89 protein-coding genes and 1 riboswitch (2 of these 90 running past the window's edge) are annotated in these 115,343 nt (G+C 64.0%); of the genes, 33 read left to right on the top strand and 56 right to left on the bottom strand.

The features are described 5' to 3' along the window. Positions 1-768 carry the 5' portion of an NAD(P)H-hydrate dehydratase gene (locus E8F06_RS20390; protein ID WP_280370452.1) on the bottom strand. 732 nt of this gene lie to the left of the window's left edge, so 768 of the gene's 1,500 nt are visible here — the first part of the coding sequence; its start codon is at positions 766-768; its stop codon lies beyond the left edge, outside the window. Between the two features lie 68 nt (positions 769-836). Between E8F06_RS20390 and queG the strand changes: the two genes are divergently transcribed. Further along, on the top strand, positions 837-1,907 hold the full coding sequence (queG, locus tag E8F06_RS20385; protein WP_280370451.1) for a tRNA epoxyqueuosine(34) reductase QueG: 1,071 nt from the start codon (positions 837-839) through the stop codon (positions 1,905-1,907). A gap of 1 nt (position 1,908) precedes the next feature. On the opposite strand, the gene orn is transcribed toward queG, so the two are convergent. Next, positions 1,909-2,451 (bottom strand): oligoribonuclease, encoded by a 543-nt coding sequence (gene orn, locus E8F06_RS20380; protein ID WP_280370450.1) that lies wholly within the window; start codon positions 2,449-2,451, stop codon positions 1,909-1,911. A 95-nt stretch (positions 2,452-2,546) separates the two neighbouring features. Between orn and rsgA the strand changes: the two genes are divergently transcribed. Next, positions 2,547-3,578 carry a small ribosomal subunit biogenesis GTPase RsgA gene (gene rsgA / locus E8F06_RS20375; protein WP_280370449.1) on the top strand — a complete coding sequence of 344 codons (1,032 nt, stop codon included), beginning with the start codon at positions 2,547-2,549 and terminating at the stop codon, positions 3,576-3,578. 57 nt (positions 3,579-3,635) lie between these two features. Here the strand turns inward: rsgA and motB are convergent, their stop codons facing one another. Together motB and motA are read right to left on the bottom strand one after the other, a co-directional pair. Next, complete coding sequence (gene motB / locus E8F06_RS20370) at positions 3,636-4,688, bottom strand: flagellar motor protein MotB (protein ID WP_280370448.1); 1,053 nt, start codon at positions 4,686-4,688, stop codon at positions 3,636-3,638. A 10-nt stretch (positions 4,689-4,698) separates the two neighbouring features. Next, entirely contained in the window at positions 4,699-5,550 is an 852-nt protein-coding gene (gene motA, locus E8F06_RS20365) for a flagellar motor stator protein MotA (RefSeq protein ID WP_190831435.1), read from the bottom strand. 117 nt (positions 5,551-5,667) lie between these two features. Between motA and E8F06_RS20360 the strand changes: the two genes are divergently transcribed. The 5 genes from E8F06_RS20360 to E8F06_RS20340 all read left to right on the top strand — a co-directional run bounded on the left by E8F06_RS20360 (position 5,668) and on the right by E8F06_RS20340 (position 13,082). Then, positions 5,668-7,191 carry an HDOD domain-containing protein gene (locus E8F06_RS20360; protein WP_280370447.1) on the top strand — a complete coding sequence of 508 codons (1,524 nt, stop codon included), beginning with the start codon at positions 5,668-5,670 and terminating at the stop codon, positions 7,189-7,191. A gap of 45 nt (positions 7,192-7,236) precedes the next feature. Next, complete coding sequence (gene rhdA / locus E8F06_RS20355; protein WP_280370446.1) at positions 7,237-8,052, top strand: thiosulfate sulfurtransferase; 816 nt, start codon at positions 7,237-7,239, stop codon at positions 8,050-8,052. Between the two features lie 21 nt (positions 8,053-8,073). Continuing rightward, complete coding sequence (asd, locus tag E8F06_RS20350) at positions 8,074-8,937, top strand: archaetidylserine decarboxylase (RefSeq protein WP_280370444.1); 864 nt, start codon at positions 8,074-8,076, stop codon at positions 8,935-8,937. Positions 8,938-9,125: 188 nt separating this feature from the next. Beyond that, complete coding sequence (locus E8F06_RS20345; RefSeq protein WP_280370443.1) at positions 9,126-10,952, top strand: molecular chaperone; 1,827 nt, start codon at positions 9,126-9,128, stop codon at positions 10,950-10,952. Between the two features lie 60 nt (positions 10,953-11,012). Continuing rightward, the gene (locus E8F06_RS20340) at positions 11,013-13,082 is read left to right on the top strand and encodes an EAL domain-containing protein (protein ID WP_280370441.1); all 2,070 of its coding nucleotides are present in this window, start codon (positions 11,013-11,015) and stop codon (positions 13,080-13,082) included. Positions 13,083-13,155: 73 nt separating this feature from the next. Here E8F06_RS20340 and serB read toward each other — a convergent pair whose 3' ends face one another. Then, positions 13,156-14,370: a phosphoserine phosphatase SerB gene (gene serB / locus E8F06_RS20335; protein WP_280370439.1), complete on the bottom strand. Its 1,215-nt coding sequence runs from the start codon at positions 14,368-14,370 to the stop codon at positions 13,156-13,158. A gap of 136 nt (positions 14,371-14,506) precedes the next feature. On the opposite strand from serB, the gene E8F06_RS20330 reads away from it, so the two are divergent. Further along, positions 14,507-16,042: an AhpA/YtjB family protein gene (locus tag E8F06_RS20330; RefSeq protein WP_280370437.1), complete on the top strand. Its 1,536-nt coding sequence runs from the start codon at positions 14,507-14,509 to the stop codon at positions 16,040-16,042. A 244-nt stretch (positions 16,043-16,286) separates the two neighbouring features. Here E8F06_RS20330 and E8F06_RS20325 read toward each other — a convergent pair whose 3' ends face one another. The 9 genes from E8F06_RS20325 to E8F06_RS20285 all read right to left on the bottom strand — a co-directional run bounded on the left by E8F06_RS20325 (position 16,287) and on the right by E8F06_RS20285 (position 25,503). After that, entirely contained in the window at positions 16,287-17,000 is a 714-nt protein-coding gene (locus E8F06_RS20325) for an ABC-type transport auxiliary lipoprotein family protein (protein ID WP_190831906.1), read from the bottom strand. A 140-nt stretch (positions 17,001-17,140) separates the two neighbouring features. Next, the gene (gene parC, locus E8F06_RS20320) at positions 17,141-19,399 is read right to left on the bottom strand and encodes a DNA topoisomerase IV subunit A (protein ID WP_280370435.1); all 2,259 of its coding nucleotides are present in this window, start codon (positions 19,397-19,399) and stop codon (positions 17,141-17,143) included. A 7-nt stretch (positions 19,400-19,406) separates the two neighbouring features. After that, on the bottom strand, positions 19,407-19,931 hold the full coding sequence (locus tag E8F06_RS20315; protein WP_280370434.1) for a TIGR02281 family clan AA aspartic protease: 525 nt from the start codon (positions 19,929-19,931) through the stop codon (positions 19,407-19,409). Continuing rightward, positions 19,928-20,881 (bottom strand): esterase-like activity of phytase family protein, encoded by a 954-nt coding sequence (locus E8F06_RS20310; RefSeq protein WP_280370644.1) that lies wholly within the window; start codon positions 20,879-20,881, stop codon positions 19,928-19,930. Before E8F06_RS20310 ends, E8F06_RS20315 begins: the two co-directional genes overlap by 4 nt. Before the next feature lie 26 nt (positions 20,882-20,907). Continuing rightward, on the bottom strand, positions 20,908-22,797 hold the full coding sequence (gene parE / locus E8F06_RS20305) for a DNA topoisomerase IV subunit B (RefSeq protein ID WP_280370431.1): 1,890 nt from the start codon (positions 22,795-22,797) through the stop codon (positions 20,908-20,910). 14 nt (positions 22,798-22,811) lie between these two features. Further along, positions 22,812-23,429, bottom strand: a complete 618-nt coding sequence (locus E8F06_RS20300; RefSeq protein ID WP_280370429.1) for a YqiA/YcfP family alpha/beta fold hydrolase — start codon at positions 23,427-23,429, stop codon at positions 22,812-22,814. 58 nt (positions 23,430-23,487) lie between these two features. Continuing rightward, positions 23,488-24,303 carry a 3',5'-cyclic-AMP phosphodiesterase gene (cpdA, locus tag E8F06_RS20295; protein ID WP_280370427.1) on the bottom strand — a complete coding sequence of 272 codons (816 nt, stop codon included), beginning with the start codon at positions 24,301-24,303 and terminating at the stop codon, positions 23,488-23,490. Between the two features lie 136 nt (positions 24,304-24,439). After that, positions 24,440-24,895, bottom strand: coding sequence for a DUF1249 domain-containing protein (locus E8F06_RS20290; RefSeq protein WP_044870743.1), 456 nt, complete (start codon positions 24,893-24,895; stop codon positions 24,440-24,442). Beyond that, positions 24,886-25,503, bottom strand: coding sequence for an NUDIX domain-containing protein (locus tag E8F06_RS20285; protein ID WP_190831412.1), 618 nt, complete (start codon positions 25,501-25,503; stop codon positions 24,886-24,888). The genes E8F06_RS20290 and E8F06_RS20285 overlap by 10 nt, the downstream gene beginning before the upstream one ends. 197 nt (positions 25,504-25,700) lie before the next feature. Here E8F06_RS20285 and E8F06_RS20280 point away from each other — a divergent pair, with 197 nt between their 5' ends. Beyond that, positions 25,701-26,441 (top strand): DUF3298 and DUF4163 domain-containing protein, encoded by a 741-nt coding sequence (locus E8F06_RS20280; RefSeq protein WP_280370424.1) that lies wholly within the window; start codon positions 25,701-25,703, stop codon positions 26,439-26,441. Here the strand turns inward: E8F06_RS20280 and cytX are convergent. Further along, a complete protein-coding gene (cytX, locus tag E8F06_RS20275) occupies positions 26,398-27,699 on the bottom strand; it encodes a putative hydroxymethylpyrimidine transporter CytX (RefSeq protein ID WP_280370422.1) in 1,302 nt (433 codons plus the stop codon). The genes E8F06_RS20280 and cytX overlap by 44 nt on opposite strands. 124 nt (positions 27,700-27,823) lie before the next feature. Then, positions 27,824-29,707, bottom strand: a complete 1,884-nt coding sequence (gene thiC / locus E8F06_RS20270) for a phosphomethylpyrimidine synthase ThiC (RefSeq protein ID WP_280370421.1) — start codon at positions 29,705-29,707, stop codon at positions 27,824-27,826. Positions 29,708-29,795: 88 nt separating this feature from the next. Next, positions 29,796-29,902, bottom strand: a riboswitch (TPP riboswitch). A 218-nt stretch (positions 29,903-30,120) separates the two neighbouring features. On the opposite strand from thiC, the gene E8F06_RS20265 reads away from it, so the two are divergent. Further along, positions 30,121-31,569: a TolC family outer membrane protein gene (locus E8F06_RS20265; RefSeq protein WP_280370419.1), complete on the top strand. Its 1,449-nt coding sequence runs from the start codon at positions 30,121-30,123 to the stop codon at positions 31,567-31,569. 163 nt (positions 31,570-31,732) lie between these two features. Here the strand turns inward: E8F06_RS20265 and E8F06_RS20260 are convergent, their stop codons facing one another. Further along, positions 31,733-32,752 carry an ABC transporter substrate-binding protein gene (locus tag E8F06_RS20260; RefSeq protein ID WP_280370642.1) on the bottom strand — a complete coding sequence of 340 codons (1,020 nt, stop codon included), beginning with the start codon at positions 32,750-32,752 and terminating at the stop codon, positions 31,733-31,735. Positions 32,753-32,988: 236 nt separating this feature from the next. Here E8F06_RS20260 and E8F06_RS20255 point away from each other — a divergent pair, with 236 nt between their 5' ends. Continuing rightward, the gene (locus tag E8F06_RS20255; RefSeq protein ID WP_280370417.1) at positions 32,989-34,944 is read left to right on the top strand and encodes an FAD-dependent oxidoreductase; all 1,956 of its coding nucleotides are present in this window, start codon (positions 32,989-32,991) and stop codon (positions 34,942-34,944) included. 29 nt (positions 34,945-34,973) lie between these two features. Further along, positions 34,974-35,594, top strand: coding sequence for a cupin domain-containing protein (locus E8F06_RS20250; protein ID WP_190831407.1), 621 nt, complete (start codon positions 34,974-34,976; stop codon positions 35,592-35,594). A gap of 139 nt (positions 35,595-35,733) precedes the next feature. On the opposite strand, the gene waaA is transcribed toward E8F06_RS20250, so the two are convergent. Further along, positions 35,734-37,002, bottom strand: a complete 1,269-nt coding sequence (gene waaA, locus E8F06_RS20245) for a lipid IV(A) 3-deoxy-D-manno-octulosonic acid transferase (RefSeq protein ID WP_280370415.1) — start codon at positions 37,000-37,002, stop codon at positions 35,734-35,736. A 36-nt stretch (positions 37,003-37,038) separates the two neighbouring features. Further along, positions 37,039-37,923 carry a LysR family transcriptional regulator gene (locus E8F06_RS20240; protein ID WP_280370413.1) on the bottom strand — a complete coding sequence of 295 codons (885 nt, stop codon included), beginning with the start codon at positions 37,921-37,923 and terminating at the stop codon, positions 37,039-37,041. A gap of 92 nt (positions 37,924-38,015) precedes the next feature. Here E8F06_RS20240 and E8F06_RS20235 point away from each other — a divergent pair, with 92 nt between their 5' ends. The 4 genes from E8F06_RS20235 to E8F06_RS20220 all read left to right on the top strand — a co-directional run bounded on the left by E8F06_RS20235 (position 38,016) and on the right by E8F06_RS20220 (position 41,357). Next, positions 38,016-38,348, top strand: coding sequence for an SMR family transporter (locus E8F06_RS20235; protein ID WP_179062461.1), 333 nt, complete (start codon positions 38,016-38,018; stop codon positions 38,346-38,348). A 94-nt stretch (positions 38,349-38,442) separates the two neighbouring features. Next, on the top strand, positions 38,443-39,618 hold the full coding sequence (locus E8F06_RS20230; protein ID WP_280370410.1) for an FAD-dependent oxidoreductase: 1,176 nt from the start codon (positions 38,443-38,445) through the stop codon (positions 39,616-39,618). Beyond that, positions 39,615-40,427 carry an aldo/keto reductase gene (locus tag E8F06_RS20225; protein ID WP_280370408.1) on the top strand — a complete coding sequence of 271 codons (813 nt, stop codon included), beginning with the start codon at positions 39,615-39,617 and terminating at the stop codon, positions 40,425-40,427. The genes E8F06_RS20230 and E8F06_RS20225 overlap by 4 nt, the downstream gene beginning before the upstream one ends. Before the next feature lie 24 nt (positions 40,428-40,451). Beyond that, complete coding sequence (locus E8F06_RS20220) at positions 40,452-41,357, top strand: metal ABC transporter ATPase (protein WP_280370406.1); 906 nt, start codon at positions 40,452-40,454, stop codon at positions 41,355-41,357. A 55-nt stretch (positions 41,358-41,412) separates the two neighbouring features. On the opposite strand, the gene E8F06_RS20215 is transcribed toward E8F06_RS20220, so the two are convergent. The 4 genes from E8F06_RS20215 to msbA form a co-directional block, all read right to left on the bottom strand. Continuing rightward, the gene (locus E8F06_RS20215; protein WP_280370404.1) at positions 41,413-42,618 is read right to left on the bottom strand and encodes an acyl-CoA dehydrogenase family protein; all 1,206 of its coding nucleotides are present in this window, start codon (positions 42,616-42,618) and stop codon (positions 41,413-41,415) included. A 10-nt stretch (positions 42,619-42,628) separates the two neighbouring features. Next, positions 42,629-43,909, bottom strand: coding sequence for an acyl-CoA dehydrogenase family protein (locus E8F06_RS20210; RefSeq protein ID WP_280370402.1), 1,281 nt, complete (start codon positions 43,907-43,909; stop codon positions 42,629-42,631). A 102-nt stretch (positions 43,910-44,011) separates the two neighbouring features. Further along, positions 44,012-45,433 (bottom strand): bifunctional D-glycero-beta-D-manno-heptose-7-phosphate kinase/D-glycero-beta-D-manno-heptose 1-phosphate adenylyltransferase HldE, encoded by a 1,422-nt coding sequence (gene hldE, locus E8F06_RS20205; RefSeq protein ID WP_280370400.1) that lies wholly within the window; start codon positions 45,431-45,433, stop codon positions 44,012-44,014. Between the two features lie 157 nt (positions 45,434-45,590). Further along, on the bottom strand, positions 45,591-47,387 hold the full coding sequence (gene msbA / locus E8F06_RS20200) for a lipid A export permease/ATP-binding protein MsbA (RefSeq protein WP_280370399.1): 1,797 nt from the start codon (positions 47,385-47,387) through the stop codon (positions 45,591-45,593). Between the two features lie 32 nt (positions 47,388-47,419). Here msbA and E8F06_RS20195 point away from each other — a divergent pair, with 32 nt between their 5' ends. Further along, complete coding sequence (locus E8F06_RS20195) at positions 47,420-48,037, top strand: lipopolysaccharide kinase InaA family protein (RefSeq protein WP_280370397.1); 618 nt, start codon at positions 47,420-47,422, stop codon at positions 48,035-48,037. Positions 48,038-48,100: 63 nt separating this feature from the next. Here the strand turns inward: E8F06_RS20195 and E8F06_RS20190 are convergent, their stop codons facing one another. The 15 genes from E8F06_RS20190 to glnE form a co-directional block, all read right to left on the bottom strand. Beyond that, positions 48,101-49,288 (bottom strand): O-antigen ligase family protein, encoded by a 1,188-nt coding sequence (locus tag E8F06_RS20190; protein WP_280370394.1) that lies wholly within the window; start codon positions 49,286-49,288, stop codon positions 48,101-48,103. Positions 49,289-49,302: 14 nt separating this feature from the next. Further along, positions 49,303-50,331 carry a glycosyltransferase family 2 protein gene (locus E8F06_RS20185; protein ID WP_280370393.1) on the bottom strand — a complete coding sequence of 343 codons (1,029 nt, stop codon included), beginning with the start codon at positions 50,329-50,331 and terminating at the stop codon, positions 49,303-49,305. Further along, a complete protein-coding gene (locus E8F06_RS20180) occupies positions 50,318-51,196 on the bottom strand; it encodes a glycosyltransferase (RefSeq protein ID WP_280370391.1) in 879 nt (292 codons plus the stop codon). The genes E8F06_RS20185 and E8F06_RS20180 overlap by 14 nt, the downstream gene beginning before the upstream one ends. An 8-nt stretch (positions 51,197-51,204) precedes the next feature. Next, positions 51,205-52,179 (bottom strand): glycosyltransferase, encoded by a 975-nt coding sequence (locus E8F06_RS20175; RefSeq protein WP_280370389.1) that lies wholly within the window; start codon positions 52,177-52,179, stop codon positions 51,205-51,207. Beyond that, positions 52,167-53,081 (bottom strand): glycosyltransferase family 2 protein, encoded by a 915-nt coding sequence (locus E8F06_RS20170; RefSeq protein ID WP_280370387.1) that lies wholly within the window; start codon positions 53,079-53,081, stop codon positions 52,167-52,169. Before E8F06_RS20170 ends, E8F06_RS20175 begins: the two co-directional genes overlap by 13 nt. Further along, a complete protein-coding gene (locus E8F06_RS20165) occupies positions 53,068-54,822 on the bottom strand; it encodes a carbamoyltransferase (RefSeq protein WP_280370385.1) in 1,755 nt (584 codons plus the stop codon). Before E8F06_RS20165 ends, E8F06_RS20170 begins: the two co-directional genes overlap by 14 nt. Positions 54,823-54,826: 4 nt before the next feature. Continuing rightward, positions 54,827-56,284, bottom strand: coding sequence for a lipopolysaccharide kinase InaA family protein (locus tag E8F06_RS20160; protein WP_280370383.1), 1,458 nt, complete (start codon positions 56,282-56,284; stop codon positions 54,827-54,829). Next, positions 56,284-57,036 carry a lipopolysaccharide kinase InaA family protein gene (locus tag E8F06_RS20155; RefSeq protein ID WP_280370381.1) on the bottom strand — a complete coding sequence of 251 codons (753 nt, stop codon included), beginning with the start codon at positions 57,034-57,036 and terminating at the stop codon, positions 56,284-56,286. The genes E8F06_RS20160 and E8F06_RS20155 overlap by 1 nt, the downstream gene beginning before the upstream one ends. Continuing rightward, positions 57,033-57,770, bottom strand: coding sequence for a lipopolysaccharide kinase InaA family protein (locus E8F06_RS20150; protein ID WP_280370379.1), 738 nt, complete (start codon positions 57,768-57,770; stop codon positions 57,033-57,035). Before E8F06_RS20150 ends, E8F06_RS20155 begins: the two co-directional genes overlap by 4 nt. Further along, on the bottom strand, positions 57,767-58,582 hold the full coding sequence (gene rfaP, locus E8F06_RS20145) for a lipopolysaccharide core heptose(I) kinase RfaP (RefSeq protein ID WP_280370376.1): 816 nt from the start codon (positions 58,580-58,582) through the stop codon (positions 57,767-57,769). Before rfaP ends, E8F06_RS20150 begins: the two co-directional genes overlap by 4 nt. Then, a complete protein-coding gene (locus tag E8F06_RS20140; RefSeq protein WP_280370374.1) occupies positions 58,579-59,700 on the bottom strand; it encodes a glycosyltransferase family 4 protein in 1,122 nt (373 codons plus the stop codon). The genes rfaP and E8F06_RS20140 overlap by 4 nt, the downstream gene beginning before the upstream one ends. Beyond that, on the bottom strand, positions 59,700-60,761 hold the full coding sequence (gene waaC, locus E8F06_RS20135) for a lipopolysaccharide heptosyltransferase I (RefSeq protein WP_190831371.1): 1,062 nt from the start codon (positions 60,759-60,761) through the stop codon (positions 59,700-59,702). The genes E8F06_RS20140 and waaC overlap by 1 nt, the downstream gene beginning before the upstream one ends. Beyond that, positions 60,762-61,805, bottom strand: coding sequence for a lipopolysaccharide heptosyltransferase II (waaF, locus tag E8F06_RS20130; RefSeq protein ID WP_280370371.1), 1,044 nt, complete (start codon positions 61,803-61,805; stop codon positions 60,762-60,764). It abuts the gene before it with no gap. 94 nt (positions 61,806-61,899) lie between these two features. Further along, complete coding sequence (locus tag E8F06_RS20125; protein ID WP_151137720.1) at positions 61,900-62,823, bottom strand: branched-chain amino acid transaminase; 924 nt, start codon at positions 62,821-62,823, stop codon at positions 61,900-61,902. Positions 62,824-62,865: 42 nt separating this feature from the next. Next, positions 62,866-65,799, bottom strand: coding sequence for a bifunctional [glutamate--ammonia ligase]-adenylyl-L-tyrosine phosphorylase/[glutamate--ammonia-ligase] adenylyltransferase (gene glnE, locus E8F06_RS20120; protein ID WP_280370370.1), 2,934 nt, complete (start codon positions 65,797-65,799; stop codon positions 62,866-62,868). A gap of 280 nt (positions 65,800-66,079) precedes the next feature. On the opposite strand from glnE, the gene aceE reads away from it, so the two are divergent. From aceE to E8F06_RS20095, 5 genes are all read left to right on the top strand, one after another. Then, entirely contained in the window at positions 66,080-68,725 is a 2,646-nt protein-coding gene (aceE, locus tag E8F06_RS20115; protein WP_280370368.1) for a pyruvate dehydrogenase (acetyl-transferring), homodimeric type, read from the top strand. An 11-nt stretch (positions 68,726-68,736) separates the two neighbouring features. After that, positions 68,737-70,722 carry a dihydrolipoyllysine-residue acetyltransferase gene (gene aceF, locus E8F06_RS20110; protein WP_280370366.1) on the top strand — a complete coding sequence of 662 codons (1,986 nt, stop codon included), beginning with the start codon at positions 68,737-68,739 and terminating at the stop codon, positions 70,720-70,722. Between the two features lie 259 nt (positions 70,723-70,981). Beyond that, positions 70,982-73,678, top strand: a complete 2,697-nt coding sequence (locus E8F06_RS20105; RefSeq protein WP_280370364.1) for an EAL domain-containing protein — start codon at positions 70,982-70,984, stop codon at positions 73,676-73,678. A gap of 70 nt (positions 73,679-73,748) precedes the next feature. Continuing rightward, positions 73,749-74,396, top strand: coding sequence for a peptide-methionine (S)-S-oxide reductase MsrA (gene msrA, locus E8F06_RS20100; protein ID WP_280370362.1), 648 nt, complete (start codon positions 73,749-73,751; stop codon positions 74,394-74,396). 67 nt (positions 74,397-74,463) lie between these two features. After that, positions 74,464-75,711 carry an HD-GYP domain-containing protein gene (locus E8F06_RS20095; RefSeq protein ID WP_280370360.1) on the top strand — a complete coding sequence of 416 codons (1,248 nt, stop codon included), beginning with the start codon at positions 74,464-74,466 and terminating at the stop codon, positions 75,709-75,711. Between the two features lie 22 nt (positions 75,712-75,733). Here E8F06_RS20095 and rlmJ read toward each other — a convergent pair whose 3' ends face one another. Then, complete coding sequence (gene rlmJ, locus E8F06_RS20090; protein WP_280370358.1) at positions 75,734-76,573, bottom strand: 23S rRNA (adenine(2030)-N(6))-methyltransferase RlmJ; 840 nt, start codon at positions 76,571-76,573, stop codon at positions 75,734-75,736. Positions 76,574-76,709: 136 nt separating this feature from the next. On the opposite strand from rlmJ, the gene E8F06_RS20085 reads away from it, so the two are divergent. The 4 genes from E8F06_RS20085 (at position 76,710) to selO (ending at position 85,543) form a co-directional block, all read left to right on the top strand. Then, complete coding sequence (locus E8F06_RS20085) at positions 76,710-78,512, top strand: acyl-CoA dehydrogenase (protein WP_280370356.1); 1,803 nt, start codon at positions 76,710-76,712, stop codon at positions 78,510-78,512. A 270-nt stretch (positions 78,513-78,782) separates the two neighbouring features. Then, positions 78,783-80,525, top strand: coding sequence for a potassium/proton antiporter (locus E8F06_RS20080; RefSeq protein ID WP_190829689.1), 1,743 nt, complete (start codon positions 78,783-78,785; stop codon positions 80,523-80,525). Positions 80,526-80,690: 165 nt separating this feature from the next. Next, entirely contained in the window at positions 80,691-84,029 is a 3,339-nt protein-coding gene (gene mscK / locus E8F06_RS20075; RefSeq protein WP_280370354.1) for a mechanosensitive channel MscK, read from the top strand. Positions 84,030-84,082: 53 nt separating this feature from the next. Continuing rightward, positions 84,083-85,543, top strand: a complete 1,461-nt coding sequence (gene selO, locus E8F06_RS20070; RefSeq protein WP_280370352.1) for a protein adenylyltransferase SelO — start codon at positions 84,083-84,085, stop codon at positions 85,541-85,543. A 77-nt stretch (positions 85,544-85,620) separates the two neighbouring features. Here selO and E8F06_RS20065 read toward each other — a convergent pair whose 3' ends face one another. After that, the gene (locus E8F06_RS20065; RefSeq protein WP_280370351.1) at positions 85,621-86,316 is read right to left on the bottom strand and encodes an aspartate/glutamate racemase family protein; all 696 of its coding nucleotides are present in this window, start codon (positions 86,314-86,316) and stop codon (positions 85,621-85,623) included. Positions 86,317-86,566: 250 nt separating this feature from the next. On the opposite strand from E8F06_RS20065, the gene E8F06_RS20060 reads away from it, so the two are divergent. The 5 genes from E8F06_RS20060 to E8F06_RS20040 all read left to right on the top strand — a co-directional run bounded on the left by E8F06_RS20060 (position 86,567) and on the right by E8F06_RS20040 (position 90,886). Next, positions 86,567-87,541: a sulfite exporter TauE/SafE family protein gene (locus E8F06_RS20060; RefSeq protein WP_280370349.1), complete on the top strand. Its 975-nt coding sequence runs from the start codon at positions 86,567-86,569 to the stop codon at positions 87,539-87,541. A 132-nt stretch (positions 87,542-87,673) separates the two neighbouring features. Beyond that, positions 87,674-88,951, top strand: coding sequence for a bifunctional O-acetylhomoserine aminocarboxypropyltransferase/cysteine synthase (locus tag E8F06_RS20055; RefSeq protein ID WP_280370347.1), 1,278 nt, complete (start codon positions 87,674-87,676; stop codon positions 88,949-88,951). Positions 88,952-89,017: 66 nt separating this feature from the next. Then, a complete protein-coding gene (trxC, locus tag E8F06_RS20050) occupies positions 89,018-89,452 on the top strand; it encodes a thioredoxin TrxC (RefSeq protein ID WP_280370346.1) in 435 nt (144 codons plus the stop codon). 89 nt (positions 89,453-89,541) lie between these two features. Then, positions 89,542-89,985, top strand: coding sequence for a YiiD C-terminal domain-containing protein (locus tag E8F06_RS20045; protein ID WP_280370343.1), 444 nt, complete (start codon positions 89,542-89,544; stop codon positions 89,983-89,985). Positions 89,986-90,058: 73 nt separating this feature from the next. Then, entirely contained in the window at positions 90,059-90,886 is an 828-nt protein-coding gene (locus tag E8F06_RS20040) for a universal stress protein (RefSeq protein WP_280370341.1), read from the top strand. Positions 90,887-90,940: 54 nt separating this feature from the next. On the opposite strand, the gene E8F06_RS20035 is transcribed toward E8F06_RS20040, so the two are convergent. From E8F06_RS20035 to E8F06_RS19980, 12 genes are all read right to left on the bottom strand, one after another. Then, a complete protein-coding gene (locus tag E8F06_RS20035) occupies positions 90,941-91,705 on the bottom strand; it encodes a ParA family protein (RefSeq protein WP_280370339.1) in 765 nt (254 codons plus the stop codon). 142 nt (positions 91,706-91,847) lie between these two features. Continuing rightward, entirely contained in the window at positions 91,848-92,915 is a 1,068-nt protein-coding gene (hemE, locus tag E8F06_RS20030; RefSeq protein WP_190829669.1) for a uroporphyrinogen decarboxylase, read from the bottom strand. 121 nt (positions 92,916-93,036) lie between these two features. Beyond that, the gene (locus E8F06_RS20025) at positions 93,037-94,455 is read right to left on the bottom strand and encodes an FAD-dependent oxidoreductase (protein ID WP_280370337.1); all 1,419 of its coding nucleotides are present in this window, start codon (positions 94,453-94,455) and stop codon (positions 93,037-93,039) included. 36 nt (positions 94,456-94,491) lie between these two features. Further along, positions 94,492-98,937, bottom strand: a complete 4,446-nt coding sequence (gltB, locus tag E8F06_RS20020; protein ID WP_280370334.1) for a glutamate synthase large subunit — start codon at positions 98,935-98,937, stop codon at positions 94,492-94,494. A gap of 253 nt (positions 98,938-99,190) precedes the next feature. After that, positions 99,191-100,870, bottom strand: coding sequence for an AAA family ATPase (locus E8F06_RS20015; RefSeq protein ID WP_280370332.1), 1,680 nt, complete (start codon positions 100,868-100,870; stop codon positions 99,191-99,193). Positions 100,871-100,879: 9 nt separating this feature from the next. After that, a complete protein-coding gene (gene aroB, locus E8F06_RS20010; RefSeq protein ID WP_151137777.1) occupies positions 100,880-101,983 on the bottom strand; it encodes a 3-dehydroquinate synthase in 1,104 nt (367 codons plus the stop codon). A 51-nt stretch (positions 101,984-102,034) separates the two neighbouring features. After that, entirely contained in the window at positions 102,035-102,553 is a 519-nt protein-coding gene (gene aroK / locus E8F06_RS20005) for a shikimate kinase AroK (protein WP_151137780.1), read from the bottom strand. Positions 102,554-102,558: 5 nt separating this feature from the next. Next, the gene (pilQ, locus tag E8F06_RS20000) at positions 102,559-104,667 is read right to left on the bottom strand and encodes a type IV pilus secretin PilQ (RefSeq protein WP_280370330.1); all 2,109 of its coding nucleotides are present in this window, start codon (positions 104,665-104,667) and stop codon (positions 102,559-102,561) included. 57 nt (positions 104,668-104,724) lie between these two features. Beyond that, positions 104,725-105,258: a type 4a pilus biogenesis lipoprotein PilP gene (gene pilP / locus E8F06_RS19995; RefSeq protein ID WP_077524751.1), complete on the bottom strand. Its 534-nt coding sequence runs from the start codon at positions 105,256-105,258 to the stop codon at positions 104,725-104,727. Then, complete coding sequence (gene pilO, locus E8F06_RS19990; RefSeq protein ID WP_280370328.1) at positions 105,255-105,878, bottom strand: type 4a pilus biogenesis protein PilO; 624 nt, start codon at positions 105,876-105,878, stop codon at positions 105,255-105,257. Before pilO ends, pilP begins: the two co-directional genes overlap by 4 nt. After that, positions 105,875-106,474: a PilN domain-containing protein gene (locus E8F06_RS19985; protein WP_280370326.1), complete on the bottom strand. Its 600-nt coding sequence runs from the start codon at positions 106,472-106,474 to the stop codon at positions 105,875-105,877. The genes pilO and E8F06_RS19985 overlap by 4 nt, the downstream gene beginning before the upstream one ends. Then, positions 106,474-107,538: a pilus assembly protein PilM gene (locus E8F06_RS19980; RefSeq protein ID WP_190829652.1), complete on the bottom strand. Its 1,065-nt coding sequence runs from the start codon at positions 107,536-107,538 to the stop codon at positions 106,474-106,476. The genes E8F06_RS19985 and E8F06_RS19980 overlap by 1 nt, the downstream gene beginning before the upstream one ends. 184 nt (positions 107,539-107,722) lie before the next feature. On the opposite strand from E8F06_RS19980, the gene E8F06_RS19975 reads away from it, so the two are divergent. After that, the gene (locus E8F06_RS19975) at positions 107,723-110,158 is read left to right on the top strand and encodes a penicillin-binding protein 1A (protein WP_280370323.1); all 2,436 of its coding nucleotides are present in this window, start codon (positions 107,723-107,725) and stop codon (positions 110,156-110,158) included. A 61-nt stretch (positions 110,159-110,219) separates the two neighbouring features. On the opposite strand, the gene E8F06_RS19970 is transcribed toward E8F06_RS19975, so the two are convergent. The 4 genes from E8F06_RS19970 to rpmE all read right to left on the bottom strand — a co-directional run bounded on the left by E8F06_RS19970 (position 110,220) and on the right by rpmE (position 114,079). Then, positions 110,220-111,488, bottom strand: coding sequence for a malic enzyme-like NAD(P)-binding protein (locus E8F06_RS19970; RefSeq protein WP_280370321.1), 1,269 nt, complete (start codon positions 111,486-111,488; stop codon positions 110,220-110,222). A 100-nt stretch (positions 111,489-111,588) separates the two neighbouring features. Continuing rightward, positions 111,589-113,043, bottom strand: coding sequence for a M48 family metalloprotease (locus E8F06_RS19965; RefSeq protein ID WP_280370320.1), 1,455 nt, complete (start codon positions 113,041-113,043; stop codon positions 111,589-111,591). Beyond that, positions 113,040-113,840, bottom strand: coding sequence for a thermonuclease family protein (locus tag E8F06_RS19960; protein WP_280370318.1), 801 nt, complete (start codon positions 113,838-113,840; stop codon positions 113,040-113,042). The genes E8F06_RS19965 and E8F06_RS19960 overlap by 4 nt, the downstream gene beginning before the upstream one ends. 26 nt (positions 113,841-113,866) lie before the next feature. After that, positions 113,867-114,079 (bottom strand): 50S ribosomal protein L31, encoded by a 213-nt coding sequence (gene rpmE / locus E8F06_RS19955; protein ID WP_003453200.1) that lies wholly within the window; start codon positions 114,077-114,079, stop codon positions 113,867-113,869. A gap of 130 nt (positions 114,080-114,209) precedes the next feature. Between rpmE and E8F06_RS19950 the strand changes: the two genes are divergently transcribed. Further along, positions 114,210-115,343 carry the 5' portion of a primosomal protein N' gene (locus tag E8F06_RS19950; protein ID WP_280370316.1) on the top strand. The gene runs 1,125 nt beyond the window's last position, so only the first 1,134 of its 2,259 coding nucleotides appear in the window; its start codon is at positions 114,210-114,212; its stop codon lies beyond the right edge, outside the window.

Genomic DNA, 115,343 nt, shown 5'->3' with positions numbered 1-115,343 from the left:
GTCGCCGCCGACCACCAGCAGGTGGCCGAACTGCCCCTTGTGCGCGGTGCGCGGACGCGGCGCCAGGCGCCTCAGGCTGCCGGCCGCCATACGTTCGGCGATACGGGCCGTCACCGCGACCAGGGCAGGATCGGCCTGCAGATCGTCGAAAACCAGCTCGCCCACCTGGTTCGGAGCATCGGCGGTAAACAAACCCAGCTTGAGTCCGATGAAGGTCACCGTCAGGTCCGCACGCACCGCCACGCCAAGCACGCGGCCGGTGTCGGCGCAGACGCCGGATGGGATGTCCACGGCCAGTACCGGCAGGCCACTGGCGTTGAGCAGGCGGATGGCCTGGGCGTAGGGTTCACGCACATCGCCAGACAGCCCGGTGCCCAGCAGGGCATCCACCACCACGCCCTCAAGGACGGCGCATTCGCTCCAGGGCTGAATGGTGACGCCTACGGCGGCGGCCTCATCCCGCGCCAGCGCCGCGTCGCCGGTCAGCGCATCGGCAGCGCCCACGGCCAGTACCTTCACGTGCCAACCAGCACGCTGGGCCAGGGCCGCAACCAGGTAGCCATCGCCGGCATTGTTACCCCGCCCGGCCAGCACGCTGAGGCTGCCGGCTTCCGGCCAACGCCGACGCAGGGCGCGCCAGGTCGCGTGGGCGGCACGCTGCATCAACTCGAAGCCGGGCGTGCCGGCGGCGATGAGGCGCGCATCGAGGTCCCGCACCTGGGCGGCAGAATGGAGCGAAATGGGCAGGTCGTCGCGGTAAGAAAGCATGGGATTCGGTTGCAGCAGCGAGGTCTGGCAGAATTATATCCACCTCGACACCGGTTGCTCGCACCAGCATGACCCTTTCCACGCAAGATCTCGCCACGCTCGCCCAATCCATCAAGGAGTGGGGCCGCGAACTAGGCTTCCAGCAGGTGGGCATCACCGGCGTGGAGCTCGGCGAGCATGAAGGCCACCTGCAACGCTGGCTGGAGGCCGGCTACCAGGGCGAGATGGACTACATGGCCGCCCACGGCAGCAAGCGTTCTCACCCAGACGAACTGGTACCCGGCACGCTGCGGGTGATCTCCCTGCGCATGGACTACCTGCCCGGCGACACGCGAATGGCCAAGGTGCTGGGGCAACCGGAGAAGGCCTATGTCTCGCGCTACGCCCTGGGCCGCGACTACCACAAGCTGATCCGCAAACGCCTGCAGCACTTGGCCGAGCGCATCGAGAAGGCCATAGGTCCGTTCAGCTACCGCGCCTTTGTCGACAGCGCGCCGGTACTGGAGAAGGCCATCGCCGAGCAGGCGGGCCTCGGCTGGATCGGCAAGAACACCCTGGTACTCAACCGCAAGGCCGGCAGCTACTTCTTCCTCGGCGAACTGTTTGTCGACGCCCCGCTGCCGGTGGACGATCCCCATGGCAGTGAGCACTGCGGCCGCTGCTCGGCCTGCCTGGACATCTGCCCGACTGCGGCTTTCGTCGGTCCCTACCAACTGGACGCGCGGCGCTGCATTTCCTACCTGACCATCGAGTACAAGGGCAGCATTCCCGAAGACCTGCGTCCGCTGATCGGCAATCGCGTGTTCGGCTGCGATGACTGTCAGATGGTCTGCCCCTGGAACCGCTTCGCCCGCCCTTCCGGCGAAGGCGACTTCCAACCGCGCCATGGCCTGGACAATGCAGAACTGGCGGAACTGTTCCGCTGGAGCGAGGAAGAGTTCCTCAGCCGCACCGAAGGCTCACCCCTGCGCCGCGCAGGTTATGAGCGCTGGTTGCGCAACCTGGCAGTGGGACTTGGCAATGCGCCTTCGAGCATTCCGGTGCTGGAGGCCCTGCGGCTGCGCCGCGAACATCCGTCGGCGCTGGTGCGCGAGCATGTGGAGTGGGCGCTCGCCCGCCATGGGGCAAGCGCGGCCTGAATCAGATCTTGAAGAAGTGTTCCCGGTAATGCTGTAGCTCCGCGATCGAGTCACGGATGTCATCCAGCGCCAGGTGGCTGCTGCTCTTCTTCACCCCGTCACGCACTTTCGGCGCCCAGCGTGCAGCCAGCTCCTTCACGGTGGACACATCGAGGTTGCGGTAGTGGAAATAAGCTTCCAGCTGCGGCATGTGGCGGTAGAGGAAGCGGCGGTCCTGGCAGATGCTGTTGCCGCAGATCGGCGATTTGCCCTTGGGCACCCACTGATCGAGGAAGGCCAGGGTCTGAGCCTCGGCTTCCGCCATGCTGATCTGGCTTTCGCGCACTCGCTGGGTGAGGCCGCTCTGGCCATGCTGGCGCGTGTTCCACTCATCCATGCCGGCGAGAATCTCGTCGCTCTGGTGGATCGCGATGGTCGGTCCCTCGGCCAGCACGTTCAGATCGCTGTCGGTCACGATGGTGGCCATCTCGATGATCACGTCCGTGTCCGGGTTCAGGCCGGTCATTTCCAGATCGATCCAGATCAGGTTCAGGGCATTCTGCATATTCGGTCTCCAGGGCGAAGCGCGCATTCTAGCTTAGAGCCTGCTGCTGCGGGCTGCGTGCTAAACTCGCGCGGTTTTTTTCAAGCGGAACCACCATGGCCAAACGCCAACTTACCCGCCGGCAGAGCTGGCGCATCGAGAAGATTCAGGAGGAGCGCGCCGCCCGCGCAGCCAAGCGGGAGTCGCGCGCACTCGAAGAACTCGAGGGAGGCGACCTCGGCCCCGAGCAAACGGGCCTGGTGATCGCCCACTTCGGCGTCCAGGTGGAAGTTGAAGCCCTGGAAGGTGAACAGTCCGGCGAAATCGTGCGTTGCCACCTGCGTGCCAACCTACCGCCGCTGGTCACCGGCGACCGCGTGGTCTGGCGCCATGGCAACCAGGGCAGCGGCGTGATCGTCGCCCAGTTGCCCCGCAGCTCCGAGCTGTGCCGGCCGGACATGCGAGGCGTGCTCAAGCCGGTGGCGGCCAACGTCGACCAGATCGTCATCGTCTTCGCCCCGCTCCCGCATCCGCACGCCAACCTGATCGACCGTTACCTGATTGCGGCCGAGCACGCTGGCATTCACCCACTACTGCTGCTGAACAAGGCCGATCTGGTGGATGACGAAAACGCCGCCATGCTCGACGACCTGCTCGGCGTGTATCGCCAACTGGGCTACCCGCTGCTGGAAGTATCGGCGCGCGAAGGCGGCGGCATGGAAGACCTGATGGCCCGGCTCGACGGCCACATCAGCGTGTTCGTCGGCCAGTCCGGCGTGGGCAAGTCGTCGCTGGTCAACAGCCTCTTGCCGGGCGTGGACACTCGCGTAGGCGCGCTGTCCGAACTCACCGGCAAGGGCACCCACACCACCACGACGGCGCGCCTGTTCCACTTCCCGGGCGGTGGCGAGCTGATCGACTCCCCCGGTATCCGCGAGTTCGGTCTGGGGCATGTCAGCCGCGGCGATGTAGAGGCCGGCTTCGTCGAGTTCAACGAGCTGCTCGGAACCTGCCGCTTCCGCGACTGCAAGCACGACCGCGAACCGGGCTGCGCCCTGCTCAAGGCGTTGGAAGATGGCCGCGTGCATCCGCAACGGATGGCGAGCTACCGGCACATCCTCGCCAGCCTGCCCCAAGACGAGTACTGAGGCTCGGCGGAAACGAAAAAGGCCACGCAATGCGTGGCCTTTTCATTAGTGCGGCAATCACTGCCCCTTGGGCTGGTCCATCTTCAGCACGCCGTCTTCGAAGATGTTCAGCTTCTCCCGCAGCTCACGCGGCTGCACGGGCGCGGCCGGATCGCCCGCCGGGATAGCCGGAGCCGACGGCGCGGCATCACTGGCGGGAGGCGGGGGCTGCTGCCCTTCCTCAGGCTTGGCACCGTCGCCCTGCTCACCCTCGATGGCACGCTGGGCCTTCTTGGTAAGGACGATGATGTCGATACGGCGATTGACCGGGTTGAACGGGTCCTTGCGGTCGAACAACGCCGACGAGGCATAACCCACCACCCGCGCCACCTGGTCTTCCGGGTAACCGCCAGCGATCAGGGTGCGACGCGCAGCGTTGGCACGACCGGCGGACAACTCCCAATTGCCGAAATCGCCAGCGCCGGCATAAGGCTTGGCATCGGTGTGGCCGCTGATGCTGATCTTGTTCGGCACAGCCTTGATGGTCTCGGCGAGGATCAACAGGATGTCTTCGAAGTACGGCTGCAGGCGTGCGCTGCCGAGGTCGAACATGGGCCGGTTGGCGGCATCCATGATCTGGATGCGCAGGCCGTCCTGGGTGATTTCAAAGAGAATCTGATCCTTGAACTTGCGCAGCTCAGGGTTCTCTTCGACCTTGTTCTGCAACTCCTGCAGCAACAGCTCCAGGCGCTCGCGCTCGATCTGGTCGGCCAGGGTTTCCACCTGGCTGGCGTCCACCTGGGTCTTGTCCGTGGAGTCGGCCGCCGATTCCTGGGAATCGGGGGCATCCTTCAGCTCGGGATTCAAGGTGCGGTCAGGCGCGGGCGTGGGCGTGCCGCCCAGGTCGATGACATACGGGCTGGCGCTTTCGGTGAAGCCGATGGGGTCCTTGAAGTAGCCGGAGATGGCTTTCTTCTGCTCCGGGGTGGCCGAGGACATCAGCCAGAGCACCAGGAAGAACGCCATCATCGCGGTGGCGAAGTCGGCGAAGGCGATCTTCCACGCGCCGCCGTGGTGACCGGCGGCGTAGCGTTTGACGCGCTTGACGATGATCGGCTGGTTGTTCTCCATGACTCAGCCTTCAACTGCCGCGTACGGCCTGCTCCAGCTCGCTGAAGCTCGGGCGGTGGGCCGGGAACAGCGTCTTGCGACCGAATTCCACCGCCAGCGACGGCGGCATGCCGGACGCCGAGGCCACCAGGCAGGCCTTGATCGCCTCGAATACGTTCAGTTCTTCACGGGCGTCGTGTTCCAGGGACACCGCCAGCGGACCGAAAAAGCCGTAAGCCGCGAGAATACCGAGGAAAGTACCCACCAGCGCCGCACCCACGTGTTGGCCAAGGGCGGCCTGCTCGGCTTCGCCCAGCATCGCCATGGTGACCACGATGCCAAGTACCGCCGCGACGATACCGAAGCCCGGCAGGCCGTCGGCGATACGGTTGACCGCGTGTGCCGGGTGCTCCAGCTCTTCCTTCAGGCTGGCCAGTTCCATGTCGAACAGGCCCTCGAGCTCGTGGGGCGCCATGTTGCCGGAGGACATGATGCGCAGGTAATCGCAGATGTAGGCGGTCATCCGTTCATCCTTGAGGATGCCCGGGTACTTGCTGAAGATGGGGCTGGCGGGGGCGTCCTCGATGTCGGCCTCGATGGCCATCATCCCTTCGCGGCGGCTCTTGTTGAGGATTTCGTAGAGCAGGCGCAGCACTTCAAGATAGAAGCCGTGGGTGAAGCGGGTGCCGAACATCTTCAGCGACTTCTTGAACACGATCATCGTCGTGCTGCCGGGGTTGGCCTGGAGGAAGGCACCCAGCGCCGCGCCGCCGATGATCATCACCTCGAAGGGCTGGATCAGCGCGGCAAGCTTGCCGTGAGACAGGATGTATCCACCGAGCACGCTGGCGAATACGACGATGATGCCGATGATTTTTGCCATAGGAAGGAAGCTTGAAGAGTCAGTAGAAAGGGTTATGAAAAGAGCCCCTTCTAATTATCGGAAGATATGCGCCAGACTATAGCCTGTTCAGGCGAAAAGCCAGATTGGCGGCCCCCTATGTCAACCGCAAAGCCCGTGCCACGCAGTCTCGACAGCTGGATCAAGCACCTCGACGGGGTGCGCCTGCCCGTCCCCGCCGCCGCCCATGAAAAAGTCCGCCGCGCATTGGGTGATAGCCGCCGCTCCCTGCGCGATATCGCCGACCTGACCCAGGACAGCCCCGCCCTCGCCCTGAGCCTGCTGCGCGAGGCCAATGCCGCCGGCAACATGCTGAGCAGCCCGGCGGAAAGCCTGGAAGTCGCCCTCAGCCGCCTGGGCCTGAAGCGCGCGGAAGTCCTGCTCAATCGCCTGCCCGCCGTCCCCGAGGACGACATCCCGCAGTCGCTGCGTCAGCTGCAGCTGATCAGCCAGCACGCAGCGCAGCAGGCCAACGGTCTGTTCGCCGCCCGGCTGGCCCGCCTCTGGCAGGAAATCCACTGGTGCAGCCTGCTGTTCCTCTCCCCCCTCTGGCCGCTGCTGGCCAGCCACCCGGAGCTGTTCGATACCTGGGAGAAGCGCGTATTGGGCGAGGGCGAACCGGCTGCCAAGGTCGAACGCGAACTGCTCGGCGTCCCGTTGTTGCGCCTCTGCCAGACCCTCGCCGAGCACTGGAAGCTGCCCGACTGGATCATCCAGGGCTATCGCCTGCTGAGCGATGACCGCCGCATGCTGGTCAAGGCCGTGCACATTGCCCGCGACAATGGACATCCGCTGCAACAGACGCAGCAACTGGACGCCGACCCCATCTTGAGTCGCTGGCTGACCCAGCCCGGCAACACCGTCCTGCTGGCGAACGGCCTGGCAGTTTCCGCCCATGTCGGTTGGGGAGATGGACACAGCCTGCGCTGGCAGCGCCTCACCGGACTGTTCATGAAGGTGCCGCTGGACGAACTGCAGCAGCAGGTTCACCAGCACGCCGCACACAGCGGACGCCTGCACGCCCGCGGCGACCTCTGGCACCCCGCCGAAGCACTGCTCTGGCCGTGGAACCAGCACCGCCTGCGCCGCGAACCGGTTGCAGCACCGCCCCCTACCGCCGACGCCCTGGAAGACTGGCGTCGCCACTGCGGCGAGCTGCTCCGCGAGCCCAGCCCCTTCGCCAACGTGGTGCAGCTTTCCGCCTGCGCCCGCGACGCCCTGGAAAGCGGCGGCATGCGCCGGGTCCTGGTGCTGCTGGCCGACCGCACCCACAGCCGCCTGCTCGCCCAGCAGCAGGTGGGCCTACCCAAGGACGCCAACGGCCTGCAGCTGGACCCGAACCAGAGCCAGGTGCTGCGGCGCCTACTCAGCCAGCCGGTCCAGCTACGCCTGGGGCCGGACAACATGGCGCAGTTCTCCGCCCTGCTGCCCGGCCAGTTGAAGAGCCTGTTCCCGGGGCACCACCTTCTGCTGCGCTCGATTGCCGTGAACGGTCGGGTGGCCATGCTGGTGGTGGCCGACCAGGACGGCGCGCCCTTCGCCGAAATCAGCCTGCGCGCCTTCGCCAAGACGGCCCAATGCATCGAGCGTGCGCTCGCCAGCTTCGCCAGACGCGGCCGTTAGGCTTTCCTATACAATCTGCCACTTTGCCCATTACTGGAGGCTTCCATGTCTGCCTTCTCCAACCTGCCGCTGGTGATCGAACCGGCCGAGCTGGCGCCCCTGCTTGGTGCCGACGAGCTGATTCTGGTCGACCTCACCAGCGCCGCCCGTTACGCGGCCGGCCACGTGCCGGGCGCCCGCTTCGTCGATCCTAAGCGCACCCAGCTCGGCCAGCCGCCGGCACCGGGCCTGCTGCCCGCCAAGGCCGACCTCGAAGCACTGTTCGGTGAACTGGGCCATCGCGCCGATGCCACCTACGTGGTGTACGACGACGAAGGCGGTGGCTGGGCCGGCCGCTTCATCTGGCTGCTGGATGTGATCGGCCATCAGCGTTACCACTATCTGGACGGTGGTCTGCACGCCTGGCTGGCTGAAGGCCGGGAAACCAGCGACGCCGTACCGGCAGCGGTCGGCGGCCCGATCCCCCTGACCCTCCACGACGAGCCTACCGCCACTCGCGAGTACATCCAGAGCCGCCTCGGCGCCGCCGACCTGGCCATCTGGGACGCCCGCGGCCCCGGCGAGTACAACGGCACCAAGGTCCTGGCTGCCAAAGGCGGGCACATCCCCGGCGCGGTCAACTTCGAGTGGACCGCCGGCATGGACCCGGCCCGCGCCCTGCGCATCCGCACCGATATGGCCGAGATCCTGCAGTCCCTGGGCATCACCCCGGACAAGGAAATCGTCACCCACTGCCAGACCCACCACCGCTCGGGCTTCACCTATCTGGTGGCCAAGGCCCTGGGCTACCCGCGCGTCAAAGGCTATGCCGGCTCCTGGTCCGAATGGGGCAACCACCCGGACACCCCGGTCGAGAGCTGAAGCGCCCATCAAGGAAATCCAATGAAAGAACGCCTCTTCATCATCAGCCAGTACCTGCTGCCGCATCACCTGCTGTCGCGCCTGGCTGGCTGCATCGCCGAATGCCGCGTGCACTGGCTCAAGAACGCCTTCACCACCTGGTTCGCCAAGCGCTACCAGGTGAACATGAGTGAAGCGCTGGTCGAGGATGTCACCGCCTACGAGCACTTCAACGCCTTCTTCACCCGCGCCCTCAAACCCGGCGCGCGTCAGCTGGACGAAACACCCGGCGCCATCCTCTGCCCGGCCGACGGTGCCATCAGCCAGATCGGCCCGATCGAGCACGGCCGCTGCTTCCAGGCCAAGGGCCACAGCTTCAGCGTGCTGGAACTGCTGGGCGGTGACGCCGAGCGCGCCGCGCCCTTCATGGGCGGCGAGTTCGCCACCGTGTATCTGTCGCCGAAGGACTACCACCGTGTGCATGCGCCCCTGGGCGGCACTCTGCGGGAGATGGTCTATGTGCCGGGCCGACTGTTTTCGGTGAACCAGAGCACCGCCGAGAACGTGCCGGAGCTGTTCGCCCGCAACGAGCGCGTGGTGTGCATCTTCGACACCGAGCGCGGCCCGATGGCCGTAGTGCTGGTAGGGGCGATGATCGTCGCGTCCATCGAAACCACCTGGGCGGGCCTGGTTACGCCGCCCAAGCGCGAACTGAAGACCTTCAGCTACGACGAAGCGGCACGTGCGCCGATTACGCTGGAAAAGGGCGACGAACTCGGCCGCTTCAAGCTGGGTTCCACCGCCATCGTGCTGTTCGGTCCGGACCAGGTACGCTGGGCCGAAAGCGCGTGGCCCGGCAGCCAGGTGCGGATGGGTCAGCTGCTGGCCATGCCGAAGGACGCCTGACCGGATGCCATCCCGGCCGAACCCCAGCGTTCGGCCAGGACTGGATCAGGAAGTTGACACGCCCTGGCGGCAATCTGCCAACGCCTCTACAGCCCAGCCATGGATAGGCTGCCACTGTTCAAGGATGCTGATAGAGTGCTGAAATTCAATCCATTACCTCACGCGAGATGTCGGAGAACTCGACCCGGATGGAGCACCAGAGCCCTCACCTGCTGTTGCGCGTACCCGCCCCTAGCAAACAGAGCCTGTCCTTCTGCGATGCCACCCCACGTGAGCTGAAACGCTGGATCGCCCATCTGCCCAAGGCCAACCTTGGGGAAACCGCCCGTCAGCTCTATCAGGCCCTGGTGGAACTCAACCAGTTGGTCACTCCGACTGACAACCGTCTGCAACTCCTGGAGCTGATTCGTCCGGAAGTGCATTTCGTCTGCCAGCACCTGGAAAGGCACTTCCTCAATCAATCCATCGTCCTGGACGAGCGCCCACGCAAGGTCGCCAATCTCTGCCAGGCCCTGCAGAACCACCTGGCCATCGGCTACAAGCTGATCATCGTTCAGGAATCGTCGCGCCCCAGCCGTGATCGCGACCGCGCCCAGCTCCTCGCCCTTGCCCTGCAACGGGCGACGCACAGCCTGAACGGCCCCTTGATCCGCTCCAGCCAACTCTATTGCCCGGTCCCCGAAGGTCTCTGGCTGGAACTGCACCAGCTCTACCAACTAGCCGAAAGCCGCCAGCTCCACCGCGTTGTCGTGCGTGATCCGCTGGCCCGCCATACGCAAGGGCTGAGCACCGAGCAGAGTTACCTGGCCGCACTGCTGCTGGGCTGCGCCCGCTGCAACCAGATGCGTCAGATCGGCATTGCCCGCCTGGCTGAAGTCCTCGCACCCTGGAGCGCCCTGGTGCGACTTCAGTCCGCCGAGCTGCCGTCCAGCCTCTTCGCGGTGGCGCCGCAGCTGGACGGCCCCCCCCGTTACAAGTCGCTGTTCCAGGAAGTGGAGCCGCGCACCCTGCTGGGCCTCGACCCGCTGCCGCTGGTGGATGCCATCAAGGAATACCTGCTGCTGCCGGTCGAGCAGCGTAGCCAGTCGCGCCTGCAGGTGCCGGAGGGCATGACCCTCGATCTGCTGCAGCACGTGAGTTCGGCCTGGGGCGACATTTCCGAGCGCACCTTCCAGCGCAATCCCGGCCAGGGCAGCCTGACCCTGTGCATCGGCATGAGCGCCCTGCACTTCTTCCTCGCAGGCAGCCGTCCCTTCAGCGATGTGCTCAAGCTCCCGCAGGATACCGGTCAAGCGGTATTCGACACCTTCGGCAAGCCAACAGCGAAGGATGTCTGGGCCAACGCCTTCGACGCCCAGCCGACTCAGGGCTGGCAGCGCGGCATACCGCTGGAGGAGATCGAGTACAGCCGGCCGGTTTCCGCAAACAGCGCGCCGCCGCCCCAGGTCAGCACAGGCCCGGAAAGCTATCCGACCTTCAACGTCGCTGTGGTCAACCACAGCCCCGGGGGCTATTGCCTGAGCTGGCCCAAGGAAGTCCCCAGCCAACTGCAGGCCGGCGAGCTGCTCGGCGTACAAGACGCACCCGGCCAGGGCTGGAGCATCGCCGTGGTGCGCTGGATCCGCCAGGTGCGTGGCGGTGGCACCCAGATGGGCATAGAACTCGTGGCCCCCCAGGCGCAATCCTGCGGTGTACTGCTGATGCGCAAGGGTGAGCAGAACAGCCATTACCTGCGCGCCCTGCTACTGCCGGCAATTGGCGCGATCTCCCGCCCGGCCACCCTGATCACCCCGCGCCTGCCCTTCCAGGAAGGCAACAAGGTGCAGATCAATCTTCACGGCGACGAGCATCGTGCCGTGCTCACCCGGCGACTCACCAATACTGGCAGCTTCAATCAATTCGAATACCGGGTGTACGAGCAGCCGACACCGCCACGAGGGAAACCGGTCACAGGTCCGGGAAGCCAGCCACAAGGCGGCGAGGAAGACTTTGACTCACTCTGGAAGTCGCTGTAGATTCCCGACGAATCCACCATTCGTCGCCTATTCGCGCTCGTTCGGCGCTAAGCACAGGCCATGGCCATCGAAAAGAAAACGATCCGTCTGCTGATCCTGGAAGACTCGCAGAACGAAGCCGAGCGACTGGTCAGCCTTTTCCGGAATTCCGGTCGCGCGACTCGCGTCCACCGCATCCTTTCCGTCGACGACCTCAATGAGGCCCTGCAGCAGAGCTGGGACCTCCTGATCGCGTCCCCAAGCAGCGAACATCTCAGTCCCGGCGAAGCCCTCAACAGCATCCGCCGTCAGTCCAAGGACATTCCGTTCATCCAGCTGGTGCAGGACAACGACTCCGACCTCATCACCGAAGCCCTGGCACTCGGCGCCCAGGACGCCCTGCCCCAAGGCGAGGACGAGCGCCTGGTGCTGGTGGCCAACCGCGAACTGGCCAACCTCGAACAACGCCGCGCCCGCCGCGCCGCCGAGGTCAGCCTGCGGGAAGCGGAAAAACGCTGTCAGTTGTTGCTGGACAGCTCCGTGGACGCCATCGCCTACGTCCACGACGGCATGCACATCTATGCCAATCGCGCCTACGTGGAGATGTTCGGCTACGACGATGGCGACGAACTCGAAGGCATGCCGATGATCGACCTGATCGCCGGCACCGACCAGGCCGGCTTCAAGGACTTCCTGAAGAATTACCGCGATGGCGAAGGCGCTGGCGAGCTCACCTGCAGCGGCTGCAAGGTCGACGGCCAGAGCTTCCAGGCGCGGATGAACTTTTCCCCCGCGTCCTATGACGGCGAGCCCTGCATCCAGGTGGTGATCCGCGCCGAAACCGGTAGCGCCGAACTGGAAGAGAAGCTGCGCGAAATCAGTAGCCAGGATCTGGTCACCGGCCTGTTCAATCGCTCCCACTTCAACGAAATGCTCGACGTTTCCGCCGAGCGCGCCGTCAAGGCCGGCCAGCCGTCGAGCCTCGCGTACGTTCGCGTCGCACGCTATTCCAGCCTGCTGGCCGAAGTCGGCATCGCCGGCGTCGACCTGCTGCTCACGGACCTCGCCAACCTCCTGCGCGCCCACTTCGCCGGCGACGCCCAGCTTGCCCGCTATGGCGACGACGTGTTTGGTGTCCTGCAGCAGGGCGTCACGCCTGAGCAGGCGACAGAAAGCCTGCAAAGCCTGCTGAAGAAGATCGATATCCATCTCTTCGACGTCAGCAGCCGAACTGTGCAGGTCAGCCTGTGCGTCGGCGTCGCCGGGCTCAGCGAAACCACGCCCAAAGCCCAGGATGTGGTGGATCGCGCCCATCGCTGCTCCGACGAACTGGGCGATCTGAACGGCCTCAAGCTGTACGACCCGGCCGAAGAACTGGCCGCTGCGGCCAACCGTGGCAACCTGGTGGCCATGGTTCAGCAGGCGCTGGAGAACAACAGCTTCCGCCTGCTGTTCCAGCCGATCATCAGCCTGCGTGGCGACAACTTCGAGCATTACGAAGTGCTGCTGCGCCTGCTCAATTCGCAGGGCGAGGAAGTACCACCCGTCGATTTCCTCGATGCCGCCAAGGACGCTGGCCTGGCCGAGAAGATCGACCGCTGGGTGATCCTCAACTCCATCAAGTTGTTGGCCGAGCATCGCACCAAGGGTCACAACACCCGACTCTTCGTCCACCTCTCTGGCGCCAGCCTGCAAGACCAGACCCTGCTGCCGTGGCTGAGCGTTGCCCTGAAGGCCGCGCGACTGCCCTCCGATGCGCTGATCTTCCAGTTCAGCGAGCCGGACGCCATCGCCTACCTGAAACAGGCCAAGGCGCTGACCCAGGGTCTCGCCGAGCTGCATTGCCAGGTAGCGCTGAGCCAGTTCGGCTGCGCACTCAACCCGTTCAACACGCTCAAGCATCTCGCCATCGATTTCGTGAAGGTGGACGGCTCCTTTACCCAGGACCTGGGCCGCGCGGAGAACCAGGAGGTTCTCAAGACCCTGCTGGCAAGCCTGCATGCCCAGGCCAAGCTGACCATCGTACCCTTCGTCGAAACCGCCAGCGTGCTGGCGACCCTCTGGCAGGCCGGCGTCAACTACATCCAGGGTTACTACCTGCAAGGCCCCAGCCAGGCGATGGACTACGACTTCTCCTCTGGCGACGAGTAAGGGCGAGCCCGGTCTCGAACGCCATCCACGAAAAAGCCGCCCGAAGGCGGCTTTTTCATTTCCGGTCAGTCACTCAATCCCTGCCGTCGCGATCGCGGAAGCCGAGCAGGTAGAGAATGCCGTCCAGGCCCAGGGTGGAAATGGCCTGTTTGGCGGACTGTTTGACCAGCGGCTTGGCGCGGAAGGCAACGCCCAGGCCGGCCAGGCCCAGCATCGGCAGGTCGTTGGCGCCATCGCCGACGGCGATGGTCTGCTCCAGGCGCAGCCCTTCCTTCTGCGCCAGTTCGCTCAGCAGGTCCGCCTTGCGCTGCGCATCGACGATGGGCTCGATGGCCACGCCGGTCAGCTTGCCGTCGACGATCTGCAGCTCGTTGGCGAACACGTAGTCGATGCCCAGCTTGGCCTGCAGTTGTTTGGCGAAGTAGCTGAAGCCACCAGAAAGAATGGCGGTCTTGTAGCCCAGGCGCTTGAGCTCGGCGAACAGGGTTTCTGCCCCTTCAGTGAGTCGCAGGGAGGCGCCGATCTCTTCCAGGACGTCCTCGGACAAGCCCTTGAGCAGGCCCAGGCGCTCCTTGAAGCTGGCACGGAAATCCAGTTCGCCACGCATGGCGCGCTCGGTGATCTCGGCGACCTTGTCGCCCACACCCGCAGCCTTGGCCAGTTCGTCGATCACTTCGGCTTCGATCAGGGTCGAATCCATGTCGAACACCGCCAGTCGGCGATTACGGCGGAACAGCGAGTCGCGCTGGAATGCGATGTCGACGTTCAGTTCCTGGGCCACGCTGAGGAACTCAGCACGCAGGGCCACCGGGTCGGCCGGCTCGCCACGTACGGAAAACTCGATGCAGCCCTTGCCCTGGTCGGCTGGCATATCCAGCGGCATGCGACCCGACAGACGGTCAATATGGTCGATATTGAGGCCGTACTTGGCGGTGATGGAACTGACCCGCTGCAGTTGCTCGGCGGTGACCTTGCGGGTCAGCAGGGTGACGATGTAGCGGCTCTTGCCCTGACCGTCGACCCACTGCTGGTAATCTGCCTCGGGTACCGGAGTGAAGCGCACCTGCTGATCCAGCTTGTAAGCCGTGAACAGCACGTCCTTGAGCACCGCCGAGCCTTCGGCGTTATCCGGGATTTCCACCAGGATGCCGAACGACAGGGTGTCGTGGATCACCGCCTGGCCGATATCCAGGATGTTCACGCCACCCTGGGCCAGGGCACCGGTAATGGCCGCGGTCAGGCCGGGGCGGTCCTCGCCAGTGATGTTGATCAGGACAATCTCGCGCAAGTCGCACCTCACTCAGCGCATGAAAAGGCGCACATTCTACCCACTTTCGCGGCGCCCGCAGCATGCTCGGCGCTTTGCCCTGCAAGGGGCGCTCGCTATACTGCGCCACAATTTCGTCCGAGAAGAGCCGCGCTCTGTGAACCGGCCCACGCCTGTCAAACCCGACAATTTCTTCCTGCTGATCTTCCATGCCCTGCGCCAGCGGCGCGTGCCGATCGCCTTGCGCATCGCCAGCCACAGCTTGCTGTTGGTGGCTCTGGCGCTGGTGATCTACGCCTGGGTCATGGGCATGCAGTTCAAGCAGGCCATGCAGCAGCAGGCCGACGCCCTGGGCCAGAGCCTGACCGCGCAGACCGCTGCGTCAGCCACGGAGTTGCTGGTGTCCAACGACATCCTCAGCCTCAACGTGCTGCTCAACAACCTGGTGAAGAACCCGCTGGTGGCCCACGCGGCCATCTACAGCGTGGACAACCGCATCCTTGCCGAGGCCGGTTCGCGGCCCAAGCAGGGGCTGCTGGGCGAGGCCGAAGGCCTGTATTCGACGCCTATCACCTTCCAGGAAGTGATCGCCGGCCATCTGCGCCTGAGCCTGGACATGGAGCAATTCCAACAGCCCATGACCATCAGCCTGCAAAGCATGGGCCTGCTCAGCCTGATCCTGCTAGCGCTGACCCTGTCCCTGAGCCTGCGCCTCGGCCGACACATCTCCACGCCCCTGCTGCAACTGCGTGTCTGGCTGCGCGACCCGGACGACCCCGCGCCCGGCGCCGGCCGCCAGGACGAAATCGGCGACCTGGCCCGTCAGCTCCAGGCGCGCCTGGTACCGGAGAAACCGGAACCCGAGCCTGAGTTCGATCCCATCCCGGAAGAAGACTACGCCGAGGCCGACGAGGACTATCTCGAGGACGAGCAGGACGAGCAGGACGATCCGGATCATTTCGAGGTCCGCGACCTGCGTGACAACAGCTTCGACGGCGAGGAAGAGACGCCGAGCACGCTGTTCACGCCGGATGACGAAGATCCCTTCTCCGAACTGCGCGAGGAAATGGCCGAAGACGAGCCGGCCCCTGCTCCAGCCCCCGTTGCTCAGGAGGAACCGCAAAACAGCGCGGTACTGGCCATCCAGCTGGGCGCCCAGGACCAACTGCGCCGACTGCCGCGTGCACGCCTGATGGACCTGCTGCAGCGCTACCGAGACTGCCTCGATCAGGCCGCCCGTCTCTACCACGGCCAACTGCTGACCCTGAACGACGGCAGCAGCCTGATGCTCTTCCACAGCAAAGACAGCGACGAGGACTACCTGACCCACGCGATCTGCTGCGGCGAACTGATGCGCGCCCTGGGGCACGCCCTGCAGATCGAGGTCGCCGACAGCGGCATCACCCTGCAGCTGCAGCTCGGCCTGACCCACGGCGAAGACCTCTCCGGCCTCAGCCAGGGCGACCTGCTGCTCAACGACAGCACCCAGAGCGCCCTCGCCCTGAGCCAGCACAGTCGCAACCTGCTGCTGGTGGAACGCGCCATTGCCGAGGACGACCTGGTTCGCCAGCGTGCGCGTATCCGCGCCATCACCAGCCCGGAAGGCGCCTGCTGCGTTGAACGCCTGCTGGAGCCCTATCCTTCGCTGCTGGAACGCCAGCTGTCGCGGATGCATGAAGCTCGCGCGCACTGAATGCACAAATGACGAAAAAGCCCGCAGATGCGGGCTTTTCTTTGCCTGCGACGCTCTCAGTGGACAATTGGGTACAGCCTGGAGCGTAGGGTGCGCTGTGCGCACCGAGGCTTCGATTCCCCGTCAAATTGCGCCGGTGCGGACGGCGCACCCCGCCGGATTGGCTTCACCCTCGGGACGAAGAACTCCCGACGAACACGCATGAAAAAGCCCGCATCAAGCGGGCTTTTTCACAATCCAGCAATCAGAAGCGGAAGACTTCCACGTCGGTCCGAACTGGCGCCGCCATGGGGATCTTCGGCGGCTGCGGCTCCTTGGCCTTGGCCGGCTGATTGGCAGCTGACGGCTTGCGCGGCGCCTCGACTGCAACCGGCTGGCCTTCCAGGGGCTTCACGGCAGCGGCCAGTTGCTCGGCCAGTTGCTGCAGCAGCTTGCTCTGGGCCCGCACCTGGTCGGCGGCGGTTCCGGCATGGGGCTCCTCAAGGCGCACCAGGCGGCTGTCACGCAGCTGACCGGCACGATCCAACAGGCGCCATTGCGCCTCCAGCACGGCCGGGCGCTGGGGGCCGGAGTCGAGGCGGCTGATGGTCAGCAGCACCTGTACTTCCGGAGTGAAACCGGGGTTGCCCGGGGCCAGCACCAGGCGCTGGCTGTCCAGGCGCCAGGACAGCTGACGCAGGAGAACCTGGTCGATATCCGCAGCCAGGCTGCCAGCCCAGCGACCGTCCGGGGCAGCGGTCAGGCTGCCGTCGGCCTGGCGTTGCAGGAGGGTTTCACGCTGGAGGTAGTCGGCCACGGTCACCGGGCCGAGCAGTACTTGCATCCCAGCCTTCTTTGACGGCACCTCCGGGGTGCCTGCATCCAGCTGAAACATGGGAATCGGTGGGCTATGTACACAACCGGCCAGGCCCAGGAGGCTCGCCAGCATCAAAGCCAGGGGAAAACGCACGCTCATCAATCTCACCCACGGCCGCCTTGTGGGCAGCCTGCAGTCGAATTCATTCGTCCTTGCCATCATCAGGGAACGGCAAGGGGACATATCATCCGTCAATGTGACGCAGGACTCCATAGCCCCACGTCAATTCGCCGTCGCCACCGTCAGGCGAGCGGTTCCACCTGCAGCGCGTCAACCCGCTGGAAGCCGCGTGGCAGCTTGTTCCCACGGCGTCCGCGCTCGCCCTTGTAGTGCTCCAGATCATCCGCCTTGAGCGACAGGGTGCGCTTGCCAGCCTGGAGGACGAGGGTTGCACCGGCCGGTAGCACCGCCAGATCGGTGAGGTACTCCTCGCGGCTTGCAACGCGATCGCCAGGGATACCGATGATCTTGTTGCCCTTGCCCTTGGCCAGTTGCGGCAGGTCGGCGACCTTGAACAGCAGCAAGCGGCCCTCGGTGGTCACCGCTGCCAACCAGTCTTCTTCGACGCTCTGCACCAGACGTGGCGGCACTACCTTGGCGCCGGACGGCAGGCTGAGCAGCGTCTTGCCGGCCTTGTTCTTGGCCTGCAGGTCGGCGCCCTTGACCACGAAACCGTAGCCGGCGTCCGAGGCGATGACATAGGTGGCGTCATCCTCGGGCAGCAGCACGCAGTCGAAGTTGGCCCCCGGTGGCGGCGTCAGCCGGCCGGTGAGCGGCTCGCCCTGGCCACGGGCCGAGGGCAACGAGTGGGCCGCCAGCGAGTAGCTGCGGCCGGTGGAATCGATGAACACCGCGTACTGATTCGAACGGCCCGGTGCCGCCGCCTTGAAGCCGTCGCCGGCCTTGTAGGACAGGCCGGTTGCGTCGATATCGTGGCCCTTGGCGCAACGCACCCAGCCCTTCTCGGACAGCACTACGGTCACCGGCTCGGTGGGCATCAGCTCGGTTTCCGACAGCGCGCGAGCCTCGGCGCGGGCGACGATGGGGGAACGGCGGTTGTCGCCGTAGGTTTCGGCGTCCTTGATCAGCTCCTCACGCACCAGCTTCTTCAGCTTGGTGTCGCTGCCCAACAGGGCCTGCAGTTTCTTCTGCTCTTTCAGCAGTTCCTCCTGCTCGCCACGGATCTTCATCTCTTCCAGGCGTGCCAGTTGGCGCAGACGGGTGTCGAGGATGTAGTCGGCCTGGATCTCGGTGAGATCGAAGCGTTCCATCAGCACCTGCTTGGGCTGGTCCTCGGTCCGGATGATGTGGATCACCTCATCCAGATTGAGGAAGGCGATCAGCAAACCGTCCAACAGGTGCAGGCGCTTTTCCACCTTGTCCAGGCGGAACTGCAGACGACGGCGCACGGTGCCGATGCGATAGGTCAGCCACTCGCTGAGGAGGGTACGCAGGTCCTTGACCTGGGGCTTGCCGTCCAGACCGATGACGTTGGTGTTGACCCGGTAGCTGGACTCCAGGTCCGTGGTGGCGAACAGGTGCTGCATCAGTTCGTCGGCATCCACGCGGTTGGAGCGCGGAATGATGACGATGCGAGTGGGGTTCTCGTGGTCCGACTCATCGCGCAGGTCCGCCACCATCGGCAGTTTCTTGGCCTGCATCTGGCCGGCGATCTGCTCGAGCACCTTGGAGCCCGAGACCTGGTGCGGCAGCGCGGTGACGACGATATCGCCGTCTTCCACGCGGTACACGGCACGCATGCGCACCGAGCCACGACCGGATTCGTAAATCTTCAGCAGTTCGGCACGGGGAGTGATCACCTCGGCCTCGGTGGGGAAATCCGGGCCGAGAATGTGTTCGCAGAGTTGCTCCACGGTGGCGCTCGGCTCGTCCAACAGACGCACGCAAGCGGCGGCGACCTCACGCAAGTTGTGCGGCGGAACGTCGGTGGCCATGCCCACGGCGATGCCGGTGGTGCCGTTGAGCAACAGGTTCGGCAGGCGCGCCGGCAGGGTTGCCGGCTCATTCAGGGTGCCGTCGAAGTTCGGTACCCAATCCACGGTACCCTGGCCCAGTTCGGACAGCAGGACTTCCGAATAGCGCGACAGGCGCGCCTCGGTGTAACGCATGGCGGCGAATGACTTGGGATCGTCCGGCGCACCCCAGTTTCCCTGGCCGTCCACCAGCGTGTAGCGGTAGCTGAAGGGCTGGGCCATCAGCACCATCGCTTCATAGCAGGCGGAGTCGCCATGGGGGTGGAACTTGCCGAGCACGTCACCGACGGTACGCGCCGACTTCTTGTGTTTGGAGTCGGCGTCCAGGCCCAGTTCGCTCATCGCGTAGATGATGCGGCGCTGTACGGGCTTCAGACCGTCGCCGATATGCGGCAGGGCGCGGTCCATGATCACGTACATGGAATAGTTGAGGTAGGCCTGTTCGGTGAAGTCGGCCAGGGAGCGGCGCTCAACGCCTTCCAGGCTCAGATCGAGGGATTCGCTCATGCGTGCCTCACGGAGAAGTGACTTGGCGCAGCACCAGGGTGCCGTCGCGCTGGGTGAATTCGAGTTGTTTCAGGGCGCTCATGCCGAGCAGCACCTCTTCGCCGTCCATGCCCGGCACGATGATCGCTGGCACCTGGGTCAGGCGTATGTCACCCAGGCGCAGGTCCTGCAGCTGGGTGCGGTGGCCGGTGACGCGGCCGTTGGCGGTACTCAGGGTGACCGCGGCGCCGGGCGCCAGGCCAAGGTGCTCGGCGACCCGTGCCGGCACCGCCACCTGGGTGGCGCCAGTGTCGAGCAGGAAGGTCACGGCCTGGCCGTCGATGCGGCCATCCAGCAGGTAATGCCCCTGGCGGCTACTGGCCAGGCGCACCTCGACGTAGCCGTCGCCGTGCACCGACTCGGGCGCGCGATTGGGGTTGTGCTGGCGGTTTTCCCAGACGCCGAAGTAACGCGTGGCCAGGATCAGGCCGATGCCCCATGCGAGCACCAGCATGACCCTTCCCGCGCGCTTGCCCGGCGTCTGTGTGGTCATTTCGCGCTCCAGCCGCCTTTCGGCGCAGTGAAGCGCCAGACGATGGGCCGCCGCTCGCCATCAGCGCGAGCCTTGCCGCCGTTGTCGAGACCTACCCAGGCCCCGTCAACATCTATCCACAAGGCCTCGGCCACGCCGAAAGGCACGCCATAGCGACGGGTATCGGCCAGGGCTTCCTCGGCGAAGGACCAGCAGCGCTCCACTTCGCCACTGCTCGGCTTGCGCCGGCAGATCTGGTGCGCCAGGCGCTCCAGGGTGAAGAGTTTTTCCTCGAAGTAGGCGAGGTCGGAGAAGTCGCGCGGCATCTGCTGCTCGCTGCCAATGGGGGCTGGCGGCGGCTCGGTGCCGGCTTCACTGAAGATCACGCAGCCGCCGGTGCAGCGCCAGGTGGATTGCTGCTTGTGCACCACCATCAGGCCACGGCGCTCACGCTCGGCGGCGAGCCACAGGCGTTCACCCTTGGGGTCGACGGCGACGCCCTCGAGCAGGGCGTTGAAGTGCAACAGCATGCCGCTGGCGCGAGCCTGGCGGATCAGGTTGTCCGGCAGCAGCAGCCAGTTCGGATCGCCAGCCACCGGCAGCTGTAGCACTGCCGCATTGGCCTCGCTGACCAGATAGCGGTTGCCGGCTGCATCGCAGCTGATGCCTTCAAAATCGAGCTCATTTCCCCGCAGCATGCTGATGGCCCAGGAGCGCGCACGGACGCCCCAGGGCAGGCTGCTCGGCGGTGGCGGCGGTGCATGAAACACCTCCGCCTGAGCCTGGAGCACACCGCCAATGGGCTTGAGCCGGTACAGCTGGTTATCCACACGGTCGGACACCGCTAGCAGGTCTTCCCCGCAGCGGGCCAGCCCGGAGAGGTTGCCCTGAGGCATACCGTCCACCGGGTACTCGGAGGCCAGGCGCAATTGCTCGGCGTCGTCGGCGGCCCAGAGTGGTGTGGAAAACAGCAGGGCAAGGAGAATCAGGGCTCCCCTCACACCATGACCTCGGCCAGGTTGCCCTTGGACTCCAGCCAGGACTTGCGGTCGCCAGCGCGTTTCTTCGCCAGCAGCATGTCCATGATTTCCACCGTGCCCTCGGTGTCTTCCAGTGTCAGCTGGACCAGGCGGCGGGTGTTCGGATCCATGGTGGTTTCGCGCAGCTGTGGCGGGTTCATCTCGCCCAGGCCCTTGAATCGGGTGACCTGGGGTTTGCCACGCTTCTTCTCGGCCACCAGGCGGTCGAGGATGCCGTCGCGCTCGGCTTCGTCCAGGGCGTAGAAAATTTCCTTGCCCAGGTCGATGCGGTACAGCGGAGGCATGGCGACGTAAACGTGCCCGGCTTCCACCAGGGAGCGGAAGTGGCGAACGAACAGCGCGCACAGCAGGGTAGCGATGTGCAGGCCGTCGGAGTCGGCGTCGGCAAGGATGCAGATCTTGCCGTAGCGCAGCTGGGAGATGTCCGCGGCGCCCGGGTCAACGCCGATGGCGACGGCGATGTCATGCACTTCCTGGCTGGCCAGCACTTCGCCGCCGTCCACTTCCCAGGTATTCAGGATCTTGCCGCGCAACGGCATGATCGCCTGGAACTCCTTGTCCCGCGCCTGCTTGGCAGAACCGCCGGCGGAATCACCTTCCACCAGGAACAGTTCCGAGCGCATCGGGTCCTGTCCCGCGCAATCGGCCAGTTTGCCGGGCAGCGCCGGGCCCTGGGTAATGCGTTTGCGTTCGACCTTCTTGCTGGCTTTCAGACGACGACCGGCGTTGCTGATGGCCAGTTCGGCCAACTGCATGCCCAGATCCGGGTGAGCGTTGAGCCACAGGCTGAAGGCGTCCTTGACCACGCCGGAAACGAAGGCCGCCGCCTCGCGGGAGGACAGGCGCTCCTTGGTCTGACCGGAGAACTGCGGTTCCTGCAGCTTCATCGAAAGGACGAAGGCGATGCGCTCCCAGACGTCTTCCGGTGCCAGCTTGACGCCGCGCGGCAGCAGATTGCGGAACTCGCAGAACTCGCGCATGGCATCCAGCAGGCCCTGGCGCAGGCCGTTCACATGGGTGCCGCCCTGGGCAGTCGGGATCAGGTTGACATAGCTTTCCTGGACGCTGTCGCCACCCTCGGGCAGCCAGAGCAGCGCCCAGTCCACTGCTTCCTTGTTGCCGGCGAGGCTGCCGCAGAACGGCTCGCTCGGCAGACGCTCGAACTCGCTGACGGCGTCCACCAGGTAGGAGCGCAGACCGTCCTCGAAGTGCCACTCGACACGCTCGCCGCTGGCCTTGTCCTCGAAGGTGACGGATAGCCCCGGGCAGAGCACGGCCTTGGCCTTGAGCACGTGCTTGAGGCGGCTGACGGAGAACTTGTGGGAGTCGAAATACTTGGCGTCCGGCCAGAAATGCACACTGGTGCCGGTGTTTCGCTTGCCGACGCTGCCGATGACTTCCAGCTCGCTGGCCTTGAAGCCGTCGGCGAAGGTCATCATGTATTCGCTGCCCTCGCGCTTGACCCGCACTTCGACGCGGGTGGACAGGGCGTTCACCACCGAGATACCCACGCCGTGGAGGCCGCCGGAGAACTGGTAGTTCTTGTTGGAGAACTTGCCGCCGGCATGCAGCTTGGTGAGGATCAGCTCGACGCCGGGCACCCCTTCCTCGGGGTGGATATCCACCGGCATGCCACGGCCATCGTCGATGACCTGCAGCGAGTTGTCCTCATGGAGGATCACCTGGACGCTGCGGGCGTGGCCGGCCAGGGCCTCGTCCACGCTGTTGTCGATGACTTCCTGGGCCAGGTGGTTGGGTCGGGAGGTGTCGGTGTACATGCCCGGGCGCTTGCGCACCGGGTCGAGGCCGGAGAGGACTTCGATGGCATCCGCGTTGTAAGTAGCCATGGATTCCCTTTCAGTCAGAGGTCGGAAAAGTCGATGTCACGCCACAGCTGCGCGGGAAAGCCGGCAAAGGCCAGCAAGGCGGGCAGATGGGCGGGGAAGTTCTGGAAACCGTGGTCGCCGCCGGCCTCGATGCGCAAAGCACAAGCGCGGTAGTAGCGCTCCGCCTGGCGGTAGTCGAGGGTTTCGTCGGCCGTCTGCAACCAAACCTGGTAGCGGGCCGGGTCCTGTGGTGGTGGCACTTCCAGTTCGGCCAGCGCCGCCACATGCTCCGCCGTCAGCTCCCAGATTTCGTCGCTGTAGTAGTTCTTCTGTGGGCCGAGCCGGCCATCGAACAACCGGTGCGGGGCTACCGCAGGGTTGATCAGCACGGCCGAAAGACCGTGGCGCTCGGCCAGGTGGGTCGCATAGTAGCCGCCCAGGGAGCTGCCGACCAGCACCGGGCGCCGCAGCTCGGCAATGGCGTCCTCGAGCTGGCCGATGGCCAGGCGTGGATGATGGTGCAGGGCGGGAACCCGCAGGCGATCGGCCAGCCCCAGACGCTGCATGAGCGCGTCGAGCTGGCGCGCCTTGTGTGAAGACGGCGAGCTGTTGAAACCGTGGATATAAAGAAGGCTGGGTTGCGAGCTGGACACGCGGCTTCCTGGCAGGTCGAGGGAAAGTTGTACTTCTTGCCGTGCCGCGGCGCGAAGGTCAATAACCCTTGACGCTGTAATCCACTTCGAAAGTGATTCCAGTTACCCGCGAAACCCCAGTTTCAATGGCGCCATCGCGCCCCAGGCGCAACCAGCGATAACCCGGTGCTTCGTTGCCCACGCAGAAGTCCTCGCTGCCAGGCGCGAACTGCACGCAGGTGGACGGCGATGCCAGCAGGCGCACGCCGTTGCGAAGCTGATCGAACTCCTGGTGGACGTGGCCCCAGAGCAGCGCTCGCACCTGTGGATAACGGTCCAGCACGGCGAACAGGCTTTCGGAGTTGCGTACGCCGATCGGGTCCATCCAGGCACAGCCGATGGAAACGGGATGGTGGTGGAAGCTGACCAGCACGTGGCGCTCGCCGGCGCCTTCGAGGGCTTGCTCCAGCAGGGCAAGTTGTTCCACAGGGAAATGGCCGGGAACAGCACCGGCGATGGTGGAATCCAGCAGCACCACCCGCCAATGGGGGAAATCGACGATTGGTTCCAGAGCCGAAGTGCCGGCGCAGACATCGCGCATCACCGGGACTTCGTCGTGGTTGCCGGGGAACCAGCGGGCAGGCGCGGGGATGTTCGCCACCAGCTCGCGGAAAGTTTCGTAGGACTCGACCGAACCGTCCTGGGAAAGGTCGCCGGTGGCCAGCACCAGATCGATACCCGATTGCTCCTCCAACACCTGGTCGATCACCCGGCGCAGGCTGTCGCGGGTTTCCATGCCCAACAGCTTGCCGTCCGCTTCGGCGAACAGATGGCTGTCGGATAGCTGCACCAGCAGCACCGACTCGTCAGCAGCGGGGAGGACTGGATTGGGCAAGGCCTTCTCCTTGGGCAAGGTGTTCCGATTATGGTTGCTGCGCGCGCAATGGGTAAACCCGCGAAGCGGGAATGGTTCACAGTTAAGGGTTGCGGATCGCGCCGCGCCGACCAGCCGCAGTTCGTTACGAACGCAACTAGAGGACGACCGGCTCCAGCTCGTGACCACAGGCCAGGCAGTGGCTCAGCCACTCGCCGAGGAAGAGATTGAGCTGGCTCTTCTCGTCGGGCTGGTGCATGTCGGCATTCGGATAGGAATACACACTGCGGAAGCGCCGTGCGTTCTCGGCACCGACCACTTCGGCCATGCGCGCGTCATGGTAGACGCGCACTTCCAGCTGCGGCGACGGCAGCCAGGGCAGGCTGTGCTCCTGGCGCACCTGCAGGGTGGTGGTATAGGGGCAGGCTTCGACCACTTCCAGGGCCAGCACACCGAGCAGGCGCTCGCCCTGGCTCAGCGCGACACGCCGGGAACCACGCACCTCGCGCATCTGCGGGAGCAGACGCATCAGGCGCGCGTAGTTCGCCTCGCAGGCTGCTTGCAGCCCGATGAGGTCCACCCGGTAGCGATCGCGCAACAGATTCACGTCCACAACCCCCTGACTTCGGTACGGTTCAGCGCCAGCCACTGCAGGGCCAGCATGGTCGCGGCATTGTCCAGCCGCCCTTCACGCATGAGGGCCAGGGCGTCTTCCAGCGGCAACACATGCACGCGGATGTCTTCGCCCTCCTCCGCCAGCCCGTGTACGCCACCCGCACCGCTGCTGTCGCAACGCCCGAGGTACAGATGCACACGCTCGTTGGAGCCCCCTGGTGAAGGATAGTAGGTGGTGATCGGCCAGAGCGAAGTCAATTGCAGATCGGCCTCTTCGACGGCTTCCCGACGGGCGACCTCTTCCGGCTCCTCGTCCTTGTCGATCAGCCCGGCCACCAGCTCCAGCAGCCACGGGCTCTCGCTCTTGCCATAGGCGCCCACGCGGAATTGCTCGATCAGTACCACCACATCCCTCTGCGGATCATAGGGAAGTACGCAGACAGCATCATGACGAACGAAGAGTTCCCGATGGATGACCGGCCCCATGTCGCCGGAGAACAGTCGATGGCGCAGGCTCAGACGGTCCAGGCGATAGAAACCCTGGAAACAGGTTTCTCGCTCGACGATTTCGACGGCGTCCGGGCCCGGCTTGAAGGTTTCGGTCATGGGAAGGTCTCACTGCTGCGGAAGGCTTCGATCCGCGCATCCTACCCCTTGGTTGCACAGGGCGCAGCCTCTTTGCAGATGGGCCGCGGACTGGGAAGATGCGCGGCGAAAGGCTGCCCGTGGAGCGCGAACTCATGGCCTCTGCGGCAGTCGAAGCCTGCACTTTTTTCCGGAATCCGCCCCCGAAGATGAAGCCGATGCCCCTCGCCAGACTCCTTGCCGCCGCCTGCTTCGGCACCCTGCTCAGCGCCTGCCAGATGCTGCCCGGCGGCAGCGGCAAGCTGGAGCCGCAGCGCCATGCCTGGGAACACCTGAAACCCGGTTGCCAGGGCGAGACCTGCCCGCTGGTGAACATCGACACCATCAGCTTCGCCGACGAACCGCAGCTCAACGAGCTGATCAACGAGCGCCTGCTACGCATGACCCAGGACGCCCCCGGCTCGCCGCTGCCGGCATCGCTCGAGTCCTACGAGAAGGATTTCCTCGCCAGCGCCGAACCGGGTTGGAGCAGCTACCTGCAGGCCAAGGTGCTGGAGCAGCACGACAACCTGGTGCTGGTGGAGCTGTCCAGCTACCTCTTCACCGGCGGCGCCCACGGCATGCCGGGACGCGGCTTCATCAACTACGACCGCAAGCTGGAGAAGCCCCTGAGCCTTGGCGACATGCTGCTTCCCGGCCAGGAAGAGGCTTTCTGGAAAGTCGCCGAGCAGGCCCACCTTCGCTGGCTGGCGACCAACAAGCTCGACCAGGACCCCGATTTCATCAAGACCTGGCCGTTCGAGCGCACCGCCAACGTGGGCCTGGGCTACGGCGCCATGCTGCTGAAGTACGACGTGTACAGCATCGCGCCCTACTCCAGCGGGCATCCGGAAATCCGCATCCCCTACCCGCAACTCAACGGAATACTGAAGCCCCAGTATTTCCCCGGACGCGGCTGAAGCGTCCCAGCAGGAGCTGCAATACGCCGGCCGCCAGCAGTGCCGGCAGGGTCGCCCCCAGCTCCGGCCAGTGATTGGCCAGCAGGTGGTAGATCGCCACGCCACAGCCCCAGGCCAGCAGCGTGTCCCAGCGCAACGCCACGCGCGGCGCGAGTTCAGCGCGACGGCGACGCAGGATGAAGTGATCCACCAGCACCACGCCGAACAGCGGCGCGAAGACCGAGCCGATCAGCAGCAGGAAGTTCTGGTACTCGGCCAGCGGCGCGAAGCAGGCGATCAGGGTGCAGAGTGCGCCGATGGCCAGCGCCAGATGCTCTACCTTCAGCGGCAGCAGGATGCCGCTGGACACCGCCGCCGAATGGATATCGGCGAAGGCCTTTTCCGACTCGTCCAGCAGGATCAGCAGCAGCGGGATACCCATGCCGGCACCGGCCAGGGCCAACAGCAAGGCATTGGCGTCGCTGCCCTCGGCAAAAGCCAGGGTGTAGGCCACGCCAAGGCCCATCAGCCACAGGCAGCCGATGAAGAAGCCCAGTGCGGAACCGATGAACACACCGCCGCCACGACGGCCGAAGCGCGAGTAGTCGGCGATCAGCGGCAGCCAGGACAGCGGCATGGCGATGGCGATGTCGAAACCCAGGGCGAAGGACATGGAACCATCACCGGCACGCGCCATCAGCGCAGAGAAATCGGCGCGATTCAGCAGGTCCCAGGTCAGCCAGACGCAGGCACCCAGCAACAGCCAGATCCCCCAGCGACGCAGGATCCGCCGCACGAAGGCGAGCGGACCGGCCACTGCCAGCAGGGTGGCCAGGGCGCCGAACACCAGGGTCCAGAGCACCGGCGAGGCCAACAGGCTGCCTTCACCCAGGCCTCGGGCGACCAGCAGGCTGGCGGCATCGCGCATCACGATGATTTCGAAGGCGCCCCAACCCACCAGTTGCAGCAGGTTGAGGAACGCCGGCACGGTCGCACCGGCCGAACCGAGGCTCAGCTTGAGCGAGGCCATAGCGGCGAGACCGGTGTCGCTGCCGATCATCGCCGCCGAGCCCAGCAGCAGCACGCCGACGCCGGTACCGAGCAGGATGGCCAGCAGCGCATCGCTGGTACCGAGGCCCGGCGCCAGCAACGCGCCGGTCTGCAGCACCATCAGGCCGAGGCCGAGGGAAAACCAGAGGGAAAACAGGTCGCGCGTGCCGAGTACGCGCTGGTCGAAGGCGACCGGGATGGACGGCGAATAGCTGGTTGGGGTGTTCACGATGGCAGATGCCCTGAAAGGACTGTAGTTATGGTTTGGCCACAAACCGCAAAGCCGGGCACGAGGCCCGGCTTGCGGTGTGGTGAGACAGGGCCAGGCCTGTCCGGGGTCACGCGGCGGGTCGTCAGACCTGCTTGTAGATCATCGAACCTTCTTCCTTGAAGCGCCCGGACTGCTCGGCGAAGCCGGCCTCAATGGCCTTCTGCTCGTCGGTCAGGCCGTTCTCCTTGGCGTAGTCGCGCACTTCCTGAGTGATTTTCATGGAGCAGAACTTCGGCCCGCACATGGAGCAGAAGTGCGCCACCTTGGCCGATTCCTTCGGCAGGGTCTCATCGTGGAAGGCACGCGCGGTATCCGGGTCCAGGCCGAGGTTGAACTGGTCTTCCCAGCGGAACTCGAAGCGCGCCTTGGACAGTGCGTTGTCGCGAATCTGTGCGCCCGGATGGCCCTTGGCGAGGTCGGCAGCGTGGGCGGCGATCTTGTAGGTGATGATGCCGGTCTTCACATCGTCCTTGTTCGGCAGGCCCAGGTGCTCCTTCGGGGTCACGTAGCAAAGCATGGCGCAACCGAACCAGCCGATCATCGCGGCGCCGATGCCGGAAGTGATGTGATCGTAGCCAGGGGCGATGTCGGTGGTCAGCGGGCCGAGGGTGTAGAAAGGCGCCTCGTCACAGCATTCCAGCTGCTTGTCCATGTTTTCCTTGATCAGGTGCATCGGCACGTGGCCGGGGCCTTCGATCATGGTCTGCACGTCGTGCTTCCAGGCGATCTTGGTCAGCTCGCCGAGGGTTTCCAGCTCACCGAACTGTGCAGCGTCGTTGGCGTCGGCGATGGAGCCCGGACGCAGGCCATCGCCCAGCGAGAAGCTGACGTCGTAGGCCTTCATGATTTCGCAGATTTCCTCGAAGTGGGTGTAGAGGAAATTCTCCTTGTGGTGGGCCAGGCACCACTTGGCCATGATCGAGCCGCCGCGGGACACGATGCCGGTCACGCGCTTGGCGGTCAGCGGCACATAACGCAGCAGCACGCCGGAGTGGATGGTGAAGTAGTCCACGCCCTGCTCAGCCTGCTCGATCAGGGTGTCGCGGAACAGTTCCCAGGTCAGGTCCTCGGCGATGCCGCCGACCTTTTCCAGGGCCTGGTAGACCGGCACGGTGCCGATCGGTACCGGCGAGTTACGGATGATCCACTCGCGGGTTTCATGGATGTGCTTACCGGTGGACAGGTCCATGACCGTGTCCGAGCCCCAGCGGATGCCCCAGGTGAGCTTGGCAACTTCTTCCTCGATGGAGGAACCCAGTGCCGAGTTGCCGATGTTGCCGTTGATCTTCACCAGGAAGTTGCGGCCGATGATCATCGGCTCCAGCTCCACGTGGTTGATGTTGGCCGGGATGATGGCGCGGCCGCGGGCCACTTCCTGGCGCACGAACTCGGGGGTGATTTCCTTCGGAATGGCTGCGCCGAAGCTGTGGCCGGCGTGCTGCTCCTTGAGCAGGCCGGCTTCGCGCGCTTCGGCCAGCTTCATGTTTTCGCGGATGGCGACGAATTCCATCTCGGGCGTGATGATGCCCTTCTTCGCGTAGTGCATCTGGGTGACGTTCTGGCCGGACTTGGCGCGGCGCGGGTTGCGCACGTGGGCGAAGCGCATGGCGGCCAGTTCGGCATCGGCCAGGCGGCGCTGGCCGAACTCGGAGGTCAGGCCCGGCAGGCGCTCGGTGTCGTTGCGGTCGTCGATCCAGGGCGAGCGCACGTCGGCCAGGCCCTTGCGCACGTCGATGCTGACGCTCGGGTCGGTGTAGGGGCCGGAGGTGTCATAGACGGTGACCGGGGCATTGATCTCGCCACCGAAGGCGGTGGGGGTCACATCCAGGCTGATCTCGCGCATGGGCACGCGGATGTCCGGGCGGGAGCCCTGCACATAGACTTTCTGCGAACGGGGGAAAGGCTGGATGGATTGCTGGTCGACCTGGGCGCTCTCGCTCAGGTTCTTTTGTTGTTTTGCGGTCATCGGGCTGGCTCCTGGGATGATGTCGGAGCGAACCTGAAAGAGAGTGCACCGGGACCGGTGCCGAGAGGAGCCTCCCGGAATGCGGGCTGGGGAGGCACATCTTGTTCCCTACGCAGGCCTTAACCTGATCAGGTTCAACGGGATCCGGAACTATCCGATCTCAGCCTCCGATTCGAGGCACCCCGACAAGAACCCGGGCAGTCTAAACAAGCTCGGCGGAGAAAACCAACCCGGTGGTCAGAATATCGTGACCAGTACGTCGGGAAGTGACGCAGCGCCGATAACAAAAATCGATTGTTGCACGCAGGAAACATAGCTTGTCGCAAACTACACTCAGGCCGCCGGTGGGGCGTCTTGACCCGCCCCCAGCGGCCCCGTAGCCTTGCCCGACACCTCAGAATCCAGGATTGATCATGCTGCGCAGACTCTCGCTGGCCATCGCCGTGGCATCCGCCTTTGCCGGAACCGCCTGGGCCGTAGATGCCCCCCTGTCAGCCAAGACGGACCTCGTGACCGTCTACAAGGACGCTGTCGACAACAACGCCGACCTCGCCGCCGCCCGCGCCAACTATGAAGCGCAGCGCGAGGCCGTACCCCAGGCTCGTTCCGGCCTGCTGCCGCAAATCAACGGCGGCGCCACGTCCAACGACACCCGGACCAAGCTTGACGACCCTTCCAACACCTTTTCGCGCAGCGGCATCGCCTACCAGGCGACCCTGAGCCAGCCGATCTTCCGTGCTGACCGCTGGTTCCAGCTGAAAGCCGCCGAGTCCAGCACCGAGCAAGCTGCCCTGGACTTCTCCGCGACCCAGCAGAACCTGATCCTGCAGACTGCCGAGACCTACTTCGCCGTGCTGCGCGCCCAGGACGACCTGGCCTCGACCAAGGCCGAGGAAGCGGCGTTCAAACGCCAGCTCGACCAGGCCAATGAACGCTTCGATGTCGGCCTCTCGGACAAGACCGACGTACTGGAAGCCCAGGCCGGTTACGACACCGCCCGTGCCAACCGGATCATCGCCGAGCGCAACGTGGAAGACGCCTTCCAGGCGCTGGTGACCCTGACCAACCGCGAGTACGCCTCAATCGAAGGCATCCTCCACACCCTGCCGGTGGTGGTGCCCGCCCCCAACGACGCCAAGGCCTGGGTCGACACCGCCGCCCAGCAGAACCTCAACCTGCAGGCTGCCAACTACGCCGTCGACGCCGCCGAAGAAACCCTGCGCCAACGCAAGGCCGGCCACGCGCCGACCCTGGATGCGGTGGCCAGCTACCAGAAGGGCGACAACGACAGCCTCGGCTTCAGCAACAACGGTTCCACCCTGCCCGGCCAGGATCCGTTCAGTGGCGACGTGGAGCAACGCAGCATCGGCCTGCAGCTGAACATCCCGATCTACAGCGGCGGCCTGACCAGCTCGCAAGTGCGCGAGTCCTATCAGCGCCTGAACCAGACCGAGCAGCAGCGTGAAAGCCTGCGCCGCAACATTGTGCAGAACACCCGCAACTTCCACCGCGCGGTGAACACCGACGTGGAACAGGTGAAGGCGCGCAAGCAGTCGATCATCTCCAACCAGAGCGCGCTGGAAGCCACCGAGATCGGCTACCAGGTGGGTACCCGCAACATCGTCGACGTGCTTGACGCCCAGCGCCAGCTGTACAGCTCGGTACGCGACTACAACAACGCACGCTATGACTACATCATCGACAACCTGCGCCTGAAGCAGGCCGCTGGCACCCTGAGTCCGGGCGACCTGGAAGCACTGGCTGCCTTCCTCAAGCCCGACTACAACCCGGACAAGGACTTCCTCCCGCCAGACCTGGCCAAGGCCGCAGAGGCCAGCCTGAAAGGCGACCCGGAGTACTGAGTTCCGCTCCAGACGAAAAAAGCCCGGCATCACTGCCGGGCTTTTTCATTGGATTGTCGGAGCGCCGCTAGTCGTAGGGTGGATTACGCTTCTTCGATCCACCATCGGCGTCATGCCGAACATCGTGGGTGGATAGAAGAGCGCTATCCACCCTACAGGTCGGTTATTTGGCCGCCCAGGCGTTGAAGCGCTGCTCCAGGTCTTCGCCGTGGTCAGTCCAGAACTCCACATCCATCGGCAGGGCCTGCGCCATGTTCTGCGGCGCGCTGGGCAGCCAGCCGGTCAGCGCCGGGTCGAGACGCTCGAAGGTCTGCTGGTTGACCGGCCCGTAGGGAATCCGTTTGACGTAGTCGGCCTGGTTGTCGGCCTTGTTGATGAAGGCGATCAGTTGGTGGGCGCGCTCGACGTGTTTCGAGCCCTTGATGATCGCCCAGTAGTCCATGCCATAAAGGCTATCCGGCCACACCACGGCGAACTTGTTGCCTTCCTGATGGGCCGCGGCAATGCGCCCGCTGTAGACCGAAGTCATGGTCACGTCGCCGGCGGCCAGCCATTGCACGGGCTGGGCCCCCGCCTCCCACCACTGGATATGGGGCTTGAGCTGATCCAGCTTGGCAAAGGCCCGCTCCACCCCTGCCGGCGTAGCCAGCACCTTGTAGACATCCTCGCGCTTGACGCCATCGGCCAGCAGCGCGAATTCCAGGTTGTACACCGCCCGCTTGCGCAGCCCGCGCTTGCCGGGGAAGCGCTGCACATCCCAGAAGTCCGCCCAGGACTTCGGCGCCTCAGCCAGCTTGCCGGCGTCATAGGCCAGCGCCACGCTCCAGACCATGGTGGCTGACCCACATTCCTGAGCCGCGTCGGCAATCAACTGATCGGCACCGCCTATGCGCTGCCAATCCAGGCGCTCGAACAGGCCTTCCTCGCAGCCACGCACCAGGTCAGGCGCCTCGATCTCCACCAGGTCCCAGTCGACGCTACCGGTATCGGCCATCACCTTGATACGCGCCATCTCGCCGTTGTATTCGCCCTCCGTCAGCGGGGCTCCGCTGGCCGTGGCGAAGGGCTTGAAGAAGGCGTCACTCAGGGCTTTCTGCCCTGCCCCGCCGTAGCCCACCACCACCATGGTGTCAGCCGCCTGGACGCTTCCCAAGCTACAAGCGAGCGCCAGGCCGGCAAGCAGACGGCCCGCGTGACTGGAAGAAGGAACGGAACAAGGATGTGAACGGTTGCTCAGGTGAGGGACGAATGACTGCCGCATTGGTGCTTCTCCTCTTGTTGTTGTCATGAAGCCTGCCCGGCTCGGGCTGACACGAAGCTAAGCCAGGGCAAAGTAAAAAAACAAGTTGATTTTTTACTGAAGGTAAATTTCCATGGCTCAACAAGAACAAGCGGGCCGCCAGGCCCTCAGGAGCCTCCATGTCCAGTGCTACCTTCCCGCACCTTTTCGAGCCCCTGGAAATCCGCGGCAAACGCCTGAAAAACCGGATCATGTCCAGCGGCCACGACACCTCGATGCCCGCCGACAACCTGGTCAACGACCAGCTCGTCGCCTACCACCGTGCTCGCGCCAAGGGTGGAGTCGGCCTGATCGTCCTGCAGGTGGCCGGGGTGCATGACAGCGCGCGCTACACCTCCCACGTACTGATGGCCACCGACGATGCCTGCATCGAGGGCTATCGCCGCCTGGCCGACGCCTGCCACGCCGAGGGCACGGTAGTGCTCTCCCAGGTCTTCCATCCGGGCCGGGAAATCATGGAGTCCAGCGATGGGCTGCTGACGGTGGCCTGGTCCGCGTCGGCTTCACCCAACGAGCGTTTCCGCGTGATGCCGCGAGCCCTGGACCAGCGAATGATCGACGAGATCGTCGCCGGCTACGGCGCAGCCGCTCGCCGGTTGTCCGAGGCTGGCCTGGACGGCGTGGAGATCGTCGCCAGCCACGGCTATCTGCCCGCGCAATTCCTCAACCCGCGCGTGAACCATCGGGAAGACGGCTACAACGGCGACCTGGACGCCCGCCTGCGCTTCATCCGCGAAGTGATCCAGGCCGTGCGCGCCAGTTGCCCTGAGGACTTCATCGTCGGGATGCGCATCTCCGCCGACGAACGCGACCCGGAAGGCCTCACCGAAGACGAATCCCTGACCGCTGCTCTCGCCTTGCAAGGGCAACTCGACTACCTGCACCTGGTGGCCGGCACTTCCGCCTCCATCGGGGGCGCCATCCATATCGTGCCGCCCATGGCCATCGAAGCCGCCTACCTGGCTTCCACCGCCGGGAGCTTCAAGACACGCCTGGACATCCCGCTCTTCGTCACCGGAAGGATCAACCAGCCCCAGGAAGCCGAAACCATCCTCGCCCGCGGCCAGGCTGACGTCTGCGGCATGACCCGCGCCCTGATCTGCGATCCGCAGATGCCCAACAAGGCCGCCAATGGCCGCAGCGACGATGTGCGGGCCTGCATCGCCTGCAACCAGGCGTGCATCGGCCACTTCCATCGCGGCTATCCCATCTCCTGTATCCAGCACCCGGAAACCGGTCGTGAACTGACCTACGGCGAACGCACACCTGCCACCGTGCGCAAGCGCGTGATGGTGGTGGGCGGAGGGCCGGCGGGCATGAAGGCCGCCGCCGTGGCCGCCCAGCGTGGCCACGAGGTAACCCTCTTCGAAGCGGGTAACCAGCTCGGCGGGCAGGTCCTGCTGGCCCAGCTGCTGCCACGCCGCGCGGAATTCGGCGGGGCGGCCACCAACCTGCAACGGGAGATGGAGCTGGCCGGCGTCCAGGTGCAGCGCAATGTCCGCGTCGACCGCGCCCTGGTGGAACGCGAGCGTCCTGACCTGGTGATTCTCGCCACCGGCGCGAAACCCTACTGGCCGCCCTTCGAGCGCGGCGGCGAGTTGCAGGTGGTCGACGCCTGGCAGGTCCTGCGTGACGAAGTGCAATTGGGCCGTTCAGTGGTGGTCACCGACTGGCGCGGCGACTGGATCGCCCCCGGCATCGCCGAACGCCTGGCGCGCAATGGCCACCAGGTGCGCCTGGCAGTGAGCGGCACCCATTGCGGCGAGAGCCTGCCCCTTTACGTGCGCGACCAGATGGCCGGAGAGCTTCACAAGATGGGCATTCCGATCACGCCCTATGCACGTCTTTACGGCTGCGACGACAACACCGTGTACATGACGCATGCCGCCTGTGGCGAACCGATGCTGTTCGAAGAGGTGGACACCCTGGTGCTCTGCCAGGGCCACCAGCCGGTGGACGATCTGGGCAGTGAGCTGGAAGGCCTGGTGGAATTTCGCCGGATCGGCGACTGCCTGGCGCCTCGTACGGTGGAAGAGGCGATTTACGAGGGACTGAAGCTGGCCTGGAGCATCTGAGTGTCGCCAGCGATCGCGGCTGCAATACAATGCCGCGATCCTGTCCCATGGAGGGAACCATGAGCCCCAGCCTGCCATCGCCGAACGCCAACGCCGAGAGCCAATTCCTCGGCACGCGCATCCGCGCGCTGCGCAAACGCCGCGGCCTGACCCTCACCGAGCTGGCCGAACAGAGCAAGCTCACCGCCGGCTACATCAGCCAGCTGGAACGCAACCTGGCCTATCCCTCGATTCCCGCGTTGTTCAATATCGCCCGCAGCCTGGGCGTGACCATCCAGTGGTTCTTCGCCAGCGAAGCGCCCACCACCGAAGCCGATCGTGGTTATGTCGTGCGTCGCAACGCCCGCACCAGCCTGCACTATGAAGACGGCATCACTGACGAGCTGCTCAGTCCGCAGCCCCTACGCCAGTTGGAAATGCTCCATTCGCGCTTCCCGCCGGGCACCTACAGCGAAGAGAGTTACAGCCACGAGGGCGAAGAAGCCGGCTACGTGCTGAGTGGCGAATTCGAACTCTGGGTCGGCGACCGGCACTTCCACCTGCAGGAAGGCGACAGCTTCAGCTTCTCCAGCCAGGAGCCGCACCGCTATGGCAATCCCGGCGAGAAGGATGCGCTGATCCTCTGGGTCATCACGCCGCCGACGTTCTGATTCGCGCAATCGTTCAGGGACTTTTCCTGTAGGGGCGAATTCATTCGCCAAGCAGACCGAAGGTCTGCCATGCGGAGTCCCATTGGGGGTGGCTGCGCCACCCTTGGCGATTGAAATCGCCCCTACAACAAGGCGGCCCCTACTTCAGCAGCCGCGCAATCCCGCCCAACAGACGCTCCAGCGCCCCCTGATTGGCCTTGAGCACACCTAAGCCCGCGTCGCGCATAGACTCCGCGCGCCCCGGCTCGGCCCAGAGTCCGCCAACCTGTGCGGCCAACTCTTCGGCATCTGCCACCTCGGCCAGCGCCCCGGCGTCTCGCAGCTGCGCGGCGATTTCGAGGAAGTTGAACAGGTGCGGGCCACTGAGCACCGGTTTGCCCAGGGCTGCTGGCTCCAGCAGGTTGTGGCCGCCATTGGGCACGAGGCTGCCGCCCACGAAGGCGATATCGGCCAGCGCGTAGAGGAACAGCAACTCGCCCATGGTATCGCCGACCAGCACCGCATCCGTCGCGGCGACAGGCGCGCCGGTGGATCGGCGCACCGTTGCCTGCCCTTCGCGACGACTCAGCTCGAACACCGAACCGAATCGCTCCGGGTGACGCGGCACCAGGATCAGCAGTGCGTCCGGCCGCCGCTTCAACAGTGCCTTGTGGGCAGCCAGGACGATTTCATCCTCCCCGGCATGGGTGCTCGCGGCAATCCACACCGGCCGCGAATCGGCGCCCCATTGGCCACGCAGTTCCGCTGCGCGCTGGAGCAGCGCCGGGTCGATGCGGAGGTCGAACTTGATCGAGCCAGTCACGCCCACGCATTCGGGACGCGCACCCAGGGTGCGGAAGCGCTCGGCTTCGGCTTCCGTCTGCACCGCGATCCAGCTCAGTTCGGCCAGCATGGGCGCGGTGAGCTTGGCGAATCGCGCATAACCCCGAGCCGAGCGCTCGGACAGCCGGGCATTGGCCAGCACCACCGGAATGCCGCGACGGGCGCACTGGTGGATGTGGTTCGGCCAGAGCTCGGTCTCCATGATCACCGCCAGCTTCGGTCGCACCTTGTCGAGAAAGCGAGCAGCCGCCCAGGGCAGGTCATAGGGCAGGTAGCAATGCTGCACCTTGTCGCCGAACAGCGCGCGGATGCGCTCGGAACCGGTGGGCGTCATGCAGGTGATGGTGATGGGCAGGTCCGGGTGGCGCTCCAGCAGGGCGCGGACCATGGGAGCGGCGGCGATGCTCTCGCCCACCGATACGGCATGGACCCAGATACCGCCCGGTTTGATGGATGGCAGGCCAACGGCAAAGCGCTCGCCGATGCGCCGCGCATACGCCGGCGCACGCCAGGCACGCCAGGCCAGGCGCACAGCTACCAACGGCAGACCGAGATGGAACAACAAGGTATAGAGGGTGCGATTCATGGGCGCGGAGCTTAGCGTGACTCGCCGTCGATCGCACTAACCCATGGCCTGCAGGTGCTCCGCCAGGCTATCGGCCAGCCAGAGCGCCGCCGGCCCCAGCGCCGCGTCGCGACGGCAGACCAGCTCCACCACCAGCGATGGCGGCGTCCAGTCGCTGCGCAGCTCCACCAGTTGCCCCTGGTAAGCCGGGTACTGGGCCACATGGCGTGGCAGCCAGGCCCAGCCGAGTCCACGCATCAGCAGTTCGGCCATCACGTAGAAGCTGTCGGCACGCCAGACTTGCGGACCGATCTGCTCGCCGCCCGGGTAATGGCTGTCCTGGGGCGACATGAGGATCTGCCGGTGACGCGCCAGTTCGCTGCGGTCGGCGTAGTTTTTTTCGGCCAGGGCGTGGCCGGCACCGCAGACCGTGACCATTTCGATGGTGCCCAGGCGCTGGCGCTCAAGGGCATCGGGCATCTGCTCGTGGTGGAACAGCAGTCCGAGGTCGGCACGGCGCTCCAGCAGCTTTCGAGCCACCTCACCCTGGGCGCTGGTGGTCAGTTGCACCTCCAGCAGCGGAAATGCCTTGCCCAATGCCTCCAGGCTGGCCAGCACGGGCTGATAAGGCATGGCTTCATCCTGGGCCAGGCGCAGGCGCGCTTCTTCGCCCTTCGCCAGTCCCAAGGCCTTGCCGTCCAGGCGCTGGCACTGCCGCAGGACTTCCCGGGCTTCCTCCAGCAAGGCCACGCCCGCCGCCGTCAGGCGCGGTTGGCGACCACTGCTGCGGTCGAACAGCTGCACACCAAGGTCCTCTTCGAGCATGGCAATGCCACTGCTCACCGCCGACTGGGCGCGCCGCAACCTGCGCGCGACCGCCGAGAAGGACTGACCTTCCGCAACTGCAACGAACAGGCGGATCTGTTCCAGGTTCCATTGCATGGCGGGCAACCTATCTCCAATTCAGATGGGAAATGACTTTATCCCATCAGCCGAGAACTTAGAATTCGCGTCATTGCACAGGAGGTCCGACCATGACCGGCTATATCTATCTCGCTATCGCAATTGCCGCCGAAGTGATCGCCACTACCTCGATGAAGGCCATCGACGGCTTCAACAAACCGCTGCCCCTGATCCTGGTAATCGGCGGCTACGCCATCGCCTTCTGGATGCTGACCCTGGTGGTGCGCAGCATCCCCGTGGGCATCGCCTACGCCATCTGGGCCGGCCTCGGCATCGTGCTGGTCAGCGTCGCCGCGCTGGTGCTCTATCAACAGAAGCTGGATGCCCCCGCGGTGCTGGGCATGGGGATGATCGTCTCGGGTGTGGTGGTCATCCAGCTGTTCTCCAACAGCACCGGCCACTGAGAGCCGGCTGCACGGTTCTCGACACGGGCTGTAGGTCGGCATCACGACAGGGGCGCTATACTGCGCCCCTGTTTTTTTCGAGGCGCCTGCACCCATGGCCGAATCCCTTTCCACTGATGTGCTCATCCTGGGCGGCGGTATAGCCGGCCTATGGCTCAATGCCCGCCTGCGCCAGCAAGGCTTCGCCACGTTGCTGGTGGAAAAGGCCAGCCTTGGCGGCGAACAGAGCGTCAAATCCCAGGGGATCATCCACGGTGGCGCCAAGTACGCCCTGCACGGCGCCCTCACCGGCGCCTCCGAAGCCATCGCCGACATGCCCCGCCGCTGGCGCGAGGCCCTGGCCGGCAGCGGCGAGCTGGACCTTCGCGGCGTACGCCTGCTCTCCGACGCCCACTATCTCTGGTCCCCCGGCACCCTGGCCGGCAATCTCACCAGCTTCTTCGCCAGTAAGGCGGTGCGCGGCCGCGTCGACCAGGTCAAGGGCGATGCCTTGCCGCCGGCGCTGCAACACCCGAAGTTCAAGGGCAAGGTCTATCGCCTGGCCGAGTTGGTGCTAGACGTGCCCAGCCTGATCACCCGCCTGGCGGAGCTCGCCGGCGACAGCCTGCTCGCGGGCCGCGAAGTCGCCCCCTTGCGGGAGGACGGCCAACTCGTCGGGCTGGTCATCGACGGTCGTGAAGTCCGCGCTCAACGCATCGTGCTGAGCGCCGGTGCAGGCAACCAGGCACTGCTCGAAGCCCTGGGCCTCAGCCAGCCGGCCATGCAGCGCCGTCCGCTGCACATGGTGATGGTCAAGGCGCCCAGCCTGAAACCGCTGTACGCCCATTGCCTGGGTGCCGGACCGAAGCCGCGCGTCACCGTGACCAGCCACCCGGCCGCCGACGGCCAATGGGTGTGGTACCTGGGGGGCGACTTGGCCGAGGCCGACGGCGTGGCCCGCAACGAAGCCGAACAGATCGCCGCAGCCGAACAGGAGCTGCGCCAGTTGCTGCCCTGGATCGACCTCTCCGCCGCGCAATGGGCGACCCTGCGGGTGGACCGCGCCGAGCCGGCCCAGAGCGGCCTGGTTCGCCCGGACAATGCCTTCCTCGCCGAACAGGACCGCTTGCTGGTGGGCTGGCCCACCAAGCTGGCCCTGGCGCCGGACTTCGCCGACCGCGTTCTGGCCGCCTTCGAGCGCGACGGCGTGCGGCCATCCGCCAATCCGCCGCTGCCTGCCCTGCCCCGCCCGACGGTGGCGCAACCGGCCTGGGAGGAACTGCTGGGATGAACAACCTGCACGGTCTGCATCGCCCCCTGGGCAGCACCGGCCTGATGGTTTCCCCGCTGGGCCTGGGTACCGTCAAGCTCGGCCGCGACCAGGGCGTGAAGTACCCCAGCGGCTTCACCATTCCCGACGACGCTGAAGCCCGGCAACTGCTGGCCCTGGCCCGCGACCTCGGCATCAACCTGATCGACACCGCGCCGGCCTATGGCCGCAGCGAGGAGCGCCTCGGCCCTCTTCTACGCGGCCAGCGCCAGGACTGGGTGATCGTCAGCAAGGTGGGCGAAGAGTTCGAGGACGGCCTGTCCCGTTTCGATTTCAGCCCCGAACACACGCGTTTCTCCGTCGAACGCAGCCTGAAACGCCTGGAAACCGACTTCATCGACCTGGTGTTGGTGCACTCCGATGGCAACGACCTGGCCATCCTGCGGGACAGCGGTGTCTACGAGACCCTCGCCGAGCTCAGGCAAGCCGGCAAGATCCGCGCCTTCGGCCTCTCCGGCAAGACCGTGGACGGCGGCCTCCTGGCCCTGGAACAGGGGGATTGCGCCATGGTCACCTACAACCTCAATGAACGGGGCGAGAAGCCGGTACTCGACTTCGCGGTGCAACAGAACAAGGGCATCCTGATCAAGAAAGGCCTGGCCAGCGGTCATGCCTGCCTCGACGCCGGCGTGGATCCGGTCCGCGCCAGCTTCGAACTGATCTTCGGTCATCCGGGGGTGACCAGCGCGATAATCGGGACCATCAATCCGCTGCATCTGTCCCATAATGTCGCGACGGCTGCCGCCGTCATCGGAGCCCATCGCCACTAGCCGACCCCTAGCCCAGGAGCCGACATGCCGCGAATCCTCGCCCGCAAGGACCCCAGCGCGTTCAAGACCCTCCCGCTGCATGTCGAAGCCAGCGCCGATGCCCTGAGCTACCAGAGCCTGGGGCTGCCGCTGAACTTTACCCAGATGCTGGAAAGACGCCGCCCGGTGAGGGTGAACGACAACCAGCGCTTCGCGGCGGAACTGGCGAACCTCGGCGTCTCGGTTCGGCTGACCCTGGCGCTGCAGGGGCGCGACTACTGGCTGCTGGTGCGCCAGCGCCGCCAGGATCGCGGCGATACGGTGCTCAAGCTGATTTCCGGCTACGTCCCCGCCCACGAGCTGAACCTGCCGCTGCTCACCGCCATTCAGGAAGTGGCCGAGGAATGCCTGATCGAGACGCCGGAAGGCTGGCTCGCCGGACGTTTTGGCGACACCTGGCTGCCGACTCCCTACCAGCGGCAATTGCGCTATCGCGAAACCAGCCACTTCCGCCTCAGCCCGCTGTCCGGCGCCGCACGCCCGGTGACCAACGGCAAGCTGACACTGCTGGAGCGGCCCGAGGCCTACGTGCACCTGCCCACCGCTTCCCTCCAACTGGTCTACGACCTGCGCCTGGAGCTGCCGAAGGATTGCCACCAGATCAGCCTGTTCCATGTGGATGAAGTGCTGCAGGACGGCAAACTGGTGGCCAGCCTGGAGCGACGCCGGCCCGACATCTACCTGCTACCACTGCATCAGGGCCTGCCCACCGGCGACCTGCTGACCTTGCGCAACGGCGAGTTCAAGGCGGCCAGCACCCGCGGTGTCTGGCTCTCGGAGAGTTTTGCCGAACAGGATGGCTGGCTGGTTCACGAGGAACGCGTGCGCTGGCGAGACTGGCTGGCCCGGGTAGGAACGGCCCGCCCGATGGGAAAAAAGATGGCCTGCTGAAAGCTGGGGCGCCCAAGAAGTCGCCCCATCGCCATTAAGCGTGCCCCCTACGGCATCACTTCAGTTCACTGGAGCTCTTGCCCAGCAGCCGTCGCGCCACGATCAGCAACTGGATCTGCTGGGTACCTTCGAAGATGTCGAGGATCTTCGAGTCCCGCGCCCATTTCTCCAGCAATTCGTCCTCCCCGTAACCCAGGGCGCCGGCCAGCTCTACGCATTTCAGCGTGATCTCGTTGGCCACGCGTCCGGCCTTGGCCTTGGCGATGGACGCTTCCTTGGAGTTAGGCAGCCGGTTGTCGGCCATCCAGGCCGCCTTCAAGGTCAGCAGGCGCGCCGTCTCCCATTCCGCCTCCAGGCGATAGAGCGTGGCCTCGGCATGGCTGACGGCCAGCAACGGCTCACGGTAGTCGAACCGGCAACCGGCCTTGGAAAGCAGCTCGCGGGTCCGGTCCAGGGCGGCCTTGGCGACGCCTACCGCCATCCCGGCCACTAGCGGGCGGGTGTTGTCGAAGGTCTCCATCACCCCGGCAAAGCCCTTCTGCACGTCGATCTCGGCATTGCCCAGCAGATTGGCCGCCGGCACCCGGCAGTCGTTGAAGCTGATGGAGGCGGTATCCGACGCCTTGATGCCGAGCTTCTTCTCCAGGCGGGTCACGGTCATGCCAGGCGTGCCCTTCTCCACCACGAAGGACTTGATCGCCGCGCGCCCCAGGCTGCGATCCAGGCTGGCCCAGACCACCACCGCATCGGCACGCTCGCCGGAGGTGACGAAGATCTTCTCGCCATTGAGCACGTAATGGTCGCCATCCTTCACCGCCGTAGTGCGAATGGCCGCCGAATCGGAACCGCAACCGGGCTCGGTGATGGCCATCGCCGCCCAGGTGCCACGCAAGCGCGCGAGCTGTTCCTCATTGGCCACCGCAGCGATGGCGGCATTGCCTAGCCCCTGGCGCGGCATGGCCAGAAGCAAGCCGACATCGCCCCAGCACAGCTCCATGACACCGAGCAGCGCAGACAGGTTGCCGCCGTTGCGCACGCCCTCCTCCGCCCCGGCGCCACGTTTGCTGGCCGAGCCGGCGCCGACGGCCTCCGGGGAACCGGCGTTCATGCCGTCCAGCAGCGCGGCCAGCAGGTCCAGTTCGCGGGGGTAGGCGTGTTCGGCCTTGTCGTACTTGCGTGACAAGGGGCGAAAGTACTGCTGGGCGACCTGATGGGCCTGATGGCTGAGACCACGGAATTTCTTCGGGATTTCCAGATTCATGCGGCTTTCCTCACAGGTGCAGTCCGCCGCTCATCAAGGCGACGGCGCGCAGGTCGCGGTACCAGCGCTCGGCTGGGTGCTCCTGGGTGAAACCATGCCCACCGAGCAGTTGCACGGCGTCGGTACCGATCTTCATGGCCTTCTCGGCACAGAGCAGACGCGCCAGGTAGGCCTCGCGCCGGAACGGCTCGCCACGATCGGCGCGGGCACAGGCGCGCCAGACCATCAGGCGCATGGCGTCCAGTTCGATGGCGATGTCCGCGACCATGAAGGCCACGCCCTGACGGTGGCTGATGGGCTCGCCGAACGCCGTGCGTTCGTTGCAGTAGCCGATCACGTAGTCCAGTGCTGCCTGGGCGGTGCCCAGTGCCAGCGCGCACCACGCCAGGTGACCGAGGTCGAGGAAGGTCTGGTAGTCGAAGTCGACGGCGGCCAGACGGTTCGCCGCCGGAACCTTCACGCCCTTGAGACGAATCCGCGCCGTGCCGCAGGCCTTCAGGCCCATGGCCGGCTCCGGGCGCAGGTCGAGCCCCTTGCTGCCCGCCTCGACCAGGAACAGCGCCGGCCCGCTGCCGGTTTCCGCCGCCACTATCAGGCGGCTGGCGTCCAGCGCACCCGGCACCAGGCACTTTTCGCCAGTGAGCACATAGCTGCTTCCCTTGCGCCGCGCACGGGTGGCCAGCTTGCCAGGATCGAACAGCACGGCCGGTTCGTTGACGGCAATGGCCATGCGCGGCGCCGGCTGTTCGCTGACAAAGGCCGGCAGCCAGGCGGCCTGCTGCTCGGCAGAGCCCCAGCGGCGGATGCAATTGGCAGCCGAAAGCGGCGTCAGCAGCGCTGCGGCAAGACTGAGGTCCCCTTTGGCAAGGGCCTCGGCCATCAGGGCATTGGTGAGGATCGTGCGTTCACCCGCCAGCCCACCCAGGTTCTCACCGACGCCGTAGTGGGCCAGTCCGAGTTCATGGCCCTGGTTGAGCAAGGCAGCCGGCACCGCGCAACGGGCGTCCGCGCCGTGGGCCGCCGGGCGCAGGGACTCCAGGGCGAAGGCTTCCAGCATCTCGGCCAGCATCCGATGTTCATCGGACAGGGACAGGTCGAACAGCTCATCCGCGCCGGACTGGCGCGGCACCCTGCGCGCCCGCCGCGCAGCCAGCATGAAGCCGGCTCGGGTGCCGCCGTAGAGAACCTTCTCGAAAACCTTGCGCAGCTTGAGGCGGTCAGGCCAGTGGGCCTGGGCTACGCGGTTGAGCACGGCCAGGGCGCGGCCCTGTGCGTTGGGGAACATTGGCATCGCACTCCATGCAGGATGAGGATGCCTTGATGATGTTCGGCATCGACCCGGTCGCCTATGACCGGGCCGACACCAGCGACTGGCAGCGCTGCCAGTGGGGGGTTACTTGCTGCGGATCTTCTCGACGATGGCTGTGGTGGAGCTGTTTTCCACCAGGCCCAGCACCCGCACTTCACCGCCGTAGGCACGGACGATATCGGCGCCGACCACCTGGTCGATACCATAGTCGCCGCCTTTGACCAGCACATCGGGTTTGACCTGGCCGAGCAGACGCTCCGGGGTGTCTTCGTGGAAGCTGACGACCCAGTCGACTGCGCCAAGACCAGCCAGCACCGCCATGCGCCGTTCAACGCTGTTGATCGGGCGGCCCGGCCCCTTGAGGCGGCTGACCGATGCATCGTCATTGACCGCCAGCACGAGGCGGTCGCCCTGTGCGCGGGCCTGCTCCAGGTAGGTCACGTGGCCGGCGTGGAGAATGTCGAAGCAGCCGTTGGTGAAGACGATCTTCTCGCCATGGGCGCGGGCGTCCTCGATGGCCAGCAGCAGCTGGTCGAGGCTCAACACGCCGCGCTCGGACCCCTGCTCGCGCTGCACGGCACGGCGCAGTTCCGGAGCGCTGATGGCGGCGGTACCGAGTTTGCCGACCACGATGCCGGCGGCGAGGTTGGCCAGCGCCACGGCCTGCGGCAGTTCTTCGCCTGCGGCCAGGGCGGCGGCCAGGGTGGAAATCACGGTGTCGCCGGCGCCGGTGACATCAAATACTTCACGGGCGCGGGCCGGCAGGTGCAGCGGGGAATGGCCGGGACGCAGCAGGGTCATGCCGTGTTCGCCACGGGTCACCAGCAGGGAGCCCAGTTCCAGCTCCTGCATCAGGCCAGCGCCCTTGGCGACCAGATCGGCCTCATCGGCACAACGGCCGACGATGGATTCGAATTCGCTGAGGTTCGGCGTGATCAGGCTGGCGCCGCGATAGATGCTGAAATCCTTGCCCTTTGGGTCGGCCAGCACCGGAACACCGCGACGGCGAGCGGCCTGGATCAGCGCTTGGTGATTCCTCAGCGCGCCCTTGCCGTAGTCGGACAGCACCAGCACCTTGGCCTGGGGCAACAAGCGCTCGACCTCAGAGGCCAGCGCCTCGGCGTTGGTATCGAAGGCTTCCTCGAAGTCCATGCGCAGCAATTGCTGGTGGCGGCTCATGACGCGCAGCTTGACGATGGTCGGCTGCTCGGCGAGACGCTGGAAATGCACATCAACGCCGGCTGCGTTGAGGCTATCGGTGAGGCTTTCGGCAGCTTCGTCGACGCCGGTGATGCCCACCAGCATGGCCGGCGCCCCGAGGGCGGCGATGTTCAGCGCGACGTTGGCAGCACCGCCGGGACGGTCCTCGATCTGTTCCACCTTGACCACGGGCACCGGTGCTTCGGGCGAAATGCGCGAAGTACCGCCATGCCAGTAGCGGTCAAGCATGACGTCGCCCACCACCAGAACGGGGGCCTGATCAAATCGGGGCATGGACAGCTTCATGGGGTCTCCGGACGTCAAAATCGGCGCGGATCATACCATAGCAGGTCGGTTGGACTGACCTGCTCGATCTGACGCCGGGCGCATCCGGACCGGCTCACGGTGACACGCCGATTTGCGGAAGCAATCTATCCGGACAGAGGCCGCTGAATCTCCCGGCTCAGCTCGCCTCGGGCTGGATCTCCTCCGCGAACTGGTTGGCATGCAGACGGGCGTAATAGCCGTTCATGGCCAGCAGCTCGGCATGAGTGCCGCGCTCGACAATACGCCCCTGGTCCATGACCAGGATCAGGTCCGCCTTCTCGATAGTGGAGAGGCGGTGGGCGATAACCAGGGTGGTACGGCCATCCATCACGCGGTCCAGCGCGGCCTGGATGTGCCGTTCGGACTCGGTATCCAGAGCAGAGGTAGCCTCGTCCAGTACCAGCACCGGCGCGTTCTTCAGCAGGGCGCGGGCGATTGCCAGGCGCTGCCGCTGGCCGCCGGAGAGCAGCACGCCATTTTCACCCACCGCGGTGTCGAAGCCGTGCGGCAGCTTGTCGACGAACTCCTTGGCGTAGGCCGCCTCGGCCGCCCGCTCGACATCTTCACGCGGCGCACCGGCGAGATCGCCGTAGGCGATGTTATTGGCCACCGAGTCGTTGAACAGGGTCACCTGCTGGGTCACCAGGGCGATGTGGCGGCGCAGGTTGCGCAGGCGGTAATCCTCGATATCGACGCCATCCAGCAGGATCTGACCCTGCTCATGGTGGTAGAAGCGCGGAATGAGGTTGGCCAGGGTGGACTTGCCACTGCCGGAACGCCCGACCAACGCGACCATCTGGCCGGGGGCGGCTTCGAAGCTGATGTCCTGCAGTACCGCCTTGTCGGTGCCGGGATACTGGAAGCTGAGGTTGCGGATTTCAAGGCGACCGCTCACTCGCTCCAGCTCAGTGGTTCCATTGTCAACTTCCGGCTTCTCGTCGAGCTGCTCGAAGATACTCTCGGCGCCAGCCAGCCCCTTCTGAACGGTCGAACTCACCTCACTCAATTGGCGGATGGGTTTCGGCAAAAGTCCCGCCAGAGTGATGTAAGCGACCAGGTCGCCCGCGGATGCATCGCCACGCAGGAACAGCACCAGGAACATCAACAGGGCCATGGCGGTGTAGATGACCAGTTGCAGCATCGGGGTATAGACCGCCCCGGTCTTGATCATTTTCAGCTGCTTGTCGGTGTTGCCTATGCTGGCATCCAGGAAGCGCTGCTGCTCGTAGGGCTCGCCACCAAAGCTGCGCACTACACGATATCCCTGGATGGCCTCCGATGAGATGTGCATCACATCGCCCATCGCGACCTGGATCTTTTTACTCTGCTTGCGAAATTTTCGACTGGCACTGCTGACCATCAACGCGATAAGCGGCAGGATCGCAACCATCACCAGGGTCAGTTTCCAGTTCATCCACAGAAGCGAGGCGAACAGGAAGATCACCGTCATCCCTTCGCGGAACACTACTTTGATCGCATCGGTAGCGGCACCCGTGACCATGGTCACGTTGAACGTGATGCGCGAAATCAGGTGGCCCGAGTTGTTGTTGTCGAAGTAGCGGTTTGGCAGCTGCATCAACTGGTTGAACAGCGCCACCCGCAAGTCATGCACCAGCCCCAGTGAAACCTTGGCCAGGAAGAAGTTGCCCAGAAACGAACCCACACCCTGCCAGATGGCGATCAACACGATCAGCAGCGGCACGGCCTGTATCAGATTCATGTCCTTGAGGTAGGGAACATGCGGGAGCAACGCGGCGTGCGGATCGGCCAGGCCATCGACAAAATACTTGAGCACGTAACCCAGCATTGGCTGACTCGACGCGAAGATCAGGAATCCGATGATGCTGAGAACGAAAAAACCAACATACGGCCTGACATAGCGCAGCAACCGCAGATAAACCTGGAGATCCGATTGCTGGTTAGAATTAGCCACTCTCGTTCCCTATTGCTACTCAGAGAAAATTGATGCGGATTGTACCAGCGAACGAAATGCAGCAGTGGCTCGACGCAGGCGAGGTCCTGGAGAAGGACGGTCGGGGCCCCAAGGTCCTGCGCCAGCCGGACGGCCAACTGCTGAAGATTTTCCGGCCACGCCGCCGACTCTGGCTCGCCCGCATGCGCCCTTCCGCACAACGCTTCGCCCGGAACGCCGAACTGCTTACCGAACGCGGTATCACGACGCCCAAGGTCAGCGAGTGCATGTGGCTAGACAGGGTCCAGGCCGTCAGTGCCTGCTTCTACGAGCCGCTGCCTGGACAATCGCTGGATAAGCTGTATCGCCATGGACGCCCCGAGTTCGACGCGCTACTGCCCGAACTCGCAAACTTCATCCGTACCCTGCACCATCGCGGTATCTACTTCCGCTCGCTTCACCTGGGCAACATCCTGCGTTTGCCCGACGGCGGATTCGGCCTCATCGACTTCCTGGACATGCGCTTCAAACGCGGCCCGCTAAGCAGTCGATTGGCGCAACGTAACCTGCAACACCTCAATGGCTACCTGCGCCGCAGTCAGATCGACGACTTCCCCTGGCAGCGTCTGCTGCAGGCCTATGAGCGACCGACCACCGCCAAGCCTACGTGAAGGCAGCAACCTTAAGATCGCCAAGCATTTCCACCAGCTTAAAGTGGAGCACCGGCATCTGATTCAACCAGCAACCGGGAAGTCCCGCTCCTCTTTCCCCTGCCTGACACAAGTATCCATCGCCAGCACTAACGCCACAGGGAGCCAAGTCACGAACCAGATGGTCGATGGCTTTACCCATGGCATCGTGCCATCTGTAAGGACCACCAGCCCAGAGTACAGCCACAAGGCAACCGTCGCTCCACCCAACGAAGTATGGCGCCACTTGAGGGCGTGCCAGCCAGTCCAACACCAGAGTCCTATCCATAGAAGCAGACCAAGAACACCAAAGCGGATGCCAATATCCAGGAACATGTTGTGTGCATGATTGAACCGAACTGGAGTGGACTTGATCGCAATCCAATACTCCTTAGATCCAACACCCTCCCACCAGTTATCCAACAATAGAGCAAAGCCCCCCTGCCAGATCTCAGGCCGATAAGAAAGGCCGCGATTGGATAAAAGATCAGGAATGGCAAGGAAAATTGCCCCAATCAACAACAGAGCAATTGCCGCCCCACCACAGGCCAGTTTGTTCCGTAACAAGATGGCCCCGCCAACACAAGACAACACTAGACTCAACCACACCCAGCGTGTCTGGCTGAAGTAAATAAACACACCGAACCCCAACAACGCCAACACTAGCACACATAGGAGTCCCACCCCACGCTTGCGATCGAACCCAAGGAATATCGTCAGAATAAACAGTGCACCACAGGCCTGAGCGGCAGGAATCACCACCCGCCACAGCCCCAAATTCACAACTCGCTCGGAAAAATTATGCTCCTGTACGAAATAAAAGATAAACCAGGAAAGCCCAGCCCCCAGTCCACCAATCGCACAACACAGCAGTAAAAATCCGGTGAAGCGCTCCCGCAAACACATGGCACAGACCACACAACCAAGCAGACTAAGACCTATATAAAATGGTAGCTTAATCTCGCGCAGCTCGCCTCCGCGCCCCACATCTAAAACAGAAACAAACACGAACCACGCGGAAGCCATTAAATACAGCACGACAAACGACTTATCCATCGATGGATAGTGCTTACGCATCAGAAAAACGTGCAACAACGCCGGCAGCCACAAAAAAACAATAATAAGCCGATGATAATGCGTATTACTCTGCAACAACCATGGCGCACACAAAAAACAGAACAAGCCGATTACAGTCAATCGCGCAAACCAGCCAACAAAATACACGTTCCCCATAAAACAAAATTCTTTTAGATAGATAGATATTTTCTTAACGCCCCCAGATAAGCCTTGGCAAAGCTCACAAAGCCAAACTCTCTGGAAATCCCTAACAATCCGGAAAAATTCAAAAAACCCAAACCAATGATGCGGTCAATAATTTCCCCCTTCCCCTCCTTAAACATCCGCCTCCTTTCTCTTCGCGCCTTCTCAAGCAGTGCCCTTTTCAAATGCTTAGCATAAAAACCAACATCTTTCGCGTTAGAGGATGCGCGCAGACGATCTAATTCAATAGATACATTTCCATATACACGACCAATGTAGTCAGTAAATGCGACATTTCGAGTAGCACTGCTTGGGTGCACCCGAATCAAAGTCATGGAGCCTTCATCTCTCAGGCTTTCCATATACGCTCCGCGCAGAATGCAACGCAATAAATAGTCCCAATCCTCCAGGGCGCGCATGCCCTGATCGAAAAGGCCAACTTTCTGCAAAAAAACATGACGAAAGGCTGCAGCCTGAAGTGGAAAATTATTCTTTCGAATAAACACAGGAAAGCTTGTCCTTCCAAAACCGGAAACTGGACGACTCCACTCCTGGTGCGAGTCAAGCCCATAGTTTGCAAAACAAACTTCCGGCTTACCATCTAAAAAATAGCGAAACTTAGAATAAGAAATATTGACCTGTGGGCAGCGCCGAAAATGCTCAACATGCGACCGCAACTTCTCAGCCGTCAACAGATCATCAGCATCCAAAAAAAGCACAAACTCCCCACGCGCTAACGAAATCCCTCTATTACGCGCAGCAGAAACCCCCTGATTCACCTGATAGACATAGCGAACACGAGTATCTTTCTGCGCCAGGGCAGCCGCACGACTCGCTGTATCATCAACAGAACCGTCATCAACAATAATCGCTTCCCAGTTTTGGTAGCTCTGCCTTTGCAGACTACCAACAGTCTCTTGCAAAAACCGACCAAAGTTATAGCACGGGATAACTACCGAGACTTCTGGATTGACCGACTGGTGTAAATACTCCATCGCCACATTAGTTCCGACCATAAAAAAGGCGTCCCATAGCCCGCAAGGTCTTGCCGTTCCAGTAGCGAAGAGGTAATTCAGAAAGCAACTCCCACGCCAACGCCCTATCGCTCCGCGCACACTTGAGCAGCATCGAGTTGCGGAATCGCGCACAGACCTCCGGATACGCAGGATGATCACTGAAGCGCGCATAGGTCTTCAGTACATTTTCCACCATAAAGCGATAGTTCTTATAAGTATTACTGTCATGCACCCGGTAAAGTGCCAAAGGTTCGCCGAGGACGTCGATGAAATACCCACTCCGGGTAATCTTCAGCTCAATCATCAGGTCCTCAAGGCGGACTTCAGGCTCGAAACTGCCAACCCGATCAAGCGCCTCCCGGCGGAATAGAAGCGTGGGTGCAGGAGCTCCTGGCTTGCGAGCAAGGAATACGTCTTCGAAATCCAGGCGGCGAAACGCCAAGTCACGCGGCCTGCCGCTGGGCTTTCCATCCGCATTGATAGTCTGGATATCCCCGGCACAGATGCCGACCTCCGGTTTATCCATCATGTAGGCGACCTGCCTGGCAATACGGTCCGGGAGCATGATGTCGTCCGAGCCAAAGGGGGCGATCAGGCTGCCTTTTGCCCGCTCGATGGTCTCGTTCAGGGTTCGCGATAATCCCTTGTTGGACTGGACGCGAAAATCGAAACCATGGACAGCTTGCAGCGCCTCGATGCGGGCAACGCTGTCATCACGAGAGCCATCGTCCACCACCAACAACTCAATGTTCGGGTAACTCTGCGCCAGCACGCTGAGAATACTTGCCTCGATGTAGGGCGCGTGGTTGTAAGAAGAGATGATCACACTCACTAGCGGCTGCTGGTCGTTGGTCGTCGGAGACATGGGATTGCTCAAAATGGGTTGATCCGGGACCAGAAGGCCCGCCAGGAGGAAACGGACTCAACCGGCGGCCAGGGCCCTTCCATTACCTCGATGAGATGATCGGCCAACTTGAGGTGGGAAAGGTGTCGCTCGACGAATCGTCGCCCCCCCTCGGCTATGGCCAGCGCCAGGTTCGAATCATTGCGCAGCCTGGCCAGGTGCGCCCGCAATTCGTCGACGTCGGAATACAGCAAGAGATGGACACCATCTTCGAGACCGATTGCAGGCTCCTCGCTACCCTGACGCCAGGCCAGCAAGACGCATCCGCAGGCCATCGCCTCGAAGTTCTTCGCCATGTACTCGCCCAAGCCAACGTCGGCGCTGACGAAGTAGCGAATACGGTTCAGCATCTTCCGGTAAGGTTCTCCGGGAGCGGTGCGCAACAGTTGCAGCGAGTCCTCAGCCGCCAAGCGATCCAGAAATCGTCTCCTGTCCTGGTAGGCAGAACTCGCAGTCCGCCCAATGAAACCCAACTCGATATCTCGCTCCACCTCCTCATGAAAGATCATGCGCGGGTCATAACCTTTAGGAATGAAGTGGACCTTGAAGCCTTCCAGCCTCAATCGCTCGGCGACGCTGGCACCGGTCACAACAATGCGGGCGTTGGGCAACTGCCTATAGAAGCGACTGAAGCGTCCATGCCAGCGAGAGCTCTCCAGATAATTCTGGCAAGCATCCTCCTCATAGATCAGAAGGCCGGAAAGCCGGCTCAGGAACCGGGTTTGCCGATGGATGTTCTTGAAGTGGAGGTCGACAAGGATGCGATCGTAAAGCGAAAGGTCGACGGAACGCAGCGTGCGACTCAGGTCACGCTGGGCGCCCTTATCGAGTATCTTCAGTTCGAGATCGAGCTGCCCACCCAGATGTTCGTAAACACAGGAAAAATCCGGCTCTCGCCCCGCCGAACTCAGAGCCAGCACTTTCATGGGTTTCAGTGCAGCCATAGCCTGACGGCCTTGCGTGTGTAGGACCACTTCAACAATACCCGCCAATCCGTGCGCAATGCTTCTCGGTAGTACTCGCGGGCACGTTCCTGGTCACCAGCGAGCAGGCAGGTGCGGAACAGCGACAGGCAGCGCTGAGCCTTGTAAGCGGTCTTCAACCTCTGGAGCTCGGAAGGCATGCGTGCAGGGGAGAAGACCTCGTCAACCAGGGACAGGCCAACCGCACGGGCATAGGTAAGGTTGTGACGCAGGCTGGTGGAATGCTTGTGGATCAAAGCCAGAGGTTGTTGAACCACGGAGCAGGGAAAACGCGCCAGGACCTGGGCGAAGACGGGAATGTCTTCGACACTGCGGAAACGCTCTGGATAGCGACCCGGCCCGAAGACATCGCGATGCATGGCGCAAGCCCCATTGGACAAGGCTACCCGCTTGTCAATCAGGTAGCCGCGGACGCGCTCGTAGGGCGACTCGGGCAACGGCGCTACCTCGTGCAACGTCCGCTTACCACTCTCGAAAACCGACCAATGCGCACCGATCACCAGCCTGCTCTGCGGATTGGCCTTCAAATGCTCCGTCAGGGCGGAGAGGGCACCAGGTGCCATTTCGTCATCCGCATCGAGGAAAATCAGGAAATCGCCACGGGCTTCGTCGATGCCTCGATTACGAACCGAAGCCAAGCCACCGTTCTCCTTTCGCAGCATGCGGAAACTGCCCGGGAATTTCTCCTGCAGCGAGCTCAGCACCTGAGGGGTCTGGTCGGTAGAGCCGTCGTCGATCACCAGCAGCTCTGCATTGGCGTCCGGCAACTGGGCAAGTACGGACTCAACCGCACGCGCAACCGTCGCGGCATAGTTGTACGCCGGAATCACTACGCTCAGGAGCGGCGTGTCAGACATTGTCATACCAGTCTTTGCCTTCCTTGACGACGAGGATGTCTTCCATGATCAGGTACTGCAGGTCCGAGCCGTAGAACATGTTCAGCGCGTCGGTGGGCGAGCAGATCATCGGCTCGCCACGACGATTGAGCGAGGTGTTCAGGGACACGCCGTTGCCGGTGAGGACTTCCAGTTCCTTCATCAGGTCGTACCAACGCGGATTGTGGCGGCGCTCCAGCACCTGGGCGCGAGAGGTACCGTCCTCGTGCACCACTTCGGCCACGCGGGTCTTCCACTCTTCGTTGACTTCGAAGGTGAAGGTCATGAAGGGCGACGGGTGATCGACCTTGAGCATCTGCGACGCGACGGTATCCAGCATCGACGGGCAGAAGGGGCGCCAGCGCTCACGGAACTTGATCTGCTCGTTGATGCGGTCAGCGACGCCGGCCGCACTCGGGCAACCAATGATGGAGCGGCCGCCGAGGGCGCGCGGACCGAACTCCATGCGCCCCTGGAACCAGGCCACGGGGTTGCCGTCGACCATGATCTTGGCGATGCGCTGCGGGGTGTTCTCGATACGCTTGAACACCGGCTGCTGTGGGTGCTTGGCGCAAGCCGCGATGACGTCTTCGTTGCTGAAGGACGGGCCGAGGTAGACGTGCTCCATCTTCTCCACCGGCACGCCGCGCTTGACCGAAACATAGGCAGCGGCACCGACGGAGGTGCCGGCATCACCGGAAGCGGGCTGGACGAACAGCTCCTTCACTTCCGGACGGGCGATGATCTTCTGGTTCAGCTTGACGTTCAGCGCGCAACCGCCCGCGAAGGCGATCTTGCCGGTCTCGCGGATGATGTCGCCGAGGTAGTAATCCATCATCTCCAGCGCCAGCTTCTCGAACAGGGCCTGCATGCTGGCGGCGTAGTGGATGTAGGGGTCGTCGGCGATGTCGCCCTGGCGCTTCGGCCCCAGCCACTCGATCAGCTTCGGCGAGAAGTAGTAGCCCTTGCCGTTTTCCTTGTAGCGACGGAAGCCGATGACGTTGGCGTAATCGGTGTTGATGATCAGCTCACCGTTCTCGAACTTGGCCAGGCGCGAGAAGTCATACTTGGCGGCGTCACCATAGGGCGCCATGCCCATGACCTTGAACTCGCCGTCGAGCATCTCGAAGCCCAGGTACTCGGTGATCGCGCCGTAGAGGCCGCCGAGGGAGTCCGGATCGAAGAACTCCTTGATCTTGTGGATCTTGCCGTTCTCACCCCAGCCGAAGAAGGTGGTGGCGTACTCGCCCTTGCCGTCGATACCGAGGATCGCCGTCTTCTCCTTGAAGCCGGAGCAGTGGTAGGCGCTGGAGGCGTGGGCCAGGTGGTGCTCCACCGGCTCGATCTTCACTTTCTTGGCATCGAAGCCCAGTTGCTCCAGGCACCAGACGATCTTCTTGCGGTAGCGCTTGTAGCGGCGATTGCCCATGAGGATGGCGTCCAGCGCACGATCCGGGGCGTACCAGTAGCGCTTGGCGTAATGCCAGCGGGCCTTGCCGAACAGGCTGATGGGGGCGAAGGGAATGGCCACGACATCGACGTCGGACGGTTTGATGCCGGCCTGTTCCAGGCAGAACTTGGCCGACTCGTAGGGCATGCGATTCTTCGCGTGCTTGTCGCGCACGAAGCGCTCTTCTTCGGCGGCCGCGATCAGCTTGCCGTCGATGTAGAGGGCGGCGGATGGATCATGGCTGAGAGCGCCGGAAAGGCCGAGAATCGTCAATGCCACGGGGTTAGCCTCTTTCAGGGCAGGTGCCCGGCACCTGCGGTAAACGTTTATCCAGTAGCTGGTGCAACGCCGATTCGGCCGGCCAATTCCGCAGGAAGCGCGCGCGATCGCGGGCATAGGCCCGGGCGAAGCTGCGTTCGCTGCGATGCTGGCAAACGGCATCGAGGTCGATCAGGGTCCAGCGGCCGTCCTGCCAGAACAGGTTGCTGCCCTTGAAATCGCCATGGCTGATGCGCTCACGGATCAGCGCGGCAAACAGTCGGTCGAGGGCACGTAACTCGGCTTCGGGTGGAGCACCAGCCCCATCCGGGTCATCCAGATGAGGTCGAAAACGGGCGATTATATCTTGCCCGGAGAGATATTCGGTAATCAGGTAGGCACGGCTGCGCAGCCAGAGGAAGCGCCGTTCGATCACGGCCAACGGGCGCGGCGTGGCGATGCCGAGGAACTCCAGTCGATTGCCTTCACGCCAGCTGTGCCAGGCGCGGCTCGGCCGCCAAAAGCGCGTCAGCCAGTGCACCAGCCCCTTGATGTTGTAGCGCTTGACCAGCAGCTTGCGCCCTTCGAGGGTGACTTCCGCCACGGTGGCGGTCGCGCCTTGCTTCAGCGAACGTCCTTGCGCCAGCGCCAAGTCGGGCGCCTGCAGTAATCCCTCAAGGCCCGCTTGGGCCTGGCGACGAACCGCCCGCAGGCCGAATGCACCACCAGTCACACTGAACAGGCTGCAATCGCGGGCGATCTTCTTCATGTAATCGCCAAGGCGCCAGCGCCGCATCCGGGCGATTTTCTTTTCCAGCGCCTCCAGCGGCAGGGCGTGCTCGCCGTTCACCAGCAGGTACTGCACCAGCAGCTCTTCCAGGAAAGGATCCAGCTCCGCCGGCATTTGGGCGAAGAAAACGCCCAGGTTGGCCATGACCTTGTCGCGAGGCAGCGGGCTGCCGGGCGTTTCGGCGCGAATGCCGCCGCCATCGATCACCTGCAGCTTGCCGCCGTGGCGAAGCAGGTTATCCAGATGCAGGTCTTCCTGGACAAGCCCCGCCAGATGCAGTCGCGCGATGGCGCCAAGGGCCTCGCCCAGTACTTCCTGCTGGCCGTCGGACAACGGTACATCACGTTCGACCTTGCGCCAGGCGTCCCAGAGGCTTTCTGCCGAATCCAGGTACTCGAACAGCAACCAGCCGCCCAATCCGGCCTGATATCCCTCGCCCAGCAATGCCGGGGAGTCGATGCCCTGCCCGTGCAAGGCGCGAGTGCCGGAAAGCTCACGCTGGAAGTGCCGCTCGGCCTTGCCGCCGACCAGCAGCTTGGCCAGTACCTTGCGACCTTGCCACAAGGCAACGCCTACATAGCGCTGCCCGGGCAGCACCCGCAGCAGGCTCTGCAGCTCAAGTCCGCCTGCCACGTCCAGTTGAATGGGAAGTTGCGGGGTTCGCCCCGCGCGGGCCAGTTCCGCCAGGGTCATCACGCGCCTTCCTTGTTGCGACGGCGACTGGCCAGGCGTTCCAGCCAGTCATTGACCTCCGCCGAATCCTGCGGACACTCAAGATAGCCCGCCAGTAGTTCACGCACTTCGGCTTCACCCCAGGCATTGGCCCGGCGCACCAGGGTTTCCAGGTCCTTGACCCGATCCCGGCGTCCCAGCAGCAGTGGCCGGGTTTTCTCGAGGTCGATCAGACAGGCTTCGAAGCCGGACTGGGTTTCCCGCAGGAAGACGTGCTTGGGATAGAAGCAACCGTGCACCTGCCCCGCGCCGTGGAGACGCCGGGCGAGGCCAGCCACCGCATCGATGATCGCCGAGCGTTGTCCGGCGATCATCCCACCCCAGTGATCAAGCGTGGCAGCCAGCTCGCACCAGCCGTCCAGGGCGCGGGAAACCAGGATCGCTCGGCACTCCCCGTTGACTTGACGGGTGCCGAAGAAAGCCGCCTGCAGGGCCGGTACACCCAGCTCCTGATAGCGGCGGATATTGCGGAACTCCCGAGCGAAGGTGGGCTCGCCGAAGGGCCGAAGCACGCTACGTGTGAGGAAGTTGCTCTGCCGCTTGAGGTAGTAGGCAGCATCGCCCAGATCCAGACGGAACACGCTGCTCCAGCCGCCGCGGCCGGTATTGGGCTCGTCCACCGCGTCCAGGCGCAATGCCCAGAGCGATTCAAAGCTGTCCAGTCCATGACGGGCGAAGATCTCGCGATCCCCCGCCGCGATGAAGTCGCTCATTCGCGTCCCTCGAAAAACTTGAGGATCTGCCGCACCTGGCGCTTGTCGCTGCCTTGCAGACGCGATTGATCCCGGTATTGCAGGTAGAAGCGCAGCCGCTGGCTGCGGCTGAGGTGGTACTTGGCGACCTTGTCCAGGCACGCCAGGTCCTTGATGACCCGGTAACGCAGGAACGGTCCCCACCAGAAGGTGCCGGTCGGGCAATCGATCAGGAACAGGTCGCCTGCCTCGTCCACCAGCAGGTTGCGCCACTTAAGGTCGTTATGGGCGAAGCCGTGCTGGTGCAGGCAGCGCGTGGCCTTCGCCAGCTGCCGGCTGACATTGTCGACCCAGCGCGGGTCGGCCAGGCGCGCATCGCCCTGCTTGGCCATTTCCGCCAGGTCGACGGTGCCCTTGAGCTCTTGAGTGATCAGGGCACCGCGATGGAAGGTGCCGCCACGGCGCTCCTGTCCCCAGCCCACTACAGGCGCGGTGGGAATGCCCCACGTGGAGAAATACTTGAGGTTCTGCCATTCGGCCTTGACCCGTGGCCGGCCGAACCAGCGACGCAAACCCTTGCCCGCGGCCCAGTAGCGCTTGACGTAGTAGCGCACCCCACGGTGCTCCACGCGCAGCACTTCGGACAGCGGATCGCCGGTGATCCAGTCACCTTGCAGGGCGAACACCTTGTCCAGGTCGGCGAACAGCTCGATAACCCCGGCGTCCAGCCCCTTGGCCAGTTTCCATTGGCTCACGCCTCTCCTCCCCCGGCGTACTTGCGCTCATAGCGCGAGAGCAGGCGCGCGGCCTTCTGCTCGAGCCAGGCCAGCAGGCTGCTCTCGTCCTTCAGCACCTGGCGCAGCGGCTGGCGGAAGTAGGCCTTGAGGAAGCGCAGCTTGTCGCGACGGGTCAGGCCGATGTTCAGCGCCGAGAAATACAGCCCGGCCAGGTCCTTGTCGCGCCAGCGTCTCGGCGTGGCGGCGCGCGTCTGCGCACGATGCAGGTCGATCAGCGACAGTTTGAAGTCTTCGGCTGTGACCGGTCGCGCCGTGTGCAGCAGGAAGTGACAGATGTAGCAGTCGCGGTGGTTGACCCCGGCGCGGTGCATGGTGCCGGTCATTCGCGCGACTTCGTCGATCAGCGCCCACTTCAGCCGTACCGGCGGCGGATTGCGCGGCCAATCGACGCAGAAGTCCTCAAGACTGATGGTGGGTGCCAGCTCTTCGGTGACGATGAAGGAGTGCTGGCTGGCCGGATTGCTGCCGCGCTCGCCGAAGGCGACGGCGGTCATGGTGGGCACGCCCGCTTCGTGCAGGCGCTGGATCGCCGCCCACTCCTGGCCGGCGCCCAGCACCGGCGCCTTGGCGGTGATCAGGTTCTTGACGATCTCGCCCCAGCCGATGCCGCGATGGATCTTGACGAAGAAACCCTCGCCATCCACCTCGGTACGCAGGGTGCGACGCCCTTCCAGCTCGCGGTAAACCTCGCCCTTGAGCGCTTCCACCTCGACAAAGGCGTCACGTCCGGCCCACAGGCGCTCGAACGGGGGCTTCAGAACAAGCTTCATGGGCGCTCCGCGAGGATCACGTCCGCCGCGTGCCGCGGCATGCTGTAGAGGTCAGCGCTGTCGGCAAAGGCCAGGCCATTGGTGCTCCAGCGTGCACGGGCAGCCGCGTCGGCGAGCATGCCGGCCAGCATCTGGTTGAGCCCATCCTGCTCGAAGGGGCTGGGCAGCACGCGGCCGCTGTCAGCTTCGGCGATGTAGTGGGCGTAGCCGCAGACGTCGGTAACCAGAACCGGCAAGCCAGCCACAAGGGCCTCAAGCAGCACGGTGCCGGTGTTCTCGTTGTAGGCCGGGTGGATCAGCAGGTCGGCGCCCAGCAGGAAGCGCGGGATATCGCTGCGCCCCTTGAGAATGTCCACCTGGTCGGAGATGCCCAGGGCCTTCATCTGTAGCAGGAACGGTTTGGGATCGTCCTGGCCGATGACGATCAGCCGGGTGCGCTTCTTCAGCTCGCGGGGCAGCGCGGCCACGGCCTTGAGGCTGCGGTCCAGTCCCTTGGTCTTGAAGCCCGAGCCAATCTGCACCAGCAACAGGTCGTCGTCGCCCAGCCTGAACTCACGGCGGAATTCGGCGCGGATTTCCGCGGCATTGGCCGGTGCGCGGCGATCCGCAGCGATGCCCGGCGGCAGCAGATGGAAGCGCTTGGCCGGAGTCGCGTAGTGCTTGACGAACAACGGCTGCTGCACCTCGGAAATCATCAGCACTTCAGTCTTCGACTCGGGCGCAAACACCGCGCGCTCGTAGTCGGAGAAGTGCTTGTAGCGGCCCCAGCGGCGATAGAGACCGTTGCGCAGGGTCTGCGCCTTGTCTTCGAAGCAGGGGTCGGCGGCGTAGTAGACATCCAGGCCCGGCATCTTGTTGAAGCCGATCACCCGGTCCACCGGACGGCGCGCCAGGTCTGCCTCGACCCAGGCAGTGAATTTCTCGTTGCGCTTGTGGTTGAACAGCGCCTTGACCGGCGCGATCAGCACTTCGAAACCTTCCGGGACGTCGCCTTCCCAGATCATGGTGTAGACGCGAATGGCATGCCCACGGCGCTGGCACTCCAGGGCGATTCGCATGAAATCGCGCTGCAGGCCGCCGAAGGGGAAGTACTTGTAGAGCACGAATGCCAGTTGCATCAGTGGATGTCCTCGGTCAGCAGCAGGGCTTCCAGTTGGGTCGCCACGCGCTGCGGATTCAGCCGGGTGAAACAGAGCGGCTGTTCGCGCTCCAGGTCGAACAGGCGGAGATCCTCCGCCGTCGGCTTGTAGGCGCAGGTCTTCTTCAGGCACGGCGCACAGGGGAAGTCGCTACCCAGATGGATCTGCGACCGCCCGTAGGCCCCCGTGAAGCCCGGATTGGTCGGGCCGTAGAGCGAAAGGGTCGGCACGTCCAGCGCAGCTGCCAAGTGGCCAAGGCCGGTGTCCACCGCCACGCAGGCACGCGCACCGGCGACCACCTTGGCCATTCCCGCCAAAGATAATTTGGGGAGCACCGCGGCCTTTTCCAAGCCTTCGGCGATACGTTCGGCGCGCGCCTTCTCCGTCGGATTCCCCCAGGGCAGGCGCACGTGCCAGCCGTGGTCGCAGGCCCGCTCGGCGAGTTCGCGCCAGTACTTTTCCGGCCAGTGCTTGGTGTCCCAGGTGGTGCCATGGAGGAACAGCAGATAGGGCGCGCCGCCCGGTGCATCGGCCAGTTGCGCACGGTTGAGGCCGTAGTTGCCCACGCCTTCCGGCAGCGGATAGTCCAGCGCCTGGGCGAACAGCTGGCGCACACGCTCGACGGCGTGCTGCCCCCACGCCACCGGATAGCGACGGTCGTAGAAACGGCTGGCCAGCGGCTCGCGGGCGGAATCGCGATCCAGGCCGACCACCGGCGCCTTGGTGTAACGCGTCAGCAGGGCGCTTTTCAGCAGGCCCTGGGCGTCGATCACCAGGTCGTAGCGGGCTTCACGCAGGCGGCGCTTGAAGCGACGCCACTCACCGCTGCGAAGGGTCTGCCAGAGGTTCTTGCGCCAGCGGCGGATCGCCACCGGGATAACGTGGGCCACAGCCGGGTGCCAGGCGGGAATCTCGGCGAATCCTTCCTCGACCACCCAGTCGAACTGGATTCCGGGAATCGCCCGCGCCGCATCGGTCAGCGCCGGCAGGGTATGAATGACATCGCCCAGAGAAGAAGTCTTGATCAGCAGTACCCGCACTCAGCGACTCTCCACCAGTTCGAGCGGGTCCGGCACCAGGCGGTCCAGGGCTTCAACCACCGGACGCGGCTTGAGCTCGCGCAGGCAGTTGTAGTGGCCGAAGCGACAGGTGCGCTCGAAGCAGGGGCTGCATTCCAGGCCAAGGCGGACGATTTCCACCTGCTCGGCCAGCGGCGGGGTGAACTGCGGCGAGGTCGAGCCATAGACGGCGACCAGCGGACGACCCAGCGCGGCGGCCACGTGCATCAGCCCGGAGTCGTTGGACACCACGGCACTGGCGCAGGACATCAGGTCGATGGCTTCGGCCAGGCTGGTTTCGCCGGCCAGGTTCACCGCTTCCTCGCGCAGACCGGGAATCAGCCGCATGCGGATGTCTTCGCCGCCGGGATGGTCGTTCTTCGAACCGAACAGCCAGACCTGCCAGCCAGCGCGAATTTTCAGCTCGGCGACCTTGGCATAGTGCTCGGCGGGCCAGCGCTTGGCCTCACCGAACTCCGCCCCGGGGCAGAGCACCAGCACGGGGCGGTCGAGGCCCAGGCCGAACTTGGCCAGGGCCGCATCACGGCTGGCCGGCTCGATCCGCAGCGATGGTCGCGGATAGGGCTTGGGCAGTTCCGCATCGGGCTCGAAGGCCAGGGCCATGAAGCGCTCGATCATCAGCGGGTAGCGCTGTTTGTCGAGGACGCGGATGTCGTTCAGCAGGCCGTAGCGCATCTCGCCTTTCCAGCCGGTGCGCTTGGGAATATCGGCAAACCAGGGCACCAGCGCCGACTTCAGTGAGTTGGGCAGGAGGATCGCCTGATCGTACTGCCCCACCAGGGACTTGCCGATCTTGCGCCGGGTCGCGATATCCAGCACGCCGTGGCCGATGGGGAAACTCAGCGCCTGGCGCACTTCGGGCATGCGCTCAAGGATGGGCCGGCTCCACTCGGGGGCCAGCACGTCGATCTCGCAGTCGGGATGGCGGGTCTTCAGGCACTGGAAGAGTGTCTGCGCCATCACCATGTCGCCGACCCAGGAGGGTCCTACGATCAGAATCTTCATAAAAGGCAGCTTCAAGCCTCAAGCGACAAGCCGCAAGCTCCAAGCAGTGGGTACCACTTGCAGCTTGCGGCTTGCCGCGTTCAGCTCAGTCGGTTTACTTGACCAGGGTACGCCACTCGGCGTGAGCGGAAGTCTTGCCGGTCACCAGGTCGAAGTAGGCTTTCTGCAGCTTCTCGGTCACCGGGCCACGACGGCCGATACCGATCTTGCGGCCGTCCACTTCGCGGATCGGGGTGACTTCAGCGGCGGTACCGGTGAAGAAGGCCTCGTCGGCGATGTACACCTCGTCGCGGGTGATGCGCTTTTCCACCACCTTGATGCCCAGCTCGCCGGCCAGGGTCAGGATGGTGCTACGGGTGATGCCGTTCAGGCAGGAGGTCACTTCCGGGGTGTAGACCACGCCGTCCTTGACCAGGAAGATGTTCTCGCCCGAGCCCTCGGCCACGTAGCCTTCCGGGTCCAGCAGCATGGCTTCGTCAGCGCCGCCGGAGATGGCTTCCTGCAGGGCCAGCATCGAGTTGATGTAGTTGCCGTTGGCCTTGGCGCGGGTCATGGAAATGTTGACGTGGTGACGGGTGTAGGAGCTGGTGCGCACCTTGATGCCGTTGACCAGCGCCTCTTCGCCCATGTACGCGCCCCAGTGCCAGGCGGCGACGATCACATGGACCTTCAGGCCGGTGGCGCGCAGGCCCATGCCTTCGCTACCGAAGAACACCATCGGGCGCAGGTAGGCGCTTTCCAGGCCGTTTTCACGGACGGCGGCGCGCTGGGCTTCGTTGATCTCTTCCTTGGAGAAGGGAATCTCCATGTTGAAGATGTGAGCCGAGTCGAACAGACGGTCGGTGTGGGCCTGCAGGCGGAAGATGGCGGTGCCGTCCGGGGTGTTGTAGGCGCGCACGCCTTCGAACACGCCCATGCCGTAATGCAGGGTGTGGGTCAGGACGTGGGTGGTTGCTTCGCGCCACGGCACCAGTTCGCCGTCATACCAGATCACGCCATCACGATCGGCCATCGACATATTGCCAGCTCCTCAAGAATTCGATTGGTTCAGCCAGTCGAGTCAGTTCAGGCCCAACTCGCGCCAGATCCGCATCACGCCTTGGCGCTCCGCGTGGAACTGGTCCCCACTCACCACACCGGGCTGCTTCTGCAGGGCCTGGCGGTGAGCCGCTGAACGATAGGCTTTGTAGGCTTCCTGCAGCAGGCGCACTTCGTCGCCGGACAGCAGTTTCGCCTGCTCCAGGCCATCCAGAATCCGGATGTTATCGGTGTAACGCACCAGCTCAGGGTGCTGTCGTGACCAGGCCAGGGCCGCATATTGCACCATAAATTCGATATCGACGATACCGCCCGCATCCTGCTTCAGATCGAAGGCCGCCGCGGCCTCGAAGGCATTCGCAGCGGTGCCGGCAGCGGTTTCACGGGTGCCGAGGTTACCGCGCATCTTGGCGCGCATCTCGCTCACCTCGGCCCGCAGCTTGGGCAGGTCGCGCTCGCGTCCAAGTACCGCCAGGCGCACCTGCTCGAAGGCGGTGGTGACCCGCGGTGATCCCACCAGGACTCGCGCACGCACCAGCGCCTGGTGCTCCCAGGTCCAGGCCTCGCTCTCCTGATAGCGCTGGAATGCCCCCAGGGAGCTGACCAGCAGCCCCGCCGCGCCGGACGGCCGCAGGCGCATGTCCACCTCGTACAGGGCGCCGGACGTGGTCTGGGTGGTCAGCAAGTGAATAATGCGCTGCCCGAGGCGAGTGAAGAACTGCGCGCCATCGATGGGCTTGGCGCCATCGGTTTCGGCCTGCGGATCGCCATCGTGGACGAACACCAGGTCCAGGTCCGAACCATGACCGAACTCCAAGCCGCCCACCTTGCCGTAGCCGACGATGACGAAATCCGGGTCGCACAGACTGCCATCAGCGCGCTTCGGCGTGCCGTACTTGGCCACGGTCTGGCGCCAGGACAGCGCCAGCACCTGGTCGAGGATGGCTTCGGCCAGCCAGGTCAGGTAGTCGCTCACTTTCATCAGGGGCAAGGTGCCGGCGATTTCCGAGGCGGCTACGCGAAGGCTGTGAGCCAGCTTGAAATGGCGCAGAGCCTCCATCTGTTGCTCCAGATCGTCCTCGGGGATACGCGTCAGGCGCTCGCGCAACTCGGCCGCCAGCTCCGGCGCCAGCGGAGGACGATAGAGACGACCTTCATTGAGCAGTTCGTCCAGCAGCAGCGGGAAACGGGTGATCTGCTCGGCGATCCAGGGACTGGCAGCGCAAAGCTCGATGAGGCGCTGCAAGGCTCCGGGGTTCTCGGTCAGCAGCACCAGGTAAGCAGAGCGACGCGCCACCTTTTCCACCATGGGCAGGACCCGCTCCAGCACCAGGTCGGGGTTACGGTGTTCAACGGTGAGGTTCAGCAGCCGCGGGATGAAGGCATCCAGCCGCTCACGGCCGAGACGCTGCATGGCGCGCACCTGGGGGCCATTGCGCAGGTCGGTGAGGCGGCGCCAGGCGGCGGCCGGCTCGACGAAACCGGCTTCCCCGAGCTGGCGGCAGGCGGACTCCTCGTCCAGCGCCTCTTCCCAGAGCGGCAGCCATTCACCACCGATGCAGCCTTCGCCATCGCTTCCTTCTTCTTCATCCGGGTCGGCGATCACCTGCCGGAAGTGCCACTCGACGCGCCCGCGCCAGTACATCAGGCGCTCGAGGAAGGTCGCCCAGTCATCAAAGCCCATGATGAAGGCCACGCGGGCGCGATCCAGGTCGTTGTCCGGCAGCATCTGGGTCTGGCGGTCAGCGATGGCCTGCAGGGCGTGCTCGGTGTAGCGGAGGAATTCGTAGCCTTCTTTCAATTCCGCCACCACGGGCGGCGGCAGGTAGCCCTGACCTTCGAGGGTATTCAGCACGGTAAGCAGAGGGCGCTGCTGCAGGCTGAGGTCACGTCCACCGTGAATCAGCTGGAAGGCCTGGGCGATGAACTCCACCTCGCGAATGCCACCGGAGCCGAGCTTGACGTTCTCGGTCATGCCCTTGCGCCGCACTTCCTGCTGGATCAGCTGCTTCATCGAGCGCAGCGCTTCGATGGCGGAAAAGTCCAGGTAGCGGCGATAGACGAACGGGCGAAGCATCTGCAGAAGCTGGGCGCCGGCGGCCTGGTCGCCGCCCACCACCCGCGCCTTGATCATGGCGTAGCGTTCCCAGTCGCGGCCCTGGTCCTGGTAGTACTGCTCCAGGGCGTTGAAGCTGAACACCAGCGGCCCTGAAGAACCGTAAGGACGCAGGCGCATGTCCACGCGGAAGACGAAGCCGTCCACGGTAATGACATCCAGTGCCTTGATCAGCCGCTGGCCAAGGCGGGTGAAGAACTCCTGATTGTCCAGGGCACGCTTGGCGCCTTCGGTCTCACCGCCCTCGGGGTAGCCGAAGATCAGGTCGATGTCCGAGGACAGGTTCAATTCATGGGCGCCCAGCTTGCCCATGCCCAGCACTACTAGATGCTGGGGCTGGCCGGAACGATGGCCGATGGGTGTGCCGAACTGGGCGCAATGGCGGCTATAGAGCCACTCGTAGGCGAGGTCGATGCAGGCGTCGGCCAGATCGGAAAGGTCGCGACAGGTTTCCGCGAGGTCGGCCTGCCGAGTCAGGTCGCGCCAGATGATTCGCACTTGCTGGCGGTTTCGATAGCGGCGCAGGCGTCGGCCGAGATCGTCCTCCTCCGTGCAGCCGTCCAGCAACTGCGCAATCTGGGCACGTAGCTCGCCGGGCGCCAGCGGTCGTTCCAGCTCGCCGGAAGCGGCCAGCGCCAGCAGCATCGCCGGATCACGCTGGGCTTGCTCTGCGACGAAATCACTGGCGGCGGTGACACGACCGAACGCCTGCTGCCGTTCGTCGGACCAGCCGGCGAAGTCCTGGGTCTGTTCGGAGAGGGCAGTGCGGAAGGCAGACAGCGCCCGATCGGCGCTGGGCTTAAGGTTGGCCGGCAAGGCGGCCAGCGACGGCAGGCTCATGGTCTATCCTTTCTGGGCTGCGGGCCGAGGCTGGACCCGTAGCTGGCGCAGCGGTGGCGGAACAGCTCTAACTCGGGGCTTTCAGCCGACTGCGCCGCGCAGTCTGTAGTTTTACTACGAAAGATTGTATCCAGAGTGCTGAAACCTTCGTCGATTTGTAGTAAAACTACACGAGCCCGGTTCTACCCCCGGTAACAAGAATTTCGCCGCGACCGCCCCACAAGGCCGGCCGTGACCACTGGCATCCGATTCTGGAAGCCTTTCCGCCCTGGAGCAAGCCATGCAAGACCTCGATCCCGTCGAAACCCAGGAATGGCTGGATTCCCTGGAGTCCGTACTCGACAAAGAAGGCGAAGACCGCGCGCATTACCTGCTGACCCGCATGGGTGAGCTGGCCACCCGCAGCGGCACCCAACTGCCCTACGCCATCACCACTCCGTACCGCAACTCGATTCCGGTCACCCACGAAGCCCGCATGCCCGGCGACCTGTTCATGGAACGCCGCATCCGCTCCATGGTTCGCTGGAACGCGCTGGCCATGGTGATGCGCACCAACCTGAACGACCCGGATCTGGGCGGTCACATTTCCAGCTTCGCTTCCTCGGCAACTCTTTACGACATCGGCTTCAACTACTTCTTCCAGGCTCCCACCGAAGAACACGGCGGCGATCTGATCTTCTATCAGGGCCACGCCTCCCCCGGCATCTACGCCCGCGCCTTCATGGAAGGCCGCATCACCGAAGATCAGATGGTCAACTTCCGCCAGGAAGTGGACGGCAAGGGCCTGTCCTCCTATCCGCACCCCTGGCTGATGCCGGACTTCTGGCAGTTCCCCACCGTGTCCATGGGCCTCGGCCCGATCCAGGCGATCTACCAGGCGCGCTTCATGAAGTACCTGGAAAGCCGCGGCTTCATCCCCGCCGGCAAACAGAAGGTCTGGTGCTTCATGGGTGACGGCGAGTGCGACGAGCCGGAATCCCTCGGTGCCATTTCCCTGGCCGGCCGCGAGAAGCTGGACAACCTGATCTTCGTCATCAACTGCAACCTGCAGCGCCTCGACGGCCCGGTTCGCGGCAACGGCAAGATCATCCAGGAACTGGAAGGCGTCTTCCGCGGCGCCCAGTGGAACGTCAACAAGGTCGTCTGGGGCCGTTTCTGGGACCCGCTGTTCGCCAAGGACACCGACGGCTCCCTGCAGCGCCGCATGGACGAAGTCGTCGACGGCGAGTACCAGAACTACAAGGCCAAGGACGGCGCGTACGTCCGTGAGAACTTCTTCAACACCCCGGAACTCAAGGAAATGGTCAAAGACCTTTCCGACGACGAGATCTGGAAGCTCAATCGTGGCGGCCACGACCCCTACAAGGTCTATGCGGCCTACCACCAGGCGGTCAACCACAAGGGCCAGCCTACCGTCATCCTGGCCAAGACCATCAAGGGTTACGGCACCGGTGCGGGCGAAGCGAAGAACACCGCCCACAACACCAAGAAGGTCGACGTCGAGAGCCTGAAGCAGTTCCGCGACCGCTTCGACATCCCGGTCAACGACGCCGACCTGGAAAAGCTGCCGTTCTTCCGTCCGCAGGAAGGCAGCGCCGAGTACAAGTACCTGCACGAGCGCCGCGCCGCCCTGGGTGGCTACGTGCCGCAGCGCCGCGTCAACAGCTTCAGCATCCCGACCCCGCCGCTGGAAACCCTCAAGGCGATCCTGGACGGTTCGGGCGATCGTGAAATTTCCACCACCATGGCCTTCGTGCGCATCCTGGCGCAGTTGGTCAAGGACAAGGAACTCGGCCACCGCATCGTCCCGATCATCCCGGACGAAGCCCGTACCTTTGGTATGGAAGGCATGTTCCGCCAGCTCGGCATCTACTCGTCCGTGGGCCAGCTCTACGAGCCGGTCGACAAGGACCAGGTGATGTTCTACCGCGAGGACAAGAAGGGTCAGATCCTCGAGGAAGGCATCAACGAAGCGGGCGCCATGTCCTCCTTCATCGCTGCGGGTACCGCCTACAGCAACCACAACCAGCCGATGCTGCCGTTCTACATCTTCTATTCGATGTTCGGCTTCCAGCGTATCGGTGACCTGGCCTGGGCCGCCGGCGACAGCCGCGCCCGTGGTTTCCTGATCGGCGGCACCGCCGGCCGTACCACCCTCAACGGCGAAGGCCTGCAACACGAGGACGGTCACAGCCACATCATGGCGGCCACCATCCCGAACTGCCGCACTTACGACCCCACCTTCGGCTACGAGCTGGCGGTGATCGTGCGTGAAGGCATCCGCCAGATGACCGAAGAACAGCAGAACATCTTCTACTACATCACCGTGATGAACGAGGCCTACACCCAGCCCGCCCTGCCGGCAGGCGCCGAGGAAGGCATCATCAAGGGCATGTACCTCCTCGAAGAGGACAAGAAGGAAGCCGCACACCACGTGCAGCTGCTGGGTTCGGGCACCATCCTGCGCGAAGTCATCGAAGCGGCGAAGATTCTCCGTGAGCAGTTCAACGTCGGCGCCGACGTCTGGAGCGTCACCAGCTTCAACGAACTGCGCCGCGACGGTCTGGCGATCGAGCGTCAAAACCGCCTGCACCCGGAGCAGAAGCCGAAGCAGACCTACGTCGAGCAGTGCCTGACCGGCCGCAAGGGCCCGGTCGTGGCCTCCACCGACTACATGAAGCTGTTCGCCGACCAGATCCGCCAGTGGGTCCCGAGCAAGGAATACAAGGTCCTCGGCACCGACGGCTTCGGCCGCAGCGACAGCCGCAAGAAGCTGCGCCACTTCTTCGAAGTGGACCGTAACTGGGTAGTCCTGGCAGCCCTGGAAGCGCTGGCGGACCGCGGCGAGATCGAGCCCAAGGTCGTGGCGGAAGCCATCGCCAAGTTCGGCATCGATCCCGAAAAACGCAACCCGCTGGACTGCTGAGGAGACGCATTGTGAGTGAACTGATTCGCGTACCCGACATCGGCAGCGGCGAAGGTGAAGTGATCGAGCTGTTCGTCAAAGTTGGCGACCGCATCGAAGCCGATCAGAGCCTGCTGACCCTGGAATCCGATAAGGCCAGCATGGAAATCCCGGCCCCCAAGGCCGGCGTGATCAAGAGCCTGAAGGTCAAGCTGGGCGATCGCCTGAAGGAAGGCGACGAGCTGCTGGAACTGGAAGTCGAGGGTGCCGCCGCCGCGGCGCCCGCACCGGCTGCAGCTCCCGCACCCAAGGCCGAAGCGCAACCCGCCGCTGCGCCGGCCCCGGCTGCTGCTCCGGCGGCCACCGGTTCCAGCGTGCAGGACGTCTTCGTGCCGGACATCGGCACCGACGGCAAGGTCAAGGTCATCGAAGTGCTGGTCAAGGCCGGTGACACCGTAGCCGCCGACCAGTCCCTGATCACCCTGGAGTCCGACAAGGCCAGCATGGAGATCCCCTCCCCCGCCGCCGGCGTGGTGGAGAGCGTGGAGGTCAAACTGGATGCCGACGTTGGCACCGGCGACCTGATTCTCAAGCTGCGTGTTGCTGGCGCTGCTCCTGCTGCTGCCCCGGCACAGGCCGCTGCACCGGCGCCTGCTGCCACTCCGGCTGCGGCCCCCGCTCCGGTAGCCACCGGTTCCAGCGTGCAGGACGTCTTCGTGCCGGACATCGGCACCGACGGCAAGGTCAAGGTCATCGAAGTGCTGGTCAAGGCCGGTGACACCGTAGCCGCCGACCAGTCCTTGATCACCCTGGAATCCGACAAGGCCAGCATGGAAATCCCCTCGCCGGCTGCCGGCGTGGTGGAAAGCGTCGAGGTCAAGCTGGACTCGGAAGTCGGCACCGGTGACCTGATCCTCAAGCTCAAGGTTGCGGGCGCCGCCCCGGCAGCAGCTCCGGCTCCGGCCGCCGCTGCGCCGTCGGTACACCGCGTACCCGAGGGCGCCCATCCGGTCGCTGCTGCCGAAGTCAGCGCCATCGCCTCGCTGTCCGCCGCTGCTGCGAACACCACCGGTGTACCGGCCCGCTCCAGCGGCGCCAAGGTCCACGCAGGCCCGGCGGTTCGCCAGTTGGCCCGCGAGTTCGGCGTCGAGCTGTCTGACGTTCCGGCCACCGGCCCGCACGGCCGCGTGCTGAAGGAAGACGTGCAAGCTCACGTCAAGGCGATGATGCAGAAAGCCAAGGAAGCTCCGGCAGCGGCTGCCGCCGGCGCCACCGGTGGTGCCGGCATCCCGCCGATCCCGGTCGTGGACTTCAGCAAGTTCGGTGAAATCGAAGAAGTGGCAATGACCCGCCTGATGCAGGTCGGCGCCGCGAACCTGCATCGCAGTTGGCTCAACGTCCCGCACGTGACCCAGTTCGATTCGGCCGACATCACCGAACTGGAAGCCTTCCGCGTAGCCCAGAAGGCCGTGGCGGAGAAGGCCGGCGTCAAGTTAACCGTCCTGCCGCTGCTGCTCAAGGCCTGCGCCTACCTGCTCAAGGAACTGCCGGACTTCAACAGCTCCCTGGCCCCCAGTGGCAAGGCGCTGATCCGCAAGAAGTACGTGCACATCGGCTTTGCCGTGGACACCCCGGACGGCCTGCTGGTGCCGGTGATCAAGAACGTCGACCAGAAGAGCCTGCTGCAACTGGCTGCCGAAGCCGCCGCCCTGGCTGAAAAAGCCCGGACCAAGAAGCTTTCGGCGGACGACATGCAAGGCGCCTGCTTCACCATCTCCAGCCTCGGCCACATTGGCGGCACCGGCTTCACGCCGATCGTCAACGCGCCCGAAGTGGCGATCCTTGGCGTGTCCAAGGCCGCCATGCAGCCGGTGTGGGACGGCAAGGCCTTCCAGCCGCGCCTGATGCTGCCGCTGTCGCTGTCCTACGATCACCGCGTGATCAACGGCGCCGCCGCCGCGCGCTTCACCAAGCGTCTCGGTGATGTGCTGGCGGACATCCGCACCATGCTGCTGTAACTCGTTTCAAATTCGCGAGCACGCCACGCTCGTACCTCAACCCCGCCCCCCTGAGGCGGGGTTTTTTTTGACCGTTCGACAGCCCAGGCCCACAAGGCGACTGTGCACTCACGCACAGTTCCTGCTGCCCCTCATCCGCTCACGAAATGCACCACGCGGCGCGCTTGCCAGTGCCATCATCATGATGCACCCTTGCCCGATGCTTTGGTGATGTAGGCCGGATCCTCTCCCGGTCAGAGAAGTGGAAGCCCAGCGCCCGATGAAGAGCCATCCCGATGCCGCCAGCCGTACGGTGGCCGAGATAGTGACGCAGTTGCCCGTCCCGTCGAGGCTGGGCCTGATGCGTTTCGAGCGGCTCAATGAAGCCAGCTGGGCGATGCTTTTCCTCGATCCGACCTGCGAACGCGCCCTGGGCCTGCCGGCGAGCGAACTCTGCGCCCTGATCGACGCGCCCTACGCCAGCCTGATGGAACCGGAAAGCCGCTATCGGCTACACGACGACGTGCAACTGCAGTTGGCCCGGCATCCGCACTACTCCATCCAGTACACCTTGCACGCCCCTGATGGCCCGCTGTGCCTGCAGGAAATCGGAGAAGCCTTCCAGCAACACGGACGGCAGTTGCTGCGCGGCTTCTTGCTGGTGGTGAACGAACCCGCCGAACAAAAGGAACGGCTGAAGAACCTCGACCTGGAGGCGCAAAACAGCCAACTGCGCACTTCACTGGAACTCTTCCAGCGCTCCAAGGACGACCATCTGCAGCACCTGATCCGCTCTCGCGCCCAACAGAGCCTGATCGTGCGCCTGGCGCGCCACCGCTACACCTCCAGCAAACCGGCGGAGGAAGCGGCGCGACTCATCACCCAGGCGGCCTGCGAAGCCTATGATGTGGCGCGCGCCAGCATCTGGATGCTCGAGGGCAGCCAACTGGCGGCGGTCAGCCTGTTCCGCCGCAATGAGGACCACCACGAGCACCCGGGCAGCATGGATATGAGCCCGTTCCCGCGCTACCTGGAGGCCCTGCACAGCGGCCGCGCCATCGACGCCCACAATGCCCAGAACGACCCCCGCACCAGCGAGCTGACCCGGGAATACCTCAAGCCCGAGGGCATCACCGCCCTGCTCGACGCCAGCATCCGCGTCGGTGGCGAAGTGGTCGGCGTGCTCTGCCTGGAACACATCGGCACATCCCGCGTCTGGCAGGCCGATGAGATCGCCTTCGCCGGCGAGCTGGCCGACCAGTTCGCCCAGGTCCTGGTGAACCAGCAGCGACGCCACGCCACCAACGCCCTTCATCTGTTCCAGCGAGCTGTGGAGCAGAGCGCAAGCGCCTTCCTGCTGGTAGACCGTGACGGCCTGGTGGAATACGTCAACCCGAGCTTCACCGCCATCACCCAATACAGCGCCGATGAAGTACATGGCCGACGCCTGTCAGACCTGCCGGCACTGGAGAACCTCAGCGAGCTGCTGTTCGATACCAGCTCGGGGCTGGCGGCCTGCAACAGCTGGCAGGGCGAGTTCCGCAGCCGACGCAAGAACCTCGAGCCTTACTGGGGCCAGCTGTCGATTTCCAAGGTGTTCGGCGAGCACGGCGAGCTCACTCACTACATCGGCATCTACGAAGACGTCACCCAGAGCAAGCTGGCGCAGCAGCGAATCGAGAAGCTGGCCTACACCGACAACCTCACCGGCCTCGGCAACCGCCCCTATTTCATCCGCACCGTCGAAGAGCGCTTCCACAGCGATCGCGACACGCCGCTATGCCTGCTGCTGGTGGACATCGACAACTTCAAGCGGATCAATGACAGCCTCGGCCACCAGACCGGCGACAAGCTGCTGGTCAGCCTGGCGCGGCGCCTGCGCAACAGCCTGTCCCCCAATGGCGTCCTGGCGCGCTTCGCCAGCAACGAATTCGCCGTGCTGCTCGACGGCGCCGACCTGGAAAGCGGCCAGAAGATCGCCGCCCAGGTCCTGCAGACCCTGGACAAGCCGCTGTTCGTCGACAACCAGCTGATCAGCGTCACCGGCTCCCTGGGCCTCGCCTGCGCACCGCTGCACGGGCGCGATCCACAGACCCTGATGAAGCACGCGGGCCTGGCGCTGCACAAGGCCAAGGCCAACGGTAAGCACCAGCTCCAATTGTTCACCGAGGCGCTGAACGCCGAAGCCAGCTACAAGCTGTTCGTCGAGAACAACCTGCGCCGCGCCCTGGCCCAGAACGAGCTGGAAGTCTTCTACCAGCCCAAGCTGTGCCTCAAGAGCGGCCAGTTGCTCGGCATGGAAGCCCTGCTTCGCTGGCATCACCCGGAGAAGGGCATGATCAGCCCGGACCAGTTCATCAGCGTGGCGGAAGAAACCGGCATGATCATTCCCATCGGCAAATGGGTGATCCGCGAAGCCTGCCGGATGAGCAAGCGCCTCACCGCCGCCGGCCTCGGGGATCTGCAAGTGGCGATCAACCTGTCGCCCAAGCAGTTCAGCGACCCTGACCTCGTGGGCTCCATCGCCGCCATCCTCAACGAAGAACAGCTACCGCCCAAGCGCCTGGAGCTGGAACTCACCGAAGGCCTGCTGCTGGAAGCCACCGACGAGACCCGTCACCAACTCAATCACCTGAAGAGCCTGGGCCTGACCCTGGCGATGGACGATTTCGGTACCGGCTACTCATCGCTGAGCTACCTGAAGAAATTCCCCATCGACGTGATCAAGATCGATCGCAGCTTCATCAAGGACATTCCCGAGAACCAGGACGACAAGGAGATCACCTCGGCGGTGATCGCCATGGCCCACAAGCTCAAGCTCAAGGTCGTCGCCGAAGGCATCGAAACCGCGGCCCAGCTCGGCTTCCTGCGTCGCCAGCACTGCGATGTCGGCCAGGGCTACCTCTTCGACAAGCCGATTTCCGGCAAGCACCTGTTCGAGAACCTCGGCCGCTACCCTTGCCGCAAAGGCGTCTGATCAGCCGTTGAAAAACCACCGCGCAATCGGGGTAACATCGGGATTCATTGCATTCCCGAGGAGATGGCTGATGGTCCTGCGTTCGCAAATACTCGCCCACAAACTCGAGCTGCCCAGCGCCGCCCAAGCGCTGCCCGGCCGCGAAACGCCGATGCCAGTGCCCGACAGCCATTACGTCAACGGCCGCCCGCTGCAAGGCCCTTTCCCCACCGGCCTGCAAGTGGCCCAGTTCGGCCTCGGCTGCTTCTGGGGTGCCGAGCGGCGCTTCTGGCAACAGCCGGGTGTCTGGACCACCGCTGTGGGTTACGCCGGCGGCTTCACCCCGAACCCCACCTATGACGAAGTCTGCTCCGGCCTGACCGGGCACACCGAAATGGTGCTGGTGGTGTTCGACCCACGGGAAACCAGTTTCGACGAATTGTTGAAAGTGTTCTGGGAAGCCCACAACCCGACCCAGGGCATGCGCCAGGGCAATGACGTCGGCACCCAATACCGCTCTGCCATCTACTGCTACGACGAGGCCCAACTGGCCGCCGCCCGTGCCAGCCAGGCGCTTTTCCAGGCCGAGCTGGAAAAGTCCGGCTTCGGCGCCATCACCACGGAAATCGGCGAAGCGCCTGCCTTCTATTACGCCGAGGCCTATCACCAGCAATACCTGGCGAAGAACCCTGGCGGCTATTGCGGCCTGGGCGGCACCGGAGTGTGTCTACCCGCCTGAAGAAGGGCAGGCAGGGCGGTTGCCGAAGGATTAGACTCCACTGGCCAGTAGCCTCCAGTCACTCGGTATGCCGCCCCGTCCCCATTACATCCAACCCGAACAACTCTGCATCGGCCTCTATATCCAATTGGAGTTGGGCTGGTGGGAGCACGACTTCACCTTCAGCAACTTCAAGATCAAGGACGAAGCGCAGGTTCGGGCACTCAAGGCCCTGGGGCTCCAGCGGCTGCGCTATGACCCGGCCCGCAGCGATTGCGAGCCCCTGCCCCTCACCGCTCCCGAGGCGCCACCGCCGCCGGTCGTGGAAGATCCGGAGGCCCGCGCACGCGAAGCCCGAACCGAGAAGCTCCGCCTGCTACGCCAGCGCGTAGCTGAAGTGGACCGGCGTTTCATCCAGGCCAGCCTGCAGGTCAAGACACTCAACCAGACCTTGCGCAGCCGGCCGGAGGAAGCCGTGAAACAGGCCGGCGCCATCGTCGGCGAAATGGTGGAAACCCTGCTGGGCCAGCCGGGCGCAGTCCTCCACAGCATCACCGGCAAGGCCGCCGAGGACAGCTACTTCCACGCCCTGAACGTCACCGTGCTGTCCCTGCTGCTGGGCCGTCAGCTCGGGCTGGATACCGAGGCCTGCCACAGCCTGGGGCTCGGCGCGCTGCTGCATGACATCGGCAAGATGGAAGTCCCGAGCAAGGTGCTGCTCAAAAGCGAGCCGCTGACCAAGCCCGAACAGCAGTTCCTGCAACTGCATACCGACTTCGGCCTGAAGATGGGCCAGCGACTGATGCTTGATGACGAAGTGCTGCGGATCATCCACGAGCACCACGAACACTGCGATGGCAGCGGCTACCCGCGCGGCCTGAAGGAAGCGGGCATCGGCCGCCTGAGCAAGTTGGTGGCCATCGCCAACCAGTTCGACAACCTGTGCAACCCGTTCGACCCACGCACGGCCCTGAGTCCCCACGAGGCCCTGGCGCTGATGTTCAAGCAGCAGCGCCAACGCTTCGACGAGGTGGCGCTGAAAGCCTTCATTCGCGCCATGGGCGTCTATCCGCCGGGCAGCCTGGTACAGCTGGAAGATGAACGATACGCCCTGGTGCTGGGCGTGAACCCTGCCCAACCGCTGAAACCGACGCTGATCCTTCACGATCCTGCCATTCCCAAGCAGGAGGCGCTGATCCTGGACCTGGAGCAGGAACCGCGCCTGTCCATCGCCCGCAGCCTGCGTCCGGCGCAATTGCCGCTGGAGGTCCTGGAGTACCTCAGCCCACGCCGGCAACTGACCTACTACATCGAACCGCAGCCAGGCCGCAGCTGATATCACCTGCGGCCTGTTCCCTTCACTCTTCGATCAGCCAATCCAGCTGCCAGCCGCCCTTGCTCTGCGCCAGGTGCTCGGAGAGCCAGGGCAGGGTCTGGCGCAGCTCGTCCTCGATGCCCCACGGCGGGTTGGCGATGACCAGCCCGGAACCGTTCAAGCCGGAGTCGGCAGTGTCAGCCGCATGCACCCGCAGTTCCACGCGCAGCAGTTTGGGTGCACCGCTGGCCTGCAACCCCTGGTAGAAGCGCCGGAGCTGACGCTGGTCCTTGATCGGATACCAGATGACGACCACCGTCTGGCGCATGCGGCCAATGGCTTCGCCCAGGGAAGTGACGCAGCGCTCCAGTTCGTCGGCCTTCTCGAACGGCGGGTCGATCAGCATCAGCGCGCGCTTTTCCGCCACCGGCAGCAGCGCCCGCGCGATGTGCCAGCCCTCGCCCAGGTGCACGGCCACGCGGCGATCACCGGCCATGTTGTCTTTCAGCAGCTGGCCATCTTCTGGGTGCTTTTCGTTCAGCTGCAGCCGGTCCTGCGGACGCGTCAGGCGCCGGGCCAGCTCAGGCGAACCGGGGTAGTAGCGCAGGCTGCCGTCCGGGTTCAGCTCGCGGATGACCTTCAGGTAGTCCGCCATGGGCGCTGGCAGGTCGGGCAGATCCCATAGGCGGCCGATGCCTTCGCGCCATTCGTCGGTGCGACTGGCCTGGTCACCCAGGAGGTCGTAGAGGCCGACGCCGGCATGGCTGTCCAGGTAGGAGAACGGGGCCTCCTTGCGCGACAGCAGTGCGATCAGGCGGGCCAGGGTGAAGTGTTTGAGCACGTCGGCATGGTTGCCGGCGTGGAAGGCATGGCGGTAGTTCATGGGGAGTCCTCGCAAGGCGCGCATTCTACCAGTCCCGGGTTCACCACGGCTTCACCGGCTTTATCACGCTCATGGATGTTGCTAGGCACCCTTAATTCACCGATCTAGACTCGGCTGATCCTACCGGAGAGCCATCATGTCCGAGACCCTGCTCAGTTCCCGCAACCTTGCCTTCGAGCTCTACGAAGTGCTGGACGCCGAAGCCCTGACCCAGCGCGAGCGTTTCGCCGAGCACAACCGCGAAACCTTCGACGCCGCCCTGGGCACCGCCCGCAGCATCGCCGAGAAGTTCTTCGCCCCGCATAATCGCAAGGGCGACGAGGAGGAACCGGAGTACGTGGATGGCGCCGCCACCCTGATCCCGGAAGTGAAGCCAGCTGTCGACGCTTTCCTCGAAGCCGGTTTCCTCAATGCCACTCGCAGCTTCGAACAAGGCGGCATGCAGCTGCCGACGCTGCTGTCCCAGGCCTGCTTCGCGCACTTCCAGTCCGCCAACGTCGGCAGCTCGGCCTACCCCTTCCTCACCATGGGCGCGGCCAACCTGATCGAGAGCTTCGGCAGCGAGGAACAGAAGCAGCGCTTCCTGCAGCCGATGATCGACGGCCACTTCTTCGGCACCATGGCCCTCACCGAACCCCACGCTGGCTCGTCCCTGTCGGATATCCGCACCCGCGCCGAACCGGCCGCCGACGGCACCTACCGCATCAAGGGCAACAAGATCTTCATCTCCGGCGGCGACCACCCGCTGTCGGAAAACATCGTGCACATGGTGCTGGCCAAGCTGCCGGACGCACCGCCCGGGGTGAAGGGTATTTCGCTGTTCATCGTGCCCAAGTTCCTGGTCAACGACGATGGCTCCCTCGGCAAACGCAATGACGTGATCCTGGCTGGCCTGTTCCACAAGATGGGCTATCGCGGCACCACCTCTACCGCGCTGAACTTCGGCGATAACGGCGACTGCGTCGGCTACCTGGTAGGCAAGCCCCACGCCGGCCTGTCCTACATGTTCCAGATGATGAACGAGGCGCGCATCGGCGTCGGCATGGGCGCGGTGATGCTCGGCTACGCCGGCTACCTCTATTCCCTGGAGTACGCCCGCGAGCGGCCCCAAGGCCGCCTGCCAGACGGCAAGGACCCGACCGCGCCCCAGGTGTCGATCATCCAGCACGCCGACGTACGCCGCATGCTGCTGACCCAGAAGGCCTACGTGGAAGGCGCCTTCGACCTCGGCCTCTACTCCGCGCGTCTGTTCGATGACACCCAGACGCTGGCCACCGAGGAGCAGCGCCAGCAGGCCCACGAACTGCTCGACCTGCTCACCCCGATCGTCAAATCCTGGCCCTCGGAGTTCTGCCTCAAGGCCAACGAACTGGCGATCCAGATCCTCGGCGGCCACGGCTACACCCGTGAATACCCGGTGGAGCAGTACTACCGCGACAACCGCCTGAACCCGATCCACGAAGGCACCCACGGCATCCAGTCGCTCGACCTGCTGGGCCGCAAGCTCACGCAGAACAAGGGGGCAGGCCTCAAGCAACTGACCCGTCTGATCAATGAATGCTGCGAGCGCGCCGCGGCGTACGAGTCACTGAACGCCCTGCGCCAGCCGTTGGAACACCTGGCTGCACGACTTTCCAATGTCACCCTGGCCCTGCTCGGTGACCTGATGCAGGGCAAGGTCAACGAGGCGCTGGCCAACTCGGCGCTGTACCTGAAGGTCTTCGGCCATACCGTGATTGGCTGGCGCTGGCTGGAACAGGCGATCCGCGCGGAACAGGGCCTGGCCCGTGGAAACGCTGCCGACGCCGACTTCTATCGCGGCAAGCTGCAGGCCGCGCGCTACTTCCTCACCTGGGAAGTGCCCGGCTGCCACCACGATCTGGCACTGCTGGAAGCCCGCGACGACACCTGCCTGGCCATGCAGGACAACTGGTTCTAGCCCTTTTCGAGGGTTCTTCACGCCCCGCGCACATGCGGGGCTTTTTTATGGTGTCCGATAACAGCGCCCTGAACGCCATCAGTCGCTTCTTCATCCGCATTTCCCCCCGCTCCGGAACCTCCAACCAGCTCGCCTGCCCAACGGCTTCCCGATGCTGGCAAGAACCCTGCATGAAATCTTGCAGAGCCTTGCCACCGGCAGGTTAGAATTCCTCGGCATGCGCCCCCTGCATGTCCCGTAGTCCATCCCCCCTAATGCAAGGAGCCGCCAGTGGATGCCGCCACCGTCAATAGCCTGTTCCTGATCGGCGCGGTGCTGGTAGGCATGAGCATCCTGGTCAGTGCCTTCGGATCGCGCTTCGGTGTCCCCATCCTGGTGGTCTTCCTCGTCGTCGGCATGCTCGCCGGCAGCGATGGCCCCGGCGGTATCGTCTTCAACAACTATTCCCAAGCCTACCTGGTGGGCAACCTGGCGCTGGCGATCATCCTGCTCGACGGCGGCATGCGTACCCGCGCGGCGACCTTCCGCGTGGCGCTCTGGCCGTCGTTGTCCCTGGCCACCATCGGGGTGCTGGTCACCGCTGGGCTGACCGGCGTAGCAGCCGCCTGGCTGTTCAACCTGAGCACCCTGGAAGGCTTGTTGATCGGCGCCATCGTCGGGTCCACCGACGCGGCGGCGGTGTTCAGCCTGCTCGGCGGACGCGGTCTCAACGAACGGGTCAGTGCCACCCTGGAAATCGAGTCGGGCAGCAACGACCCCATGGCCGTGTTCCTCACGGTAACCCTGATCGAGATGCTCGCTACCGGCCAGTCCGGCTTCAGCTGGAGCTTCGTCGTCCACATCATCCAGCAGTTCGGCGTCGGCACCCTGATGGGCTTCGCCGGCGGCTGGCTGATGCTGCAACTGATCAACCGCCTGACCCTGGCCAACGGCCTGTACCCCCTGCTGGTGGTGGCCGGCGGCCTGCTGATATTCGCCCTGACCAACGCCGTGCACGGCAGCGGCATCCTCGCCGTCTATCTGTTCGGCCTGTTCCTCGGCAATCGACCCATCCGTTCCCGCCACGGCATCCTGCACATGCTCGACGGCCTGACTTGGCTGGCGCAGATCGGCATGTTCCTGGTGCTGGGCCTGCTGGTGACGCCCCATGAGCTCTTCCCGATCATCCTCCCGGCCCTGGGCCTGGCGCTGTGGATGATCGTGATTGCCCGACCGCTGTCGATCTTCCTTGGCCTCGCGCCATTCCGCGCCTTCCATGACCGCGAAAAGGCCTTCATCGCCTGGGTCGGCCTACGCGGCGCGGTGCCCATCATTCTCGCGGTATTCCCGCTGATGGCCGGACTGCCCAACGCCCAGCTGTTCTTCAACGTGGCCTTCTTCATCGTGCTGGTGTCCCTGGTGCTGCAAGGCACCAGCCTGCCCTGGGCCGCGAAGTTGCTGCGCGTCACCGTACCGCCCGAGCCCGCTCCCATCTCCCGCGCAGGCCTGGAAGTGCACCCCACCAGCGAGTGGGAGCTGTTCGTTTACCGCCTGGGCGCCGAAAAGTGGTGCATCGGCGCCGCCCTGCGCGAGCTGAAGATGCCGGAAGGAACCCGTATCGCGGCACTGTTCCGTGGCCGGGAATTGCTGCACCCCTCGGGCAGTACCACCCTGGAAGCCGGCGACATCCTCTGCGTGGTCGGCCATGAACATGACCTCCCGGCCCTGGGCAAACTGTTCAGCCAGGCACCGCAACGCGGTCTGGACCTGCGCTTCTTCGGCGATTTCGTGCTGGAAGGCGATGCCCAGCTGTCCGCCGTGGCGTCGCTCTATGGCCTGAAGCTCGGCGAGCAGGACGGCCATCAGCCCCTCGGCCGCTTCATTGCCCACGAAATCGGTGGCGAACCGGTAGTGGGCGACCAGGTGGAGTGGAACGGCCTGACCTGGACCGTTGCTCTGATGGAGGGGAACAAGGTGCGCAAGGTGGGCGTCAAATTCCCCGAAGGTCAGGGCCGCCCGGGGTTGTTCCTCTAGGGAAACCCGTCTACGACGGCCCTCCCGGCCCTTCAGGCCCCCGCCATGGAAACCAGGGGTTCGCCAATGCGCGAACCCGGATCACAACCGCTCGTGCCCGGCAGCCCCGCAAAGGCCGCCGTGGCATATCATTAGCCGCATTTGAACCCGAGCTGCCCGATCGCGATGATTGCTTCCTTGCGCACCTTTATTGCCGCCACCCTGCTGGGCCTCTGCCTGACCCCGGCCTACCTGCAGGCCGCCCCTGCCACCGGCATCGGCGTTCCCAAGCCGGCCGCCGCTCCAGCCGATAGCAAGCCCGCCGAAGGCGAGGCCCAGGCCAAGCCGCCGATCGACGAACAGACCCAGACCTTCGTCGCCAACCAGCAGGAAAGCGAGAAGAGCCTCGCCGCGCTCAAGCGCCAGCTGAGCGATGCGCCGCGCCTGGTCGGCGAAGCCCAGCGAGAACTGGCACGGCTGAAGACCAGCCCGCCGGTACCGGTGAAGGAGCGCTACGGCAAATCCGAACTCACGCAATTGGAAAAGCTGCTGGATGAGCGCAGCAACGAACTGGCCGAGCGCCAGAAGTCGCTGGCCGACGCCAACAGCCTGATCATCACCTCCCAGACCCGTCCGGAGCGGGCCCAGGCCGAGATCAGCGCCAACCAGACCCGCATCCAGCAGATCAACGCCATCCTCAAGACCGGCAAGGACAGCGGCAAGGCCATCAGCGAAGAGCAGCGTGCCCTGCTCACCGCCGAGCAGACCGCCCTCGCCGCCCAGACCGAGTTGCGCCGCGAGGAACTGGCCGGCAACAGCCTGCTGCAAGACCTCGGCAACAGTCGCCGCGACCTGCTCGTGGAGCGCATCCGCCGCCTGGAGCAGGAAACCCTGGACCTGCAGTCGCTGATCAACGAGATGCGTCGGGAAAGCTCGGAACAGACAGTCGCCGAACTCTCCCGCGACGCCGATCAGACCACGCCGGACAGCCTGGTGGCGAAGGAAAGCGCCATCAACCTGAAGATGTCCGACTACCTGCTGCGTTCCACCGACCGCCTCAACGAACTGACCGGGCAGAACCTGCAGACCCGCCAGCAGCTGGATAGCCTCAGCCAGGCCGACCAGGCCCTGGAGGAGCAGATCAGCGTGCTCAAGGGCAGCCTGCTGCTGGCCAAGATCCTCTACCAACAGAAGCAGGCGCTGCCGCAACTGCATCTGGACAAGAACCTGGCCGACGAAATCGCCGACATCCGCCTCTACCAGTTCGAGTTGAACCAGCAGCGCGACAAACTGGGCAATCCTGATGCCTACGTCGAGGGCCTGCTTGCCGACCAGCCACCGGAGCAGGTCACCCCGGAACTGCGCACCACGCTTACGGACCTGATCAGCACCCGCAGCGAACTGCTCGATCGCCTGAGCCGTGAACTGAACAACCTGCTCAACGAATCCATCACCCTGCAGCTCAACCAGAAGCAGTTGCAGGAAACTTCCCGGACCCTGCGCAACACCCTCGACGAGCAGATGTTCTGGATTCCCAGCAACAAGCCGCTGGACTTCAACTGGCTGAGGTCCGCCCCGCACATGCTGGAGCGCCAACTGGCCGAAATGCCCTGGGGGGCGGGCGTCCGCGAACTGGGCGAAGGCCTTGCGAACCGACCCTGGCTGTTCCTGCCGCTGCTGCTGTTGATCGGCGGTCTGCTGTGGAAGCGCCGCTACATCTACACCAGGCTCAACGAGATCAACCAGGACGTCGGCCACTTCAAGCGTGACAGCCAGGTGCACACGCCCGTGGCCCTGTTCCTCACCGTGTTGCTGGCCCTGCCCGTCAGCCTGTTCCTGATGCTTTGCGGCCTTGCCCTGCAGATCGATGCACGCGGCCAGAACGCCACGCTCGGTGCAGCCCTGATGGAGATGGCCCAGGCCTGGATGGTGTTCTACACCCTCTATCGCATCCTCGCCCCGGGCGGCATCGCCGAATTGCACTTCCACTGGGATCGCCCGCAGGTCGCCTTCCTGCGTGGCCAGATCCGCCGCCTCGGCGGCGTGGTCATGGCGCTGGTGGCCATCGTCACCGTGGCCGAGCACCAGCCCGCCGCGCTGGCCGACGACATCATCGGCGTAATCGTGGTGCTGAGCTGCTATGTCCTGATGACCCTCGTGCTGAGCAACCTGCTGCTGGCCGAACCGATGCGCGAGCAGACCTCGCCGTTCCGCCTGCTGATCGGCGTCGCCTTCACCCTGCTGCCCCTGGCGCTGATCGTGGCGGTGGGCTTCGGCTATTACTACACCTCCCTCAAGCTCACCGACCGCCTGATCACCACGCTCTACTTGCTGATCCTGCTGCTAGTGGTGGAAGCCACCTTCGTCCGCGGCTTGGCCGTGGCCGCACGGCGCCTGGCCTACCAGCGGGTGCTCGCCAAACGCCAGGCACAGACCAAGGAGAATGCCGAGGGCGAGGAAGTGGTGGTGGAAGAGCCTGCACTCGACATCGAGAAGGTCAACCAGCAGTCGCTGCGCCTGATCCGCCTCGCCCTGCTGGGTGTGTTCCTCGCGTGCCTGTACCTGGTCTGGGCTGACCTGATCAGCGTGTTCGCCTACCTCGACCAAGTGACCCTCTACCAGTACTCCACGGGTACCGGCGACGCGACCACCCTGGTCCCCATCAGCATGCTGGATGTGCTCGGTGCGCTGATCATCGCCGGCATCACCACGGCACTCGCGCGAAACCTGCCGGGCCTGCTGGAAGTGCTGGTGCTGTCGCGGCTCAAGCTGGCCCAGGGCAGCGCCTACGCCACCACCACCCTGCTGTCGTACGCCATTGCCGGCATCGGTTTCGTCAGCGCGCTGTCCACCCTCGGGGTCAGCTGGGACAAGCTGCAATGGCTGGTGGCCGCGCTCTCGGTAGGTATCGGCTTCGGCATGCAGGCGATCTTCGCCAACTTCATTTCCGGCCTGATCCTGCTGTTCGAGCGCCCGGTGCGCATCGGCGACCTGGTGACCATCGGCACCGTCACCGGCACGGTAAACCGCATCCGCATCCGCGCTACGCACATCACCGACAGCGACCGCAAGGAAGTGATCGTACCGAACCAGACCTTCCTCACCAGCCAGTTGATCAACTGGACCCTGACCGACACCGTCACCCGCATCGTGCTGGTGTACAACGTCAACCGCAGCTCCGATCTCGACCTGGAACTGGTGCGCAAGCTGCTCTTGCAGGCCACCATGGAAAACTCGCGCGTGCTGCGCGACCCGGCACCCACCGTACAGCTGAAGACCTACGGCGCCAGCGCCCTGGAGCATGAGCTGAAGATCTACGTGCGCGAACTGGGCGACCGCGGCCTGGCGACCGACGAACTGAACCGGCGCATCGACCAGTTGTTCAAGGAGCACGATATCAACACCTCCAGCACGCCGAAGATGGACGTTACCCTTACCCGCAAGATCGAGAAGCACGCCGAGGACGAAGTCGAAGCCGTATCGATACCGGTCAAGGACAAGGTGCCGGTTCCGGAGTCCCGATGAGCCACGCCACCCAGGTTCTTCCGAACGCACTGGCGGCATGACAAGCTGAAGCCATGAAGACACTCGACGAATTGCAGTTCGACAACCGCTTCGCCCGCCTGGGTGATGCGTTCTCCACCGAGGTGTTGCCAGAGCCCATCGCCGAGCCGCGCCTGGTGGTGGCCAGCCCGGCAGCCATGGCGCTGCTCGACCTCGACCCGGCCGAGGCGGAGACCCAGGTCTTCGCCGAGCTGTTCTCCGGACACAAGCTCTGGTCCGAGGCAGAGCCACGGGCGATGGTCTATTCCGGGCACCAGTTCGGTGTGTACAACCCGCGCCTGGGTGACGGCCGCGGCCTGCTGCTGGGCGAGGTGCTCAACGATGCCGGCGAGCACTGGGACCTGCACCTCAAGGGCGCCGGGCAGACGCCCTACTCACGCATGGGCGATGGCCGCGCGGTGCTGCGCAGCTCGATTCGCGAATTCCTCGCCAGCGAATACCTGAATGCCCTGGGTATCCCCACCAGCCGCGCGTTGTGCGTGACCGGCTCTTCGAGTCCGGTGTACCGGGAAACCCGCGAGACCGGCGCCATGTTGCTGCGCCTGTCGCCGAGCCACGTGCGCTTCGGCCACTTCGAATACTTCTATTACACGCGCCAGCACGAGCAGCTCGAAGCCCTCGGCCGGCACGTCATGGAATGCCATTTCCCGCAGTGCCTGGAACAGGAGCAGCCCTGGTCGGCCTTCTTCCGCGAGGTCCTGGAACGCAATGCCGAGCTGATCGCCCTCTGGCAGGCCTACGGCTTCTGCCACGGCGTGATGAACACCGACAACATGTCGATCCTGGGCATCACCTTCGACTACGGCCCCTACGCGTTCCTCGACGACTTCGACGCCAATCACATCTGCAACCACTCCGACGACGGTGGCCGCTACAGCTTCAGCAACCAGGTGCCCATCGCCCACTGGAACCTGGCGGCCCTGGCCCAGGCGCTGACGCCCTTCGTCGAAGTGGAGCAATTGCGCGAGACCCTCAACCTCTTCCTGCCGCTCTACCAGGCCCACTACCTGGACCTGATGCGCCGGCGACTGGGCTTCACCTCCGCCGGAGATGTCGACGAGGCGCTGGTGCAGCGTCTGCTGCAACTGATGCAGGGCAGCGCCGTGGACTACAGCCAGTTCTTCCGCCGCCTGGGCGATGAAGCACCGGAACAGGCACTGCGCAAACTGCGGGAAGATTTCGTCGACCTGGCCGGCTTCGATGCATGGGCGGCCGACTACCAGGCCCGCGCAGCGCTGGATGGCGACGACCAGCAGGCGCGCCGCGCACGCATGCACGCCGTGAACCCCCGGTATGTCCTGCGCAACTACCTGGCCCAACGCGCCATCGAGACTGCCCAGCAAGGCGATTACTCAGAGGTGCGCCAGCTCCACGCCGTGCTGTCCCGCCCCTTCGACGAGCAGCCCGGCATGGAACGCTATGCCGAGCGCCCGCCGGAATGGGGCAAGCATCTGGAAATCAGCTGCTCGTCCTGAGCCGCCATCCCTGTAGGAGCTAGCTTGCTAGCGAACAGCGGTTTCTTCGCCAGCAAGCTGGCTCCTACGAAGTAAGGCTAACTGCCCAGCATCCAGTCCAGGCCCATCGCAACATGCCGCTCGCCGCTGTCCACCAGCGGTAGCGGCGATTCGCAGCCTTCCAGCAGCAGCCCGATCTCGGTGCAACCAAGTACCGCCGCCTGCGCACCCTGCGCCTTTAGCTGCGCCAGCTGGTCGAGGTAGAAGGCGCGGGCATCGGGCAGGAACTGGCCGACGCACAGTTCCTGGAAGATGACCCGGTCGATTTCGCTGATGGCCTGGGCATCCGGCACCAGCACTTCAATGCCGTAGCGCTGGCCCAGGCGCTCGCGATAGAAGGCCTCCTGCATGGTGAAGCGGGTACCGAGCAGCGCCGCGCGCTCGACCCCTTGCCCCTGCAGCGCCTGGCCGACGGCATCGCCAATGTGCAGGAGCGGGATATCCACAGCCTGCTCGATGGCCGCCGCCACCTTGTGCATGGTGTTGGTCGCCAGCAGCAGTGCCGTGGCACCGGCACTCTCGAGCCCCCTGGCAGCCTCGGCCAGCACCTGGCCCGCAGCCTCCCATTCGCCGGCCTTCTGCTGGGCAGCGATCGGCGCGAAGTCCACCGAATGCAGCAATAACGGCGCGGAGTGCAGCCCGCCCAGGCGATCGCGCACGCCGCGATTGAGCAACTGGTAATAGGTTACGGTCGACTCCCAGCTCATCCCACCCAGTACACCCAGCATGCGCATGACAACCCTCTCCGTGAAATGGAAAACACCAGCCTAGTCCAGGCCCACCGCAGGTCGGGAATACAGTTACAAGGCAACTGGGAGGTACAGCCACGTCGAGTGAACGCCAGCCGACTGCAAAGGCCCGTACGCACGAAATGGAATATAAACCTGCACAAATCTTCTTAGACTCTCTAAGAAAAGCGAATTATCTTCGGCCCCCTGCTTATTCCAGCCTGTTCTACCACCCACTGTCAGGCGCTGTGCCCGCATGAAGATTCGCGACCTCGACCTCAGCCAGAGTTCGATCAACACCGAACACGAAGCGCTGGGGATCCCGCCAGTCGAAGATTTCGTTTCCCATCCTGACGACCACCCGGTTCTGCGGGCTGCGATGTGGGCGGCGATCCTCATTCTGGTCGGCTTGCTCAGCTTCCTCGCCTGGCGCCTGTTCTTCGATAACGGCGGCAACAGCGGCCTCGAAATCATCGAGAACGCACTGACCAGCAAGGGCTTCTGGAGCGCGGTCGCGGTAGGCTTCTTCGCCCAGGTCATCGACGGCGCCCTGGGCATGGCCTATGGCATCACCGCCACCACCTTCCTGCTCACCACCGGCGCCTCTCCCGCCGCGGCCAGCGCCAGCGTACACATCGCCGAAGTCTTCACCACCGGCCTGTCCGGCATCTCCCATGTGAAGCTGGGCAACGTCAACAAGTCCCTGTTCCTGCGCCTCTTGCTGCCGGGCATCATCGGCGCCGTACTGGGTGCAGTGCTGATCACCCAGTTCGACGGCGCGGCACTCAAGCCCTTCATTTCCGCCTACCTGCTGCTGATGGGCCTGTACATCCTGAGCAAGGCCTATCGTCACATCGCCAAGCGCAAGGCACCGAAGCACGTAGCCAAGCTGGCGCTGTTCGGTGGCTTCGTCGATGCGGCAGGCGGTGGTGGCTGGGGGCCGGTGGTCACCAGCAGCCTGATCGGCTCCGGTACCGATCCGCGCACCACCATCGGTTCGGTGAACTTCGCGGAGTTCTTCCTGACCATCTCCAGCGCCACCTCCTTCATCCTCCTGGCCGGCGCCCCGGACACCTGGAAGATGGTTGCCGGCCTGGTATTCGGTGGCCTCTTCGCGGCGCCCCTTGCCGCCCTGCTGTGCAAGAAGCTGTCGCCGCGCACCCTATTGATCATCGTCGGCTGCCTGATCACCCTGATCAGCGCCTTCAACATCTACAAGTCGCTGGCCTGATCTCGCGACGACGATCTAAGTACAGAAGCAAAGGTTCTAGCCCCGGCCCCTGTCAGTCCTTTCGACGGATTGACCGGGGCCGGTGTGTTTTCACATGCTGCGTGCCTCCAACTGCCGAAGGAACGCAACTGCATGAAACCGGAAACCCTCGCCGTCCACGCCGGCTACAGCCCCGACCCAACCACCAAGGCCGTGGCCGTGCCGATCTACCAGACCACCTCCTACGCCTTCGATGACACCCAGCACGGGGCGGACCTGTTCGACCTCAAGGTGGCCGGCAACATCTACAGCCGCATCATGAACCCCACCAACGACGTGCTGGAAAAACGTGTGGCGGCACTGGAAGGCGGCGTTGGCGCCCTGGCGGTCGCCTCGGGCATGGCGGCCATCACCTATGCCATCCAGACGCTGGCCGAAGCCGGCGACAATATCGTCTCGGTGGCCAAGCTCTATGGCGGCACCTACAACCTCTTCGCCCACACACTGCCGCGCTCAGGCATCCAGGTACGCTTCGCCGCCCATGACGACATTGCCGCCCTGGAAGCGCTTATCGACGAACGCACCAAGGCGGTGTTCTGCGAGTCCATCGGCAACCCGGCGGGCAACATCGTCGACCTCGCGGCCCTGGCCGAGGCGGCCCACCGCCACGGCGTGCCGCTGATCGTCGACAACACCGTAGCCACGCCCATCCTCTGCCGTCCCTTCGAGCACGGTGCGGACATCGTGGTGCATTCGCTGACCAAGTACATCGGTGGCCACGGCACCAGCATTGGCGGCATCGTTGTCGACTCCGGCCAGTTCCCCTGGGCCCAGCACAAGGACCGCTTTCCGCTACTCAATACCCCCGACCCGTCCTACCACGGCGTCACCTACACCGAAGCCTTCGGTCCCGCCGCCTTCATCGGGCGCTGCCGCGTTGTGCCCCTGCGCAACATGGGCGCGGCGCTCTCGCCGTTCAACGCGTTCCTGATCCTCCAGGGCCTGGAGACCCTGGCCCTGCGCATGGAGCGTCACACCGGCAACGCGCTCGAAGTCGCCCGTTTCCTGCAAGCGCACCCGCAGGTGGCCTGGGTGAAATACGCCGGCCTGCCGGATCACCCCGAACATGCCCTGGCGCAGCGCTACACCGGCGGCAAGCCGGCCTCCATCCTCAGCTTCGGCATCCTCGGCGGCATCGAAGCCGGTACGCGCTTCATCGATGCCCTGAAATTGGTGGTTCGCCTGGTGAACATCGGCGACGCCAAGTCCCTGGCCTGCCACCCGGCCTCCACCACTCACCGCCAGCTCAACGAGGAGGAACTGGCACGGGCGGGGGTGAGCCGCGACATGGTGCGCCTGTCCATCGGTATCGAGCACATCGACGACATCCTCGCCGACCTGGCCCAGGCCCTGGAGGCCTCCCGCGGCTAACGCCCGGGACTTGATTTATGCCGGTTCCGGCTCCAGATCAGGGTCAGTCCCGATCTGGAGCCGACCATGACCGATCCCCTGCTCATTCCCTGCGCCCACTGCGCCGGGCTGAACCGTATCCCCGCTGCCCGCCTGGGCGACTCTCCGCGCTGTGGCCACTGCAAGAGCGCTGTGCTTCCTGCAGCACCCTTCGACTTGAATGAAGCCGACTTCGCCAAGCAACTTCGAGGCGACCTCCCCCTTCTGGTGGACGTCTGGGCGGACTGGTGCGGCCCCTGCAAATCCTTCGCGCCCATCTACCAGCAGGCCGCCGGACAGCTCCAGGGTCGCTGCCGCCTGGGCAAGCTGGACAGCGAAGCCAATCGCAACCTGGCGGGGCAACTGGGCATCCGCTCCATCCCGACGCTGATCCTGTTCAAGGACGGCAAGGAAGTCGCCCGCCAGAGCGGTGCCCTGCCGCTGCCGCAATTGATCAGTTGGCTCAGCTCCCAGGGCATCTGATCGCTTCGGTCAATCGCGCTGGCCATCCCGGTCATTGCCGAGCTCGCCGCGCCGGCTAGGCTCTGGAAACCACAACGCTGGAGCCCGCCATGTCCATGCCCCCTGAGCTGGTTCGCCAGCTCACCGAAGAACATATCGCCTTCGTCAAACGCAGCGGCCTGCAGGCCGAGATCCTGGAGCCGGGACACGTGCGCCTGCGCATGCCGCTGCAAGGTAACCAGAACCACATCGGCACCCTGTATGCCGGGGCGATCTTCACGCTGGCCGAGATGCCCGGCGGCGCGCTTTTTCTCACCAGCTTCGACGCCCGTCGCTTCTATCCCATCGTGAAGGAGATGAACCTGCGCTTCCGCCGGCCGGCCAAGGGCGACATCACGGTGGATGCACGTATCGACCAGGCGGAGATCACGCGCATCCAGAACGAAGCCGAAGCCAGCGGCAAGTCCGAGTACTGGCTAGAGCTCCAGCTATTGGATGCCGACGGAGAAGTGGTCGCTGAAAGCCGCGGGTTGTACCAGATGCGGGCACATTGAGCGGCCTTGCGCTGGATCAATCTGCCGCGCGACGAAAGGCCGCAGAGTGTGGCCTCCAGAGGAGGTCCACACCATGTTCAAGCACATCCTGGTAGCCCATGACCTCAGCCGCGAGGCTGACATCGCATTGCATCGCGCCATCCAGCTCGCCCGCCAGCACGACGCACGCCTCTCCGTCCTGCATGTCCTCGAAGACCACCTCCCCAACGCCGTCCAGAGCAACCTGCGCGATGCCGCCCAGCAATACTTCAGCGAGCATCTGGCCCGACAGGGTGTGGAAGATTGCCAGTTGCTCCTGCGCAAGGGCCGCCCGGCGCAACAGATCCTCGAAGAGATGGGCGACAGCCAGGCCGATCTGCTGGTGATCGGTCGGCACCATCACAACGCACCGGAACTGTTCATCGGCACCACCCTGGAGCGGGTTGCCCGCCACCTGAGCGCCCCGTTGCTGCTGGTGATGGGCGAGCAGGCGGACAAGCCCTATCAGAAGGCTGCCGTGGCGCTGGACTTCTCCCTCTGCGCCTGCGACGCCTTGCGCAATGCCTGCACCCTGTTACCTCAGGATGCCCGCCTGGTCGCCCTCAACGTAATGGAGCTGGGCAGTCGACTGCTGTCGAAGAGCGGCAATTCGACCGACTTCCTCGCCACGCAGCGGGAATTGCTGGGGAAACTGCTGGAAGACGAACTGTCAGGCCTTGCCGGCAAGATCCCGACCGTGGAGCTGGAAGTGATACGCCGCGGCGCCCTGCCCCGGGCATTGGATGAGGCCGTCGCCGAGCAACGTCCACAATTGCTGGCCCTTGGCAGTCATGGTCGCAGCCTGATATCTCAGGCCCTGCTGGGCAGCCTCGCCTTGCGATACCTGCAAGCCCCGCCCTGCGACCTTTTGCTGGTCAAATAACGCATTCGCCCCGGCAAGCCGGGGCGAATGGGGACTTCAGCGTAATCGTTACCTTCAGCTTTCCAGCAGATCGTGCAGCTCGACGAATTGCTGGGTCAGCTTGTGCCGGGGCTCGAGGTAGATCAGCGGTTTGCAGGCCTGGTGCGACTCGCGCATCTTCACCGACATCATCAGGTTCACCGGCAGCACCGGCAGCCCTTCTTCCACCAACTCATCCAGCAGCTGCTGCGGTAACGACGCCCGCGGCTGGAATTGGTTGACCACGATGCCTTCCACTTCCAGGCCTTCGTTGTGGTCTTCCTTCAGCTCTTCGATCTCCGCCAGCAGACCGTAGAGCGCATTGCGCGAGAAGCTGTCGCAGTCGAAGGGAATCAGGCAGCGATCGGCAGCGATCAGTGCAGAAACCGTATAGAAGTTCAGAGCTGGCGGCGTATCCAGATAGATGCGGTCGTAGTCCTCGCTCAGATCCTCCAGCAGTTTGCGCAGCTTGTTGATCTTGTGCTTGGCCTCCAGCTTGGGCTGCAGGTCGGCCAGCTCGGCCGTGGCGGTCACCACGTGCAGGTTGTCGTAGGGGGTTTCGTAGATATCCACCTTGCCCTTGCGGAAGGCGGTAGCCGACAGGGTCTGCTTGAAGAAATCGGCGATCCCCATCGGAATATCCTCGCCCGTCAGGCCGGTGAGGTAATGCGTGGAGTTGGCCTGGGCATCCAGATCGATCAGCAGGGTGCGATACCCCTGCGAAGCGCTCACCGCCGCCAGGTTGCAGGCAATGCTGGATTTGCCCACTCCGCCCTTCTGATTGAAAACCACGCGCCGCATGAACTTCCCTCCTGGTGCCTTTGGGTACCGCTGGATTCTATGCGCAGGACATGCCAATCGCGAGCGATACCGACGAGCCTGATCCCGCTTCAGGCATGAAAAAGCCCGGCATCACCGGGCTTTTTCATTTTCGGGAGGCGACTCAGGCGTGGTACTGCGCCGAGAGCTCGTGCACCGCCTCGAAGAAGGCACCGGCGTGGGCCGGGTCGACTTCCGGGGTGATGCCGTGGCCGAGGTTGAAGACGTGGCCCGTGCCATTGCCGTACGCCGCGAGGATGCGGCCCACCTCGGCGCGGATGGCAGCCGGGTTCGCGTAGAGCACGGAGGGGTCCATGTTGCCCTGCAGGGCCACCTTGCTACCTACGCGGGCACGGGCGCTGCCGATGTCGCAGGTCCAGTCCAGGCCCAGGGCTTCGGCGCCGGTATCGGCCATGGATTCCAGCCAGAGGCCACCACCCTTGGTGAAAAGGATCACCGGCACACGACGACCGTCGTGCTCGCGGATCAGGCCGTCGACGATCTTCTTCATGTAGGCCAGGGAGAATTCCTGGTAGGCCGCCGCGGACAGCGCGCCGCCCCAGGAGTCGAAGATCTGCACCGCCTGGGCGCCGGCCATGATCTGGCCATTGAGGTAGGCGGTCACCGACTGGGCCAGCTTGTCCAGCAGGGCGTGCATGGCCTGCGGGTTGTCGTAGAGCATCGCCTTGGACTTGCGGAAGTCACGGCTGGAGCCGCCCTCGACCATGTAGGTGGCCAGGGTCCAGGGACTGCCGGAGAAGCCGATCAGCGGCACGCGGCCGTTCAGCTCGCGACGAATGGTGCGCACGGCATCCATCACGTAACCCAGGTCCTTCTCCGCGTCGGGAATCGGCAGGGCGTCGATATCGGCCTGGTTGTTCACCACTTTCTTGAAGCGCGGACCTTCGCCGGCCTCGAAGAACAGGCCCTGGCCCATGGCGTCGGGGATGGTGAGGATGTCGGAGAAGAGGATCGCGGCGTCCAGTTGCGGGTAGCGATCCAGCGGCTGCAGGGTCACTTCGCAGGCCAGCTCGGGGTTCATGCACAGGCTCATGAAGTCACCGGCCTTGGCGCGGGTCGCGCGGTACTCCGGCAGGTAGCGACCGGCCTGGCGCATCATCCAGACAGGGGTGACGTCGACTGGCTGCTTCAGCAGCGCGCGAAGGAAACGGTCGTTCTTCAGAGCGGTCATGGCAGGATTCCAGCAAAAAAGTGCGGGCATTTTCGCAGAGCCCAATGCAAAAGGCACGGCGGGTGCCGTGCCTTTTGTCCATCGCGACATTTGGTCGCTGCGCCCCTGGAGCTTTAAGCGCTTAGACGCCCAGGTAGTCCAGGATGCCTTCGGCAGCCGTCCGGCCTTCGAAGATCGCAGTCACCACCAGGTCGGAACCACGGACCATGTCGCCACCGGCGAAGATCTTCGGGTTGCTGGTCTGGTGCTTGAACTGCGCCTGGGCGGGCGCCACCACACGGCCCTGGTTGTCGATGTTGATCTCGAACTGCTCGAACCAGGGAGCCGGGCTCGGGCGGAAACCGAAGGCGATCAGCACGGCTTCGGCCGGGATGATCTCCTCGGAACCCGGGATCGGCTCAGGACTGCGACGGCCACGGGCATCCGGCTCGCCGAGACGGGTCTCGACCACCTTCACGCCTTCCACCTTGTCTTCGCCGACGATGGCGATGGGCTGGCGGTTGAAGAGGAACTTCACGCCCTCTTCCTTGGCGTTCTTCACCTCTTTGCGCGAACCCGGCATGTTCTCTTCGTCACGGCGGTAGGCACAGGTCACGGCCTTGGCGCCCTGGCGAATGGAGGTGCGGTTGCAGTCCATCGCGGTGTCACCACCACCCAGGACCACCACGCGCTTGCCCTTCATGTCGACGAAGTCCTCAGGGGACTTCTCGAAGCCGAGGTTGCGGTTGACGTTGGCGATCAGGAAGTCGAGCGCGTCGTGCACGCCCGGCAGGTCTTCGCCCGGGAAGCCGCCCTTCATGTAGGTGTAGGTACCCATGCCCATGAAGACTGCATCGAATTCCTCGAGCAGCTGTTCCATGGTCACGTCCTTGCCCACTTCGGTATTCAGGCGGAACTCGACGCCCATGCCGGTGAAGACTTCACGGCGACGGCTCAGTACATGCTTCTCGAGCTTGAACTCGGGGATACCGAAGGTCAGCAGACCGCCGATTTCCGGGTTCTTGTCGAAGACCACCGGGGCCACGCCATTGCGCACCAGCACGTCAGCGCAGCCCAGGCCCGCCGGGCCGGCACCGATCACGGCGACGCGCTTGCCGGTGGGCTTGACCTTGGACATGTCCGGGCGCCAGCCCATGGCGAAGGCGGTATCGGTGATGTACTTCTCCACCGAGCCGATGGTCACGGCACCGAAGCCGTCGTTCAGGGTGCAGGCGCCTTCGCAGAGGCGGTCCTGCGGGCACACGCGGCCGCAGACTTCCGGCAGGGTGTTGGTCTGGTGCGACAGCTCGGCGGCGGCCAGGATGTTGCCTTCCGATACCAGCTTCAGCCAGTTCGGAATGAAGTTGTGCACCGGGCACTTCCACTCGCAATACGGGTTGCCGCAGCCAAGGCAGCGGTGAGCCTGGTCAGCCGCTTGCTGCGGCTTGAACAGGTCATGGATCTCGACGAATTCCTTCTTGCGCTGGCGCAGCAGTTTCTTCTTCGGATCCTTGCGCCCGACCTCGATGAACTGGAAGTCGTTGTTCAGACGTTCAGTCATTAAAAAAACCTCATCAAACCACTTCAGGCGCTGTTGTTATTGCGGGTTGGCACGGGTGCTGGAGAGCAGCGAAGCCAGGCTCGCGGCCTTCGGCTTGACCAGCCAGAACTTGCGCAGGTAATCGTCCAGGTTCTCGAGCAGGTGAGCGCCCCAGTCGCTGGAAGTTTCCTTCACGTACTCGACCAGCACGCTGTGCAGGTGGCTACGGTAGGCCTCCATGGACTCGTTGCTGATGCGCTGGATTTCCACCAGTTCGTGGTTGACCCGGTCGACGAAGCTGTTGTCCTGGTCCAGCACGTAGGCGAAGCCGCCAGTCATGCCGGAACCGAAGTTGTAGCCGGTCTTGCCGAGAACGCAGACGAAACCGCCGGTCATGTATTCGCAGCAGTGATCGCCGGTACCTTCCACCACGGCGTGGGCGCCGGAGTTACGCACCGCGAAGCGCTCGCCTGCGGTACCTGCGGCGAACAGCTTGCCGCCAGTGGCGCCGTAGAGACAGGTGTTGCCGACGATGGCCGACTCCTGGCTCTTGAACGGGCTACCTTTCGGCGGGGTGATTACCACCTTGCCGCCAGTCATGCCCTTGCCCACATAGTCGTTGGCATCGCCTTCGAGGTAAAGGTTCAGGCCGCCGGCGTTCCACACGCCGAAGCTCTGACCTGCGGTGCCACGGAAGCGGAAGGTCACCGGGGCGTCTTTCATGCCCTGGTTGCCGTGACGACGGGCGATTTCACCGGAAATGCGCGCGCCGATGGAACGGTCGCAGTTGCAGATTTCCAGGTCGTAGACGCCGCCGGTCTTGCCTTCGACGGCAGACTTGGCGATGCCCCACATCTTCTCGGCCAGCAGGCCCGGGTCGAAGGGCGGGTTCTTCTCAACTTCGCAGAACTGCGGCTTGTCGGCCGATACGTGGTCGCTGCCGAGCAGCGGGCTGAGATCCAGGAAGCCCTGCTTCTCGGTGTCGCCTGGCAGCATTTCCAGCAGGTCGGTGCGACCGATCAGCTCGCTCAGGCTGCGCACGCCCAGCTTGGCCAGCCACTCGCGGGTTTCTTCGGCGATGTAGGTGAAGAAATTCATCACCATTTCAACGGTGCCGATGAAGTGGTCCTTGCGCAGCTTGTCGTTCTGGGTGGCGACGCCGGTGGCGCAGTTGTTCAGGTGGCAGATACGCAGGTATTTGCAGCCCAGGGCGATCATCGGTGCGGTACCGAAGCCGAAGCTTTCGGCGCCGAGGATGGCCGCCTTGATCACGTCGAGGCCGGTTTTCAGGCCGCCGTCGGTCTGTACACGCACCTTGCCGCGCAGGTCGTTGCCGCGCAGGGTCTGGTGGGTTTCAGCCAGGCCCAGTTCCCACGGGCTGCCAGCATACTTGATGGAGGTCAACGGGGATGCGCCGGTGCCGCCGTCGTAGCCGGAGATGGTGATCAGGTCGGCATAGGCCTTGGCCACGCCAGCGGCGATGGTGCCGACGCCGGCTTCAGCCACCAGCTTCACCGAGACCAGGGCCTGCGGGTTGACCTGCTTGAGGTCATAGATCAGCTGGGCCAGGTCTTCGATGGAGTAGATGTCGTGGTGCGGCGGCGGCGAAATCAGGGTCACGCCGGGCACTGCATAACGCAGGCGGGCGATCAGGCCGTTGACCTTGCCACCAGGCAGTTGGCCACCCTCACCGGGCTTGGCGCCCTGGGCAACCTTGATCTGCAGCACTTCGGCGTTGACCAGGTATTCCGGGGTCACACCAAAGCGGCCGGTAGCCACCTGCTTGATCTTGGAGCTCTTGACCGTGCCGTAGCGCGCCGGGTCTTCACCACCCTCACCGGAGTTGGAGCGGCCGCCCAGGCGGTTCATGGCTTCTGCCAGGGCCTCGTGGGCCTCGGGAGAAAGCGCGCCCAGGGAGATACCGGCGGCATCGAAGCGCTTGAAGATGGACTCCAGCGGCTCGATTTCGTCCAGCGGCAGCGGCTGGTCGGCAGTCTTGACCTTGAGCAGGTCGCGCAGCATCGACACCGGGCGGTTGTCCACCAGCGCGGTGTATTCCTTGAACTTCTCGTAGTTGCCCTGCTGCACGGCAGCTTGCAGGGTGTTCACCACGTCCGGGTTGTAGGCGTGGTACTCGCCGCCGTAGACGAACTTCAGCAGGCCGCCTTGCTGGATGGCCTTGCGGTTGTTCCAGGCTTCATTGGACAGCAGCTTCTGCTCGGACTCGATGTCGACGAAGCGCGCACCCTTGATGCGGCTGGCGACGCCACGGAAGCTGAGGTCGACCACTTCCTCGGACAGGCCGACAGCTTCGAACAGCTGCGCACCGCGGTAGGACGCGATGGTGGAGATGCCCATCTTCGACAGGATCTTCAGCAGCCCCTTGGAGATGCCCTTGCGGTAGTGCTTGAAGACTTCGTGCAGGTCGCCCAGCACTTCGCCGGTGCGGATCAGGTCCGCCAGCACTTCATAGGCGAGGAACGGGTACACGGCGGAAGCGCCGAAGCCCACCAGTACGGCGAAGTGGTGCGGATCTCGGGCGGTGGCGGTTTCGACCAGGATGTTGCAGTCGCAACGCAGGCCCTTCTCCACCAGGCGGTGGTGTACGGCGCCGACGGCCAGAGAGGCGTGGGTCGGCAGCTTGCCGGGGGCGATGTGGCGGTCGGTCAGGACCAGCAGCACCTTGCCGGAACGTACGGCTTCTTCGGCCTGGTCGGCCATGTTGCGCACAGCCGCTTCGAGGCCGAGGCTCTCGTCGTAGTTCAGGTCGATGATGTGACGCTCGAAGCCCGGGCGGTCCAGGGACATCAGGGCGCGCCACTTGGCCGGGGAGATCACCGGGCTGCTGAGGATCACGCGAGTGGCGTGGTCCGGCGACTCGCTGAAGATGTTGCGCTCGGCACCGAGGCAGATCTCCAGGGACATGACGATCGCTTCACGCAGCGGGTCGATCGGCGGGTTGGTGACCTGCGCGAACTGCTGGCGGAAGTAGTCGAACGGCGAACGTACGCGCTGGGACAGCACGGCCATGGGGGTGTCGTCGCCCATGGAACCAACGGCTTCCTGGCCCTGTTCGGCCAGCGGACGCAGCACCTGGTCACGCTCCTCGAAGGTGACCTGGAACATCTTCATGTACTGCTTGAGCTGGTCGCTGTCGTAGCTGGCCACACCGTGGTCGTCGTCCAGCTTGGCCTGGATGCGCACGGCGCTCTGGCGCAGCCACTGCTTGTACGGGTGGCGCGACTTCAGGCGGCTGTCGATGTCGTTGGTGTTGAGGATCTGGCCGGTCTCGGTATCCACCGCGAGGATCTGCCCGGGACCGACGCGGCCCTTGGCGAGTACGTCTTCCGGCTTGTAGTCCCATACGCCGATTTCCGACGCGAGGGTGATGTAGCCGTTCTTGGTGGTGACCCAGCGGGCCGGGCGCAGGCCGTTGCGGTCGAGCAGGCAGACGGCATAGCGGCCGTCGGTGAGCACGACGCCGGCGGGGCCGTCCCAGGGCTCCATGTGCATGGAGTTGTATTCGTAGAAGGCGCGCAGGTCGGCATCCATGGTTTCCATGTTCTGCCAGGCCGGCGGGATGATCATGCGCACGCCACGGAACAGGTCGATGCCGCCGGTGACCATCAGCTCGAGCATGTTGTCCATGCTGGAGGAGTCGGAACCGACGCGGTTGACCAGCGGGCCGAGCTCATCGATATCGGGCAGCTGCTCGTTGGCGAACTTGGTGCGACGAGCCACCGCCCAGTTGCGGTTGCCGGTGATGGTGTTGATCTCGCCGTTGTGGGCGAGGAAGCGGAAGGGCTGCGCCAGCGGCCACTTCGGCAGGGTGTTGGTGGAGAAGCGCTGGTGGAACACGCAAATGGCGGTCTGCAGGCGCTCGTCACCCAGGTCCGGGTAGAACTGCTGCAGGTCGGCCGGCATCATCAGGCCTTTGTAGATGATGGTCTTGTGGGACAAGCTGCAGATGTAGTGGTCGGCGTCCGCGGCATTGGCCACGGAGGAACGGCGACGGGCACTGAACAGCTTGACTGCCATTTCCTGGTCGCCCAGGCCTTCACCACCGACGAACACCTGCTCGATCTGTGGCAGGCGCTCCAGGGCCAGGCGGCCGAGGACGCTGGTGTCTACCGGCACCTTGCGCCAGCCGATCAGTTGCAGGCCGGCAGCGAGGATCTCGCGATTCATGTTTTCGCGAGCGGCTTCGGCGCGAACCGAGTCCTGGTTGAAAAAGACCATGCCGACCGCGTACTGGGCAGGCAGTTCGACCGAGAAGGTTTCCTTGGCGATGGCGCGCAGGAAAAGGTCAGGCTTCTGGATCAACAGACCACAACCGTCGCCGGTCTTGCCGTCGGCATTGATGCCGCCGCGGTGGGTCATGCAGGTCAGGGCTTCAATGGCGGTTTTAAGAAGATGGTGGCTCGCCTCGCCCTGCATATGGGCGATCAAGCCGAAACCGCAGTTATCCTTGAATTCATCAGGATGGTACAGACCTGCTTTCATAGGGGAACTCTCACCAGGGTTGCCTTCAGAAAAAGGCAGAATTGCTTTGTAATTCAACTCCTTACCATACGCGCCGGACTTGACGCCAGCTTTTGCGTAGGGCAAAGGGAGGTCATTGTACATAGCCCATTGGTCGACCACAAATCTTAGCGGCCAACTAGTGAAAGTCGATGTCGCAAAAATGAATGAATGAACCAGGAGGTCGTGCTAGCGACCACCTGGTCATAAGGCGGGGGATCAGGCTCGCAGAAAACTAGCGAGCCATTTCCTGCTGGATACTGGCGAAGGTCTTGGGCCAGGGTTTGCCAGCCTGGACCTTGGCCGGCAGGGACTTGATTGCCGCCTGGGCCGCAGTCCGACTGGGGAAGCTGCCGTAGGTCACGACGTAGAGCACCTTGCCCTGGTGCTGCTTCTTGAAGTAGCGGTACTGCCCGCCATTTTGCTGCACGAAGGACTTGGCGCTGCCCTCCGAACTGGTGCCAAGCACCTGCAGGGCGAAGTGGCTGGCAGTCTGGCTACGATACCAGCCATTGCCTGCAGCGCCAGTCGGGGCGACCGACGCAGTTGTCGGCGCCGGCTTCTCGGCAGGCTTGGCCGCGACCTGGGCAGGAGCGGGAGCCGGCTTGGACGCCGGGGCTGGAACCATTGCCGCAGCAGGGGTCGCGGCTGGTGCAGCCGGCTTGGGTGCAGCAGCCTGTGCTGCCGGAGCAGCGGGCGCGGCCGCAATGGGTTGGGCCGGATTGGAAAGCGGTTGTGCCGGCACGATGGGCTCCACCGGCGTGACAGGCGCCGGACTGGCGGTCGCCCCCTGGGGCGGCGCGATGGTGGTCACAGTAGGCGGCACGTTGGCGGCCTCTGCGGGTGCTGGCCCATCCTCCGGCTCGCCCTGGCCAGCAGCCTGGGCCAGCGGCTCGCGAATCACCGGCTGGGCCTCGCCCACCAACGGCAACGGTAGCGGCTGCGAGGAGCCCGCGAACTCGACGGCTGGAGCCCCCGAATCATCCTGGCTGACAGCCTGACCGGCTGGCGCCTGGTCTAACGGCAGCTGGGCAGTAGCGGGAGCCTGCTCGACGCCGCCTTCATTGCGCCCCTGCATCATCCAGGCGGCGATCACGCCCACCCCGACCACAGCCAGGGCCAACAGGTGTTTCTTCGGCAGATTGAAGCCGCCGGCGGATTTCCGCGACGCTCCGCGCTCGGCAAGCATGGCTTCGATCATGAGATCGCGCGCGACCTGGTTGATCGCACCCGGCCAGCCGCCGGACTGCAGATGAATCTCGTCCACCTGCTCATCACTCAGCAGCTCGACGCCACGACCGGCGCCTTCGAGACGCTGACCAAGGTACTCGCGGGTTTCTTCCTGGCTATAGGGCTGAAGCTCGATGACGTGGAAACGCTCTTCACCCTCGGCGAGCGCATCAAGGCGTGCGAGCAGGGAATCCTCACCAAACAGAAAGACATGGGTTCGCGCCTCGACATTGCCCTCGGCCAGGGCCAGCAGAATGTCGAGGGCGGCATCGTCCAGCTCTTCGGCATCATCAACCAGCAGGTAAACCTCCTGGCCGGTCAGGGCCAGTTGAGCGACTTGGGCCAGGATGGAACGCACATCGGCCTGGGCGATGTTCAGCCCCTGGGCGATCTGGCGCAGCAAGCCACCAGCTTCAGCCGAATTACGCGCCGACACCACCAGGCTCTGCACGGCCTGCTTGTTGGTGCTGGCCACCAGCGCCTGGCGCAGCAGCGTCTTGCCGCTGCCGTGGGGACCGCTCACCACCAGCATCAGCTGGCTGTAGCGGGCGAGATGGTGAAGCTGACCCAGCACGGGTTTGCGCTGGGCCGGGAAGAACTTGAAGCCAGGCACCCGCGCCGCGAACGGATCATGGGTGAACTGGTAATGGCCGAGGTAGGCCTCGTCGGCGTGCAGGCTGCTCATGGGAATTCCTTACTCTCCAAGCTGGTCGGCCAGGGCGCGATAGTCAGCGGCCAGGGTGGCCTCCAGCACGTCGCGCGGATAGTCGGCAGTCACGACGGCCTCGCCAATCCGGCGCAACAGCACCAGACGCAATTGACCGTCGAGCACCTTCTTGTCTACGGCCATGTGCTGGAGGAAATGTTCCGGCGTCATGTCCGCCGGGGGTACGACCGGCAAGCCGGCGCTGCGCAGCAGACGAATCGCCGCGTCGCGCTCGTCGGTTGAAATCCAGCCAAGCCGGCTGGACATTTCGAGGGCCATGACGGTACCTGCCGATACCGCCTCGCCGTGCAGCCAGGCGCCGTAACCCATTTGGGTCTCGATGGCGTGGCCGAAGGTGTGGCCTAGATTGAGGATGGCGCGCAGGCCGGATTCGCGCTCATCCACCCCAACAACTCGCGCCTTGGCCGCGCAAGAGCGCTCGATGGCCTCGGTCAGGGCTCCGGCATCAAGGCCGCGCATGGCCGGCATCTTTTCAGCCAGCCAGGGCAGGAAGGGCTCGTCGCAAATCAGGCCGTACTTGATCACTTCCGCAAGGCCGGCGGAAAGCTCGCGCTCTGGCAGAGTACGCAGGCTATCGGTATCGATGATCACCGCCTTGGGCTGGTAGAAGGCACCCACCATGTTCTTGCCCAGCGGGTGATTGATCCCGGTCTTGCCACCCACCGAAGAATCCACCTGGGACAACAGGGTGGTAGGCACCTGGATGAAGTCCACGCCACGCTGGTAACAGGCCGCGGCGAAGCCCGCCATGTCACCAATCACTCCGCCCCCTAGGGCGATGACGGTGGTGCGGCGATCGTGGCGAGCACCCAGCAGGGCGTCGAAGATCAGCTGCAGGGTTTCCCAGTTCTTATGGGCCTCGCCATCAGGCAGCACCACCGGCAGAACCGAGTAGCCCTGCAGTGTCCGGGTCAGCGTTTCGAGATAGAGGGGGGCCACAGTCTCGTTGGTGACGATGGCCACCTGCTTACCGGCGATATGTGGCGTGAAGAGCTCTGGCCGCGACAGCAGGCCAGAACCTATATGGATGGGATAGCTACGCTCGCCAAGATCGACCTGAAGTGTCCGCATGGGGCCCCCGTTATAAAAAGGGCTAAAGGATAGCGCAGTTCCGCCCGCGCTTTAACGGGGCGGAAGTGCCTGGAGGCGCGCCAGTATTTCTTGAACCACCATGCGCGGCGGCCGTTCATCGGTTTCGATGATGATGTCGGCGATCTCCCGATAGAGCGGATCGCGAATGGCCATCAGGTCGCGCAGGACCTTGCCTGGATCAGCAGAACGCAACAGCGGCCGATTGCGGTCTCGCGAGGTGCGCTCGATCTGCTGCTCCACTGAGGTGTGCAAATAGACGACACGACCACCGCCACGCAGGGCCTGACGATTGGCCGGACGCAGAACCGCGCCACCACCGGTCGCCAGGACAACGCCATCATGGCCGCAGAGTTCCTCGATCATCGCTTGTTCGCGATCACGGAAGCCCTGCTCGCCCTCGACATCGAATATCCAGGGGATATCCGCGCCGGTGCGCTGTTCGATTTCCTTATCGGAGTCCTTGAAGGGAAGACGCAGTTCTTTGGCAAGCAAACGCCCGATGGTGCTTTTCCCAGCTCCCATCGGGCCGATCAGAATCAAATTACGCACCGATATCAGCGACTCACCGCAATGGCCTGGTTGTTCATGATGCGGGGAGTGAGGAATACCAGGAGCTCGGATTTCTTGTCCTGAACCACGTCGCGACGGAACATGCGGCCGAGGTAGGGCAGGTCGCCGAGGAAGGGCACCTTGTCCACCGCCTTGGTTTGGGTGTTGGAGAATACCCCACCTATCACGATGGTTTCACCATCATTGACCAGTACCTTGGCGTTTACCTCGTTCTTGTTGATCGGCGGTACACCGTTCAGGGCGTTGGCGAAGTCCGGTGCGTCCTTGGTGACCTTCACCTCCATGATGATGCGGTTGTCCGGCGTGATCTGCGGAGTGACTTCCAGGGACAGGGCCGCTTCCTTGAAGGACGTACTGGTGGCGCCGCTGGAGCTGGCTTCCTGGTAGGGCACTTCCTGACCCTTGAGGATCTTCGCGGTTTCCTTGTCGGAGGTGACCACCTTCGGCTGCGATACGATTTCGCCGTTACCGGTCTTCTCCATCGCCGACAGCTCGAGGTCGAGGATGGTGTTGTCGGTGATGAAGCCGATACCAATACTGGACGTCGCGTTGTCGGCGCCGAGATCGACGAAGGGAGCATTGGCCAGGTTGACGTTACCCGCCTGTCCGGCAGCCGGACGACCAGCGCCGCCGCCACCGATGACGAAGTTGTTGTCGCCGATGCTGGCACCACGCCAGTTCACGCCCAGAGCCTTGTCGTAATCAACGTTGGCTTCGACGATGCGGGCCTCGATCATTACCTGGCGAACCGGGATATCCAGCTGAGTAACGATACGACGCAGCTCCTCCAGCTTTTCCTCGGTCTGATAGGCGATGATGCTGTTGGTACGGTCGTCTACCGTGATGGAGCCGCGCTCGTCGGCACCTGCAGCAGCGGGATCGCCACTGGTGACGGACTGGAACAGCTTGGCGATGTCGGCAGCCTTGGCGTAGTTCACCTGGATCAGCTCACGACGCAGAGGCGCCAGTTCGGCGATCTGCTTCTGCGATTCCAGTTCCTGGCGTTCGCGGGCGGCGATCTCGTCAGCCGGCGCAACCAGCAGGACGTTGCCCACTTTGCGCTTGTCCAGACCCTTGGTCTTCAGCACCAGATCCAGCGCCTGATCCCAGGGCACGTTCTGCAGGCGCAGAGTGATGTTGCCTTGCACGGTATCCGAGGCCACCAGGTTGAGGTCGGTGAAGTCAGCGATCAGTTGCAGCACCGAACGCACATCGATGTCCTGGAAGTTCAACGACAGCTTCTCGCCGGAATAGGCAAAGCGCTCAGTCTTGCGCTTCTCCACATCTTCCTGGGTCAGCGGCTTGATGCTGACGGTCAGCTTGTTGTCGGTCTGATAGGCCAGATAGTCGTAATAGCCGGTGGGCTCGATGCTGATGCTGGCGTCGTTGCCGGAACCGGCGGCGCTGACGAACTGTACGGGAGTAGCGAAGTCCTTCACGTCCAGGCGAACGCGCAACGGCTCGGGCAGCTGGGTCTTGGGGAAGGCCAAACGGATCTTGCCGCCCTGCTCCTGAATGTCCGGGCTGACACTGGGATCGGACAGGGTGATCACTACATTGCCCTCACCCTGATCGCCACGCTGGAAGTCGATATTCTCGATGGCCCTTCCGGCACGGGCGTAACTCTTGACCGGCTGCGAGGCGGCCAGGGACGCGGCGGCCGGGGCGGGCGCCGGGGCAGCAGCAACAGGACGCGGAGCTGCCGGAGCCGAAGCGGAATCCCCAACCAGCACATAGAGGTTTCGGCCATCCACGCGAGTGCTGTAGGGCACGAGCGTGGACAAGTTGATGATCAGGCGAGTGCGGTCCTTGGCTTCTACCACGGTCACGCTGCGGGCATTGCCCACGCCCAACTCCCGATTCTTTGAACCCAGCTTGTTGGACACGCCCGGCAGGTCCAGGGCAATGCGAGCTGGCTGCTCGATGGTATAGCCGCGAGGAGCTACCACCGGCTCGTCAAAGGCCAATTTGAGTTCGACCCTGTCGCCCGGCAGGGCCGCAACATCCAGCCCCTGCAGGTTCGCCGCCAGCAGCGCAGGTGACATCAGGGCGGCCAATAGCGTGATACCAAGGCGCGATAGCGAGCTTTTCATCATCTGGTTCCGTTGTGCAGACCGGTAATTATTCTTCATCGGTGGTTAACCTCGCCCTCAAGAGCGCTCCCTGAGCGCGAGACTCCGCGGACGCTCCAGCCATCCGCCCTCCCCGTCCGGGACGATCTCGATCACGTCGACCTTGGCTTCGTCGATCCCGACGACACGACCATGGTTACGTCCCAGATAATCCCCAACCTTGACCCGGTGCACCCCTCCAGCACCACTGACCAAGGCAAAGGTCCCCGAGCCGTTGGACAAGGTGCCCACCATCTCGAAGGACTCGATATTGAAGCCTTCGAGGAACTGTTTGACCCGGGTTTCGTCCGGGTGAATGTCCTTCGAACCCTTCTGCTGCTTTGCCAGATCGATCTTGATCGGTGGCTGGAAGGGGCTGCGCAGGGCGGCAGCGCTATAGGTGAACGCCTCATAGGGCTGGAATTTCGGCAAGGGCTCGATGGAGCCCTTGGGGCGGGCGCGAACTTCGTCCATGTAGGCTTGCAGATCGCCGAAGTCGTTGCCGACACCGCAGCCGGAAAGGCCGGCCAGCATCAGGGCACAGAGCGCCAGACGGGCGCGAGGACTACTCATTTCTGCAGCCCCTTGTCGTTGTAACGGTAGGTCTTGGCCAGGATCGACATACGCAGCTTGGAACCGCTCTCGCTGGACAGCGGCTTGATCTCGAAATCATGCAAAGTCACGATTCGCGGCAGGCTGGCGACGCCACTGACGAAGGTGGCCAGATCGTGATAGCCGCCCACCACCGAAATCTGGATCGGCAGCTCGATATAGAACTGCTGCACCACTTCAGGCAGCAGCTTGATTTCTTCGAACTCGAGGCCACTGCCCAGACCGGTACGGGTAATGTCTTCCAGCAGTCCCGGCACTTCGGTATCGCTGGGCAGTTGGCGCAGCAATGCACCGAAGGAGGTTTCCATCTCCTTCATCTGCTCCTTGTAGGCTTCCAGGTTTGCAGCCTGGAACGCCTTCGCGGCGAACTGCTCCTTCAGCGTCACCTCTTCGGCGCGCTTCGAGTCCCACTGGAGCTCGAGGTCCTTGAGGTGGAAGTTGTAGCCCAGCACCAGCACGAGAATCAGCAGCAGGATGCAGGCAATCACCTTGACCGCAATGGGCCAGGAACCGAGGTTGTTGACGTCCAGGTCAGCAAGGTCAATCTTGCGTAGGCTTTCAAGGGAGTCGGAGAAACTCATTTCGCGGCTCCTTTAGTGGCGGCAGCGTTCTTGCCGTTCTGCTCGTCGGAACCCGGCTGGGTCTGCTGCACGGTCAGCTGGAAGACGTTGGCCTGATCGACGGCCCCTGCGGTCACCGCCTTGACCTCGGTGAGGTTGGGCGATACCAGCCACTCCGAGGCATCCAGGTTGCGCATGAGGTTGGAAACCCGGTTGTTCGACTCGGCGGCACCGACGATAGCGATGCTCTTGCCAGTCATTTTCACGCCGGTGAAGAAGACGCCATCCGGCAGCGTACGCACCAGTTGATCAAATACACGCCCAATGATCGGCCGATTGCCCTGCAGGTCCTGGATGATCTTCATGCGTTCGAGAAGCTGTTGACGACGCGTTTTCAGCTCGCTGATTTCCTTGATCCTGGCATCCAGGACAGCGATTTCCTTGCGAACGAAGTCATTGCGCGCCTGCTGGTTCTCGATGGCGCTATTCAAGTACTGGTCACCCAGGAACACCGCGCCGGCGCCCAAGGCCAGAACGGCGCCCATTGCCACCAGGAAGCGCTGCTTGCGCTCCTCGCGAAGTTGCTCGCGCCAGGGGAGTAGGTTGATGCGCGCCATCAGTCGAAACTCCTCATCGCCAAGCCACAAGCAATCATCAAGGCAGGCGCATCGCTAGCCAGCGCACCAGCATTGACCTTGCTGCTCAGCGCCATGTCGGCAAAGGGATTGGCAACCAGGGTCGGTGTACCGATCTTCTGCTGGATCAAGCGATCGAGATCCGGGATCGAAGCCGTGCCGCCCGCCAGGAGGATGTAGTCCACATCATTGAACTGGCCGGCAGCGAAGAAGAACTGCAGCGAGCGGGAAACCTGCTGGACGACAGCATCCTTGAACGGTTGCAGAACCTCGCTGTCGTAGTCATCCGGAAGACCGCCCTGCTTCTTGGCGAGACCAGCTTCTTCAACGGAAAGGCCATAGCGACGCTGGATCTCCTCGGTCAGCTGACGGCCACCGAAGAGCTGTTCGCGGGTATAGATGGTGCGACCGTTGTGCAGCACGCTGAGGGTCGTCATGGTGGCACCGATGTCGACGACGGCGACGGTCAGTTCGTCATGAGCATCGCCCAACTGAGCCGAAAGCAGCGAATAGGCGCGTTCCAGGGCGTAGGCCTCGACGTCAACCACCTTGGCGGAAAGTCCTGCCAGGGCGAGTGCGGCCTCGCGCACCTCGACGTTCTCCTTTCGGCAGGCCGCGAGCAGTACATCGACCCGCTCCGGGTTACGTGCCGACGCACCCTGCACCTCGAAGTCGATGGCAACTTCTTCCAACGGATATGGAATGTACTGGTCGGCCTCGATCTTCAGCTGGTTCTCCAGATCGTCTTCGGAGAGTCCCGCTTCCATTTCGATGGTCTTGGTGATCACGGCCGAACCGGCCACGGCCACTGCCGCAACCTTGACGCCGGTGCGCGCCTTGCTGACTACTCGGGAAAGTGCCTGCCCGACGCCCTCCAGCTCCGCGATGTTCTTTTCGACAACCGCGTTTGGCGGGAGCGGCTCGACGGCGTAGGACTCCACTTTGAAGCGGCTTCCCGAGCGACTCAATTCAAGGAGCTTGACTGAGGTCGAGCTGATGTCGATCCCCAACAGCGAATTCGCTTTCTTATTGAAGAGCCCTAGCACGACCGATTTCCTATCAGCGTCCGAGACTTACGGACGATTTATGTTTTTCCACATTAAATAGCAGTCTTGACAGAAGCGCAAATGGCTCCCCCGGAAAAAAAACGCTTATAATGTGATCGGCTTTTGCCTTTTATGATTACCTTCCGCTTAACTCATTCTTTTGCCTGGAAATCCACAAGCCTTGATGCGCCTGCTGAAGTTATTCTGGTGGTCTTTCGTTGCCGTCTTCTGTGGCCTGCTGCTCAGTTTCAGCGGCGCCTACCTCTATCTTAGCCCCAGCCTTCCATCGGTCGACTCGCTGCGTCGAATCCAGCTCCAGATCCCGCTGCGCGTCTACAGCAGCGATGGCAAACTAATCGCAGAATTCGGCGAAATGCGCCGCTCTCCGGTCCGTTTCGCCGACATTCCGCCGGATTTCATCCAGGCCCTACTGGCCGCCGAGGACGACAATTTCGCCAACCATTATGGCGTCGACCTCACCAGCCTGATGCGCGCTGCCACGCAATTATTGAAGACCGGCCACATCCAGACAGGCGGTAGCACCATCACCATGCAGGTGGCGAAAAACTACTTCCTCACCAGCGAAAGAAGTTTCTCCCGCAAGATCAATGAAATATTGCTGGCACTGCAAATAGAGCGGGAACTCAGCAAAGACGAAATTCTTGAACTTTATGTGAACAAGATCTACCTCGGTAACCGCGCATACGGTATCGAGGCCGCCGCGCAGGTCTATTACGGCAAGTCGATTCGTGAAATCAGTCTGGCCCAAATGGCCATGATTGCCGGCCTGCCCAAGGCTCCGTCTCGCTTCAATCCGCTGGTCAACCCGACTCGCAGCAAAGAGCGGCGCGACTGGATTCTCGGCCGCATGTTCAAGCTGGGCCGAATCGATCAGACCCGCTACCAGCAAGCGATCAACGAACCGATCGATGCCAGCTACCACGTCCCCACCCCGGAACTGGCTGCCCCCTACATCGCCGAGATGGCCCGCGCCGAAATGGTCGGCCGCTATGGCAGCGACGCCTACACCGAAGGTTTCCGCGTCACCACGACAGTACCCAGCGATCTCCAGCAGGCAGCCAATACCTCGCTGCGCGAGGGCCTGATCGAGTACGACCAGCGCCACGGCTATCGCGGCCCGGAAACCCGCTTGCCCGGCATGACGAAGGAAACCTGGCTGCAGGAACTGGCCAAGCAGAAATCCCTTGGCGGCCTGGAGCCGGCCATCGTCACCCAGGTCGAAAAGAGCGGCATCCTGGTCCTGACCCGCAGCGGCCAGGAAGAGGCGGTTAGCTGGGACAGCATGAAATGGGCCCGCCCGTTCCTGAACACCAACAGCCTGGGCCCACGCCCGCAGCAGCCAGCCGGCGTGAGTCAGGTCGGTGACTTGGTCCGCGTGCAGCGCCAGGCCGACGGCAGCCTGCGCTTCGTCCAATTGCCGGCCGCCCAGAGCGCCCTGGTCTCCCTGGACCCGCAGGATGGCGCCATTCGCGCATTGGTAGGCGGCTTCTCATTCGAGCAAAGCAATTACAACCGCGCGGCCCAGGCCAAGCGCCAACCGGGGTCCAGCTTCAAGCCCTTCCTCTATGCCGCCGCCCTGGATAACGGCTTCACCGCCGCCAGCCTGGTGAACGACGCCCCAATCGTCTTCCAGGAAGCCGGCATGGAAGAAGCCTGGCGCCCGAAGAACGACAACAACACTTTCCTTGGCCCGATCCGCCTGCGTGAAGCCCTGTACAAGTCGCGCAACCTGGTGTCGATTCGCGTGCTGCAGGCCATCGGCATCGACTACGCACTGAATTACGTCAGCCGCTTCGGCTTCAACAAGGACGACCTGCCGCGCAACTTGTCCCTGGCACTCGGCACCGCCAACCTCACTCCGCTGGAAATCGCCGGCGGCTGGAGCACCTTCGCCAACGGCGGCTACAAGGTTCAGCCCTACCTGATCGAGCGCATCGAAAGCCGCGACGGAAAAACCCTATTCGTCGCCAATCCGCCACGGGTTCCGGCAACCGAGGCGCAGTCCAACGAAGTCGCGCAAAGCAGTGGAGCACCGGACACCCTGCTCGCCTCCACCGACGCCTCGGCACCCCAGAGCCAGACGCCAGCGGTCGCCGAACGCATCGTCGATCCGCGCACGACCTACATCCTCAACAGCATGCTGCAGGACGTGATCAAGCGCGGCACTGGTCGCCGGGCACTGTCCATGGGACGCAGCGACATCGCCGGCAAGACCGGTACCACCAACGAGTCGAAGGACAGCTGGTTCTCCGGCTACAACGCCGACTACGTCACCACTGTCTGGGTCGGCTTCGACCAGCCGGAAAGCCTGGGTCGCCACGAGTACGGCGGCACTGTCGCGCTCCCCATCTGGATGAACTACATGGGCGCCGCGCTCAAGGACAAGCCCGCTCACGTCCAGCCGGAGCCTGCCGGACTGCTGACACTGCGTATCGACCCGCTCAGTGGCCGCGCCGCCAGCCCGGGAACACCAGACGCCTTCTTCGAGCTGTTCAAGAGCGAAGACACGCCTCCGCCCATGAGCGAGCTGGAGCCAGGCCTGGCCATTCCCGGCAGCCCGCTGCCGGCCGACGAGGCCGCCCCCATCGACCTGTTCTGAGGAACAGACGCCCAAAATGAAAAAGCCCCGCGATTGCGGGGCTTTGTCATTGCGTCTCGGCTTAGCCGTTGAACACTTCGTCCACCGACTTCAGCGGATAGTGCTTCGGATACGGCAGGGTAGCCACGCCGGATTCGATGGCGGCCTTGGCCACGGCATCGGATACGACGGTGATCAGGCGCTTGTCCATGGGCTTCGGAATGATGTACTCACGGCCGAATTCCAGGGAAGCCACACCGTAGGCGTCGCAGACGTCCTTCGGTACCGGCAGCTTAGCCAGGTCGCGCAGGGCCAGGGCAGCGGCGATCTTCATTTCTTCGTTGATGCGGGTGGCGCGTACGTCCAGGGCACCGCGGAAGATGAAGGGGAAGCCGAGCACGTTGTTGACCTGGTTCGGGTAGTCGGAACGACCGGTGGCCATGATCACGTCGCTGCGGGTCTCGTGCGCCAGTTCCGGCTTGATTTCCGGATCCGGGTTGGAGCAGGCGAACACAATCGGGTTGGGCGCCATGCGATTGAGGTCTTCCGGGCTCAGCAGGTTGGCACCGGACAGGCCTACGAACACGTCCGCGCCGTCGAGGGCCTCGGACAGGGTGCGCTTGTCAGTCTCGTGCGCGAACACAGCCTTGTACTGGTTCAAGTCGTCACGACCGGCATGGATCACGCCCTTGCGGTCGATCATGAAGATGTTCTCGACCTTGGCGCCCATGCTCACCAGCAGCTTCATGCAGGAAATGGCAGCAGCGCCGGCGCCGAGGCAGACGATCTTGGCTTCGGCCAGGGATTTGCCAGCGATTTCCAGGGCGTTGAGCATGCCGGCGGCAGTCACGATAGCGGTGCCATGCTGGTCATCGTGGAAGACCGGGATGTCGCACTGTTCGATCAGGGTGCGCTCGATCTCGAAGCACTCGGGTGCCTTGATGTCTTCGAGGTTGATACCGCCGAAGGTGATGGAAATGCGCTTGACGGTGTCGATGAAGGCCTGCGGGCTTTCAGCGTCCACTTCGATGTCGAATACGTCGATGCCGGCGAAACGCTTGAACAGCACGCCCTTGCCTTCCATTACCGGCTTGGAAGCCAGCGGGCCGAGGTTGCCCAGGCCGAGGATCGCGGTGCCGTCGGAAATAACCGCTACCAGGTTGCCCTTGCCGGTGTACTTGAAGGCCAGTTCCGGATCACGCGCGATTTCGCGCACCGGCTCGGCGACGCCCGGGCTGTAGGCCAGCGACAGGTCGCGGGCGGTGGCGGTCGGCTTGGTCAGCTCGACGCTGAGTTTCCCGGGGCGGGGCTGGGCATGGTATTCGAGAGCGGCCGTTTTCAGATCAGACATTTTGGCATTTCCGCTTTTTGCTTGTGACAGACGTGACGGGCGAGCATACGCAAGATACATGGGGCTAACAAGACCGTTCAGTCACCCGGCGTCAACCCCTCTAACGTACGACTTTTAGCCAATCTCCGGGCTTTGGCTCGCCGATTGGATACAAATTATTCAACAATCGGATACGATTTTCCAGATCCGCTTGCGTACCCGGCAATTTGCTCTCCCGGGCCAGGCTGGCGGCCGTCTGGCCGGGCTTCGCCTGGATCAGGTGCAGACGCAACGGCTGGGCCAAGGCCAGTTCCTCCTTCTTCATCGGACGGAAGCTACGGATCACCGAGAGGAACTTGTCATCCTCGCTCTCCAGGGATGCCCCATTGCGAATCGCGCCGACGAATAGATAAGCCTTGTCGCCCTTGTAGATGGCCGCCACGCGGCGCGCCGGCTTGCCCGGCAGCACCGCAGTGGCGCCCTGCAGCCCGGCCAGTTGCAGCGGCTCTTCCATGGAAAGCCTCTGGCCACCCGCCTTCTGCCGCAGATAGTCCGCCGGAGCCACGCTCGGCTTGCGCCCATCCAGGGTCATGGCGATGAAGGCTTGTTGGTTGGCGCTGTGGGTAATCACTGCATCAGGGCGATTGACCATTCCCCAGCCATCGGGGAAGTGCAGGGTGAAATCCAGTCCAGCGTGGTAGAAGTCCTGACCCCGGCGCACCCCGGTTTCAGCCGAGTCACCGAAGGGCAGCCCTTCCAGATGCTTGAGGAAGACTTCCCGGTTCACTACCTGATTGCCGCCAGCCAGCGCCTTCGCCGGGCCGACCACCTGCTGCAGCCGCGTGTCGTTATCCGGGTGGGTATCGAAGACGCCGTGGTAGCCCGACGGCGCCTCCGTCTGCCCCTTGCGACGAGCCTGGTCGCGGGCGAATTCTTCCTGGTTTTTCAGCACTTTCACGACTTCGATCATGGCCTGCGGGTCATAGCCGCTGCGCGCCAGGTACTGGGCACCCAGACCGTCCGCCTCCAGCTCCATGTCACGCCCATAACCACGAACGAAGGCAGTGCCCAGTACGTTGGTCAGGTCGCCTGCTGCGCCAACGCCCGTGCCGATGGCGACCGCCTGCCCCAGGATGTTCCACGCAGTGGACTGACTCTGCTGCTGCACGCTGTGCCGTGCGGTGACGTGACCCACCTCGTGTCCCAGCACCGCAGCGAGTTCCGCTTCCGAATTCAGGTAAGACAGCAGGCCGCGATGGATATAGATGTAGCCCCCCGGAAGGGCGAAGGCGTTGATGTCTGGCGAGTCGACCACAGTGAAGTGGTAGGCAATATTGCTGCGGTGGCTGTGGCTGGCGACGCGCTGCCCGACTTCCTGCACATAGGCCTGCAGCTTCTCGTCCGCATAGCGCGGGTTCTGCTTGGCGATTTCCTGGTTGTACTGGCGACCCAGATCCAGCTCCTGCCGCTCGCTCATCATCACGAAGTTGGTCCTGCCGGTCGCGGGGTTCACCGCGCAACCGGCTAGCAGGGAAGAGCCGAACAGCAGCGCCAAGACGAGCGCAGGAGATCTCATCGAATCACCTCAAGCATTCCATTGTGGGTAAGGGGGAGCATCCAGCGGGGATTCTTCGTATTTACGCCGCCCCTGCGTGCACGGTCAATTACCCAGCCTCGCGCTTCTATTCGTCGCCCCTCCAGACGCTGCAACCCGGCGGCATCGAACTGGCGAAGTTGCTTCAACTCGACACGCAAAACCAGGGGCCCGTCCAACTGTAGCCAGACCCCGCCACGGTTGCGTTCGACCCTGGCAACACGCCCCTGTACGAGGGCAAAGCCACCCCGGCGCAGCTGCCACGGCGACTGCAATGGCGGCCGGCGCCAAAGCCCCCGCCCAGCGCGACGCGCTTCCCGCTCCGCAGCAGCATGGCATCCGCTGAGCGCGGCGTTGGGCGCAATGGCAACGTGAAACGCCAGCCCTTCAGCGAGCAAGCGCTCTTCGAGGTTGCGCCCGCGGCTGTCGTAAAGGTGAGCCAGGGTGCGGCCGTAGCGGTCTTTCGGCTCGCGACCGAGACGCAGCCCAACGCGCCCGCCACTGGCTTTCACCAGCTCGGCAAGACGTCGGTGCGCCGCTACGGCGTAGGGTTCATCCGACCGCCCCTTGCGAGCCAACTCAGGCGCGTTCAGACCAATCAGACGGACGCTTCGCCCATCGACCAGACGCAAGGTGTCGCCATCGACGACTTTTCGGACTTTGAAGGTAGGAAGATTGCCCGGAAGCGGGCAGGCGGCTTGAAGAGAGAAACTCAGAAGCCAGAAAAAGAAAAAGGCGCCTGTCAGAGGCGCCTTTCTCGTCAGCGGGGACTTGGCCATCAGGCCTTCCCGGGCTGTGTCGGCTCTTACTTGGCGCCGAACACGCCGAAACGCTGCTTGAAGCGATCGATACGGCCGCCGGTGTCCAGGACCTTTTGCTTGCCGGTGTAGAACGGGTGGCACTCGGAGCATACGTCGAGGCTGATGTTCTTGCCGAGGGTGGAGCGGGTCTTGATGACGTTGCCGCAGCTGCAGGTAGCTTCGATCGCTACGTACTCGGGATGGATTTCCGGTTTCATTGCTTGATCCTCAGGTCTGGCGTGCCGCCACCCGACCCTATGTCGAGTACCGCACGGAAACAGGCGGCGGATGATACCAGAGTGAGTGTGCGTTGCAACCTGCCGGCCGCGCCGGCTGTCGCGCTGCGCCATGCTAAGATCGCGCCTTTTCCGACAGGATCCGCGCTTGCCTGACGCCCCCATTCTACGCCTCGCGCTGCCCTCGCCGCTGCGCCGCCTGTTCGACTACCGGGCGCCTGCCGGTGTGCCTCACGCCGCCCTGCAGCCGGGGGTTCGCCTGCGTGTGCCGTTCGGCCGACGGGAGATCATCGGCGTACTGGTGGAAGTGACGGACAAGAGCGAAGTGCCTGCGGACAAGCTCAAACCGGCACTGGAACTGCTGGATAGCCGCCCGCCACTACCGCCGTCGCTATTCAAACTCTGCCTGTGGACCGCCCAGTACTACCAGCACAGCCTCGGTGACACCCTGAGCTGGGCCCTTCCGGTGCTGCTGCGCCAGGGAGAGCCGGCGGAGGCCCGGCAGGAGCGATTCTGGCATGCCGCCCCCGGCGCCAGCCTCGACGACCCGCGCCTGGCCCGCGCACCGCGCCAGCGCCAGGCCCTGGCCACCCTGGCGCAGCATCCCCACGGCGTGGCGCACCAGTTGCTCAGCCAACTGCAACTGAACAAGGACAGCCTCGACATCCTCCTGGAAAAGGGCCTGGCCCGCGTCGAAGTACGCCGCCACGCCCCCAGCGACCGCCACGGCCCATTACTGGCCCAGCCGGAACTGCCACTCAACCCCGAGCAGCGTGCCGCCTTCGACGCGGTGCATGCCTCCTTCGGCAGCTTCAATGCCCTGCTCCTGGCCGGAGTCACCGGCAGCGGCAAGACCGAGGTCTATCTGCAGCTGATCCGCCAGACCCTCGAAGCCGGCAAACAGGCTCTGGTACTGATCCCCGAGATCAACCTCGGTCCGCAGACCCTGGAGCGCTTCTCCCGCCGCTTCAATGCGCGGATCGCCCTGCTCCACTCGGCGGTGAACGACCGCGATCGCCTGGACGCCTGGTTGGCCGCCCGTGATGGCGAGGCCGACATCGTCATCGGCACCCGCTCGGCGCTCTTCACGCCGCTGAAGAATCCGGGGCTGATCATCATCGACGAGGAACACGACGCTTCTTATAAGCAGCAGGAAGGCCTGCGCTACCACGCCCGCGACCTGGCCCTGGTACGCGCCCGCCAGGAGAACATCCCGATCCTGCTGGGCTCGGCCACACCCTCGCTG

The organism is Pseudomonas sp. BN411, from assembly GCF_029871235.1.
GTDB lineage: Bacteria > Pseudomonadota > Gammaproteobacteria > Pseudomonadales > Pseudomonadaceae > Metapseudomonas.
The sequence above is the reverse complement of the archived record's forward strand: the minus strand, read 5'-3'. Positions and strand labels throughout refer to the sequence as shown.

Excerpts from the sequence above, each read along its gene's own strand:
- queG (WP_280370451.1), top strand. The coding sequence starts at position 837 with ATGACCCTTTCCACGCAAGATCTCGCCACGCTCGCCCAATCCATCAAG.
- orn (WP_280370450.1), bottom strand. The coding sequence starts at position 2,451 with ATGCAGAATGCCCTGAACCTGATCTGGATCGATCTGGAAATGACCGGC.
- rsgA (WP_280370449.1), top strand. The coding sequence starts at position 2,547 with ATGGCCAAACGCCAACTTACCCGCCGGCAGAGCTGGCGCATCGAGAAG.
- motB (WP_280370448.1), bottom strand. The coding sequence starts at position 4,688 with ATGGAGAACAACCAGCCGATCATCGTCAAGCGCGTCAAACGCTACGCC.
- motA (WP_190831435.1), bottom strand. The coding sequence starts at position 5,550 with ATGGCAAAAATCATCGGCATCATCGTCGTATTCGCCAGCGTGCTCGGT.
- E8F06_RS20360 (WP_280370447.1), top strand. The coding sequence starts at position 5,668 with ATGTCAACCGCAAAGCCCGTGCCACGCAGTCTCGACAGCTGGATCAAG.
- rhdA (WP_280370446.1), top strand. The coding sequence starts at position 7,237 with ATGTCTGCCTTCTCCAACCTGCCGCTGGTGATCGAACCGGCCGAGCTG.
- asd (WP_280370444.1), top strand. The coding sequence starts at position 8,074 with ATGAAAGAACGCCTCTTCATCATCAGCCAGTACCTGCTGCCGCATCAC.
- E8F06_RS20345 (WP_280370443.1), top strand. The coding sequence starts at position 9,126 with ATGGAGCACCAGAGCCCTCACCTGCTGTTGCGCGTACCCGCCCCTAGC.
- E8F06_RS20340 (WP_280370441.1), top strand. The coding sequence starts at position 11,013 with ATGGCCATCGAAAAGAAAACGATCCGTCTGCTGATCCTGGAAGACTCG.
- parC (WP_280370435.1), bottom strand. The coding sequence starts at position 19,399 with ATGAGCGAATCCCTCGATCTGAGCCTGGAAGGCGTTGAGCGCCGCTCC.
- E8F06_RS20315 (WP_280370434.1), bottom strand. The coding sequence starts at position 19,931 with ATGACCACACAGACGCCGGGCAAGCGCGCGGGAAGGGTCATGCTGGTG.
- parE (WP_280370431.1), bottom strand. The coding sequence starts at position 22,797 with ATGGCTACTTACAACGCGGATGCCATCGAAGTCCTCTCCGGCCTCGAC.
- E8F06_RS20285 (WP_190831412.1), bottom strand. The coding sequence starts at position 25,503 with ATGACCGAAACCTTCAAGCCGGGCCCGGACGCCGTCGAAATCGTCGAG.
- E8F06_RS20280 (WP_280370424.1), top strand. The coding sequence starts at position 25,701 with ATGCCCCTCGCCAGACTCCTTGCCGCCGCCTGCTTCGGCACCCTGCTC.
- thiC (WP_280370421.1), bottom strand. The coding sequence starts at position 29,707 with ATGACCGCAAAACAACAAAAGAACCTGAGCGAGAGCGCCCAGGTCGAC.
- E8F06_RS20265 (WP_280370419.1), top strand. The coding sequence starts at position 30,121 with ATGCTGCGCAGACTCTCGCTGGCCATCGCCGTGGCATCCGCCTTTGCC.
- E8F06_RS20255 (WP_280370417.1), top strand. The coding sequence starts at position 32,989 with ATGTCCAGTGCTACCTTCCCGCACCTTTTCGAGCCCCTGGAAATCCGC.
- E8F06_RS20250 (WP_190831407.1), top strand. The coding sequence starts at position 34,974 with ATGCCGCGATCCTGTCCCATGGAGGGAACCATGAGCCCCAGCCTGCCA.
- waaA (WP_280370415.1), bottom strand. The coding sequence starts at position 37,002 with ATGAATCGCACCCTCTATACCTTGTTGTTCCATCTCGGTCTGCCGTTG.
- E8F06_RS20240 (WP_280370413.1), bottom strand. The coding sequence starts at position 37,923 with ATGCAATGGAACCTGGAACAGATCCGCCTGTTCGTTGCAGTTGCGGAA.
- E8F06_RS20235 (WP_179062461.1), top strand. The coding sequence starts at position 38,016 with ATGACCGGCTATATCTATCTCGCTATCGCAATTGCCGCCGAAGTGATC.
- E8F06_RS20230 (WP_280370410.1), top strand. The coding sequence starts at position 38,443 with ATGGCCGAATCCCTTTCCACTGATGTGCTCATCCTGGGCGGCGGTATA.
- E8F06_RS20225 (WP_280370408.1), top strand. The coding sequence starts at position 39,615 with ATGAACAACCTGCACGGTCTGCATCGCCCCCTGGGCAGCACCGGCCTG.
- E8F06_RS20220 (WP_280370406.1), top strand. The coding sequence starts at position 40,452 with ATGCCGCGAATCCTCGCCCGCAAGGACCCCAGCGCGTTCAAGACCCTC.
- E8F06_RS20215 (WP_280370404.1), bottom strand. The coding sequence starts at position 42,618 with ATGAATCTGGAAATCCCGAAGAAATTCCGTGGTCTCAGCCATCAGGCC.
- E8F06_RS20210 (WP_280370402.1), bottom strand. The coding sequence starts at position 43,909 with ATGCCAATGTTCCCCAACGCACAGGGCCGCGCCCTGGCCGTGCTCAAC.
- hldE (WP_280370400.1), bottom strand. The coding sequence starts at position 45,433 with ATGAAGCTGTCCATGCCCCGATTTGATCAGGCCCCCGTTCTGGTGGTG.
- E8F06_RS20195 (WP_280370397.1), top strand. The coding sequence starts at position 47,420 with ATGCGGATTGTACCAGCGAACGAAATGCAGCAGTGGCTCGACGCAGGC.
- E8F06_RS20190 (WP_280370394.1), bottom strand. The coding sequence starts at position 49,288 with ATGGGGAACGTGTATTTTGTTGGCTGGTTTGCGCGATTGACTGTAATC.
- E8F06_RS20185 (WP_280370393.1), bottom strand. The coding sequence starts at position 50,331 with ATGGTCGGAACTAATGTGGCGATGGAGTATTTACACCAGTCGGTCAAT.
- E8F06_RS20180 (WP_280370391.1), bottom strand. The coding sequence starts at position 51,196 with ATGTCTCCGACGACCAACGACCAGCAGCCGCTAGTGAGTGTGATCATC.
- E8F06_RS20175 (WP_280370389.1), bottom strand. The coding sequence starts at position 52,179 with ATGGCTGCACTGAAACCCATGAAAGTGCTGGCTCTGAGTTCGGCGGGG.
- E8F06_RS20170 (WP_280370387.1), bottom strand. The coding sequence starts at position 53,081 with ATGACAATGTCTGACACGCCGCTCCTGAGCGTAGTGATTCCGGCGTAC.
- E8F06_RS20160 (WP_280370383.1), bottom strand. The coding sequence starts at position 56,284 with ATGACCCTGGCGGAACTGGCCCGCGCGGGGCGAACCCCGCAACTTCCC.
- E8F06_RS20155 (WP_280370381.1), bottom strand. The coding sequence starts at position 57,036 with ATGAGCGACTTCATCGCGGCGGGGGATCGCGAGATCTTCGCCCGTCAT.
- rfaP (WP_280370376.1), bottom strand. The coding sequence starts at position 58,582 with ATGAAGCTTGTTCTGAAGCCCCCGTTCGAGCGCCTGTGGGCCGGACGT.
- E8F06_RS20140 (WP_280370374.1), bottom strand. The coding sequence starts at position 59,700 with ATGCAACTGGCATTCGTGCTCTACAAGTACTTCCCCTTCGGCGGCCTG.
- waaF (WP_280370371.1), bottom strand. The coding sequence starts at position 61,805 with ATGAAGATTCTGATCGTAGGACCCTCCTGGGTCGGCGACATGGTGATG.
- E8F06_RS20125 (WP_151137720.1), bottom strand. The coding sequence starts at position 62,823 with ATGTCGATGGCCGATCGTGATGGCGTGATCTGGTATGACGGCGAACTG.
- glnE (WP_280370370.1), bottom strand. The coding sequence starts at position 65,799 with ATGAGCCTGCCGTCGCTGGCCGCCTTGCCGGCCAACCTTAAGCCCAGC.
- aceE (WP_280370368.1), top strand. The coding sequence starts at position 66,080 with ATGCAAGACCTCGATCCCGTCGAAACCCAGGAATGGCTGGATTCCCTG.
- E8F06_RS20105 (WP_280370364.1), top strand. The coding sequence starts at position 70,982 with ATGAAGAGCCATCCCGATGCCGCCAGCCGTACGGTGGCCGAGATAGTG.
- msrA (WP_280370362.1), top strand. The coding sequence starts at position 73,749 with ATGGTCCTGCGTTCGCAAATACTCGCCCACAAACTCGAGCTGCCCAGC.
- E8F06_RS20095 (WP_280370360.1), top strand. The coding sequence starts at position 74,464 with ATGCCGCCCCGTCCCCATTACATCCAACCCGAACAACTCTGCATCGGC.
- rlmJ (WP_280370358.1), bottom strand. The coding sequence starts at position 76,573 with ATGAACTACCGCCATGCCTTCCACGCCGGCAACCATGCCGACGTGCTC.
- E8F06_RS20085 (WP_280370356.1), top strand. The coding sequence starts at position 76,710 with ATGTCCGAGACCCTGCTCAGTTCCCGCAACCTTGCCTTCGAGCTCTAC.
- mscK (WP_280370354.1), top strand. The coding sequence starts at position 80,691 with ATGATTGCTTCCTTGCGCACCTTTATTGCCGCCACCCTGCTGGGCCTC.
- selO (WP_280370352.1), top strand. The coding sequence starts at position 84,083 with ATGAAGACACTCGACGAATTGCAGTTCGACAACCGCTTCGCCCGCCTG.
- E8F06_RS20065 (WP_280370351.1), bottom strand. The coding sequence starts at position 86,316 with ATGCGCATGCTGGGTGTACTGGGTGGGATGAGCTGGGAGTCGACCGTA.
- E8F06_RS20060 (WP_280370349.1), top strand. The coding sequence starts at position 86,567 with ATGAAGATTCGCGACCTCGACCTCAGCCAGAGTTCGATCAACACCGAA.
- E8F06_RS20055 (WP_280370347.1), top strand. The coding sequence starts at position 87,674 with ATGAAACCGGAAACCCTCGCCGTCCACGCCGGCTACAGCCCCGACCCA.
- trxC (WP_280370346.1), top strand. The coding sequence starts at position 89,018 with ATGACCGATCCCCTGCTCATTCCCTGCGCCCACTGCGCCGGGCTGAAC.
- E8F06_RS20045 (WP_280370343.1), top strand. The coding sequence starts at position 89,542 with ATGTCCATGCCCCCTGAGCTGGTTCGCCAGCTCACCGAAGAACATATC.
- E8F06_RS20040 (WP_280370341.1), top strand. The coding sequence starts at position 90,059 with ATGTTCAAGCACATCCTGGTAGCCCATGACCTCAGCCGCGAGGCTGAC.
- E8F06_RS20035 (WP_280370339.1), bottom strand. The coding sequence starts at position 91,705 with ATGCGGCGCGTGGTTTTCAATCAGAAGGGCGGAGTGGGCAAATCCAGC.
- hemE (WP_190829669.1), bottom strand. The coding sequence starts at position 92,915 with ATGACCGCTCTGAAGAACGACCGTTTCCTTCGCGCGCTGCTGAAGCAG.
- E8F06_RS20025 (WP_280370337.1), bottom strand. The coding sequence starts at position 94,455 with ATGACTGAACGTCTGAACAACGACTTCCAGTTCATCGAGGTCGGGCGC.
- gltB (WP_280370334.1), bottom strand. The coding sequence starts at position 98,937 with ATGAAAGCAGGTCTGTACCATCCTGATGAATTCAAGGATAACTGCGGT.
- E8F06_RS20015 (WP_280370332.1), bottom strand. The coding sequence starts at position 100,870 with ATGAGCAGCCTGCACGCCGACGAGGCCTACCTCGGCCATTACCAGTTC.
- aroB (WP_151137777.1), bottom strand. The coding sequence starts at position 101,983 with ATGCGGACACTTCAGGTCGATCTTGGCGAGCGTAGCTATCCCATCCAT.
- pilQ (WP_280370330.1), bottom strand. The coding sequence starts at position 104,667 with ATGAAAAGCTCGCTATCGCGCCTTGGTATCACGCTATTGGCCGCCCTG.
- pilP (WP_077524751.1), bottom strand. The coding sequence starts at position 105,258 with ATGAGTAGTCCTCGCGCCCGTCTGGCGCTCTGTGCCCTGATGCTGGCC.
- pilO (WP_280370328.1), bottom strand. The coding sequence starts at position 105,878 with ATGAGTTTCTCCGACTCCCTTGAAAGCCTACGCAAGATTGACCTTGCT.
- E8F06_RS19985 (WP_280370326.1), bottom strand. The coding sequence starts at position 106,474 with ATGGCGCGCATCAACCTACTCCCCTGGCGCGAGCAACTTCGCGAGGAG.
- E8F06_RS19975 (WP_280370323.1), top strand. The coding sequence starts at position 107,723 with ATGCGCCTGCTGAAGTTATTCTGGTGGTCTTTCGTTGCCGTCTTCTGT.
- E8F06_RS19970 (WP_280370321.1), bottom strand. The coding sequence starts at position 111,488 with ATGTCTGATCTGAAAACGGCCGCTCTCGAATACCATGCCCAGCCCCGC.
- E8F06_RS19965 (WP_280370320.1), bottom strand. The coding sequence starts at position 113,043 with ATGAGATCTCCTGCGCTCGTCTTGGCGCTGCTGTTCGGCTCTTCCCTG.
- E8F06_RS19960 (WP_280370318.1), bottom strand. The coding sequence starts at position 113,840 with ATGGCCAAGTCCCCGCTGACGAGAAAGGCGCCTCTGACAGGCGCCTTT.
- rpmE (WP_003453200.1), bottom strand. The coding sequence starts at position 114,079 with ATGAAACCGGAAATCCATCCCGAGTACGTAGCGATCGAAGCTACCTGC.